The organism is Streptacidiphilus alkalitolerans, assembly GCF_042511045.1.
GTDB classification, from domain to species: domain Bacteria; phylum Actinomycetota; class Actinomycetes; order Streptomycetales; family Streptomycetaceae; genus Streptacidiphilus; species Streptacidiphilus alkalitolerans.
The window spans coordinates 55441-168621 of sequence record NZ_JBHEZX010000006.1 but is presented as its reverse complement, the minus strand read 5'-3'; the positions used below and the strand labels follow the sequence as shown (position 1 = coordinate 168621).

105 protein-coding genes and 3 pseudogenes (2 of these 108 cut by a window edge) are annotated in these 113181 nt (G+C 71.0%); 63 read left to right on the top strand and 45 right to left on the bottom strand.

The genetic code is table 11. The features are described 5' to 3' along the window. The 5 genes from ACEZDG_RS15870 to ACEZDG_RS15850 all read left to right on the top strand — a co-directional run. Window positions 1-373 carry the 3' portion of a hypothetical protein gene (locus ACEZDG_RS15870; protein ID WP_380509028.1) on the top strand. 512 nt of this gene lie to the left of the window's left edge, so the window shows 373 of its 885 coding nt (coding positions 513-885); its start codon lies off the left edge, out of view; its stop codon occupies window positions 371-373. 55 nt (window positions 374-428) lie between these two features. After that, on the top strand, window positions 429-1250 hold the full coding sequence (locus ACEZDG_RS15865; protein WP_380509025.1) for an AbiTii domain-containing protein: 822 nt from the start codon (window positions 429-431) through the stop codon (window positions 1248-1250). Next, a complete protein-coding gene (locus ACEZDG_RS15860; RefSeq protein WP_380509022.1) occupies window positions 1247-1996 on the top strand; it encodes an AbiTii domain-containing protein in 750 nt (249 codons plus the stop codon). Before ACEZDG_RS15865 ends, ACEZDG_RS15860 begins: the two co-directional genes overlap by 4 nt. A 127-nt stretch (window positions 1997-2123) precedes the next feature. Then, window positions 2124-2825, top strand: a complete 702-nt coding sequence (locus ACEZDG_RS15855; protein WP_380509018.1) for a hypothetical protein — start codon at window positions 2124-2126, stop codon at window positions 2823-2825. 25 nt (window positions 2826-2850) lie between these two features. Further along, window positions 2851-3627 carry an AbiTii domain-containing protein gene (locus tag ACEZDG_RS15850; protein WP_380509015.1) on the top strand — a complete coding sequence of 259 codons (777 nt, stop codon included), beginning with the start codon at window positions 2851-2853 and terminating at the stop codon, window positions 3625-3627. A gap of 35 nt (window positions 3628-3662) precedes the next feature. On the opposite strand, the gene ACEZDG_RS15845 is transcribed toward ACEZDG_RS15850, so the two are convergent. Both ACEZDG_RS15845 and ACEZDG_RS15840 read right to left on the bottom strand, forming a co-directional pair. Beyond that, window positions 3663-3896 carry an MmyB family transcriptional regulator gene (locus ACEZDG_RS15845; RefSeq protein WP_380509012.1) on the bottom strand — a complete coding sequence of 78 codons (234 nt, stop codon included), beginning with the start codon at window positions 3894-3896 and terminating at the stop codon, window positions 3663-3665. 192 nt (window positions 3897-4088) lie between these two features. Next, window positions 4089-5468, bottom strand: coding sequence for a hypothetical protein (locus tag ACEZDG_RS15840; protein WP_380509009.1), 1380 nt, complete (start codon window positions 5466-5468; stop codon window positions 4089-4091). 42 nt (window positions 5469-5510) lie between these two features. Between ACEZDG_RS15840 and ACEZDG_RS15835 the strand changes: the two genes are divergently transcribed. Beyond that, entirely contained in the window at window positions 5511-6443 is a 933-nt protein-coding gene (locus tag ACEZDG_RS15835) for a TIR domain-containing protein (protein WP_380509006.1), read from the top strand. A gap of 43 nt (window positions 6444-6486) precedes the next feature. Here ACEZDG_RS15835 and ACEZDG_RS15830 read toward each other — a convergent pair whose 3' ends face one another. Together ACEZDG_RS15830 and ACEZDG_RS15825 are read right to left on the bottom strand one after the other, a co-directional pair. Next, the gene (locus ACEZDG_RS15830; protein ID WP_380509003.1) at window positions 6487-7023 is read right to left on the bottom strand and encodes a hypothetical protein; all 537 of its coding nucleotides are present in this window, start codon (window positions 7021-7023) and stop codon (window positions 6487-6489) included. After that, the gene (locus ACEZDG_RS15825; protein ID WP_380509000.1) at window positions 7020-7916 is read right to left on the bottom strand and encodes a hypothetical protein; all 897 of its coding nucleotides are present in this window, start codon (window positions 7914-7916) and stop codon (window positions 7020-7022) included. Before ACEZDG_RS15825 ends, ACEZDG_RS15830 begins: the two co-directional genes overlap by 4 nt. Window positions 7917-8975: 1059 nt before the next feature. On the opposite strand from ACEZDG_RS15825, the gene ACEZDG_RS15820 reads away from it, so the two are divergent. Beyond that, entirely contained in the window at window positions 8976-9482 is a 507-nt protein-coding gene (locus tag ACEZDG_RS15820) for a hypothetical protein (protein ID WP_380508997.1), read from the top strand. A 449-nt stretch (window positions 9483-9931) separates the two neighbouring features. Here the strand turns inward: ACEZDG_RS15820 and ACEZDG_RS15815 are convergent, their stop codons facing one another. The 3 genes from ACEZDG_RS15815 to ACEZDG_RS15805 form a co-directional block, all read right to left on the bottom strand. Then, window positions 9932-10264, bottom strand: a complete 333-nt coding sequence (locus ACEZDG_RS15815; RefSeq protein WP_380508994.1) for a hypothetical protein — start codon at window positions 10262-10264, stop codon at window positions 9932-9934. Between the two features lie 51 nt (window positions 10265-10315). Beyond that, entirely contained in the window at window positions 10316-11458 is a 1143-nt protein-coding gene (locus tag ACEZDG_RS15810) for a hypothetical protein (RefSeq protein ID WP_380508991.1), read from the bottom strand. A gap of 474 nt (window positions 11459-11932) precedes the next feature. After that, window positions 11933-14815 carry a polysaccharide lyase family 8 super-sandwich domain-containing protein gene (locus ACEZDG_RS15805; RefSeq protein ID WP_380508988.1) on the bottom strand — a complete coding sequence of 961 codons (2883 nt, stop codon included), beginning with the start codon at window positions 14813-14815 and terminating at the stop codon, window positions 11933-11935. A 232-nt stretch (window positions 14816-15047) separates the two neighbouring features. Here ACEZDG_RS15805 and ACEZDG_RS15800 point away from each other — a divergent pair, with 232 nt between their 5' ends. The 6 genes from ACEZDG_RS15800 to ACEZDG_RS15775 all read left to right on the top strand — a co-directional run bounded on the left by ACEZDG_RS15800 (window position 15048) and on the right by ACEZDG_RS15775 (window position 21458). Then, complete coding sequence (locus tag ACEZDG_RS15800; RefSeq protein WP_380508985.1) at window positions 15048-16430, top strand: ABC transporter substrate-binding protein; 1383 nt, start codon at window positions 15048-15050, stop codon at window positions 16428-16430. Continuing rightward, window positions 16427-17383: a carbohydrate ABC transporter permease gene (locus tag ACEZDG_RS15795; RefSeq protein ID WP_380508982.1), complete on the top strand. Its 957-nt coding sequence runs from the start codon at window positions 16427-16429 to the stop codon at window positions 17381-17383. Before ACEZDG_RS15800 ends, ACEZDG_RS15795 begins: the two co-directional genes overlap by 4 nt. 95 nt (window positions 17384-17478) lie before the next feature. Then, window positions 17479-18348 (top strand): carbohydrate ABC transporter permease, encoded by an 870-nt coding sequence (locus ACEZDG_RS15790; RefSeq protein ID WP_380508979.1) that lies wholly within the window; start codon window positions 17479-17481, stop codon window positions 18346-18348. A gap of 17 nt (window positions 18349-18365) precedes the next feature. Then, entirely contained in the window at window positions 18366-19490 is a 1125-nt protein-coding gene (locus tag ACEZDG_RS15785) for a substrate-binding domain-containing protein (RefSeq protein ID WP_380508975.1), read from the top strand. A 37-nt stretch (window positions 19491-19527) separates the two neighbouring features. Then, the gene (locus ACEZDG_RS15780) at window positions 19528-20646 is read left to right on the top strand and encodes a Gfo/Idh/MocA family protein (RefSeq protein WP_380508972.1); all 1119 of its coding nucleotides are present in this window, start codon (window positions 19528-19530) and stop codon (window positions 20644-20646) included. Beyond that, window positions 20643-21458 (top strand): sugar phosphate isomerase/epimerase family protein, encoded by an 816-nt coding sequence (locus tag ACEZDG_RS15775; protein ID WP_380508969.1) that lies wholly within the window; start codon window positions 20643-20645, stop codon window positions 21456-21458. Before ACEZDG_RS15780 ends, ACEZDG_RS15775 begins: the two co-directional genes overlap by 4 nt. Before the next feature lie 90 nt (window positions 21459-21548). Here ACEZDG_RS15775 and ACEZDG_RS15770 read toward each other — a convergent pair whose 3' ends face one another. Further along, a complete protein-coding gene (locus ACEZDG_RS15770; RefSeq protein WP_380508966.1) occupies window positions 21549-22262 on the bottom strand; it encodes an SGNH/GDSL hydrolase family protein in 714 nt (237 codons plus the stop codon). An 81-nt stretch (window positions 22263-22343) separates the two neighbouring features. Next, entirely contained in the window at window positions 22344-23240 is an 897-nt protein-coding gene (locus ACEZDG_RS15765; protein ID WP_380508963.1) for a LysR family transcriptional regulator, read from the bottom strand. Window positions 23241-23447: 207 nt separating this feature from the next. Here ACEZDG_RS15765 and ACEZDG_RS15760 point away from each other — a divergent pair, with 207 nt between their 5' ends. Further along, window positions 23448-24857, top strand: coding sequence for an MFS transporter (locus tag ACEZDG_RS15760; protein WP_380508960.1), 1410 nt, complete (start codon window positions 23448-23450; stop codon window positions 24855-24857). A 174-nt stretch (window positions 24858-25031) separates the two neighbouring features. Beyond that, a pseudogene (locus ACEZDG_RS15755) lies at window positions 25032-25496 on the top strand (class I SAM-dependent methyltransferase); the annotation flags it as partial. 229 nt (window positions 25497-25725) lie between these two features. Here ACEZDG_RS15755 and ACEZDG_RS15750 read toward each other — a convergent pair. From ACEZDG_RS15750 to ACEZDG_RS15740, 3 genes are read right to left on the bottom strand one after another with little or no spacing between them, the layout of a single operon-like run. Then, window positions 25726-26940 carry an RNA polymerase sigma factor gene (locus ACEZDG_RS15750; RefSeq protein ID WP_380508957.1) on the bottom strand — a complete coding sequence of 405 codons (1215 nt, stop codon included), beginning with the start codon at window positions 26938-26940 and terminating at the stop codon, window positions 25726-25728. A 37-nt stretch (window positions 26941-26977) separates the two neighbouring features. Then, the gene (locus ACEZDG_RS15745) at window positions 26978-27316 is read right to left on the bottom strand and encodes a YciI family protein (protein ID WP_380508954.1); all 339 of its coding nucleotides are present in this window, start codon (window positions 27314-27316) and stop codon (window positions 26978-26980) included. After that, window positions 27316-27849 (bottom strand): SRPBCC family protein, encoded by a 534-nt coding sequence (locus ACEZDG_RS15740; protein WP_380508951.1) that lies wholly within the window; start codon window positions 27847-27849, stop codon window positions 27316-27318. Before ACEZDG_RS15740 ends, ACEZDG_RS15745 begins: the two co-directional genes overlap by 1 nt. A 182-nt stretch (window positions 27850-28031) precedes the next feature. Here ACEZDG_RS15740 and ACEZDG_RS15735 point away from each other — a divergent pair, with 182 nt between their 5' ends. The 6 genes from ACEZDG_RS15735 (at window position 28032) to ACEZDG_RS15710 (ending at window position 32131) form a co-directional block, all read left to right on the top strand. After that, complete coding sequence (locus tag ACEZDG_RS15735; RefSeq protein ID WP_380508949.1) at window positions 28032-28772, top strand: GntR family transcriptional regulator; 741 nt, start codon at window positions 28032-28034, stop codon at window positions 28770-28772. 119 nt (window positions 28773-28891) lie between these two features. Beyond that, on the top strand, window positions 28892-29434 hold the full coding sequence (locus tag ACEZDG_RS15730; RefSeq protein ID WP_380508946.1) for a hypothetical protein: 543 nt from the start codon (window positions 28892-28894) through the stop codon (window positions 29432-29434). A 12-nt stretch (window positions 29435-29446) separates the two neighbouring features. Next, window positions 29447-29602, top strand: a complete 156-nt coding sequence (locus ACEZDG_RS15725) for a hypothetical protein (protein ID WP_380508943.1) — start codon at window positions 29447-29449, stop codon at window positions 29600-29602. Window positions 29603-29975: 373 nt separating this feature from the next. After that, entirely contained in the window at window positions 29976-30251 is a 276-nt protein-coding gene (locus ACEZDG_RS15720; RefSeq protein WP_380508940.1) for a WXG100 family type VII secretion target, read from the top strand. A gap of 28 nt (window positions 30252-30279) precedes the next feature. Then, window positions 30280-31350 (top strand): hypothetical protein, encoded by a 1071-nt coding sequence (locus ACEZDG_RS15715; protein ID WP_380508937.1) that lies wholly within the window; start codon window positions 30280-30282, stop codon window positions 31348-31350. Between the two features lie 76 nt (window positions 31351-31426). Beyond that, entirely contained in the window at window positions 31427-32131 is a 705-nt protein-coding gene (locus ACEZDG_RS15710) for a Type 1 glutamine amidotransferase-like domain-containing protein (protein ID WP_380508934.1), read from the top strand. A 304-nt stretch (window positions 32132-32435) separates the two neighbouring features. Here ACEZDG_RS15710 and ACEZDG_RS15705 read toward each other — a convergent pair whose 3' ends face one another. From ACEZDG_RS15705 to ACEZDG_RS15635, 15 genes are all read right to left on the bottom strand, one after another. Further along, window positions 32436-33659 carry a hypothetical protein gene (locus tag ACEZDG_RS15705; RefSeq protein ID WP_380508931.1) on the bottom strand — a complete coding sequence of 408 codons (1224 nt, stop codon included), beginning with the start codon at window positions 33657-33659 and terminating at the stop codon, window positions 32436-32438. Continuing rightward, complete coding sequence (locus tag ACEZDG_RS15700; RefSeq protein WP_380508928.1) at window positions 33656-34489, bottom strand: PP2C family serine/threonine-protein phosphatase; 834 nt, start codon at window positions 34487-34489, stop codon at window positions 33656-33658. Before ACEZDG_RS15700 ends, ACEZDG_RS15705 begins: the two co-directional genes overlap by 4 nt. 67 nt (window positions 34490-34556) lie before the next feature. Further along, window positions 34557-35321 carry a vWA domain-containing protein gene (locus ACEZDG_RS15695; RefSeq protein ID WP_380508925.1) on the bottom strand — a complete coding sequence of 255 codons (765 nt, stop codon included), beginning with the start codon at window positions 35319-35321 and terminating at the stop codon, window positions 34557-34559. Beyond that, the gene (locus tag ACEZDG_RS15690) at window positions 35311-36288 is read right to left on the bottom strand and encodes a hypothetical protein (RefSeq protein ID WP_380508921.1); all 978 of its coding nucleotides are present in this window, start codon (window positions 36286-36288) and stop codon (window positions 35311-35313) included. Before ACEZDG_RS15690 ends, ACEZDG_RS15695 begins: the two co-directional genes overlap by 11 nt. Before the next feature lie 180 nt (window positions 36289-36468). Then, window positions 36469-36927, bottom strand: coding sequence for a hypothetical protein (locus ACEZDG_RS15685; protein WP_380508918.1), 459 nt, complete (start codon window positions 36925-36927; stop codon window positions 36469-36471). Further along, window positions 36920-37903, bottom strand: coding sequence for a serine/threonine-protein kinase (locus ACEZDG_RS15680; protein WP_380508915.1), 984 nt, complete (start codon window positions 37901-37903; stop codon window positions 36920-36922). The genes ACEZDG_RS15685 and ACEZDG_RS15680 overlap by 8 nt, the downstream gene beginning before the upstream one ends. 106 nt (window positions 37904-38009) lie before the next feature. Continuing rightward, the gene (locus ACEZDG_RS15675; RefSeq protein ID WP_380508912.1) at window positions 38010-38846 is read right to left on the bottom strand and encodes a phosphate ABC transporter ATP-binding protein; all 837 of its coding nucleotides are present in this window, start codon (window positions 38844-38846) and stop codon (window positions 38010-38012) included. Between the two features lie 29 nt (window positions 38847-38875). Beyond that, window positions 38876-39820, bottom strand: coding sequence for a sortase (locus ACEZDG_RS15670; RefSeq protein ID WP_380508909.1), 945 nt, complete (start codon window positions 39818-39820; stop codon window positions 38876-38878). Then, window positions 39817-42114, bottom strand: coding sequence for a hypothetical protein (locus tag ACEZDG_RS15665; protein ID WP_380508906.1), 2298 nt, complete (start codon window positions 42112-42114; stop codon window positions 39817-39819). Before ACEZDG_RS15665 ends, ACEZDG_RS15670 begins: the two co-directional genes overlap by 4 nt. A 102-nt stretch (window positions 42115-42216) precedes the next feature. Continuing rightward, the gene (locus tag ACEZDG_RS15660; protein ID WP_380508904.1) at window positions 42217-43803 is read right to left on the bottom strand and encodes an Ig-like domain repeat protein; all 1587 of its coding nucleotides are present in this window, start codon (window positions 43801-43803) and stop codon (window positions 42217-42219) included. Between the two features lie 38 nt (window positions 43804-43841). Continuing rightward, entirely contained in the window at window positions 43842-44831 is a 990-nt protein-coding gene (locus ACEZDG_RS15655) for a hypothetical protein (protein ID WP_380508901.1), read from the bottom strand. Between the two features lie 88 nt (window positions 44832-44919). Continuing rightward, complete coding sequence (locus tag ACEZDG_RS15650) at window positions 44920-47502, bottom strand: hypothetical protein (RefSeq protein ID WP_380508898.1); 2583 nt, start codon at window positions 47500-47502, stop codon at window positions 44920-44922. Next, window positions 47502-50324: a phosphate ABC transporter permease PstA gene (gene pstA / locus ACEZDG_RS15645; RefSeq protein WP_380508895.1), complete on the bottom strand. Its 2823-nt coding sequence runs from the start codon at window positions 50322-50324 to the stop codon at window positions 47502-47504. The genes ACEZDG_RS15650 and pstA overlap by 1 nt, the downstream gene beginning before the upstream one ends. Beyond that, window positions 50321-51310, bottom strand: coding sequence for a phosphate ABC transporter permease subunit PstC (gene pstC / locus ACEZDG_RS15640; RefSeq protein WP_380508892.1), 990 nt, complete (start codon window positions 51308-51310; stop codon window positions 50321-50323). The genes pstA and pstC overlap by 4 nt, the downstream gene beginning before the upstream one ends. Beyond that, window positions 51307-51720 carry a hypothetical protein gene (locus ACEZDG_RS15635; protein WP_380508889.1) on the bottom strand — a complete coding sequence of 138 codons (414 nt, stop codon included), beginning with the start codon at window positions 51718-51720 and terminating at the stop codon, window positions 51307-51309. Before ACEZDG_RS15635 ends, pstC begins: the two co-directional genes overlap by 4 nt. 278 nt (window positions 51721-51998) lie before the next feature. Here ACEZDG_RS15635 and ACEZDG_RS15630 point away from each other — a divergent pair, with 278 nt between their 5' ends. Beyond that, window positions 51999-53222 carry a cytochrome P450 gene (locus ACEZDG_RS15630; protein ID WP_380508887.1) on the top strand — a complete coding sequence of 408 codons (1224 nt, stop codon included), beginning with the start codon at window positions 51999-52001 and terminating at the stop codon, window positions 53220-53222. A 27-nt stretch (window positions 53223-53249) separates the two neighbouring features. Here ACEZDG_RS15630 and ACEZDG_RS15625 read toward each other — a convergent pair whose 3' ends face one another. The 6 genes from ACEZDG_RS15625 to ACEZDG_RS15600 all read right to left on the bottom strand — a co-directional run bounded on the left by ACEZDG_RS15625 (window position 53250) and on the right by ACEZDG_RS15600 (window position 59258). Next, window positions 53250-54509 carry a cytochrome P450 gene (locus ACEZDG_RS15625; protein ID WP_380508884.1) on the bottom strand — a complete coding sequence of 420 codons (1260 nt, stop codon included), beginning with the start codon at window positions 54507-54509 and terminating at the stop codon, window positions 53250-53252. Then, complete coding sequence (locus ACEZDG_RS15620) at window positions 54506-55135, bottom strand: GTP-binding protein (protein WP_380508881.1); 630 nt, start codon at window positions 55133-55135, stop codon at window positions 54506-54508. Before ACEZDG_RS15620 ends, ACEZDG_RS15625 begins: the two co-directional genes overlap by 4 nt. Next, window positions 55116-55487 (bottom strand): DUF742 domain-containing protein, encoded by a 372-nt coding sequence (locus tag ACEZDG_RS15615; RefSeq protein ID WP_380508878.1) that lies wholly within the window; start codon window positions 55485-55487, stop codon window positions 55116-55118. Before ACEZDG_RS15615 ends, ACEZDG_RS15620 begins: the two co-directional genes overlap by 20 nt. Continuing rightward, window positions 55484-55885, bottom strand: coding sequence for a roadblock/LC7 domain-containing protein (locus tag ACEZDG_RS15610; protein ID WP_380508875.1), 402 nt, complete (start codon window positions 55883-55885; stop codon window positions 55484-55486). Before ACEZDG_RS15610 ends, ACEZDG_RS15615 begins: the two co-directional genes overlap by 4 nt. After that, window positions 55882-57573, bottom strand: a complete 1692-nt coding sequence (locus tag ACEZDG_RS15605; protein ID WP_380508872.1) for a sensor histidine kinase — start codon at window positions 57571-57573, stop codon at window positions 55882-55884. The genes ACEZDG_RS15610 and ACEZDG_RS15605 overlap by 4 nt, the downstream gene beginning before the upstream one ends. Window positions 57574-57758: 185 nt before the next feature. Further along, window positions 57759-59258 carry an MFS transporter gene (locus ACEZDG_RS15600; RefSeq protein ID WP_380508870.1) on the bottom strand — a complete coding sequence of 500 codons (1500 nt, stop codon included), beginning with the start codon at window positions 59256-59258 and terminating at the stop codon, window positions 57759-57761. 98 nt (window positions 59259-59356) lie between these two features. Between ACEZDG_RS15600 and ACEZDG_RS15595 the strand changes: the two genes are divergently transcribed. Continuing rightward, window positions 59357-60373 carry a helix-turn-helix transcriptional regulator gene (locus ACEZDG_RS15595; RefSeq protein ID WP_380508867.1) on the top strand — a complete coding sequence of 339 codons (1017 nt, stop codon included), beginning with the start codon at window positions 59357-59359 and terminating at the stop codon, window positions 60371-60373. A 176-nt stretch (window positions 60374-60549) separates the two neighbouring features. Here the strand turns inward: ACEZDG_RS15595 and ACEZDG_RS15590 are convergent, their stop codons facing one another. Beyond that, window positions 60550-61575, bottom strand: coding sequence for a terpene synthase family protein (locus ACEZDG_RS15590; protein WP_380508865.1), 1026 nt, complete (start codon window positions 61573-61575; stop codon window positions 60550-60552). Window positions 61576-61758: 183 nt separating this feature from the next. Here ACEZDG_RS15590 and ACEZDG_RS15585 point away from each other — a divergent pair, with 183 nt between their 5' ends. After that, entirely contained in the window at window positions 61759-64707 is a 2949-nt protein-coding gene (locus ACEZDG_RS15585; RefSeq protein WP_380508862.1) for an ATP-binding protein, read from the top strand. A 67-nt stretch (window positions 64708-64774) separates the two neighbouring features. Continuing rightward, on the top strand, window positions 64775-65161 hold the full coding sequence (gene trxA, locus ACEZDG_RS15580; RefSeq protein WP_380508860.1) for a thioredoxin: 387 nt from the start codon (window positions 64775-64777) through the stop codon (window positions 65159-65161). A gap of 13 nt (window positions 65162-65174) precedes the next feature. Here trxA and ACEZDG_RS15575 read toward each other — a convergent pair whose 3' ends face one another. Further along, the gene (locus ACEZDG_RS15575) at window positions 65175-65777 is read right to left on the bottom strand and encodes a TetR/AcrR family transcriptional regulator (RefSeq protein WP_380508857.1); all 603 of its coding nucleotides are present in this window, start codon (window positions 65775-65777) and stop codon (window positions 65175-65177) included. 211 nt (window positions 65778-65988) lie between these two features. Between ACEZDG_RS15575 and ACEZDG_RS15570 the strand changes: the two genes are divergently transcribed. From ACEZDG_RS15570 to ACEZDG_RS15560, 3 genes are all read left to right on the top strand, one after another. Beyond that, window positions 65989-66363: a Zn-ribbon domain-containing OB-fold protein gene (locus ACEZDG_RS15570; protein WP_380508854.1), complete on the top strand. Its 375-nt coding sequence runs from the start codon at window positions 65989-65991 to the stop codon at window positions 66361-66363. Between the two features lie 127 nt (window positions 66364-66490). Next, on the top strand, window positions 66491-67480 hold the full coding sequence (locus ACEZDG_RS15565) for a hypothetical protein (RefSeq protein ID WP_380508852.1): 990 nt from the start codon (window positions 66491-66493) through the stop codon (window positions 67478-67480). Window positions 67481-67680: 200 nt separating this feature from the next. Next, window positions 67681-67890 carry a hypothetical protein gene (locus ACEZDG_RS15560; protein WP_380508850.1) on the top strand — a complete coding sequence of 70 codons (210 nt, stop codon included), beginning with the start codon at window positions 67681-67683 and terminating at the stop codon, window positions 67888-67890. A gap of 196 nt (window positions 67891-68086) precedes the next feature. On the opposite strand, the gene ACEZDG_RS15555 is transcribed toward ACEZDG_RS15560, so the two are convergent. Together ACEZDG_RS15555 and ACEZDG_RS15550 are read right to left on the bottom strand one after the other, a co-directional pair. Next, window positions 68087-68395 carry a hypothetical protein gene (locus ACEZDG_RS15555; RefSeq protein ID WP_380508847.1) on the bottom strand — a complete coding sequence of 103 codons (309 nt, stop codon included), beginning with the start codon at window positions 68393-68395 and terminating at the stop codon, window positions 68087-68089. A 169-nt stretch (window positions 68396-68564) separates the two neighbouring features. After that, the gene (locus ACEZDG_RS15550) at window positions 68565-69551 is read right to left on the bottom strand and encodes a cation diffusion facilitator family transporter (protein ID WP_380508844.1); all 987 of its coding nucleotides are present in this window, start codon (window positions 69549-69551) and stop codon (window positions 68565-68567) included. A gap of 71 nt (window positions 69552-69622) precedes the next feature. On the opposite strand from ACEZDG_RS15550, the gene ACEZDG_RS15545 reads away from it, so the two are divergent. The 3 genes from ACEZDG_RS15545 to ACEZDG_RS15535 all read left to right on the top strand — a co-directional run bounded on the left by ACEZDG_RS15545 (window position 69623) and on the right by ACEZDG_RS15535 (window position 73889). Further along, window positions 69623-71350, top strand: coding sequence for a threonine/serine exporter family protein (locus ACEZDG_RS15545; RefSeq protein ID WP_380508841.1), 1728 nt, complete (start codon window positions 69623-69625; stop codon window positions 71348-71350). A 51-nt stretch (window positions 71351-71401) separates the two neighbouring features. After that, the gene (locus tag ACEZDG_RS15540) at window positions 71402-72496 is read left to right on the top strand and encodes a hypothetical protein (RefSeq protein WP_380508838.1); all 1095 of its coding nucleotides are present in this window, start codon (window positions 71402-71404) and stop codon (window positions 72494-72496) included. A gap of 100 nt (window positions 72497-72596) precedes the next feature. After that, window positions 72597-73889, top strand: a complete 1293-nt coding sequence (locus tag ACEZDG_RS15535) for a C40 family peptidase (RefSeq protein WP_380508835.1) — start codon at window positions 72597-72599, stop codon at window positions 73887-73889. Window positions 73890-74099: 210 nt separating this feature from the next. Here the strand turns inward: ACEZDG_RS15535 and ACEZDG_RS15530 are convergent. Then, window positions 74100-74564: pseudogene (locus ACEZDG_RS15530) on the bottom strand (MmyB family transcriptional regulator); the annotation flags it as partial. Between ACEZDG_RS15530 and ACEZDG_RS15525 the strand changes: the two are divergent. From ACEZDG_RS15525 to ACEZDG_RS15515, 3 genes and pseudogenes are all read left to right on the top strand, one after another. After that, a pseudogene (locus ACEZDG_RS15525) lies at window positions 74565-74681 on the top strand (carboxymuconolactone decarboxylase family protein); the annotation flags it as partial. A 49-nt stretch (window positions 74682-74730) separates the two neighbouring features. Beyond that, complete coding sequence (locus ACEZDG_RS15520) at window positions 74731-75180, top strand: hypothetical protein (protein ID WP_380508833.1); 450 nt, start codon at window positions 74731-74733, stop codon at window positions 75178-75180. Beyond that, window positions 75177-75506, top strand: a complete 330-nt coding sequence (locus tag ACEZDG_RS15515; RefSeq protein ID WP_380508830.1) for a transcriptional regulator — start codon at window positions 75177-75179, stop codon at window positions 75504-75506. The genes ACEZDG_RS15520 and ACEZDG_RS15515 overlap by 4 nt, the downstream gene beginning before the upstream one ends. Window positions 75507-75835: 329 nt before the next feature. Here the strand turns inward: ACEZDG_RS15515 and ACEZDG_RS15510 are convergent, their stop codons facing one another. Continuing rightward, the gene (locus tag ACEZDG_RS15510; RefSeq protein WP_380508828.1) at window positions 75836-76330 is read right to left on the bottom strand and encodes an inorganic diphosphatase; all 495 of its coding nucleotides are present in this window, start codon (window positions 76328-76330) and stop codon (window positions 75836-75838) included. A gap of 77 nt (window positions 76331-76407) precedes the next feature. Here ACEZDG_RS15510 and dacB point away from each other — a divergent pair, with 77 nt between their 5' ends. The 6 genes from dacB (at window position 76408) to folE (ending at window position 84162) form a co-directional block, all read left to right on the top strand. After that, window positions 76408-77949 (top strand): D-alanyl-D-alanine carboxypeptidase/D-alanyl-D-alanine endopeptidase, encoded by a 1542-nt coding sequence (gene dacB / locus ACEZDG_RS15505; protein WP_380508825.1) that lies wholly within the window; start codon window positions 76408-76410, stop codon window positions 77947-77949. Window positions 77950-78007: 58 nt separating this feature from the next. Then, on the top strand, window positions 78008-79201 hold the full coding sequence (locus ACEZDG_RS15500; RefSeq protein WP_380508823.1) for a zinc-dependent metalloprotease: 1194 nt from the start codon (window positions 78008-78010) through the stop codon (window positions 79199-79201). 245 nt (window positions 79202-79446) lie between these two features. Continuing rightward, window positions 79447-80544 carry a tRNA lysidine(34) synthetase TilS gene (gene tilS, locus ACEZDG_RS15495; RefSeq protein ID WP_380508820.1) on the top strand — a complete coding sequence of 366 codons (1098 nt, stop codon included), beginning with the start codon at window positions 79447-79449 and terminating at the stop codon, window positions 80542-80544. A 98-nt stretch (window positions 80545-80642) separates the two neighbouring features. After that, window positions 80643-81182, top strand: a complete 540-nt coding sequence (gene hpt / locus ACEZDG_RS15490) for a hypoxanthine phosphoribosyltransferase (RefSeq protein ID WP_380509806.1) — start codon at window positions 80643-80645, stop codon at window positions 81180-81182. 243 nt (window positions 81183-81425) lie between these two features. After that, window positions 81426-83444 carry an ATP-dependent zinc metalloprotease FtsH gene (gene ftsH / locus ACEZDG_RS15485; RefSeq protein WP_380508817.1) on the top strand — a complete coding sequence of 673 codons (2019 nt, stop codon included), beginning with the start codon at window positions 81426-81428 and terminating at the stop codon, window positions 83442-83444. Between the two features lie 109 nt (window positions 83445-83553). Further along, the gene (gene folE / locus ACEZDG_RS15480; protein ID WP_380508814.1) at window positions 83554-84162 is read left to right on the top strand and encodes a GTP cyclohydrolase I FolE; all 609 of its coding nucleotides are present in this window, start codon (window positions 83554-83556) and stop codon (window positions 84160-84162) included. Between the two features lie 31 nt (window positions 84163-84193). On the opposite strand, the gene ACEZDG_RS15475 is transcribed toward folE, so the two are convergent. Both ACEZDG_RS15475 and ACEZDG_RS15470 read right to left on the bottom strand, forming a co-directional pair. Next, complete coding sequence (locus tag ACEZDG_RS15475) at window positions 84194-85477, bottom strand: alpha/beta hydrolase (protein WP_380508811.1); 1284 nt, start codon at window positions 85475-85477, stop codon at window positions 84194-84196. 134 nt (window positions 85478-85611) lie between these two features. After that, window positions 85612-86802, bottom strand: coding sequence for an alpha/beta hydrolase (locus tag ACEZDG_RS15470; RefSeq protein ID WP_380508808.1), 1191 nt, complete (start codon window positions 86800-86802; stop codon window positions 85612-85614). Window positions 86803-86986: 184 nt separating this feature from the next. Between ACEZDG_RS15470 and ACEZDG_RS15465 the strand changes: the two genes are divergently transcribed. The 7 genes from ACEZDG_RS15465 to ACEZDG_RS15435 all read left to right on the top strand — a co-directional run bounded on the left by ACEZDG_RS15465 (window position 86987) and on the right by ACEZDG_RS15435 (window position 93461). Further along, window positions 86987-88804 carry a phosphatidylglycerol lysyltransferase domain-containing protein gene (locus ACEZDG_RS15465; RefSeq protein WP_380508804.1) on the top strand — a complete coding sequence of 606 codons (1818 nt, stop codon included), beginning with the start codon at window positions 86987-86989 and terminating at the stop codon, window positions 88802-88804. Window positions 88805-88814: 10 nt separating this feature from the next. After that, window positions 88815-89684, top strand: coding sequence for a dihydropteroate synthase (gene folP / locus ACEZDG_RS15460; RefSeq protein WP_380508801.1), 870 nt, complete (start codon window positions 88815-88817; stop codon window positions 89682-89684). Then, window positions 89681-90139 (top strand): nuclear transport factor 2 family protein, encoded by a 459-nt coding sequence (locus ACEZDG_RS15455; RefSeq protein WP_380508799.1) that lies wholly within the window; start codon window positions 89681-89683, stop codon window positions 90137-90139. The genes folP and ACEZDG_RS15455 overlap by 4 nt, the downstream gene beginning before the upstream one ends. Before the next feature lie 94 nt (window positions 90140-90233). Then, window positions 90234-90593 (top strand): dihydroneopterin aldolase, encoded by a 360-nt coding sequence (gene folB, locus ACEZDG_RS15450; protein WP_380509803.1) that lies wholly within the window; start codon window positions 90234-90236, stop codon window positions 90591-90593. Next, window positions 90590-91177: a 2-amino-4-hydroxy-6-hydroxymethyldihydropteridine diphosphokinase gene (gene folK / locus ACEZDG_RS15445; protein ID WP_380508796.1), complete on the top strand. Its 588-nt coding sequence runs from the start codon at window positions 90590-90592 to the stop codon at window positions 91175-91177. Before folB ends, folK begins: the two co-directional genes overlap by 4 nt. 91 nt (window positions 91178-91268) lie before the next feature. Next, window positions 91269-91769 carry a DUF3180 domain-containing protein gene (locus ACEZDG_RS15440; RefSeq protein WP_380508793.1) on the top strand — a complete coding sequence of 167 codons (501 nt, stop codon included), beginning with the start codon at window positions 91269-91271 and terminating at the stop codon, window positions 91767-91769. Between the two features lie 120 nt (window positions 91770-91889). Beyond that, window positions 91890-93461 carry a hypothetical protein gene (locus ACEZDG_RS15435; RefSeq protein ID WP_380508790.1) on the top strand — a complete coding sequence of 524 codons (1572 nt, stop codon included), beginning with the start codon at window positions 91890-91892 and terminating at the stop codon, window positions 93459-93461. 22 nt (window positions 93462-93483) lie between these two features. Here the strand turns inward: ACEZDG_RS15435 and ACEZDG_RS15430 are convergent, their stop codons facing one another. Together ACEZDG_RS15430 and ACEZDG_RS15425 are read right to left on the bottom strand one after the other, a co-directional pair. Continuing rightward, a complete protein-coding gene (locus ACEZDG_RS15430; protein WP_380508787.1) occupies window positions 93484-94650 on the bottom strand; it encodes an NADH-quinone oxidoreductase subunit D in 1167 nt (388 codons plus the stop codon). Next, a complete protein-coding gene (locus tag ACEZDG_RS15425; protein WP_380508784.1) occupies window positions 94647-95705 on the bottom strand; it encodes an SAM-dependent methyltransferase in 1059 nt (352 codons plus the stop codon). The genes ACEZDG_RS15430 and ACEZDG_RS15425 overlap by 4 nt, the downstream gene beginning before the upstream one ends. Before the next feature lie 124 nt (window positions 95706-95829). Here ACEZDG_RS15425 and ACEZDG_RS15420 point away from each other — a divergent pair, with 124 nt between their 5' ends. Next, entirely contained in the window at window positions 95830-97125 is a 1296-nt protein-coding gene (locus ACEZDG_RS15420; RefSeq protein ID WP_380508781.1) for a sensor histidine kinase, read from the top strand. Window positions 97126-97145: 20 nt separating this feature from the next. Then, entirely contained in the window at window positions 97146-97841 is a 696-nt protein-coding gene (locus ACEZDG_RS15415; RefSeq protein WP_380508778.1) for a response regulator, read from the top strand. 17 nt (window positions 97842-97858) lie between these two features. Here ACEZDG_RS15415 and ACEZDG_RS15410 read toward each other — a convergent pair whose 3' ends face one another. Further along, window positions 97859-98992 (bottom strand): threonine aldolase family protein, encoded by a 1134-nt coding sequence (locus tag ACEZDG_RS15410; RefSeq protein WP_380508775.1) that lies wholly within the window; start codon window positions 98990-98992, stop codon window positions 97859-97861. A 130-nt stretch (window positions 98993-99122) separates the two neighbouring features. Between ACEZDG_RS15410 and ACEZDG_RS15405 the strand changes: the two genes are divergently transcribed. The 13 genes from ACEZDG_RS15405 (at window position 99123) to ACEZDG_RS15345 (ending at window position 110468) form a co-directional block, all read left to right on the top strand. After that, the gene (locus tag ACEZDG_RS15405; protein ID WP_380508772.1) at window positions 99123-99803 is read left to right on the top strand and encodes a lysophospholipid acyltransferase family protein; all 681 of its coding nucleotides are present in this window, start codon (window positions 99123-99125) and stop codon (window positions 99801-99803) included. 70 nt (window positions 99804-99873) lie between these two features. Beyond that, entirely contained in the window at window positions 99874-100809 is a 936-nt protein-coding gene (locus ACEZDG_RS15400; RefSeq protein ID WP_380508769.1) for a Rossmann-like and DUF2520 domain-containing protein, read from the top strand. Beyond that, window positions 100806-101651, top strand: coding sequence for a pantoate--beta-alanine ligase (gene panC, locus ACEZDG_RS15395; RefSeq protein ID WP_380508766.1), 846 nt, complete (start codon window positions 100806-100808; stop codon window positions 101649-101651). Before ACEZDG_RS15400 ends, panC begins: the two co-directional genes overlap by 4 nt. 53 nt (window positions 101652-101704) lie before the next feature. Continuing rightward, window positions 101705-102199, top strand: a complete 495-nt coding sequence (panD, locus tag ACEZDG_RS15390; protein WP_380508763.1) for an aspartate 1-decarboxylase — start codon at window positions 101705-101707, stop codon at window positions 102197-102199. Beyond that, window positions 102196-103872, top strand: coding sequence for an L-aspartate oxidase (locus ACEZDG_RS15385; protein WP_380508760.1), 1677 nt, complete (start codon window positions 102196-102198; stop codon window positions 103870-103872). The genes panD and ACEZDG_RS15385 overlap by 4 nt, the downstream gene beginning before the upstream one ends. After that, a complete protein-coding gene (gene nadC, locus ACEZDG_RS15380; protein WP_380508757.1) occupies window positions 103869-104840 on the top strand; it encodes a carboxylating nicotinate-nucleotide diphosphorylase in 972 nt (323 codons plus the stop codon). Before ACEZDG_RS15385 ends, nadC begins: the two co-directional genes overlap by 4 nt. Before the next feature lie 36 nt (window positions 104841-104876). Beyond that, window positions 104877-105662 (top strand): type III pantothenate kinase, encoded by a 786-nt coding sequence (locus ACEZDG_RS15375; RefSeq protein ID WP_380508754.1) that lies wholly within the window; start codon window positions 104877-104879, stop codon window positions 105660-105662. 607 nt (window positions 105663-106269) lie between these two features. Beyond that, window positions 106270-107127, top strand: coding sequence for a hypothetical protein (locus ACEZDG_RS15370; RefSeq protein ID WP_380508751.1), 858 nt, complete (start codon window positions 106270-106272; stop codon window positions 107125-107127). A 67-nt stretch (window positions 107128-107194) separates the two neighbouring features. Beyond that, a complete protein-coding gene (gene lysX / locus ACEZDG_RS15365; RefSeq protein ID WP_380508748.1) occupies window positions 107195-108724 on the top strand; it encodes a bifunctional lysylphosphatidylglycerol synthetase/lysine--tRNA ligase LysX in 1530 nt (509 codons plus the stop codon). Window positions 108725-108826: 102 nt separating this feature from the next. Continuing rightward, the gene (locus ACEZDG_RS15360) at window positions 108827-108976 is read left to right on the top strand and encodes a hypothetical protein (protein ID WP_380508745.1); all 150 of its coding nucleotides are present in this window, start codon (window positions 108827-108829) and stop codon (window positions 108974-108976) included. 115 nt (window positions 108977-109091) lie between these two features. After that, entirely contained in the window at window positions 109092-109478 is a 387-nt protein-coding gene (locus ACEZDG_RS15355) for a BlaI/MecI/CopY family transcriptional regulator (protein ID WP_380508742.1), read from the top strand. A gap of 9 nt (window positions 109479-109487) precedes the next feature. Then, window positions 109488-109991: an amino-acid N-acetyltransferase gene (locus ACEZDG_RS15350; RefSeq protein WP_380508739.1), complete on the top strand. Its 504-nt coding sequence runs from the start codon at window positions 109488-109490 to the stop codon at window positions 109989-109991. A gap of 126 nt (window positions 109992-110117) precedes the next feature. Then, on the top strand, window positions 110118-110468 hold the full coding sequence (locus ACEZDG_RS15345; protein ID WP_380508736.1) for a histone-like nucleoid-structuring protein Lsr2: 351 nt from the start codon (window positions 110118-110120) through the stop codon (window positions 110466-110468). Here ACEZDG_RS15345 and ACEZDG_RS15340 read toward each other — a convergent pair. Continuing rightward, window positions 110407-110814 carry a hypothetical protein gene (locus tag ACEZDG_RS15340; protein ID WP_380508733.1) on the bottom strand — a complete coding sequence of 136 codons (408 nt, stop codon included), beginning with the start codon at window positions 110812-110814 and terminating at the stop codon, window positions 110407-110409. The two genes, ACEZDG_RS15345 and ACEZDG_RS15340, sit on opposite strands and share 62 nt — an antisense overlap. Window positions 110815-111222: 408 nt before the next feature. Between ACEZDG_RS15340 and ACEZDG_RS15335 the strand changes: the two genes are divergently transcribed. Continuing rightward, a protein-coding gene (locus ACEZDG_RS15335; protein WP_380508730.1) for an ATP-dependent Clp protease ATP-binding subunit crosses the window boundary here: on the top strand, window positions 111223-113181 show its 5' portion. Its footprint extends 558 nt past the window's final position; 1959 of the gene's 2517 nt are visible here — the first part of the coding sequence; it begins with the start codon at window positions 111223-111225; its stop codon lies off the right edge, out of view.

Genomic DNA, 113181 nt, shown 5'->3' with positions numbered 1-113181 from the left:
CCAAGCGGTGTTCGAGCCGAAGACTGTCTTCGGGGCCTCCGGACTGATCCGCGCCGAGGGGCCGGCGCAGGCTCCCTTCACCGTGGAGATGTTCATGGCCCGCATGACCGGCTTGAGTGCCGCCATGGAGGCCGTGCGGCAGGACAAGGTCACCGAAGACATGCTGCGGCGAGCCAGGAGGGTTTATCGGGAATCAAAGGAGCACTATTTCGCGATTCGCCCAGCCCTTGAGGCGCAGACCACCGGACGGATGGCGCAAATGTTCGCTGAGACGAGTGCTGAGACGGAGATCAACGACTGTGGGAAAGACTTGCTAGGCGCTATCGGCCTACTGCTCACAGCTCCCGCATCTGCTCCTGTCCACAGAATGTGATCTGAGTCGCCAGCGGTGCCAGGGCATGTCGGTGGGAGGGTGCAGACTGAACGCCGTGACGACATCCGACGTTCTGGGACTGGAACAGCTTGAGCGAGCGGTCCTGGACGACAACGCCTCGCTGGCCTCGGCTCTCCGGCGGTGCCTCATGATCGCTGGCTACGCCCACCACGGTGAACTGCGCGCGTGGGCTGCGAAGGAGCTGGAGGGGTACGCGGCGGCTGATGAGCTTCCCCCGTACCGGAAGGTGCTGGCGGCGCTGGAGGTAGGGAAGGAGCTCCATCTTCCAGGGCAGATCGTCCGGGGGCTCACCCAGAGGATCAGCGTGGTCCAGCTGCCCCAGCAGGCACGTGACCGCGGTCTGGGCGAAAGTGCGCCGGTCCGGATGGGGGTCCGCGAGTTGGAAGGAGCCGTTGCACGCGCTGACCGGGTGATTCACTTGAGCCCGGCCGGAGCTGCTGAGTACGTGTTGTACATGACGCGCGAGCAGCAGCGGCTGGGGAACGACTCCGTTGAGATCACGTCCTTGTACTGGGACATGGCCACGTCCAGTTTGGAGGGCGTCCTCGACCAGATCCGGACACGCCTGGCCCAGTTCGTCGCGGAGGTGCGGGCCGCCATGCCTCCCGGCCAGCAAAATCCGAATGTCAGTCAGATCGAAGCCGCAGCTCAGCAGGTTCTCCACGTCACCGGCGGCAACGGGTCCACTATTCACGTCTTCGCGCCGAACGCGAAAGCGGATCGCGGCGCTACCGCGCGGGCCAGCGTCAACGATCCGGTGCCCATGGCTGTTCGCTCTCTATGGCACCGCGCCTGGATCTGGATCGCCTTCGCAGCGGTTGTGGCGGCCGTGGTCCTCCTGGTCGTGGCAAGGTGATCCGCCGCCGTAGCCGCCTCGACCGACTGGAGGACGATGTTCTTGACGAAAGCCGCCCGCTGGCTCCGATCCTGCGCCAGGTGATCGCCCTGGGCGGCCATGCCAATTCCGCACCACTGCGAGCCTGGGCGCTGAGAGAGCTCCAGGGCTATGAGGGCACCGAGGGGCCAATCCCTGACTACCGCAAGATCACGGTGCCGCTGGTGATGGACGGTTTCGACGGTAGGTTCCAATTCACAGAGCAGCCGGTCAGCATGTTCGATCTGCCGGACTTCGCCCGTGAGGAACTGGGGAACGAGCTTCGCCTCGGACAGGGCGCCGGCCAGATCGAGTCCCTTCTCGCAGGTCCTCCGGACGAGACTGTACGGATGAGCCCGCCCATGGCTGCGGAGCTGGCCCAATTCATGAACCAGAACTCCTCCCGGAGGGTTCTCAGGCTGTACTGGACTGTGCACCGCTCGGCCTTGGAGGGCGTCCTGGACCAGATCCGGACCCGGCTTGTCCAACTGGTCGGGGAACTGCGAGCTGCCATGCCACAAGGTCAGCAGGAGCCGACCCAAAGCCAGGTTGCACAGGCACTCCAGAACATCAGCATTGTCACCGGCGACAACTCCCCGGTGACGGTGACGGCACCCATTGCTGTCGCGCAGGGCGGCGGGCATGCCCATGCCGGGGTGGCCACACCTAACCGGCAGGGCTCGCGATGGACGAGAGTTTTGAAGGCCCTTTGGCCGTCACGGCGTTAGCCGTCTGGGTCACGCTGCACTGCGGCGGCCGCCGCAGTGCAGCCAAGCACCCCTCAGCTTCAGCCGCCACCCATGCTGTGATGGGTGAAACTCAGTGACGGCTGAGGGCAGGGTGAAGAATGTGCACGTGCCGACGACGCCTGACCACAATGCTGCCGCGTACATGACCAGAGTCATTCCCAGGGATGCGCGTTGGCTGCGCCTCCTGAACGACATCGCAACGCTGCGGCGGGTTCCGATCGATCTCAGCGAAGACTTGGACCATGCCCTCAGAGAAATGACTGGTCCCTTTGCGATCGATTTTCACGACCCTGACCTCAAGGTGGCGGAGGAGCAATTCGTCCAGGCCTTGGCAAGCCTGCTCGATGCCCTGGACGAGACCACGATGGACCCCCGGGACACCGACTACACCCAGGTGCCCCCGGATTGGCGCCAGAGCCAGCCCGAGCGCTATGACAGAGCCCTGCAGGATCTGCACGCAGCTCACATGAGCGTCCTGCGCACCTACAAGGAGCTGGTGAACACGATGAACAAGAAGGGTGTCCTGCCCGACGAGACCCCAGATCGCTCTGGGGCACAGCAGGCTGGTCACGACGTGCGCACCGGCGACAATTCCCCGGTCAACATCTACTCGCCCCAGGCGCATTCCACCGGCAAGGGCAATGCCAGCGCCGACGTCCGCGTCAACGAGTCCCCAGCTGTGCCGACGAGCCCGGAGACCGACTACCCCAAGTCCCGATGGCGCGATCCGAAACTCCTGGCGATCTTGGGTGTGCTGGCGTTGATCGTGGGAGTGATCACGCTCTACTTCACCGTCTTCCACAGCTGACTGGACTACTGCTGCCGTGACGAATATGACCCACCTGGAGCGACTGGAGGCGGGGGTCTGCGACGACTCCGTCAGCCTGGCATCGCTGCTCCGTACCGTGATGCTGATCGGTGCGCACGCGGACTCCAACGAGCTGCGCCGGTGGGCTCTCAAGGAACTGGAAGGCTATCCCGTTGGAGCCGAAGACCTGCCCGACTACCGCAGGATCAAGGCCCCGCTCCAGATGAACATCAGCATCGGCCCTGAGTACCACACAGGTAGGGGGATCAGTTCCGGGATGCTGCCCGAGAACATGCAGGAACTGCTCACCATGGATGTGCCTCTGACGTGGGGAGTTGCCGAGATCCAAGCCTCGGCTGAGGCCGAACGCCATGGTCCGAACGGAACACTGCACCTGGGCACCCAGCAGGGGGCTGACATCGCTCAGAGAATCTCCTCCCACCTGCGCAGCACCATGGGGAACCGATTCGTTGACGTTCACGGGGTGTACTGGGCCGTTCCACCCTCGACCCTCTACGGGCTGCTGGACATCATCCGTACCCGGCTCACAGTGTTCGTTGCGGAACTACGGGCAACCTTGCCGCCTGGCGACCAGGATCCGAGCGGTGCCCTGGTGGCCCAGGCTGTTCAGGCGATGGAGATCCATGTCACCGCTGGCGACTACTCTCCCGTCGTCATCCACTCGCCTCAAGCTCAGGCCGACGACGGAACAGCCGAGGCCATCACGAGCCAGAATCCGACGGATTCAGTGGACAGGGTCGTACAGGAGCCGCCTACCACCCGTTGGCGACGGTCCCGGTAGGAACGACAATCGCTTCTGAGGGTTCTGGACGCTGTTCAGCTGGTCTGGTTCCCGGTGTGGGCCTGGGGCTGGGCGGCTGTTTCGGGGGTGGTCATGTCGAGTAGGAGTACCGCGTCGTGGTTGGGGGTGCCGGGTTCGGCGGTGTAAACGCCGAGGCGGTGTCCGGGAGTGCCTTCCAGGGCGATGCCCTGGAAGGCGAGGGTGAGGGTATCGACCTGGCGGTGGTGGAAGGTTTTCGTGATGTCCGGTGACCCCGTAGCTGTTCCCACGGCCCGGCGAGGTCGCGGCTCTTCAGGACCAACTCGCCGACGAGGCGGGTGGGGTCGGGGGCGTCAGGGTCAGCGCCGGCCGGGGCGCGCACCCCGCGCCCTGGCCACCTGGCGCAACCTCGCCATCCTCGGGATCACATGATCACGAAACGGACGTCCCAAGCCTTTGCCGAGGCCCTGCCGCGAGAGGTCTCACTTGGGCAGCGTCATGCCGTCCCAGTCTGGCGGCCAGCTTGCGGCCGGTTCAGCGGCCCGGCGAAGAGCCTCCTGCAAGCCGTGTCGGATAACGCCTTCGATGCTTTGCATGAACTCCGGCAAGCCTACTGAAGTGCCCTTAAGCTTCAAGTCCTTTGCTTTCGGCTTATCCCCGTGCACGACTGCGCTACGCACACCATACGCAGACTTCATTAGGTTGAACACGTCACGGCGTGTCATGCCAAGCTTCTCGGGTTCGGACAGCGCTGCGGCCCGCAAAGATAGACGGAATCCTAGCTCCTCATATCCAACATCTGATAGGTACAGTGCCTCAGCGGCAATAAGAACGTCAACAAGCTCATCCTCGACACGCTCTCGTTGGGCTTGATAGCTCAGCCGGCGCGGAGCGAGTGCAATGGACTTGTACTGGTCGAATAGTCCAGGGCGCCGCAAACGTTGCCAAGTCGCAACGAAATCAGCTGCCGCCTGGGGGTCAATGCTCAACTGACGGAAGCGCTGAGCGCGCGTCAGGCGCATCTCCTGATAGTGCACGCCTCCGGCGTACGGAGCCCACTCTGCCAAAAGCGTTACTTGGCCAGAAATGGCGACCGGCTTCGTAAATGAGAGCGAGAGCGCTTGCTCAAGGGTCTCACGCATTTCATTGAGCCGCTCCCCCAAAGTCTGAATCTCGGATCCAGCCCCAAGATGCGATTCACCAATGGCCTTGGACAGCCTGTAACGGTAGCGAAGGCAAGCCTGCTGGGTCTCAGCCGGAAGCAGAGGGAAGTGAGGAAATGGCGAGCGGACGACCTCGGCATTTAGAGCAGCAACAAGCTCCCCGTCTGACATGATGTCAAGTTCTAGATTCGCCTCAATCACAATGGGAAAGGAGTCGCTTGCTAGACCTGGAAGCGGCCAGACTACGAGATATTCAATCTCCCGAGCCGTAAGATACCGCTCCAGCTCTCCGTATCGTCGAGCAAATGCAGCTTCAATGTCACCGACCTCATTCGGAAGCGGCAAGACATGGCGAGCCAACATTTCCATGTTGAAGTCGCAACCACCTTGGGCCGTTCCGTTGAACTGATCCAGTTGCCTCCGCAGTGACTCATCTTCTTGCAGGGCCTGCTCAACGGCTTCCCAGCTTGCGCCCTGTCGCGTGGCCTCAACATCAGTAGAGTGCCAGATGGGCACAGCTCGCTCCCGGTTGCGGAAGTGGCCATCCTCGTCACGCTGCCAATGTCGCGAATCGGTCACGACAATCGGGTCAGACCCAGCGATGAGCACTCCAACGGCATCGCACACCCATGCATGCAACGCTCGTTCGAGCTGCGGGAAACTGGCGACCGGCTCAGCCGACGAGCTGTTCTTGTCCACGATGTGCCAAGCCTCCCTGGAAGATAGGCGTAGAATACCAAGATGAGCCCTGACGGCGAACAGATTTATGACTTGGCTGTCTCCTTCGCTGGAGAACATCGCGACTACGTTGAGCGGGCTGTCCGAAGCTGCCAGCAACGCGGCTTGCGCGTGTTCTACGACCGAGACATGAATAACGAGTGGTGGGGCAGGAGTTTTATCCGGGAGCAGCGCGAAGTCTACTCGTCCCGGACTCGCTATTTCGTGCCTTTTATTTCGACGGAGTATCTCGCCAAGCCGATCCCGATGGATGAGTTCTCCGCAGCCATGATGACTGCTGTCAAGCAGGGCGACGGCTATATCCTTCCCGTTCTAATGGATGAGGTGCAAGTGCCATCCGACTTGCTCCATCCTCACATCCATTACCTACGGGCAAAGGACTACTCGCCGGAGCAGTTGGCAGAACAACTGCACGCTCGGGTGAGGCAAGCCGAGAATGCCGGCCAACAAGCACGCGAAGTCGGCGAGGTCGTACAGGAAGCCCTTAACCTGCGCCTACCGAAGGTGGTCCCCGCGGGCTTCAGCAAGTACGAAGAGCTTCAGGTAGTGTTCGACTATTTTGGTAGCCAGTTTCAGACTGCGGCACCCCTGCTTCGCCCACGGGGCTTCATCTGTACCGTGAATCGTATCCCGGAGCGAATTTCAGTTCGTATCGAGCACAACGGCCAGACCGTCTACTCGCTCGACATCTACAAGGGCGGCAACATGGGTGACGACAAGCTGACCTTCGGGCTTGGTCACCATCGGAGCTTTAGTAACGGAATCAACGGATGGGCGGAACCATTCTTCGACAGGGCGGCTGAGATTCCCAAGCTTAAGATGCTGGACTTCTCGCTACTGGGCAGCATTGGTGGAAGTGAGCGTGAATTTACGAAAGAGGGACTCTTCAACGCCCTCTGGGAACGGATCGTAGATCAGCTAGAACAGCACAGGTAAACCTGCATTGGTGGAGGCCTTACGCCGATCTGCAGCGGGGCGGCTAGCCGAGAAAGATTGTCCCGTTAGCTGTCAGCTTTAGGTTTCGGCTTTGCAAGAGACTAATGAAATCTTGGGGGCAGGTGAGTCCTGCCATATCGTCTGACGTGATGACCAGGATGCGAATGCCACGGACTAGAGCGCTCGTACCGATGGCATAGGCTCGGTCACGATGTTCCTGCCGTCCGGTAATTCCGTTAGCCGCCGCTAGCACGCCCAAAGTGCACCCCCGATCGACGACCACGTTCACAAAGTAACCCAGGACCGTGCTGTCGACTGGCACTGACCAGTTCTTGCATTCAATAATGAATAGCTCGGGCAGCATGGGTAAGCCATCTGGAAACCGATAGTTAGCAACAGTGAGGTCCACCTCTTCGGTTCCGTAGTTGTTAAGCGAGTTTCGCTCGATCTGGCAACCCGGAACGCTCTCCAGTAGGTAGGCCAACAGGTTCTCGTAGTAGCGGCCACGAATTCTGGGGTCCGTGTGATTCTCAGCCCGGAGCAGATACGCCCCGACGCGGGCTTGGAAGAAGCTAGTCACTGCGGCGCCCTGCCGTGAACCACAGCATTCCTAGCCCGCACGATAAGTTGCGCCAGGCTCTGCTGCTCTAGGAGCGTCAGCAGATTACCCACCTCAAAGGAAATAACCATTGGCCAAAACCCCAACGGTGGCCGTAGCGGCTGACGAGACAGTGAGTAGTAGAGCAGGAGCCCCATCGCGGCATTTCGACTAGCGGCGGTGTGTTGCAGCTTATCGAAGTCGCTACGGCTGAGAACCGACCTGCTGACAAGTTTCGACTCAATCAGGAGCGGCCCCGGCAGCACTGTCTCAGTACCGGGCACCCAGGCTGCAATATCGAAACCTTGGTCACCAGAACGAGGCCCGCCTTCGGTAGAGGCCCCGCAAGCCTCAAGCAATTTAACCACGATGTCTTCGAAATGCTGATACTTAGATGAGGAGGATGAATTTTCTGATTCGGATAGAGTATCCAGTTCCTGGCGAAAAGTATGCAGCGTCTGGATATCCGGTCGTGTCTGTTCAATCGGATCGATCCGAGACTGCCCGATCGACTTGAGGAAGGCGTTGAGTCGGAAGGACAGCGCCGACGCACTACCCAAAGGCATCTGCACGACCTGCAGGGGTGCGAGCACGGAGTCGGCGGTCCGAGGCGGCTCCACGATCACGAGGGTGGGAAGCCCCAAGCCAATCGCCACGCCGATGTCCATATAGAGGGCGGGCGGGGTGGGTGTCTCAAGGCGACCGGCAAAGACAACGCAAAGAAAATCGACTTCAGGCAACCAGGGCAGCCGCCCACCGCGCGCGAACACCGCGTAGCCACGCTCGGGCGTAACTACCTCGATCCCCGCGGCACGCAGCACTTCCTGCAAGGTGCTCGTGTCAGCGGCCTGTTCGGCAACTAGATAGCAGCGCACGATACGAAACCCTAGTGCCTACAGCACCTCCGACACGGGAGCCAGGTGCAAAACCGCAGGCGTAGGGCCTCGGGCGGGTGGGCGAGGCGCTGGCAAAGTTGTGTGATGCCCGCTTTGTGAAGGTGTCAGTGCAGTTCGGGGCGCGTGTCGTCGCGCCACTGGAGGTCGAAGTCGGGCCACAGGACCGGCTTGTGGGGGTCGATGGTGCTCCGGGTGATGGAGAGGTCCCCTGGCGGCCTTCTGCTCAGGCTGGACCCAGGCCGATCCGCTAGGTTACTTTCCCCCGGGGCAGTCCCCCCAAGCTGCGAACCGGTCGGATCCGGGTGATGGGGGTATCGAGGTCGCGCACATTGAGATCCCGGGCCGGGGTCCTGAGCGATGGAAAGGGAGAAGGTGAGCCGGCCCGACCGGGGGAGCCCAGGTCACTGCTGCCGACCTTGATCACTTTGATCGCCACCTGTGTCGCTCGGAGGGTGTAGCTGTCCGTCCCGCGCAGGGGGTGTCGTTCTCTGGCGATGAGGTCCACGACCGTGAACGCGCTCACCCTACGGCCCCGGATGGGCGTCGTCGGGAGGTCTTCAGCGGGTAGGCACCACGTTGCATGCTCATTGGGAAGCTTTCCCCCGCACTCCTCGCACGTGCTGGCCGGGCGGGTGGAACCCGGGGGGCCCATGGCTGGCGACGGCTGCCCATTCTGCTTCGCGCGTGGCTTGCGCCTACTGCGTTTTCCGGCCATTGGGGAGCCCTGGCTGTCCTTGAAGAGAGGTGTTTCAATGGGTATGTATACCATTATTCTTCTCAAATAGGACATCAGCAATGGGATGGCAGTCGAGGGCCAAGGCGAGGATCAAGCAGAGCGTTGTCGACTGGCTGAGCGCGTCCGACGAGGGAGTCCAGCCCGCGCTGGGGAACGGTGGTGTGCAACGGATGGGCGCGGCTTGTCAGCCTCCTGCCCTCGGGAGTACAGCCCAAGGCCCCCATCCGCTTGGGAGCCGAGGCGTTTGGTGGGGGAACGAAGTGCGTCCGGAGCACTTCGGAAGCGCCGATGCCGTCACGAGTATGGGGAACGTTGCGGCACCTTTCCTGGCCGGCTTCTCGCTGACGGTCTCCGTCATTACCCTCACTTCACTGGCGCCCGGCACGGCGCGCTGGCCTGACCTGGCGCTCCTGCTGTTCATGCTCGCGGCCTTCCAGCTCATTGCCACCGTCCAGTTCATGTTCCTGGCACGCCAGTACTTGGCCGCTCCGAAGGACCTGGCTGAGTGGTATCCGGACTGGCACCAGGACTACCGGCAGGAGCAGCTCGCCGGCATTCTCCGCAGGGAGAGGGGGCAGTTCACAAGCTGGGCGAACGTAGCGCGCGCCGCCTATAGCGGCGGGGTGCTGTGCTTGGCGGCCGGGCTGACTGTCCTAGCTGTGCCGCCAGACTGGGAGCACGTCTCGGTCCTGCGCTGGGCTGCCGTTCTTGTGGGTGGTGCCGCGACACTCGGCGAAGCGGCTTGGGTGGTGCTTGCACTGAAGCGTCCGATTCGCCCGCCCCGGGCAACTCCTCCCACGGGCAGGTGACCGCTCCGAGGACTGCTGATGTGGACGCCTTGCGGAACTGACCCGAGCCAGGTGGGGGCTGTGGAACGGATGGGTCCAAGGAGACTGAGGTGCTGGGGTTGTCACACGGTCCGCTCGAACCACTGCAGCCCGCTCTCTCGGTCATAGTGATGGTCTGTTTATGGGTACGGATTCAGTACACATGAGGACGAGAAACGACGAGGATCAGCGAGAGTCAGCGAGAGGGACTTTCGCAGGTCAGACGGCATGTCAGCTACGTTTGCGCAGGTCGGCGGCTTGCGTGCTCCGTCCTTGTAATGCGTAGGTCTCGGGTTCGAATCCCGGAGGAGGCCCTGCGAAACCCCAGGAACCCCTCGCCGGGACCTGGGGTTTTGTGCTTCGAGGCAGGCCCCTCTTGGCTGAGGGGGGCCTGCCTCCGTGATCGGTCGTTGCCGGCTGCTGTGGTGGGGTCAGTGGAGGTAGACGTAGGTCATCGGACCCTCGGCGTCCACGTGGTGGGTGTCGGGGAGGTAGACGACGCACCAGGTGCCGCTCCGGGTGGCGCGGGCGCTGATGCGGTAGGTGCCGCGGCTGTTGGTTTTGACGCTGGTCTTCGCCGTCCAGGTCTTCGACTTGTAGGGGCGGAAGACCAGGTACACGTGCTGGTTCTTGACCGCGGACCAGCCGCTGCCGGCGTTCTGCTGGACGCTGCCGGAGAAGGTGACGGTGCGCCCGGAGTAGACGCTGGTAGAGCTGGGCTTACCGCCCGTCACCCGGGTCTGGTAGTACGAGTAGTGCACCATGTTGCTGTAGGACGCCTGGTAGCCGGTGGCGGCGGGGAAGTACAGCCGCCGTTAGCCGTGCGGCACGGCGACGTAGGCGTCCAGGTCGAAGCTGCCGTCCGAGGCGGTGACCAGGTAGCCCAGGCTGGTCCAGCCGGTCCTGCCGTTCTGTGACTGCTGCAGGTAGACGCGGCGCTTGCCGATGGCCTTCTCGGTGGAGGAGCCGAGGGACCCCTGGAGGTGCAGCGTGGAGTTGTTGAACCACGCGTCGCATTCGCACAGGAACGTCTTCGCAATGACGGTGAACTTGAACGGGCTGTCCGAGTCCAGCAGGTACGCGCTGTGGGTGTACGCCAGGTGGATCGGCCAGGAGCCGCTGAGGAAGGGCGTGTTGGTGGTGGACCAGCTGAAGTGGCCCCTCGCGTCCGTGGTGGCGTCGGAGTTCGTGTTGTTCTCGACCGAGATCCCGGTATTCGCCAGCGGCAGCCAGGTTTTGCTGGTCTGGCTGTAGTACTGGGCGGTGCCGGACAGGGTGAGTTTCTGCCCGTAGTTGAAGGTGACTGGTGCGTCCTGGACGAAGCGGACCGGGGTCTGCGCGAACGCCACGTCCGTGGTCGGGCCGTTGGCGATGGCCAGGCCCGAGCCGGAGGTCGGGATCACGATGCTGAAGAAGTGGAACGAGGTCGGCACCGGGTAGTCCAGCTCGCCGAAGCCCAGGCGGGTGCTGAGGGTGAAGCTCCCGTCGGCAGCGGGCCGCACGCTGGTCATGCTGCCCGGGAAGCCCCAGAGCTCTACCTCGGAGTCGGCCCAGGCCGGGTCGTTGCCGCCGGTGGCCGGGTCGTACGCCCAGACCTTGCCGCTGAGGGTGTCGACCTGGTTCTCGAAGTCGAGGTCGTCGCTGTCGAAGCTGCCAGTGACGACAGGGGCGCGGTGGTTGTAGTTGATGGTGCCGGTCACCGGGGCGGAGGCCGGGTCGCCGGCGGCGTCGGTCGCGGTGACGGAGGGGGTCCAGGTGCCGTAGGCGAGGCCGAGCTCGCCGGTGGTCTCCCACACGCCGTCGGTGTCGGTGCCGGAGATCAGGGTGAACGCCGAGGTGGTGCTGGTCGCGTCGCCCAGGGTGAGGGTCGCGGTGAGCGAGGTGATCGGCGAGGGCGAGGTCGCGGCCACGCGAACCTCGGTGCCGGTGCCGGTGCCGTCGACGTCGACGCTGTCCACCGAGGTGACCAGGGGCTCGGTCGTGGAGGTGTCCGCGGGCTGCGGGGCGGCGGTGGGGGTGCTGGTCGCGTCCGCAGTCGGTGTGCTGGGCGGGTCGGCTGTTGCGGTCTCAGTCGCAGTGGCGCTCGCGCTCTCCCTCGCCCTCGCCCTCGCCGTCTCAGTCGCTGTCGCGCTCACGGTCGCCGTGGGGGAAGGTGTAGGGGAAGTGTCTGCGAATGCCTGCTCGGACGTCCCGAAGGTGGCGGTGAGCAGCAGCGCTGTGACAGCGACGGCACCTCTGGCGCGTATGGACACGGGTTACCTCAAACAAGTACAGGGGCAAGCGCGTTGCGGGCACCCGGAGGATGGCCGGAGAGCTCGCATGCCCCGCCCGGGTTTGCGCTGCACGGTTGGTGCGCCACCTGGATCGGCGGGGGCCGACCCAGGTGGCGGGGCCCCTGACGATGCGTTCGGGGCCGTTGCGTGGGCGGCGGTTCAGGTGGTGGTGATCACCAGTCGGGGCGGGTTGCTGGTGGCGTTGTTGGAGTTGAGGACGACGGCGAGCCCGGCCGTGGCCTCGGCGAGGGCGAGGGTGGTGCGGCCGGGGGCGGGGAGGTGGGCGGTGACGTCGAAGGAGAGCCAGCCCGGGGTGGCGGTGGCGGTGGTGGTCGCCAGCGCGGTGCCGAGCGCGGGCATGGTGTTCCAGGTCAGGCCGGACTCGGTCCAGGCAGTGTCGGCGACGGAGTAGGCGGTGACAGCGGCCTGGGTTCCGCCGGAGTCCGAGACGAAGCCGTAGGCCTGCAGCACGGCCGAGGTGACGGTGGCTCCGCGCAGGGCGCTGGTGTCGAACGCGAGGTAGGCGGCGCGGCTGTAGCCGCTCGCCGTGGTTCCGGCGTTCTTGACCACGAGCGTGGTGGCGCTGCCGTAGTTGGTCCCCGCGTAGCTGCCGTCGCGTACGTAGCTGTCGGCGACCGCCGGCAGTGCGGTGCTGGTCACCGTGAAGGCGCTGTGCTGGGTGACGCCCGCCGTTCCGTTGAGGTTGACCGCGAGGGTGAGCTGCGCGGAGCCGGCGGTCGCGGTGACGGTGGGGTCGGCGCTGAGGACGGTGCCGCCGCGGGCGATCTGGACGGTCACGCCGGTGCCGAGGTGGGTGGGGTCGGCGACGGCGACGTCCAGCCGGTGGCCGGACTGCTGCAGCACGACCGAGCAGGGCGCGCTGACGGTGATTCCGGCGACGGTGCCGGCCGCGAAGAAGTTGGCCGCCATCAGGCCGAGCCGGTCGCAGCGCACGGCTTGGACGCTGCCGGTGTTGGCGAGCACGGTCACGGTGGGCTGCCCCGAGCGCGCGGCGGTCTGCGCGGCGGTGAAGCCGGGCAGCAGGGCGTAGGCGTAGGAGGCGTTCGAGGGGGCGGTGCCGTGGTCCAGGCCGAGGAAGAGGTAGGGCCGGGTGATCGCGGTGGTCGGCCCCCCGGTGTTGACATCGCTCCAGGCCCCGGTGCGGTCGGTCCGGGTCGCCTGCACGGTGGCGCCGCCGGGGAACAGGTAGCCGCCGACGCCGTCGAGCTGCGCCCAGCCGGTCGCGGGAAGGGTGGCGGACCAGTCGGCCGTCGCCCCCGGCTGGACCGTTTGGACCGTGCCGTTCACGGTGAGGCGGTTGCCGCCGTCGGTGTGCAGGTTGCGGTTCTCCACGGTGGTGACCACGTCGGCGCCGCTGCCTCCGGTGATGCCGGCGCCGAGGGCGAAGACGGTGTCGTCGAGCAGGAACCAGGACTTCTTGGCCACCAGGGTGGAGTTGTACTGGCGGAAGTCCATGCCCGCGCAGCCGAAGCCGCCGGGGACGGCCGCTCCGCCGGCCCAGGTGGCGGGGGAGAGGTGGCCGGTGCCGGCCGCGTTGGCCAGGGTGAGGGTGTCGACGGTGGTGCCCGGCAGGCGGTAGGGGTCGGCGGTGGGCCAGAAGCTGTCGGTGAACTGCGGCAGGTCGGTGGCGAGGTAGAGGTAGCCCATGCCGTCGCCGGTGTGCCAGCCGTGGAGGTTCTCGCCGTTCATCGACTCGTAGGTGGAGGTCCTGGCGGAGGACAGGGCGATCGCGTAGGCCCAGCCGGGGCGGCGGTGGACCACGCGGTCCATGCCGGGGAAGAGTCCGAGGCCGTCGGGTTCGGGGGTGGCAGGGACGGAGCTGTCGGCCATGACCGGTTCGGCGCCCGCGATCGCCGGGACGGAGGCGGTGCCGTAGTAGGGCGCGTAGCCGTTGTCGGCGGTGATCCAGCCCTTGGCGATGCCGTTGAAGTCGGCGGCCTGGCCGGCCGGTGCGGAGAGGGCCAGTTGCAGGACGGCCTGGGTGATCACGCCGCCGTCGTAGAGGTCGCTCTCCTGGATCCGGGAGACGGCGCGACCGCGGACCGCGTCCAGGCACAGGCCGTTCCAGACCCAGGGGGCGAAGGCGGAGGTGACCGAGCTGTAGATGTTCGCGGCTGCGGGGTCGGTGACGGCCCAGGCGCTGCCGTCCAGCAGCTGGAACAGTCCGGCGAGGTCGAGCAGCAGGACCATGCCGTAGGTGCCGGTGTAGGGCACGTGGGTGTGCTGGACGTAGGAGCCGTCGGCGTACAGGCCGTCCCCGCCGGTGACGTAGGGGAAGACGCCGGACAGGGCGCCGGCGGCGGTGGAGATCCGCTCGCTGTCCTTGCCCAGGATGCCGCGCAGGGCGACGGCCTGGCACAGGTCGACCCGGTTCGCTCCGGTGGAGGCGGCGCGTGAGGTGCCCTGCATATTGAGGGTGGGGTCGGGGACGAAGTGGTCGACGGCCGCGGTGTAGGAGGCGATCTGGGCGGTCGAGAGCAGGGGCTGCACCAGCAGCGCGGCGTTGAGCATGGCCTTGGGCGAACCGATCTCCCAGTCCCACCAGTTGCCGATCTCGCTCGCGGTCGCGGTGTAGGCCTGGGCGGCGACGAAGTCGAGCCCGCCGACCACGGCGGCGCCCAGGGCGGCGCTGCGGTACAGGGCGCGCCCGCTTCCGTCGGTGGCCGTGCTGCCGGGTGTGGCGTAGGCGGTGGCCATGGCCGCGAGCTGTTTGTAACTGGTGGTCATATTGCCGGAGTTGCTCAGCGGCAGGCCCGGCCACAGGGTGCCGGCGCCGGCGTTGGGGGCGATGGTGTTCCAGTAGCCGGTGACGGTGGTGTTCAGGGTGGCCAGGGCGGTCGCCAGGGCCGGGTCGGCCGGGTTGATCGCGCCGCCGGTGAGCAGGGTGGTCCAGGTGGCGCGCAGGGCGTCGAAGGCGTCGGTCGCATAGGCGCGGACGGGGTTCGCGGTGAGGGTCGCCGCGCCTGCGGCGACCGCGACGGCGGCGAGCTGAAGGAATCGGCGGCGGGGAACGGCGTCCATCGGCACTCCAGGGGGTCCGGCTGGTGGGGTCGGCGCACCGTAGGAAACCGTCGCCCAATGAGTCAAGAGTCAATTGCTGATGAATCATCAGCGGACAAAAATTATCAAATGGTGCATTTGAGATGGCAGCCTCAATTCATTCGCAATTCATTGCCTCTATGGGCCGTTGACTGAGGAATGAATGGAGGGAAATCATTGGGCAACCCCGCAGCAGAATCCCTGAGGAGACCCCATGAACCTCCCCGACCAGTCCAGATCCACCGTCCGCGGCTCCTCCTCGCGCCTGCGCCGTCTGCTCGCGGCCACCGCCGTCGGCGCGTCCCTGGCCCTGACCGCCGGCGCCTGTGCCTCCGGCTCCGGCTCCGCCGGCGGGGCCGCCGGTTCCGGCACCGCGGCCGGCGACACCTCCTTCAGCTACTGGTCGATGTGGAACAAGGACGAGCCGCAGGCCAAGGTGCTGCAGGCGGCGATCGACCAGTTCACCAAGGACACCGGCATCAAGGTCACCGTGCAGTGGAAGGGCCGTCAGGTCGCCACCCAGCTGGCCCCGACCCTGAACACCTCCCATGTGCCGGCCGACCTGATCGACTCGCAGGACCGTTTCGCCTATGCGCAGCTGCAGGCGACCGGGCAGGCGCTGGATCTGACCCCGGTGCTGAAGCAGGCGGTCCCGGGCGAGAGCGGCAGCACGGTCGGCAGCGTCCTGCCCAAGACGTACCTCGATCTGACGACCACCGACGGCAGCCTGTGGGAGGTGCCCTACGAGGTGGTCGCCGACCAGGTCTGGTACAACGCCGCCGACCTGCCGGCCGTCGCCGCGAACCCGCCCGCCACCTGGGCCGCGTTCACCCAGCTGCTCGCCCAGCGGAAGGCCGCCAGGGGCGGCGCGGGACCGCTGGCGCTGGACGCCGACATCCCCGACTACGCCGCCTTCTGGACCTACTACTCGGTGCTGCGCACCATGGGCCCGGGCGCGTTCGGCGCGGCGGCCACCGACAGGAGCGGTGCCAAGTTCGAGGACCCGGAGTTCCTGGACGCGCTGAACAAGGTCGAGCAACTGATCAAGGCAGGCGACTTCACGGCCGGCTACAACGGCTCCAAGTGGCCTGCGGTGCAGCAGAAGTGGGCCGCGGGCAAGTCGGACTTCCTGCTGCTGGGCACCTTCACCCCCAGCGAGACCGGGCCGTTCGCCAAGGCCGGCTTCCAGTACCGCTCCTTCCCCTTCCCGGCCATGACCGCGGGCGGGGACACCACCCAGGACGTCTCCACCATCGGGTTCTCCATCCCGAAGAAGGCCGAGCACGCGGCTGCCGCGGAGAAGTTCATCGCCTACTTCATGGCCAAGAGCCAGCTGTCGGGCATCTCCACGACCGCCCAGAACATCACCCCGCGGGCCGACATACCCGCCCCCGCCGCCCTCGCCGACGCGCAGAAGGCGATGAACTCCGGCAAGGTCGCGGAGGCCCTCGACGGGGTCAAGGAGACCGCCGCCGAGTGGTACACCAAGGTGTTCCTGCCGCTGAACACCTCCTTCATCGACGGCAGCCTCAGCCCCTCGGCCTTCGCCGCCAAGCTCAAGTCCGGCACCGCCGACTACTGGAAGATGGCCTCGTGACGGCCGTCGCCGGCGGGCGGGTCCGGACGCGCCGTCCCGCCCGTCCGGCGACCGCGCGGCAGGCCGGACCGCTGGCCGCCCGGCGCCGCCGCCTGTTCTGGCCGTTCCTCGCCCCGGCGCTGCTGGTCTACGGGGTGTTCTTCGCCGGCCCCTCGCTGTTCACGGTCTGGCTGAGCTTCAACAAGTGGGCCGGGGCCGGACCGATGACCTTCGTCGGTCTGCACAACTACCAGCGGCTGTGGCTCGACCCGACCTTCCACCAGGCCTTCGGCAACACCCTGTGGATCGTCTTCGGCGTCGGCGGCCTGACCTTCCTGCTGTCCTTCGGGCTCACGATGGTGCTGCGCGACATGCGCGGCCGGAAGGCCGCGCGGGCCGTCCTGTTCTTCCCCAACATCGTCTCCAGCGTGGTGCTGGCGATCCTCTGGGGCTTCCTGTTCCAGCAGGGCGGGCTGGTGGACTCGCTGCTCGGCGCGGCCGGCTGGCACCACCCGCCGCACTGGCTCGGGCAGGGCGACCTGTTCCGGGTCATCATGATCGGCCTGGTGTGGACCTCCACCGGTTTCTACACCACGATCCTGATGGCCGCCGTCGACCAGATCCCGGCGGAGCTGTACGAGGACTGCGAACTGGCGGGCGCCAACGCCTTCCAGAAGTTCCGTCATGTGACGCTGCCGCTGATGTGGGACGTGGTCGGGATCTGCGCGGTGCTGTGGACCATCAGCGCGGTGAAGGTCTTCGAGTTCATCTACGCCTTCGCCGGGGCCACCGGCCAGATGCCGGACACCGGGGTCTGGAACACCGCCCTCTACACCTACGGCGAGGCCTTCGCCTCGGGCGGCGTACCCCGCTACGGCTCGGCCGCCGCGAGCGCGGTGGTCATGGTCGCCCTGGTGGGTGTGCTCGTGGTGCTGATCCGCCGGGTGATGCGCCGCGACGCGGTCCAGTTCTGAGCCCCACGGGACCCCGCGCCTCCAGACCCCCGTGCCTCCAGACCCCCACGCCCCCAGCTCCCTGTTCCGCCCCTCGCTCCGGAGGTCAGCCCGCCATGGCAGTCACCGCACCCGGGCCGTTCGCACGCCTGCGCTGCCGGCTCACTCCCACCACCCTCCTCGGCGTTCCGCTGGTCTGGCTCGTCGTGGGCTTCAACATCCTCGTCGGCCTGTGGATCCTGCTGTCCTCGGTGAAGTCGGCCGCCGACATCTTCACCAGCCCCTGGACCCTCCCGCACCACCTGCACCTGGACAACTTCGCCCGCGCCTGGTCGGCCGGGCAGTTCGGACGGGCCTTCGGCAACACCCTGGTGGTGGTCTTCGGCACGGCCCTGGGGACGCTGGCGCTCGCGGCTCCGGCCGCCTACGCGCTCAGCCGGATCACCACCCGGTGGAACAACGGCCTCACCCTCTTCTTCGCCCTCGGCCTGGGAGTGCCCGCCCAGGTGGTGATGCTCCCGCTGTACGTGGTCATGGACAGCCTGCACCTGGTCGACAGCCTGTTCGGACTCGTCGTGGTCTACGTCGCCACCTCGCTGCCGTTCACGACCTTCTTCCTCACCGGCTTCTTCGGCACGCTCCCGGTCGAACTGGAGGAGGCGGCAGCCCTGGACGGCGCCTCGCCGCTGCGCACCTTCTGGCAGGTGATGCTGCCGCTGGCCCGCGGCGGCCTGGTCACCGCGCTGATCCTGAACGTGATCCAGCACTGGGGCGAGACGGTCTTCGGGCTGATCTTCATCCAGAGCGGCGACAACCGGACACTGTCGCTGGCCCTGCTCGGGTTCCTCCAGCAGATGCAGTACAACGGTGCCGACTGGGGCGGCCTGTTCGCCGGCGTCGCGCTGGTGGTGCTGCCCCTGCTCGCGTGCTACGTGTGGCTCGGCCGCAGGATCATCGAGGGCATGACCATCGGCGCGGTCAAGTAATCAGTCGGGGGAGAACCATGACAGACCCATCCAGGACCGGATCCGGTCCGCTGCCACGCCAGGCACGCGACCTGAAGTTCCGCGAACTCGCGGCCCGACTGCGCGAACAGGTCCGCGACGGCAGCTGGCCGGCCGGAACCAGACTGCCCACCGAGCACGAACTCGCCGACAGCAGCGGCACCTCGGTCAGCACCGTCCGCCGCGCGGTCGACGACCTGGTCACCGAGGGCCTGGTGATCCGCCGTCAGGGCTCCGGGACCTTTGTGCTCGCCGCGGACGACGCCGCGCGGGCCGGGAGCCGGGCGCTGGTGGGGGTGATCGTCCCGGACACCGCCTTCTACTTCCCCACGGTGCTCCAGGGCATCGAACAGGCGCTCTCCGCGGCCGGTGCCCGGCTGCTGCTCTCCTGCTCCGGCTACGACCCGGCCCGGGAGGCCAGGGACCTGCAGGACATGCTCGACGCGGGCGTCGACGGACTGCTGCTGGTGCCCACCCTGGGCAGCGGCGAGGCCGCGGAGCGGCAGCTGCGACGGCTGGCCGCGCTTCCGGTCCCCGCCGTGCTGGTGGAACGACGCGGGCTGAGCCTGGCCGACACCAATGAGTACGTCTGCACCAACCACGAGGCCGGTGCCTATGACGCGGTGCGCCACCTCGCCGCCCTGGGCCACCGTTCGATCGGCCTGGTCCTGCGCGAGGACAGCCCCACCACCGAACCCGTCAGCCACGGCTTCCACCAGGCGATCGGCGAACTGGGCTGCACCTCGGACGAGTTCCGGGCCAAGCGGGAGGAGTGGAGCCCCGCCACCGCCGAACGCTGCCTGGAGCAGCTGCGCGCGGCCGGGGCCACCGCCGCCGTCTGCTTCGGCGACCGGCAGGCGACCCTGCTGGTGACCGCCGCGCAGCGGGCCGGGCTCTCCGTCCCCGACGACCTCGCCCTGGTGGCCTACGACGACGAGATCGCCGACCTGGCCGCGGTGCCGCTGACCGCGGTCGCCCCGCCCAAGCAACTGCTCGGCCGCACCGCGGCCGACCTGCTGCTGCGCCGGATCGACCAGCCGGGCCTTTCGCCGCACCAGATCCTGCTGCGTCCGGCGATCACCGTTCGCTCCTCCTGCGGCTCCCTGCGCACAACTCCCCGATGAACCGATGAACCGATGAACCAAGGAGAAGATCCCTCTCGTGACTGACATCCGGCTCGGCCTGATCGGCGCGGGCGCGGTCGGCGTCCTGCACGCCGAGGCCGCCCACCGCGCCCCGGGGGTGCGGGTGGCCGCCGTCTGCGATCTCCTCCCCGCGACCGCCCAGGCGGTGGCCTCGTCCTGGCAGGCCGCCTGCTTCACCGACCACCGGGCCCTGCTCGCCTCCGGACTGGTCGACGCGGTCGTGGTGAACACCCCGCACGCGCTGCACCGCGACATCGTGCTCGACTGCGCCGCCGCCGGCGTCCACATCCTGTGCGAGAAGCCGATGGCCACCACGGTCGAGGACTGCCTGGCCATGGCCCGCGCCTGCGCCGAGGCGGGAGTCGTCCTGTTCATCGGTCACATCCAGCACTTCCTGCCCCCCATGGCCGCGGCCAGGACCGCCCTGGACGACGGCGCGATCGGCCCGCTGCTGATGGTCGACGACCGGCGCAGCACGGACTACCGGCCCGGCACCCGGCCGTCCTGGTTCTTCGATCCCGCGGTCTCCGGCGGCGGGGTGTTCATGAACATCGGCACCCACTGCGTGGACCGACTGCTCTGGCTGACCGGCGCCCAGGTCCGCACGGTGAGCGCCAGCGCCGCCCACCGGGAGACCCACCCGGTGGAGACCGACGTCCTCGCCCGGCTGGAGCTGACCGGCGGCCTGGTCGGCCATATCGCCGTCACCAGCGCCGGACTCCCGTACCACGACGAGCTGGTGCTCATCGGCGAACGCGGCGCGATCAAGGTCTCCCGCGGCACCGGTGCGTCGCTCCACCCCTACACCGGCCCGGGGGCCGGCACCCCGGTCCTGCTCGCGGCCGAGGCCGCCACCGACGTACCCGAGGCCTTCCGCCGGCAGCTCCTGGACTTCGCCGCGGCGGTGCGCGGGGAGCGCGCGCCCTCGGTCACGGCGGACCACGGACTGCGGGTGATCGAGGTCGTCACCGCCGTCTACCGCTCCTGCGCGACCGGTCGGCCGACCCGCTTCGGCGCCGGCCCCGTCCCGGCCCCGGGCCCCGACCCGGGCCCCGACCCGGGCCCCAACCCCGACCCGGATCCGGAGCCGGAAGCGGATCCGGACCTGGAACTGGTTCCGAGGAGCGCCAGTTGACCGACCTCGCCCTCTCTACCCTCGGCCTGCCGTCCACCCCGCTGCGGGACGTGCTCCGCCTGGCCGCCGACAGCGGGTACGCCGGACTCGAACTGCGCTGCGCCGCCGACGAACCCGTCCACACCGCTCTGACCGGGGCCGAACGCCGGTCACTGGTAAGGGAGTTCAGTGGGGCCGGGGTCGTGCCGCTATCTCTCGCCGGCTACGCCAAAGTCGCCGCTCCCGGCGCCGACGGACCCGTGGTCGCCGACCTTCGGCAGCACCTCCGGCTCGCTGCCGACCTCGGGGCGCGCTACCTCCGGGTCTTCCCCGGCGGTGACCGGGCCGCCGCTGCGGGCGGGAACGACGACAGGGCGGTGCGCCGCCTGTCCGCCGTCGCGGACCTGGCGGCCTCGCTCGGCGTCCAGGTCGGAATGGAGACCCACGACTCGCACGCCGCGGCGGCCGACGTGGCGCGGGTCCTCGACCGGGTCCCAGGCGGGAGCGCCTGCGGCATCTGGGACATGATGCACACTCACCTGGCCGGTGAGCAGCCCGGGGCGTCGCTCCGCGCACTCGCCGGCTGCCTGGGATACGTGCAGGTCAAGGACGCCCGCCCGCCGCAGGACCTGACCCCGCTGCCGCTGGGCGCGGGCACCCTGCCGCTGCGGGAGGTCTGCGAGGCCCTGCGGCGGTCGGCCTACGGCGGATGGCTGGTCTGGGAGTACGAGGCCCGCTGGTACCCCCGGGCCCAGCTGCTCGACCCGCACGTCCTCGCCGCCGCGAGCGCCTGGCTCCAGCAGGCACTCGCCCCTGCGGGGCCACGCCCATGACCGCACGGTCACTGACCGGTAGCCCTCCGTCGTCTCAGGAAGAAGCTGCTGGACGGCACTTCCCGGCGGGGCCGGAGCTCACCGGGCCGGTCAGGGCTGGGGCCTCCGCAGCCATCCGGCGGCGTCCGCGGCCCGGATGCCGCGGTTCCACGCGTCGGCCATCTTCCGGTAGCCGGTGTCGTCGGGGTGCAGCTGGTCGGCGAGGTCGGCGGTGGTGAGGGCGCCCATGTCGACATATCCGACGTGCCGGCCGGCCGCCCGTTCGCTCCGCACGATGCCGCGGACGGCCGCGTCGTAGGCCGGTTCCGCCTGCGCCACCCGGGCGGACGTGGACGGGGGCAGGTCGGCGAGGAGGACGGTCGCGGTCGGGTCGTCGGCGAGGATCCGGTCGACCAGCGCGTGCAGCCGGTCGGGCGCGGTCGCCACGTGGTAGTTCTGGACCAGGTCGTTGGTGCCGAGCAGCAGCGTGACGACGTTGGGCCGGTAGGCGGCCAGCGTGGAGTCCGTGAGGCCGGCGATCTCGTCGATGCGCCAGCCCTTGTGGCCTTCGTTGTCCGGGTCGGACATGCTGCCGCTCCGGACCGGGCCGACGAAGTCCAGGGTGTAGCCCTCGCTGGTCAACTCGCTTCCCAGCAGCCCCCGGTAGCCGTCGCCGGTGCTGCTCCCCTGGCCCCAGGTGATCGAGTCGCCGAGCGGTTCGATCCGCAGCAGGGCGCGGGTGACGGCGGCCCGGGCGGAGGGGGCGCAGCACAGGCCGCTGAATCCGGTCAGCACGATGGCCACCGGCAGCGCCAACGACGACATCCTCATGTCCTCCGGCCCCCCTTCCACTCGCCTCGGCGGACGTTCCCATAGTGCCGCGCGACCGGGCGTCCCGACGTGAAGTCAGCCGAGCGCGGCGCGGATGGTGTCGCGCAGCCAGCGCTGCGCCGGGTCGGCGTCCAGGCGGGCGTGCCAGAGCAGGCGCACCTCGAGTTCCGGGAGGGCGGCCGGGACGGGGAACCAGCGGAGGCCGAGGGCCCCGCCGTGCTGTTCGGCGAGCCGCCGCGGGACGAGTCCGACGTAGTTGCTCGAGGCGACCAGCAGCGCGGCGACGGCGAAGGTGGGCACAACGGCGGCGACCTGGCGGTGCAGGCCCGCCGCGTCGAGCGCGTCGTCCAGCGGTCCGCGGCTGCGTCCGCGCCGGGAGGCCGAGACGTGGGGGTGCCGGCACAGCTGCGCCAGGGTCGGCGGACGCCGGCGGCCCAGCGGGCTGTCCGCGCGGACGATGCCGACCAGCCGCTCGCGGTAGAGCGTGGCGGTGCGGATGTCGGGGGCCGCAACCTCGCCGACGCCGATATCCAGGTCGACCGAGCCGTCGCGGAGCGCCTCGATGCTCTCGCTGCCCTCGGTGACGAAGCGCAGGATCACACCCGGGGCGACCGCGGCCGTGGCGTCGACCGCCGCGACCGCCAGGGTCGCGGCCACGCCGTCGTTGATGCGGATGGTGAAGGTGCGCTTGAGGTCGCCGACCGTGACCTCGCGGTCGGCGCTGACCAGCGCCGACGCCTCGTCCAGCAGCGACCGCACCCGTGGCGCGGTACGCAGCGCGAACGGGGTCGGCGCCATGCCCCGGCCCGCGCGCACCAGGATCGGGTCGCCCATCGCCCGGCGCAACCGGCCCAGGGCCCGGCTGGTGGCCGGGATGGACAGATTGAGGCGCTCGGACGCCCCCGTGACGCTGCCGTCCTGGAGCAGGGCGTCGAACACACGCAACAGGTTCAGGTCGAGCTGCTCGGGCATAGTTGCATGCTACGCAATTGAGCCTTGCCAAAGTTGCGTGGCACGAGGGGTGTCGGCGTCCCTAACGTCGTGGGCATGGTACTCAACCCCCTGGCCCGTGATCATGCTTCTACGTCGCGCGACCGGCCGACGCGTCCATCCCGTCCGACGCGTCCATCCCGCCCGGTCTCGCAGCGGGGCCTGCTGGCGGTCATGTGCGCTTGCGTCGTGCTCGTCGTCGGGACGGTCGCCGCGATCAACCTCGCCGTGCCCATGCTCGCCGGGAGCGCACTGCACCCGTCCGCGTCGGCGCTGGTCTGGATCGTCGACACCTATGTGATCTTCTTCGCCTGCCTGGTGATCCCCGGCGGGGCCGCCGGCGACCGGTTCGGGCGCAAGGGCGTCCTGCTGGCCGGACTGGCCCTGTTCGCGGTGGGCGCGGTGGTCTCGGCGGCGGCGCCGAACGTGGCCCTGCTGCTGGTCGGCCGGGCGGTCACCGGGGTCGGCGCCGCCGCCGTGCTGCCCAACACCCTGGCTGTGCTGCTGCACGCGGTGCCGACCGAACGCAAGGGCGCGACCATCGCGACCTGGGCATCGATGACGGGCATCGGCGGAGTCGTCGGCAATGTCGGCGGCGGGGCGATTCTGACGGGCGGCTCGTGGCGCTGGTTGTTCGCCGCCACCGTGCCGATCGCCCTGCTCCTCGCCGCGCTGGTGGGACGGGTGTCGCCGGTGTCGGCGCGCCATGCCCGCCGACTCGACCCGCTCGGTGCGGTCCTGCTCGTCGGCGCGTCGGTCGCGCTGCTGCTCGGCATCGTCCAGGGCCCGGAGGCGGGCTGGGGCAGCGCGGTCGTGGTCGCCGGATTCGCCTGCTCCGCCGTGCTGTTCACGCTGTGGACCATCGTCGAACTGAGGGTCGAACACCCGCTGCTCGACCCCCGGCTGTTCCGCGTCCCGGGCCTGCGCAGCGCCTGCCTCGGCATGACCACGGTCTTCTTCGGCATGTTCGCGCTGTTCTACGTCAACGCGTCGTTCCTGCAGTACGGGATGGGGTTCGGCGTGCTGCGGACCGGCCTCGGCATCATCCCGCTGACCGTCCCGATCATCCTCGGCGCACGGCAGGTGGGACGCCTGTCCCAGCGCCTGGGCCTCGAGACCACCGTCGCCCTCGCCTTTGTGTTCGTCGGCGGCGGGCTGCTCGGGCTGTCCACGAGCGGCCCGCAGACGCCGTACATCGGATATGCCGCGTGGCTCGTGGTGACCGGTGTGGGCGTGACGCTGGCGCTGCCGACGCTCTCCGGCGCCATCGCCGGCTCGCTGCCGCCGGACCAGGCCGGCGTCGGAGCCGGACTGCAGGCCACCACCCGCGAGTTCGGCAGCGCCCTCGGCGTCGCCGTCATCGGCACGGTGCTCACCTCGCGGTTCGTGGCCGCGCTGCCCGCGGACATCCGCGCCGACCATGATCCGCACACCGTGGCCCAGGCACTCGCCACGACCGCACCCGGCCGCGCTCACGACGTGGTCACCGCGTTCGTCTCGGGCGCGGACGCCGGACTGCGGGTGACCGGCGCGACCGTCCTGGTCCTCGGCGCGCTCGTGGTGCTGCAGTCGCTGCTGTCCCGCCGCGGGCGGGCGTAGGCGGCGCCGCGGTTCCTTTCGTGCCTTCCGCCCGTGCCTTCCTGTCCGTGCCTTCCGCCCATGCCTTCCGCGCGGCGGTGAGTGTCCGGTCGGCGTACAGTCGGTCGGCAGTGCGCTGCCGCTACGGGAATCCGGGCGCGGGTCCGGGCGACGGCAGCGCTGGGAGGCGCCGGTATGGCCGAACACCCCTCGCAGGACAGCGCCAATGTCTCGGACAACAACCCGTGGCAGCGGTTGGACGACCTGTATACGACCCGTCCGCCGTGGGAGATCGGGCACCCGCAGCCGGAGTTCCTGCGGCTCGCGCGGTCGGGCGCCATCCGCGGACGGGTGCTGGACATCGGCTGCGGGACCGGCGAGCACGTGCTCATGTGCACCGACCTCGGCCTCGACGCCACCGGCCTGGACCTGGCTGCCACCGCCCTGCGGACCGCCCAGGACAAGGCACGCAGCCACGGTTCCACCGCGCGCTTCCTGCACCACGACGCACGCAGGCTGGCGGAACTGGGGGAGCAGTTCGACACCGTCCTCGACTGCGGTCTTTTCCACATGCTCGATGTGGACGACCGTCCCGCCTTCACCCGTGGCCTGCACGCGGCGCTGCGCCCCGGGGGCCGCTACTTCATGCTGTGCTTCAGCGACCTGGAGCGGCCGAGGGAACACGGGACGGTGGGCCCGCACCGGCTGACCCGGGACGCCCTCACGGCCACGTTCGCCGACACCCTGCGCATCGACTCCCTCGAACGGGCGACGATCGAGATCACCCTGGATCCGGCGGGTATCCACGCCTGGCTCGCCGCCATGACGAAGGCCCCCGCCCAGGCCCCCGCCCAGGCCCCCGCCGAGACCCCTGGCCCGGCCCTGCGGGTCAGTCCCGCAGTCGGTCCTGGAGCAGGCGGCGTTCGGCTTCGGTGGGGGCGAGATCGAGCGCGGCACGGTAGCTGTCGCCGGCCTCGGCCACCCGACCGGCGCGTCGCAGCAGGTCGGCACGCGCCGCGTGCAGCAGGTAGTAGCCGTTCAGCTGCCCGGTCGCGGCGATGGCGTCGACCAGCGGCAACGCCGTCTCGGGGCCGTCCGCCATGCCGATCGCGACGGCGTGGTTCAGGTCCACGACCGCACTCGGCGCGACCAGCGCGAGTTGCGCGTACAGCCCGACGATCTGGGGCCAGTCGGTCCGGTCCGCGGTCGGTGCGGTGGCGTGGCAGGCCGCGATGGCGGCCTGGATCTGGAAGGGCCCGGCCCGACGCCGTCGCAGCGCCCGCTCCAGGACCGCGGTGCCCTCGTCGATCCGGGGCCGGTCCCACAGCGAGCGGTCCTGTTCCTCCAGGGTGACCAGGTCGCCGTCGGCGCTGAAGCGGGCCGGTCGCCGGGCGTCGTGCAGCAGCATCAGGGCGAGCAGACCGTGGGCCTCGGGCTCGTCCGGCATCAGCGCGGTGAGCATCCGGGCGAGCCGGACGGCCTCCCGGGAGAGCCGGGTCTTCTCCGGGTCCCCGTACCCCTCGTTGAACAGCAGATAGAGCACATGCAGTACGGCCGGAAGGCGCTCCGGCAGCAGGTGCGCCGGTGGCACCCGGAACGGGATGGCCGCGTGGGCGATCTTCTGCTTGGCGCGGAAGAGGCGCTGACCCATGGTGCGTTCCGACACCAGGAACGCGCGGGCGATCTCCGCGGTGCTCATGCCGGTCAGGCTCCGCAGGGTCAACGCCACCTGGGCGTCGAGGTTCAGCGACGGATGGCAGCAGGTGAACACCAACTCAAGGCGCTCGTCCGGGATCTCACTGTCGCTGATGGGCGGTGGTGGAGGCTGCTCCGGCTCCATCGCGGCCACCTCCCGCAGCTTGGCCGCCTCGGTCGACGCACGGCGCATCCGGTCGATGGCGCGGTTGCGCGCGGCCGTGGTCAGCCAGGCCAGCGGCTGGTTCGGCAGGCCCGATTCCGGCCACTTCTGGAGGGCCTGTGCGAACGCGTCCTGCGCGCACTCCTCGGCCAGGTCCCAGTTGCCGCCGGTGAACCGGATCATGGTGGCCACGATCCGGCTCCAACCGTCGGCGTAGATCCCGGCGATCTGCTCCTTCACCTGCACCTGCTTCGCGTCCCCTTGCGTACTCGCGTGCTCGCGGCTACTCGTCCTCGAGCCAGAACGGGCGCAGCTCGATCATCCCGTGCCAGGCCATCGGGTGCTTGGACGCGACCTCGATGGCCTCGTCGAGGTCGGCGCACTCCAGGACGTCGAAGCCGGCCATCAGGTCCTTGGTCTCCGCGTACGGTCCGTCGGTCAGCAGGACCTCGCGGTTGCGGACCCGGACGGTGGTGGCATCGCTCGCCGGACGGGTGCGGTTGCCCATCAGCCGGATCCCCTTGCCGTCCATCTCCTCGACCCAGTCCTCGACGTCGGGGGCGCCGTCGTCCTGGCCGGGGGTGTGGTCCGGGTCCGTGCAGACCAGCATCAGGTACTTCATCAGAATGCTCCATTCGCGGTATCGGCGTTGGCGGTCGAGGCTGTCGAAACAGGTGAGGCCATCGCGGTGATCGTGGTGGTCATGTTGCGGCACAGCGTGACGAGACGGCGGTTCAGCGCCTCCGGATCCGCCTCGGCCGCGATTCGGGCGCCGGTGACGCCGGGCCCGTGCGTGAACGAGTGCCGAACCCGGGTGCTCCCCGGCTCGTCACCGTCCCGCAGCTCATAGCGCCAGGTCGAGCCGACCAGGCCGGCACCGTCGAGAACCGTCCAGGCGAACGCGCTCGGCCGCTCCGCTTCGGTGACCACGCAGGTCACCGCGCCGAGCGAGCCGTCGGCGAAGCGGTTGCAGGCCGTGAACCGGTCACCCGAAACCGGCCCCGGGCCGTCGGCGCCGCTGTCCCAGGCGCCGTCCAGCGCCTCCGGGCTCCACTCGCCGATCCGGTCCACCGCGGTGACCAGCTCCCACATCCGCTCACGCGCCAACCGCACGGTCACGGCAACCGCCACCTGCGCACCCGTCACCACGTCCATGAGCCTCTCCTTACCCCTCCGTCACCTGCATGACGAACGGGAACGGCCCTCCACTACACGGTCGCACCAAGATTCTTCCCCGAGCGACCGGCGGGGCAGCCCCGGACCAGCTCCCACCGCCTCCCTCTCGCCCCATCTGCCCCTGCCATGCTTCCCTAGAGATCTCGCACCCTGGAGGAGCCGTGCCCACCCCGCCCTACCGCTTGATTGCCGACGAACTGCGTCGGCGCATCCTGTCAGGGGAACTCGCTCCTGGTGATACGGTGCCCGGTGAGAACGCCCTGGTCGCCCAATACTCGGTGGCCGCAGAGACCGCCCGAAAGGCACTGGGTGTACTGGCGGCTGAGGGCCTGACGGAGGCCCGGCGTGGATCTGGCACCCGGGTGCGGGAGTTCAGGCCGATCCTGCGGCAGGCCACGAAACGCCTCGCAGCAGCGCAATGGGCGCAGGGCCGGTCCATCTGGCAAGCGGACCTCGATCAGCGGCCGATGTCCGTCGATTCCTTGACCGTGACTGAGCAACCCTGCCCGGAGCATGTCGCCGCCGCCCTGGGCCTGGAGCCGACCGAGCCGGTGTGGGTGCGGGACCGTCGGTATCTGGTCGAAGGACAGGCAGTGATGCTTTCGACGTCGTACCTGCCGGCGCGGTTGGTCGCGGGCTCGGCGATTACCGCACCGGATCCGGGACCGGGCGGGATCTATGCTCGACTTGCGGAGCTCGGGCTTGGACCGGTGCGTTTTCGTGAGCAGGTCCGGGCCCGGATGCCGCTGCCGGACGAGGCTGCCGCACTCGGCCTCGCCCTCGGGGCGCCAGTGGTGCTGATCGTCCGATACGCATACTCCGAGGACGGCCTGCCGGTCGAAGTCAACGAGATGGTTCTGGACGCCTCCCGTTACCTGCTGGAGTGGGAGTTTCCAGCGTGACCAGAGGAGTTTGACGGAGGGTCGTCGAACCGTTGACATCCCTAGGGAACTCGCCGGATAGTTCCTTAGGGAACTAGGCGCGCGGTTCCCGTCCGGTTCACACCGATTCAGGAGACGCCATGAGCACTCCCGGCCAGACCACAACCACGGTCCTCGGCAACGACCCACGCAAGCTGCTCACCGACGCTCAGTTCGCGGCCGTCGCCACGACTGTCCGCAGCAACAACCCCGGCATGGAGCACCGGACGGCGGAGCGCATCACTGCTGACGCCTTGTGCTTCCTCGCCGCCTGCGCCCACGACCGGACCGCCCGCATCGCCCCGTCCCCCGTCGTTGACGAGGGCTGGCATGCCCTGATCCTCCACACAGCGGTGTACGCCGAACTGGGCGAGCGGCTGGGTGGCTTCATCCACCACTACCCCGAACTCCCCGAGGATGGCGGATATGACCCGGTGGTGATCACCCGCACGTTGGAGGCTCTCGGTCGGGCCGGCTACGTCCCCGATCCCGAGCTGTGGACGGGGCCTGACCAGCAGACGATCACGGTCGGCGCACTGACCTGGCACACCCCGCCCGGTGGCTGCGGGCCGATCATCCCCATTCCGAAGCCGCCCGGCGGGGGTGACGAGTCGGCTGGCTTGGAATCCGGCTGCCAGTCGTAAGCTGCTCGCGGAATGGAGGTGCTGATGCCTGATTGCGTCAATCCGAAGTACGCCGCAGTCGTGGAGCAGTTGCGCGCAGGCGAGCAGGACCGGGATCGCCCGGACACCCGGCCGCGACCGCTGCGTGCATTCCTTCTGAAGCCGGTCGTGGGCGACTCGCCCGAGTAGCTGGTGTGGCTGAGCCCCCGCCCAGGTGGGGGCTCGCTGTCTGGGTGCGGCGTGGCGGTGCGCCCCCGATAGAGCCAGGTCGGCGGGGAGGTTATGGGAATGAGCGTTCGGATCGGGAGTGGTGGTCACTCTTTCGGTTGACGGTTGTTGGAGGGGGGCCTGCGGGGCGTGCATCATGGGGGATAGTTCAATCAGCCGCACGGGCAGGTGCCGCGCAGCACCGATGCCTGGTTCTCGGTGGCGGCTCTGTGGAAGCTCAGGACTCACTCGGTGTGAGCTGGGCTTTTTTCTTTTTCCGATGACGAAACCACGGGGGGCGGTTTTGAGTGTCCTGAATCAGGTCGGCGACGGCCCGAAAAGCACAGCGAGTGGCATGACGTCGGCTGAGACTGCCCACTGGGCCATCGGTCGGATGTTCGGCGGCACCCAGGAACTGCGCCGGATCGCGGCGGAACTCGCCGCGCTCGGCGCGAAGGTGGAGCGGCTCGGCAAGGAGGTCACGGCCGCGCTCGGCGGACTCCATTGGCATGGGGAGGCGTCGGACGCCTTTGTCGCCCATGCGCGTTCGCGGGCGCGTGAACTCGCCGGGGTGGCCGACGATCTCGGAGACCTCGGCAGGTCGGTCGAGCACCTCGCCGACCGCTACTGATCAGCGCGCAGAGCAAGGGGGGATTTCCGTGGCAAGCAGGGAATTCGGTGTTCAACTCCATGAACTGACGGAGGTTCAGCAGGACTGGCACTCCGTCGGCGAACGTATGGCCGAGATGGGCCAGGATCTGGGTCGGATCCGGTCGGTGATGGCGAAAGCCGCCGCGACCAACCTGTTGGCGGGCGCGGGGGCCGGAAGCGCCGACTTCGGGGTCGTGCGGGATCTGGTCAGGGAGGTCAAGGGAATCGAAGCCCAGGTCGCCGACCTGCTGGCGACCAAGGTGAGACTGACCGCGGACATCGCCAAGGACGCGCAGAAGATCAAGGCGGTGGCGGCCGAGTATCAGGCCACCGACCGCAAGGTCGCGGAGGGGCTGAAGAAGATCAACCCCGGGGCGGGGGTGGCGATGGCGTCCATGGCGCTGCCTGCGATGTCGATGGCCACCGCATCTGCCTCAGCGGGTTTCGGCAGAACCGTGGTTGACGGTTCGGGACCCGCCAGCAGCGGGGGCGGAGGCGGGGGCGGTTACGGCTACGGCGCCGGGGGCGGCGGCACCGGCGGCGGACCCCTGCATGACGGGGCCACCGGCGACTGGGAGACGCAGACCGACGGCCGTGGTTGGGACGGCTGGTCGGACGGTGGGCGGCGGCATCCGCGAAACGGGGAGGGCGGCGGTGTCGTCGACGAGCCGAGGCTGGACGGCGTGTCCGCGGAGCGGTCGGGCATCGTCGGGCGGGCGCTGGAACGGGCCCGGCGCCGGCTCGGCTACAGCCAGTCGTCCGTCACCAACGGCTACCGGGTCGACTGTTCGGGCCTGGTCTCGGACGCCTGGGGACTGCCGGGCCCGGGGCTGGACACCTACGGGCTGATGAGCCCCGACGTCTCGCACCGGATCTCCATGGACGAGCTCCAACCCGGCGACGCGATGATCGCGGGCGAGCACACCCTGATCTTCGCGGGCTGGGCCGACGCGGCCCACACCCAGTACATCGGCATCGAGGACAGCGGCTCCGACGGCTGCGTCTCCCATGTCATCCCGTACCCGTACTTCCCCGGCTCCGGGCCCTACTACCCCTACCGAAGAAACGGTGTGGCCTAGAGCGCACCGTGATTGACTCGTCTGCCGAAGAACTTGCCGTGGCCGGTCTCGGTTCTCGATGGACAAGGAAGGCGCGATGAAGCTTCTCCTCACCTCCGGCGGTGTCAGCAACCAGAGCATCCGTGACGCGCTCGTCGACCTGCTGGGCAAACCCATCGCCGAGTCCACCGCCCTGTGCATCCCCACCGCGATGTACGGGATGCTGCCCGGGACCGCGGTCGCGACGTGGCAGCAGATCGCCGGGCAGACGTCCACGCCCTTGGTCGAGTTGGGATGGAAGTCCGTGGGAATGCTGGAGCTGACCGCGCTGCCCAGCATCGACACGGAGAGCTGGATCCCCTTGGTCCGGGAGACCGATGCCCTGCTGGTGTGCGGCGGCGACGTGCTGTATCTGCACCACTGGATGCGTGAGTCGGGCCTGGCGGAGCTGTTTCCCTCGCTGAGCGAGACGGTTTATGTGGGACTGAGCGCCGGCAGCATGGTGATGGCCCCGCACGTCGGCGAGGAGTTCGTGGGCTGGAAGCCGGCCGCCGGCGGTGACAGCGCGCTGGGCTTGGTCGGTTTCTCGATCTTCCCGCATCTGGACAACGTGATGTGCCCGGCGAACACCATGGCCGACGCCGAGAAGTGGGCCACGCGCGTGCCGGTGCCGGGGTACGCGCTCGACGACGACACGGCCATCAAGGTGGTGGACGGTGCCATCGAGGTCGTCTCCGAGGGGCACTGGAAACTCTTTGCACCGGAGGTCGAGAATGGATCAGGTGGAGACAAGACGGACTGAAGCGCTTATCAGGCTGGTAGCTGACTCGACAGCGCGCTTGGATGAACGGGACGACGCGGCCATGGACCTGGGTGCAAGCGACGATCCCAGGGCCCGTAGCGTCCTTGTCGACATTGCGAGCGACCCGGCATCCGAGTACATACTCGCAGCATCCGCCGGTGAATCACTCGGTGAGATCGCCACGCGCACCGGCCCCCTGACCGACGAGCAAGTGGCCCTGTTGAGGCCGGACGCGGCTGCGGAGTACCGGGCGGTCGGCCTTTGGCGTCGGCGTTGACGTCTTGGGCCGCCGGCCGGTCGGGGCTCAGCCGGAGGCTGCGCTGATGATGACGATCAGGACGATGAGTGCGGCCAGGACCAGCAGGACGTTGCGCAGGGTGTGGTTCTCCTTGGGGGCGACTGTCCCGTCCGTACCCGTCCCGGTGCCGTCGACGGCGGTGCCCCCGCCCACGCCGGTGCCGTTCTTGGCGGCTGGGTCTACGCGTTGGGCGGCGGGGGTCTGGTTGAAGTCGTCGTGGCCGGTGCGGTCGGTGCGTTCGCACCAGGGGCAGGCCGACAGGTGGGAGCCGTAGCTGTGGTGCGGTCGGACGTGGCAGACCTGGACCCGGGAGCGTTCCGCGTCCAGCGCGCGGAGCCAGGCTTCCGCCGAGGGGCGGGCGGCCGGGTCGGTGACGCCGGGGCCGAACGCGGTGCGGGCGAGCAGCAGCAGGTCAGGGGGGAGGACGGTGGGGTCGATCACCCCGCGCGGCACGATGATCCGTTCGGGGCGGACCACATAGGAGCAGCTGGCGGCGATGTTGTCCTTGACCGTCGACTGCGAGTCGCTGTCGTGCGGCACCCCGCCGAAGGGGTGGTTGCCGACCGTCAGCAGCTGGTAGATCAGCACCGCCAGCGCGAAGTCGTCGCTGGCCTCGGTGGCCGGGCCGCCGCGCTGCCGCTCGGGGGCGCAGTAGTCGGCGGTCTGCATCAGGCAGGGGAAGTACTCGCCGCTGCCGGGGTCGGTGAAGGCGATGGAGTCGCAGTCCAGGAAGGTGACGAAGCCGTTGCCGTCCACCACCACGTTGTTGCTGGAGAAGTCGCCGACGACCAGCCCCTCGTGGTGCATCCGGGCGGTCATGAAGGCCAGGTTCCAGCTCACTCCGAGCAGGAACCGCCAGTCCACCCGGCCCGGGAACAGCCGCAGCCGCTGCGAGCGGGTGAACAGCCCGACCAGCCGTACGTGTTCGGGCTCGCCGAACCGGTGCATGGCGTAGCCGAGGAACTCGCCGCCGGGGCTGCGGGCCGGGGCGGTGGGCCAGGCGAGCTCGGACGGCTGGGAGCTGTCGGTGGGCCGGCCGCCCAGCGGATTCATCGTCACCATCCGCTGCAGCCTGCGCTCCTGTTCGGGCCCGGGCTGGTCGCGGTAGAGCTTGACCACGATGTCGTCGTCGCCGACCACCGTGTAGACGGCTGCCTCGCCGCCGCTCTTCAGCGGCTGCTCGGCCAGTTCCACCTGACGGGTGTTCAGCAGGATTCTGTGTCCGGTCATCGGCGCACCGCCCTCAGCAGTGTCTTGTCATCGGCATTGACGGCGGTGAGCCGGTCCGAGCGGAGCAGTTCGGCCAGCGCCCGGTGGTCCTCCTCGGGGTCCGCGCCCGGACGGTCCAGGGTGCGCAGCACCGCCGCGACGAAGGACTCCTTGGGCCGCCGGGGCTGGCCGTCCGTCCAGGACAGGGCGACCTGGGCCAGGCCGTCCGTGGACAGCAGCACGCCGTCCACGCCCGGATCGGTGACGCAGGCGGTGCTGAGCCGGCGTTCGGCGTCGGCGGAGGTGAGGAACACCGTCTCGTTGCTGTACTCGCTGACCGCCGCGGGCTGCGGCAGCAGATGGAACTGGGGGACGCCGTCCACGGTCCCGGCCCTGAGCACGGCGAAGCCGTCGCCGACGCTGACGTGGCCGATCCAGGTGGGGGTGAGCACCACCACGGTCAGGGTGGTGGCGAACTGGTCCGCGTCCTGGCCGGTTCGGCGCAGGAACTCGGTGCGGACGTCGTGGAACGCCTCGCGCAGGGCGGCCTGCACCTCGGCGCCGGTCCTCGGACGGCCGCCGGCCCGGCCCGCGGCCCGGTCGGCGAAGCGGTCCACCGCCAGTTCGACCGCGAGGACCGAACCCTCGTCGGAGCGGGGCCTGCTGCCGGCGCCGTCGGCCACCGCGAGCACGGTGACGGAGGACCGGGGCGGCCCGGAGACCGTGTACAGGTGCGCGTCCTGGCACGGGATGCCGGAGCGCCGGTGCCGGTAGCCCTCGACGCTGACGCCGTGGATCCGCCAGTCGCCGGCCCGGCGTCCGGTCGGCAGCGCGACCGTTTCCTCGTCCATCAGCCTGCTTTCCCGTCCATCAGCCCGCTTCCTCGTCCATGTCCATTGGTCCGCCCGTCCCCCCGGCTCAGGATTCCCAGGCGGGGCGCTGGGTCTTGAACTGGCTGAAGATCTTCTCGAAGACCTCGTCCCCCGCGCCCTTCTGCTCGGCGTTGGCGCTGGCCGACATCATCTGCAGCAGTTCGCGGAACGGGAATCCCTGCAGCCGGGCGTTGAAGGCCGGGGCGAACGCCCGCAGCACCTCCTCGGCCCGGTCGGTGACGCTGCCGACGCCGATCGCGTAGAGCCGGAACCGCTTGGCCCGCTGCTCCTCGGTCAGCACCGGGACGATGCGCTGCCAGGTGTCGGTGAGGTGCCCGGTCGCGTCGGTCGGCAGACCGTCCGTCACCAGGCAGATCTGCGGCCGGTAGTACTGCAGGCCGAGTTGCCGCAGCTCGGTCTTCCGGGCCGCGACGATCTGCATCGACAGTTCCAGCGCCTCGGCCATCAGGGTCACCCCTGCGGCCTTCAGCATCGGCGGCTGGAACTGGTACGCCGGGACGAAGGGGCTGACCCTGGCCTGCCGCGACAGCAGGTTGGGGCCCTGCCAGGCGTTCACTCCGGCGTCGCCGAAGGTGACCACGGCGACCTCGACGCTGTAGCTGAGGCTGACGTCGTCGTGCAGTTCCCTGGTCCACTCCTGCAGTGCGGCGTTGAGCGAGCCGATGGGCCCGCCCAGCATCGAGTGCGAGGTGTCCAGGCAGAGGACGAGCGGCAGCCGTTGGGCGTTGTTCTCGATCTCGATGTCGGCGTACTCGTAAGGGAGGGTCTTCGCGTGCGGGTCATTGCGCATGGAGTCTCCGTTGCGGGGAGGCGGTCAGGTCGGGCGGGAAGGCGAGCAGGACCTCCGGGTCCTGGGCCGGGTCGTCGGGATCGGCCCGGCCCACCTCGACGGCCCCGCCGGGCGGTGGTGCGGGCTGGTCCGGGTCCGACCAGACCGCGCGGTAGAGGCACTGGTCGATGTCGACATAGCCCTGCGGATGCAGGTCCGTGGCGATGGTGGCGCGGCGCAGTTCGCTGGGCCGGGGGATCCGGCGCGCGGCCGGGGCCGGGGCCTGGGCTTGGGCCTGAGACGGGAGGCGGAACGCCGTCGTCGCCAACTGCTCCTGGTCGGCGGCCGACCGACGGTCGCCGGGGGGCTGCGGGCCTGCGTAGCGGCGGGAGCGGATGCCGCCGGAGCGCAGGACCACCAGGGCGAGTACGGCCAGCAGGACCAGCAGCAGGGCGCCGAGTCCGCCGCGCAGCAGCCAGTCGGCGCCGGGCTTGGACGGAATCGGCTCGGCCTGGTTGTCCTTGAGCAGGTTCTTCCCCTGCAGTTCCGCCGGCAGGGCCTTGCTCTGCCCGGGGCCCGTCCCGGTCAGCGCGCCGCAGAGCGCGTCGCAGCCGTTGTGCAGGGTGGTGAGCTGTTTGGTCTGGTCGGAGTCGAGGGTGGAGATGCGGCTGGATCCGTCGACGAACCGGTGGTCCTCCGCGGCCAGGTCGAGCAGGATGCTCCCGCCCGGTCCGGTGACGACATTGTGATCCACCGTCACCCGCAGCGTGTGGTGCAGGAGCTCGCGCTTGAGCGCGGCCAGGTCGCCGAGGTCGGTGACCGTCTTCGAGGCCGTGAGCTCCTCGGTGACGACGGTGTTCTGCTTGGCCTGCTGCACCGTGCAGAGCACCGTGGTGCAGGCCGGCGGCGTCTTGGCAGTCGCTCCGGCAGCCGTCGCGGGGCCGGCCAGGGCCAGGCCGAGCAGCGGAGCGAGCAGGGCCCCACCCATGGCCCCACCTAAGGCCGGGGCCAGGGCCCAGGCCGGGGCTCGCCCGGCCGGAGGTCTTCGCCGCGCCGTGCCGACTGCCTCCGCCGTGCCGACCGCGCTGGATGACACCACTGTGCGGTACCCCTTCCCCCGGGTTCCTTCTCCTGTGTGTGCGTGACAGGTATGCGTGACAGGTGTGCGTTACAGCTGGAACACCCGGTGGCACCGGGTGAACATCTGGCGTGCGTGGTCGGCCCACTTGGCCGCCAGTGCGCCGAACTCCTGGTGGGTCATCCTGCAGGTGAGCGGTAGTACGCAGACCCCGGCCAGGCAGGGGTTGGGGCCGCGTACGTCCCAGACCGAGAGCATCGGGACCAGTTGCTCGGTGTTCCAGGCGTTGGACGCGGCGGCGGCCAGGGCCAGTTGGTCCGCCTTCAGGGTGTGACCGTCCGTCATAAAGGCCACCAGCAGGCTGGTGGTGGTCATGAAGCGCACGGTCACCCGGCGGTCGGAGCCGGCCAGGTCGAAGTCCAGCGAGACCGAGGCCTCGTCCTCCGCCGGGAGGTAGTGGCTGCGTTCGGCCCAGCCGGTCACCAATTTCCGCCAGTGCAGGCCCAGTTCGAGGGCGGTCGGAGCGGAGACGGCCTCGCTGTCAGCCACGGCCCACCGCCTCGGCGACCATCCGGTCGGTCAGCCCGGCGTCCAGCAGCGCCTGGGCGTGCAGCAGCAGGCAGGACGGGACGGAGGCCACCGAGCCCCGGCTGTGGTTGCGGGTGGCGAGGTCGTCCTTGCGCGACTGGATGTTCTCGGCGATGGTCGGCGGCGGCCAGACCGGGACCGGGGCGGCCTCGGTGGCGAGTTCGTCCAGCAGCGCGGCGGTGGTCGGCCGGTCGGCCGGGTTCTTGGCCAGACAGCGTTCGACCAGCCTCCGCAGCCCGGCCGGAACGGACTCCAGCGAGGGCAGGTCGTGGAGCACCCGGTACAGCACGCCGGTGCCGGAGCCGAAGGGCGCGTTCCCGGTCGCCGCGAAGGCCAGCACCGCCCCGAGCGAGAAGACGTCGCTGGGCGGTCCTACCAGCTCGCCCTTGAACTGCTCGGGGGACATGAACGGCGGGGTCCCCATCACCGTTCCCACGGTGGTGATCGAGCTCGATCCGCCGAACAGCGAGATGCCGAAGTCGATCACCCGGGGGCCGTCCTCGGCCAGCAGCACATTGGCGGGCTTGAGATCCCGGTGCACCACGCCGACGGCGTGGATCGCCTGCAGTGCCTCCACCAGGCCGGCCCCCAGCCGCCGCACCTCGGCCTCGGCCAGCGGCCCGTCCGTCCGCACCGCCTCGGCCAGCGAGGGCCCGGCCACATAGAGGGTGGCCAGCCAGGGCGGCTCGCCCTCGGTGTCGGCGTCGACCACCGCCGCGGTGAAGGCTCCGCTGACCGCACGCGCCGCCTCCACCTCGCGGGCGAAGCGGCTCCGGAACTGCGGGTCGGAGGCCAGTTCGGGGCGCACCACCTTGACGGCCAGCGCCCGGCCGCTGGCCGACCTGCCGAGGTAGACCCACCCCATGCCGCCGGAACCGAGCCGGCCCACGATGCGGTAGGGCCCCACCCGCAGCGGATCGCTGACCGGAGTCCGCACAGCGCCCACCCCCCTCCGGGCTCGCCGTCCCCGACGCCGTGAATGGTAAGAGTCTCCCGCGAAACCCCCTGTGACGTCCTGGGAACTGACAGACACTTCGTAGAAATCAGCCGAAACGGCCGTGGACGTAGTCGGCGGTGCGGGGGTCCTGCGGGGATCCGAACATCGCCGGGGTGGGTCCGTACTCCACGATTCCGCCCGGGACGCCGGGGGAGGCCAGGAAGAAGGCGCAGCGGTCCGAGACCCGGGCCGCCTGCTGCATGTTGTGGGTGACGATGACGATGGTCACCTCGGACACCAGCTCCCGGATGGTCTCCTCGATCCGGCGGGTCGAGGTCGGGTCCAGGGCCGAGCAGGGCTCGTCCATCAGCAGCACCTGCGGCCGGACCGCCAGCGAGCGGGCGATGCAGAGCCGTTGCTGCTGGCCGCCGGACAGGGCGCCGCCGGGCTGCCGCAGCCGGTCCCGCACCTCGTTCCACAGACCGGCCTTGGTCAGGCACTCCTCGACCAGCCGGTCCCGTTCGGAGCGGGACACCCTCACGCCGGTGAGCTTCAGCCCGGCGGTGACGTTGTCGTAGACGGACATGGCGGGGAAGGGGTTGGGCTTCTGGAACACCATGCCGATCCGCCGCCTGGCGTCGGTGAGCCGCCGGTCGGGGGCGTAGACGTCGGCCCCGTCCAGCAGCACCTCACCGGCCAGCGCGGCGCCGGGGATCAGCTCGTGCATCCGGTTGAGGATGCGCAGGAAGGTGGACTTGCCGCAGCCGGACGGGCCGATCAGCGAGGTGACCTGGCCGGCCGGCATGTCGAGCGAGACCTGCTCCAGCACCTTGTGCTCGCCGAACCAGGCCGACACCTCCCTGGCCTCAAGACCGCCGGGGACGCCGCCGGGGCGCACCACGGGCAGCGCGACGGTGGCCGCGGAGTTCTCGGTGACAGACATGGGACGGCCCTTCGGACGGAGACGGGTGGTCAGATCAGGTTCGGGAGCAGCCGGGCGACCTGGTCGGAGACGGCCAGGCCCAGCGCGAGCAGCACCGGGACGCCGACGATCCACGCCTGCCAGCGGCCCCAGCGGACCCGGGCCAGCGCCAGCAGTACGGCGGCCAGCAGCAGCCCCTCGCCCCAGAGCACCAGGGCGGTCCAGGCGGACGGGTCGGTCCGCATCAGCCCCTCCGCCCGGCTGATGCTGTCGGCGCCCAGCGGCCGGTTCGGGGCCGGGCGCACGGTGCTGATCAGGTCGGCGTCGACCATGAGCGTGCCGGTGGGCATAAAGGCCGGACCGGAGGCGGTGATCAGGACCATCCGGCCCTTGCCGGGGGCGGGCGCGACCGGGACCGGGTCGCCGGCCCGCCGGACGTCCAGGACCCGGTAGGTCTGCGTGCCCTGCCCGGTCACCAGCGAGAAGGTCTCCGCCGGGCGCAGCTCGCCGATGTGCCCGAACGGGCCGCCGAAGCCGGACTGACGTCCCATCAGCACGCTGGTGCCGGCCTGGCCCGGCATCGGGGTGTCCCGGCGGTGGCCCGGACCCTGCTCCAGCACTCCGGAGGTGGTGCCCTCCCGCACCACCTCGCGCAGCCCCAGCTGGGGGACCCGCAACAGCGCCACCGGGCGGCCGAGTTGGAGCAGTGTGCCGTTCGTATCGGTCTGGCCGACCGGGGCGGTGCCGTCGGCGAGGTCGAGGCGCAGGGCGGCGTAGCCGGTCTCCCGGTCCCTGGCGTGCCGCAGGTCGCCGATCGGGCCGATGTCCACCAGCAGGCCGAGGACCAGGGCGGCGACGATGCTCAGCGCCGCCCCGTACACCCCGGCGGCGTCCAGGCCGCGGGACGGGCTGGGCCCGGGACGGGACGGCGGCGGGGGGACGGTCGGGGCCGGGACCGGCTGGACCGGCGGCGGGGGTGCGGCGGTGAGGGTCATCGCTTCACGGCCTCCTTGTCGAGGGGGCCGACGGTGCCGTTGGCACTGCCGGCGGAGGACCTGATCTCCTTGACCCGGGCCCGCTGCCGGCGCAGGTACGACACGCCGAGCAGGGCCAGCAGCCCGCCGCCGCCGAACAGCGCCGCGATCGAGTCCGAGGGGATGCCGCCGCTGCTCGCGGAGGCCGCCGCGGTCTGGTTCGGGGCGTTCAGGGAGGGGGCGGCCGGCGGGACCGGCGCCGGGGTCGCCGAGTTGCCGTGGATCAGGACGGTCGCGGGTGTGCCCGCGGCCTTCCAGGTGCCGTCGGCGGCGAAGGTCAGCGTGCCGCGGAAGTCCCGGTAGTGGGCCGCGAGGAAGCGGCCCTTGCAGTACACGTCCACGGTGTAGCGGCCGTGCAGCCTGGTGACGCCGTTCTGCTGGGCGATGGTGGCGGGGGTGTTGCCGAGCGGGACGACGTAGCCGCCGTTGGCGGCGACCGGGTAGATCGACGCGGGTGAGAGCCCGACCACGGTGGCGCCGCCGGCCGGGAAGCCCTCGCCGGAGAACGAGGCCATCAGCGAGTCGTCGGCATGGGGGCACGGGCCGGAGGTGAGGACGTCGACGGCGTCGTTCAAGTGCCCGGTGGCGTAGTCGAACGCGAGCGTTCCGGCCGCGCCGGAGTTGCTCGCACCTGGGGCGGGCCGGGTGGTCGGATCCGCGTAGGCGCGGGGCGCGGTGGCGGCGAGGCCGCCGAGAGCGAGGCCGCCGAGCAGCAGCAGCGCGAGGGCCGCCGTACCGGCCTTCCTCAGCTCCACGGTGGGCGTCGCCGCGGCCGTCGCAGGCTCCGAGGCGGGCACCGGGCCGGGGGCCGGCGTCGGGCCCGGCACCGTTGCGCCACCCGGCACAGGCACGGGCACCGGCACAGCGACCGGCACGGCTGCGGCGTCCGCCACCAGCACAGATACGGTTTCCGGCACGGCACCTGACACAGGCACAGGTACGGGCACCGTCACGCCACCAGGCGCAGGCGCAGGCGCAGGCACAGGCACGGGCCCCGGCACCGGCGCCGCGACCGGCACGGGCACCGGCACCCCCGTCGCTCCGTCGCCGTTCCCCCCGCTGCCCGTGGGCGCGACCGCGACCGCCGGGGCCGGGGCCGGGGTCGGCGGGACCGGCCGGCCCGGCGTCGCGCCGCCACCGCCGCCCGCCGCGCCGCGGCGCCCGCGGCGGGCCCGGCGGAACCGGGCCCCGCCCGCGAGCAGCAGCACCAGCAGGATCGCCAGCAGGGTCCACGGGATCGTCGGGTACTGCACACTCCGGGTCGCGCTCGGCAGCGCCGGGTCGATGTCGCCGGGCAGGGCCAGCGGGTCGATGGTGATGGAGGCGGTCTGCCACAGTGCGGGGAAGACCCCGCCGACGGTCACCGTGTACGTCGCGCTGTTGCCCGGCAGCAACTCGGTGAGCGCGGCCGGGCCCTTGGCGGTGACCACGTTCCCGAGGGCGTTCCTGACCCGTACCGCCTGCCGTCCGCCGAGCCGGATGTTGCCGGTGTTGCGGACGGTGTAGCTGGTGGTGGCGCTGCCGTCGCTGATCGGGTTGAGCGTGCCGCGGTACGTGGTGCGGACGGACTCGATGGTGAGCGCGGGGCGCAGCGCGCCGGGGACCCGGAGGTGGATCCGCGCGCCGACCCGCTGGTCGACGGCGACCGCGTTGCCCTTGGCGTCCACGGTCTGCCGCCGCAGCGCCAGCACGATGCCGCCGGAGTGGTCGCCGGGGCCGGCGTCGGCGGGGATGGCCAGGGTGAAGGGCACGATCTGCCGGGAGCGGGGCGGGAGGGTGACGGTCGCAGTGGCCAGGTGCACCCAGGCGCCGACGTCGGTGGACGGCTTGCCCGCGGGCAGCACGTCGTAGCCGCCGGTGTCGGTGTTGAAGGCGTCGGCCGCGTACAGGGTGAGGCTCAGTGGCTGGTCGCCGTAGTTCCAGACCGCGACGTGGTCCTTGACCTGCGCGCCCGGGGTGCCGATGTAGGTGTAGGCGCTGCGGCTGTCGGGCGCGGTCGCGGAGGCGGGCTGGATGCCGAAGGTCTGCTGCTGCTTCCCCGCGGCGGGCACCGCGCCCGGCACCGCGCCCGGCACCGCGGCGGGCACCGCGCCCTGCACCGCGGCATGCGCCGCGCCAGAAACCGCGCCCTGCACCGCGCCCGGCGGGGGCGCGGCTGTCGCGGTGGGGGCCGCCGCGCCGAGGAGGCCGATCAGCAGCGCCGCGACCAGCGCGGCAGGCCCCCTGCGGGGCCGGAGCGGTACGGGGCTTCTCATCGCGGACTCGTCCTTCACAGCAGCACGGAGTGGCAGGGGGCGGCAGCCCCCCTGCGACGCGGCAGTCCACCACGCCGCAGGGGAACCAGAACTGACGCGGTGTTACATCACGGTCAGGGTCAGCACGCCGGTGTACGCGCCGGCGACCGTGGAGGTCGGGGCGACCAGGGAGAGGTCGGCGCCGATCTGCGCGGTGCCCAGGCCGGTGGCGGTGGCCAGGGTGCGCGAGGACTTGAGGCCCAGCGCGCCGCCGTCGCTCGAGGCGACACCGTTGGCCGGGGCCACCGTCCCGCCCAGGGCGACCTTGACGCCGTCGCCCTTGTTGACCAGGTTGGGCGCCCAGCCGAGGTTCTGGGCGCTGATGGTGCCCGCGCTGGAGGTGAAGTCCGCGACCTGGCCGCTGAGGGCCCAGCCGGGGGCGCCCGCGCGGGTGTCGGTGACGGTGACGGTCTGGATCGGACCGGCCGCCGCGAACAGGGTGCTGGTGGAGTTGAGCGTCAGCGGGGGCAGGTTCACATTGGAGCCGGCCACGCTGAGGGCCAGGGCGCCGGCGGCGACCGTGGTGTTGATGTTCTCGGTGCCGGAGTTCGGCGTGCCCGGGTTGCCGCCGCCCGCGGGGGTGACGGTGAAGGGGACGGCCACCGAGACGGACGCCTGGTACGCGGTGGCGTCGGCCGGGGTGAACGAGGCGGTCAGGTTGTGGCTGCCCTCGGCCAGGGTGCTGACCGTGAGCGAGGCGCTGCCGCCGGAGACCGTCTGGGTGCCCAGGACGGTGCCGGTGTTGGCGTCGGTGAAGGTCACCGAGCCCGCCGCGGCGGCCGGGGTGGTGGTCGAGGTGAGGGTGACGCTGCTGCCCGCGGCGGCCGAGCCGCTGGGGGTGGCGATCAGCGAGGTGCTGGTGGCCACGGAGCCCGCCGGGCTGATGGTGTAGGGGGTGGCTGCCGAGTTGGAGCCGCTGAAGGTGGTGCTGCTGGACGTGAACACGGCGCGGAGCTGGTGCGCGCCGACGGCCAGGTTCGAGACGCTGAGGCTCGCGGCGCCGGCCGCGACGGGGACCGTGCCCAGCGGGGTGGTGCCGTCCAGGAACTGGACCGTGCCGGGGGCGTCCGGGGAGACCGCGGCGGTCAGCGTGACCGCGGAGCCGGCGCCGGCCGAGCCGCCGGGGGCGACCGAGAGGGTGGTGCTGGTCGCGGTGACGGTCGGGCCGCTCGGGTCCTGGGAGACGTAGGTGGTCGGGGTGGTGAACCAGATCGACCCGGTGAAGCTGTCGAAGGTCGCCGCGCCGAACGCGTTGCGGCAGGCGAGGGTGAAGGTGTACTTGCCGGAGAGCGCGGTGATGCTGTTGTTCTTGGCGAACGTCTGCATGGTGTCGAACAGCGGGACGATGTAGCCGCCGGTGTCGTTCTGCGAGAAGGTCGTGGTCGGCGAGTTGCCGAGGACGTTGTAGCCGCTGTCCGGGAAGCCCTGGCCGGTCACGCTGGCGATCAGGTTGGTGCCGGTGGTGCAGGGGCCCGACGAGACGATGTTCATGGTGCTGTTGTCGAACCCGGTGGCGGGGGTGAACGACAGGGTGCCGACCGGGAAGTCGTCGGCGTGGGCGGCGGTGACGCCGGACAGGACCATCGCTCCGGAGGCCAGGAAGGTGGCCGTGCCGAGCGCGATGCGCCGCGGCAGGTGGTTCGTTGACACGGTGGGACTCGCCTTCTGCAGTGGTGGGTGGGAGCAGGTCAGCCGGTGGTGGCGGAGGCGGTGGAGCCGCAGTTCGGGTCGATGCCGAAGCCGTAGGACTTGATCAGCGTCGACTGCTTGCAGATCCCGGAGGTCGCGCCGACGAACACGTCGCTGAACGGGCTGGTGGCGACCTTGCTGGTCGGGATCACGTTGTAGACCTCGCGGGTGGCCGCGGAGCCGGTGTTGAGCAGCAGCGACGGGGTGCCGTTGATGCTGCCGAGCACGGCGGTGCCGCGCAGGTCGGCGAGGGTGCCGGAGCCCTGGGCGATGAACTGGGCGATGGAGAAGGGGACGATCGAGGTCGGGTTCAGCACCCGGCCGTCGTGCTCCTCGATCGGCTTGCCGGCCGAGGTGTCCTTGACGCAGGGGTACTTGTTGGCCACCACGTCGGCCTCGGTGATGCCGACCGTGGTCTCCCAGAAGGAGCGGGTGCCGGAGCCGGCCTGCGGCAGCAGCGGGTGCACGTCGTAGGGCGGGTTGCCCACGTAGTTGGGGTCGCAGGTGTAGATGCCGTGCAGGTCGGCCAGGGTCATCGAGCGCGGCAGCGAGCTGTTCGGGGCGATCGCGTAGGTGACCGCGTCGATCGCGAACGGGACGTAGGTCAGGCCGGGGGCGGCCTGGGCCAGGTTGAGGCTGGACGAGCGGGAGAAGTTGACGCAGTTGGTGGTGTTGAGCTCGGTGAGCAGCGTGGTGCGGCCGGCGCCGGAGCCGTTCGGGCGGGCCACGGACTGGCAGCCGGCGCCGGTCGTGGTGGCGATGGTCGCCGAACCGGTCGCGTCCCAGGAGGAGATGACCTTCACACCGTTCACGGTGACCGCGTTGGAAAGGGCGTTCATGACGCCCTGGGTGGTGTCGGAGCCGACACCGATCAGCGGGCGGGTGTTGCCGGCCGGGGTGCCGGACGGGTCGGCCTGCGCCGTGCCGGCGCCGAAGGCCAGCAGGCCGATACCGGCGGCGCCGGCCAGGAGTTTGAGCGAGGTGTTCATGGTGGGTGGATCCCTTTCGACGGTGGCACTCATCACGGCCGGAGGGTTCCGGACGGGGTAAGGGAATGTCTGTGGGGCCGGTTCCGCCCTAACGGCGTTTCCGGCGCAGGTACCTGGGCAGCAGCGGCCCGGCCAGGGCGGCGGCGGCCCCGGCGCCGAGCAGGCCGACCAGCAGGTAGTGGGCCGCGCCGACCGGTGTCGCCGCGGTCCGCACGATGCGCGCCGACGACGGTGCGGTCGGGGCCACGGTGACCACCTGGCGGGCCGGCGTCGCGGTCGGGGCCGGGGCGCTGTCGTGGCCGCCGCCGGAACTCGGCGCCGCGTGGGTGGGCCCGGCCTTCACCGGGGGCTTCATCGAGTTCGCCACCATGGTCTTCGCCGCCGCCAGGGCCTGGGTCCGCAGCTTCTGCGGCAGCGGGACGTAGCCCAGGCTGAGCTTTCCGGAGTCGAAGCCCAGCGTCTGGCCCCTGCCGACGGCGTAGTCGATCAGCGAGGCGTACTGCTCGGCCTCGGAGCGGGGCAGCGAGGCCGGCGCGGTGGCGGCGTAGGTCAGCATGGTGAGCGGATAGACGGTCCTGCCCTTGGCGGTCGGGGCGAGCGTCTGCGCGGTGCTGCCCTTGACCGTGGTCATCGCGGCGGCGCCGGCCAGCATCGAAGCGGTGCTGGGGGCGACGAACCGCCCCGCCCCGTTCAGCAGGCTGGCGGTGTCGAGGCCGTAGCGGATGGCGGTGGGGGTGTCGGTGACGGCGAGGATGCCGCGCAGCCCGGCCGCCTGGGCGGCCCCCTTGGTGAAGGCCGGCGGGACGACCGTGTTGTCCCAGACGGTGTGGGACAGGTTGTCCCCGCGCGAGGCGGAGCGCGCCGAGTCGTGCATGTCGTTGGCGTACGGGTGGGCGTCCAGGGTGCACAGCTTGGGGATCTTGCCGCTGCTGTCCGCGGGGTAGGGCACGCAGTACGGGTCGCTCTTCGGGAAGTCGTCCCTGGGCAGGCTCATCGCCTTGGGGACCCGGTAGTTGGGGTTGACCTGCATCCCCCACGTGTCCTTCTTGCCGCTCAGGAAGGCCCGGGCGTCGGGGTCGGCCTCGACCCAGGCCCACAGCCGCCGGGCGACGTCGGACTGGCCCAGCGGCACCTCGATGTCGTAGATCCGGGAGCCGAAGTACAACGCCTTGAACTGCGGGTTGTACTGCAGGAAGTCCTGGTCCGTGGTCAGGTCGAGGGCGTTGTGGGCGAGCACCGGATCGGGGTCCTGGTAGTCGGTCCCGTAGCGGTAGGACTGGGTCAGCAGCTTGGCCACCAGCCGCGGGGTGAGGTTGAGCTGGGTGATCCGCCGGCCGTTGCGCTCCTGCACGTCGGTGGGCGCCCGGCCGGAGGACTGGCTCTCGATGTCGAAGGCGATGGTCACCCCGGAGAGGCCGATCGGCGCGTACACCGGGTTGCGTCCGGGGGCCACCTGGCCGGTCGGGGTCGGGTCGGAGACGAAGACCAGCCCCGGGTCGTCGCCGGCGTTGAGCTTGGCCCGGGCGATGTTGTCGTCGACCTTGGTGTAGCGGAAGTTGGAGCCGGTGTTCTGGCACAGCACCGGGGCCCAGCGGATCATCGCCTCCTTGGCCATCTCGGTGCCGTAGGTGTGCAGGTCGGCGGCGTTGATCGGGCAGGCGTAGCCCAGCGGCGAGTAGTGCAGCGGCACCACCAGGCGGTTGGCCCAGTTACTGGCGGACAGCGGCGAGGACACCAGCTTGTCGCCGAGCGGGATGCTGCCGTCGACCTCGGTCAGGCCGCGCGGCACGATCACCAGCCAGCACTTCCGCCCCTCCTTGGGCGTGGTCCTCAGATTGTCGGGAACGGCGCCGCAACCGAGGCCCGGGGCCTCCTCGTTGGTCTCGGTCTCGAAGTACGCCTGCCCGGTGCCGTCGGTCCTGGTCGGCGCGAACGGCACCTCGTTGGTGGAGCTCAGGTCGAACGCCGTGCTGGTGCCGTTGCTGTCGACGGTTCCGCGCACGCTGTGGAACGGCACATACACATTGCCGGTCTGCCCCTTCGCCTGCTTGATGGTCTCCTTGGGGTCGACCAGGCTGGCGTAGTTGAGCTGGCGGGTGCCGACGTAGGCGCCGCCCCGGTTGTCGCCGTTGTAGCTGCCGTACTGGCACTGGGTCCGGTCGGGCCCGGCGGCGGCGTCCCCCCAGCACTCCATCAGCTGCAGGTAGTTCTGCCCGAAGGTGCCGGGCATGGGCAGCGTCTGCTGCCCGCCGGTCCAGGTGACGTTGACCGACTGGTCCACCAGGTCCGTGGTCTGGTGCACCGTCACCGCGAGTCCGGTGAAGTCGCCGTAGCCGTGCACGGTGACCGGGTCGAGGTCGGAGCCGGTGGGCTTGGCCGGGGTCGGCCGTCCGGGCAGGGTGGCCACCGTCGTGGCGGTGGCGGTCGCGCTGGGCGTGGCTGCCCCGCCGGGGGCGGCCGAACTGCTGCCGGGGGCCACCGGCCCGGTGGGGTCGATCCCCACCGGGCTGCCGGTGACCGGGTCGACCTGGACGCTGGGACTCGCGGTCGGCGACCCGGCCGCGACCGCGGCGGGGTCCTGGTGCTGCCCCGAGGACAGGATCCCGGCGGTCACGGCGACCAGGAGGGTGGCCCCCAGCGCGGTGCGCAGGGCCCGGGAGGGTATCGGCATCAGTTCTCCCCCTTGCGGCGGGCGGCGCGGCGGGCGACCACCGGCGGCAGGATCACGACCGAGCCGAGCAGCAGCCCGGCCAGCGCCATCAGCGAGTGCTGCAGTCCGCTGCCCGAGGTGGCGGCGATGGACACCGGGTCGGCGCTCACATCGCCGCCGTCACCGCCGGTGGCACTGCCGCCGACCTGGACCGGATCGGCGCCGACGGCGGAGCTGTCACCGGTGCCGGTCGGGGCGGCGCTGGGCGCCTTGGTCCCGCTGACCTCGGTGCTGGTCCTCGTCGCCCCGCCGGTGCCGGTGCTGCACTCCGCGGTGGCGCCCTGCTTGTCGCAGGGGGACGGGTACGGCGCCAGCTGCGCCAGCCGGTTGCTGCCGTCGCCGTTGGCCGAGAAGGTCGGGTTGTCGCAGCCGGACAGGGCGATGTTCTGCTTCTGCACCCCGGGGATCCGGCCGACCACCGCCAGCGCCGCCACCACCAGGTTCTTGGGCAGGGGGGAGTACCCCAGGTCGGGGGCCTCCGACTGCCCCTTGCAGAGGAAGTAGTAGGCGAAGGCGCCCAGCGTCCTGCCCTTGTCGGTGGTGAAGTGGGAGTCGGCCGGGATCCGGTCAACCGGCAGGATCATGTAGCTGTAGCTGGACAGCGGGTAGGCCCGCGGGTCCGGGTTGTCGTACACCCCGCTGAGGTTCTGGGTGAGGTTCGGGTTGATCTGGGCCTTGGTCAGCGCCACCGCCACGTTGTACGGGGTCGGTTCCACGTAGTAGTGGTCGGCGTTGAGCATCTTCACCACCGGGAAGCCGGTGAGTTTGGCGTAGGAGTACTCGACATAGGTGATCGAGCCCGCGTTGTGCTGCTGCGAGACGAAGCCGGAGACCCCGGTGGAGCCGTTCAGCGCGATGAACTTGGAGGTGGTCGGGTAGAAGGAGGTCACTCCGCAGGGCGGCTGGGTGTGCTTCGTCTTCGTGCAGAAGGCGTCCCAGACCGGCTCCTCGCGCTGGCTCATCCAGGTGGTCAGCTGCGCCGTGGTGCCGGAGCCGTCGGAGCGGACCACCGGGACGATCGGCACCGGCGGCAGGGCGAGCCCCGGGTTGTCGGCCTTGATCGCCGGGTCGTTCCACTTGGCGATGACGCCGGTGAAGATCTTGGCGATCACGTCGCCGGAGAGCCGCAGGTTGGTCACCCGGTGGCCCTTGATGGTGAGGTTGTACATGAACGAGGTGCCGCCGGCCACGATCGGCATGTACGCGAAGGGGTCGTCCGGGGCGTTGTCGGGGACGCCCTGGTCGGTGATGCCGTAGGGGATCTCGGAGACCGCGAAGTCCACCGCGCGGTTCTTGTACTTGGCCCGGCCGTCCGAGGAGCCGGTGGCGCTGAAGTTGACCCGCATCCCGTTCGCCAGCACGTCGCTGGTCCAGGCGTCCATCGCGTTGCTGCTCCAGGTGGAGCCCGCGCCGGAGATGGGGACGTAGCCGGAGCCGGCGGCCCGGGCCGGGGGCGTGCCGCCGATCAGCAGGCCGGCGGTCAGCACCAGCAGGGCCGCGAGCAGCGCGGCCCCGCGGTGCAGGAAGGAACGGAGACGGCGGCGCACCTGGGGGTCCTTGCTCTGGGGGAGTACGGAGAGGGCAGCGGGAGCGGCGGCCGGCGGGGTCCGGAAGCGCCGGGCGGTCGCCGCCGAAGCGGCTTCCCTGCGCCGCTGCTGACGCTGGGTCAGCTGTCCCGAGCCGCGTCCGCCGAGGACTCTGGCGATGACGAACAGGGTCGCCACCACGACCAGCAGCACGGCGGCGGCGCCGAAGCCGCGGGCGATCTGCCGCTCGGAGGGCAGCCGGACCAGGGTGAACACCAGCAGCGGCAGCGAGGTCTGGGCCCCGTGGAACAGGTCCGCGTTCATCACCTTGCTGTAGCCGGCGGTGAGCAGCACCGGCGAGGTCTCGCCGACCCCGCGGGCGGTGCCCAGGATCACCGCCGTGGCCAGGCCGGAGCGGGCGGTCGGCAGCACCACCTGCCAGACCGTCCGCAGCCGGCTCGAACCGAGCGCGTACGACGCCTCCTTGAGCGAGGCGGGGACCAGCCGGAGCACCACGTCCGAGGCCCTGATGATGATCGGCAGCATCATCACCGAGAGCGCGCACCCGGCCGCGAAGCCGCTCTGCTGCTGGTGCAGGATCAGGATGACGGCCCAGACGAACAGTCCGGCCAGGATCGACGGCAGCGCGGTCATCGCCTCCACGATGGTCCGGACGAAGCGGGCGTAGCCGCCGGGCACCTCGGTCAGGAACACCGCGCAGCTGACCCCCAGCGGCACCGTGATCAGCAGTGCGGTGGCGATCTGCTCCAGCGTGCCGACCAGGGCATGGGTCACCCCGCCGACGCTCAGCGGGGTCAGCGAGCTCGCACGGCCCATGTCCTGGGTGTAGAAGTTGCCGTGCGGCAGCGCCGACCAGCCCTTGTAGAGGGTGTAGCCGACCACGATGGCCAGCGCCGTCAGCACCAGCCCGGCCAGGCTGTGGATCACCGCCGCGGCCAGCCGGTCGCGCACCGCCAGGCCGTTCTCGTCCTGGGCCACCAGGAGCCCGTACAGCAGCAGGAACAGGGCCCAGGCGGTGAGGACGAAGCCGAGCGGGCCGCTGAGCGGGGTCAGGTAGTTGAAGAGCACCGCGGTCAGGCCGAGCGACCCGGCCACCGCGCCGAGCACCGCGTAGGTGTCGGCCGCCCGCCGCGCGCCGAGGACGCGCCTGGGCCGCTCGCCGCCGGGCGGCGCCGGGACGCGCACCGGCAGTGTGGTGGTCGGCGTCTGGGCCGGGATCTCGGTGGGTGCGCTCATGTGCTCGCTCCGGAACGGCTGCGGGCGACCACCGCTGAGGCCGCGAAGTTGACGGCCAGGGTCATCAGGAAGAGGGCGAGGCCCGCGGCCATCAGCGCCGAGATGCCGAAGTCCGAGGAGTCCCCGTAGTGCAGCGCGATCAGCGCGGACACGGTGCTGGCACCGCTCTGCAGGATGTGCGGCTGGACCTGGAAGACCATGGAGATGATCATGTAGACGGTGATGGTCTCGCCCAGCGCCCGGCCGAGGCCGAGCATCGTCCCGCCGATGATCCCGCCGCGCCCGTACGGCAGCACCACGGTGCGGATCATCCCCCAGCGGGTGGACCCCAGCGCGTACGAGCCCTCCCGCTCGCCCGGCGGGGCCTGCCCGAAGACCTCCCGCATCACCGAGCACATGATCGGCGTGATCATGAAGGCCACCACGGTCCCGGCGATGAAGGTGGACGAGGTGTAGGTGGCGACCGGGGCCAGCGGGTCGTGCGGGTCGACCCCGGTCACGGTGAACAGGGGGATCCAGCCGAAGTAGGTGGAGAGCCACCGGGCCAGGCCGGTCATGTACTGCTCCAGGAAGAAGAAGCCCCACAGCCCGTAGATCACGCTGGGCACCGCGGCCATCAGGTCGACCAGGCTGATCAGCGTCTGCTTGATCCGCTGCGGCGCGTACTCGGAGATGTAGAGCGCCATGCCGAGCGCCATCGGCAGCGCGAAGGAGACCGCGACCAGTCCGACCAGCACCGTGCCGATCAGCACCGCGGCGATGCCGAAGTTGCCCCGGCGGCCGTCCGGCTGCCAGTCCGCGGTGGTGAAGAAGGGCAGGCCGCCGACCTTCAGCGCGGTGAGCCCCTTGAAGGCGAGGAAGCCGCCGACCGCGAGCATCACCGCGAGCACCAGGGCGCCGCTGCCGCGGGCGCCGATCAGGAACAGCCGGTCCGCGAGCCCGGGGTTGGCGTTGATCCTGCGCCGGGTGTCGGCCGGGGCGCTCATGCGCCCGCCAGTTCGGTGCGGTCCCGCACGGCGGCCCGGACCAGGTGCGGCACGACCTGCGCCGGGTCGACCCCGAGCACCCCGGCCCGGAACTGGGCCAGGTTGTAGAGGCACTCCCGCTGCCTGCGGTAGGAGCGGGCGGAGAGCGCCACCGGCCGCCCGTCCACGTCCAGCCGCCAGCCCCACATCGAGGTGGGCTGGTCCCTGCGCATCACCGCCACGGCCCGGTCCAGGTCCGTCCTGAGCCGGAGCACGGCCTGCCGGCAGGACTCCTCGTCCCGGAAGTCGGCCAGCCCCCGGCCGAGTTCCCGGTTGTTGGCGCTCAGCAGCCGCCACGCCGTGTACGGCTCACCCCGGCCGGTGCCGCTCCTGGCCGGTCTTGTGACGATGAGGAACCTCGCCTGCCCCATTCCCCGCCCCTTTTCTGCCCGCCGCTGGAATGCCAGTGGCCGAAAGAGACGGTCCTGTCCTCACACGGACTCGCAGACACAGTTGTAAGAACGCCGGACACGGAGCGGGTGAACGGGAGGCATTGGTCGTGTTCGGGAGATGTGGACGACACCCCGTCAGGCTTTGCCGGGACCTTGCCAAAATCACAGGCTGTCCTGGCGGCCGAAACTCGCCCTTCGCCAGGACATCGTCAACTCTGTACTGTTTTCGATCAGTTGACGCCAACTGAGGAGCAACCGTGACCACTGCCCCGCAGGCCGCCGCAGCACCGGACATTCTCTCGCCGGAGTTCGCCGCCGACCCTTACGCCTCGTACCGGACCATGCGCGAGCAGTTCCCGCTGATCTGGCACGAGGGCATGCAGAGCTACATCGTGTCCCGCTACCAGGATGTCGAGCGGGCCTTCAAGGATCCGGTCTTCACCAGCGACAACTACGACTGGCAGATCGAGCCGGTGCACGGCCGCACCATCCTCTCGATGGGCGGCCGGGAGCACTCGGTGCGCCGGGCCCTGGTCGCCCCCGCCTTCCGCGGCAAGGAGCTGCAGGAGAAGTTCCTGCCGATCATCGAGCGCAACGCGGCCGAGCTGATCGACGCCTTCCGCAAGGACGGCAGCGCCGACCTGGTCGCCCAGTTCGCCACCTGGTTCCCGATCAACGTCATCGTCGACATGCTCGGGCTGCCGCGCGAGGACCACCAGCGCTTCCACGGCTGGTACACCTCGATCATCGACTTCCTCGGCAACCTCACCCAGGACCCCGAGGTCAACGAGCGCGGCCTGCGTACCAGGGAGGAACTCGCCGCCTATATGATCCCGGTGATCCAGGAGCGCCGCGCCAACCCCGGCGACGACCTGCTGTCCACCCTGGTGACCGCCGAGATCGACGGTGAGTCGATGAGCGACGAGGACGTGAAGGCCTTCGTCAGCCTGCTGCTCGCGGCCGGCGGCGAGACCACCGACAAGGCGATAGCCGGGGTCTTCCGCAACCTGCTGGCCAACCCGGAGCAGCTGGCCGCGGTCCGGGCCGACCGCGGCCTGATCCCGGCCGCCTTCGCGGAGACCCTGCGGTTCACCCCGCCGGTGCACATGATCATGCGTCAGCCGAACCAGGACGTCACCGTCAGCGGCGGCACCATCGAGGCCGGAAAGACCGTCACCTGCCTGATCGGCGCGGCCAACCGGGACGCCGAGCGCTACGCCGACCCGGACCGCTTCGACGTCCTGCGCGAGGACCTCACCACCGCGAACGCCTTCTCCGCCGCCGCCGACCACCTGGCCTTCGCACTCGGCCGGCACTTCTGCGTCGGCGCGCTGCTGGCCAAGGCCGAGATCGAGGTGGGCGTCAACCAACTGCTGGACGCGCTCCCCGACCTGGCCCTGGCCGGCGACATCGTCCCGGAGGAGCAGGGGCTGTTCACCCGCGGTCCCGGCGCCCTGCACGTGATCTTCACCCCGGCCTAGACCGAGACCGCGCCGACCGGGCGGACCTCAGATCGAGGTGAAGTCCACCGGTAGGGCCACCGGGCCCCGCATCCAGATCGAGGGCCGCCAGTGCACCTCGGCGGCCGGCACGGTCAGCATCACATCGGGCAGGCGGTCGAGCAGCACCTCGACCGCCGCCCGGGCGATCACCTCGGCCATCTCCGGGGCCGGCACCGGGCAGCGGTGCTCGCCGTGGCTGAAGGACAGATGGGCCTGGTTGCCGACCGAGCCCGCGCTGAAGTCCGGCTGCACCTCGGGGTCGGTGTTCGCCGCCGCCAGGCCCAGCACCAGGCAGTCGCCCTTGCTGATCCGGCGGCCGGCCAGCAGGGTGTCCCTGGCCGCCCAGCGGCCGATGAAGTTCTGGGTCGGGGTGTCCGCCCACAGAACCTCGTTGAGCGCCTGGCCGACGCTGCGCCGCCCGCCGGACAGGGTGACCGCGAAGCGGTCGTCGGTGAGCATCAGCCGCAGCGTGTTGCCGATCCAGTTGGACGTGGGCTGCTGGCCCGCCGCGATGATCGAGATCATGTCCTGGATGATCCCCTCCTCCTCCAGGCCCGCCGGGTGCGCCAGCATCCGCGAGGCCACGTCGGGGCCGGGGTTCTCGCGTCCGCGCTCCAGCAGCCGGGACATGGCGGCGTGGATCCGCATATAGGCCTGGATCGCCTCCGGGCTGTCGTCCAGCGAGTCGGTCATGTCCTGCTCCAGCGCCGTGGTCTCGTCCGGGGACAGGCCGAAGAGGCCGGCCATCACCCGTAGCGGCACCTGGGAGGCGAAGTCGGCCATCAGCTCGGCCCGCCCGCTGCCGGCGAAGCCGTCGACCAGCTCGTCGGCGACCTTCTCCGCGGTCGCCCGCAGCTCGAACTGGTCCACCTGGGACAGCACATCGGTGATCGCCCCGGCCCGGCGCTGGTGCTCCGCGCCCTCGGTGAACAGCACCGAGGGGGTGTGGAAGACATAGGGCAGCAGCGGCCAGTCGGAGGGGATCCGGTCCCAGGCGTGCCAGCGCCGGGAGTCCCGGGCGAACAGCTCCGAGTTGGTGGTGACGTAGTGGACCTCGCGGTAGCCGAGCACCAGCCAGGCCGGGATGTCGCCGTCCAGCAGGATCGGCGCGACCGGGCCGTGCTCGCGCCGCAGCGCCCGGTACAGCTCGGCGGGGTCGCTCTGGAACACCGGCGAGTGCATCCGCATGACGCCGCCGGGCCCGCGGGCGTCCTGGCTCGGATCGTGCGCGGGGCACTCGGGCGGGGCGTCCTGATGGGTCGTCACTGGATCGGCTCCTGGGAGAGGGAGAGCGCGTGCAGATGGTTGACCAGGGCGATCAGGACGTCCCTGCTGGACTCCTTCTTCCTGGCGTCGCAGTCGATCAGCGGCACTCCGGGGCTGAGCGACAGCGCCTCGCGGACCTGCTCCAGCGAGTGGTCCGGTTCGTCGAAGTTGTTGCGGGCGACCACGAAGGGCAGGCCGTGCTGCTCCAGCCGGTCGATGGCGTACCAGGAGTCGGCCAGCCGCCGGGTGTCGACCAGCACGACCGCGCCCAGGGTGCCGGCGAACAGCCGGTCCCAGAGGAACCAGAACCGCTCCTGGCCGGGGGCGCCGAACAGGTAGAGCACCATCTCGTCGTCGAGGGTGATCCGGCCGAAGTCGAAGGCGACCGTGGTGGTGGTCTTGGTGCGGACCCCCGCGCTGTCGTCGATGCCCACGCCGGCCTGGGTCATCACCTCCTCGGTGCTCAGCGGGCGGATCTCGCTGACCGAGCCGACCAGGGTGGTCTTGCCCACGCCGAAGCCGCCGACGACGACGATCTTGAGCCCTTCGCTGGCGGTGTCCCGCAGCGGGCGGCTGACCGCCGCGCGGTGGCCGGCGGGGCGGGGCTCAGAGGTTCCGGAGGCCAACGAGTACCTTCTTCAGAGTGTCGGGCGGTGGCAGCTGGTGGCTCCCGCGCCCGCGGCCGTTCCGGGTCTGCGGGTGGCGGGCGGTGATCCGGCCCGAGTCGAGCAGGTCGCAGAGCAGGATCTTCACCACGCCGACCGGCAGGTCCAGCAGCGAGGCCAGCTCCACCACGGCCACCGGGCGCTCGGACAGCTCCAGGATCCGCACGTGCTCGGACTGCATCCCGATCGCCGGGGCGCTCTCCCGGACGATCAGCGTAACCAGGTCGAAGGAGCGCTCGTAGGACCGGGTCCGGCCGCCGGTGACGGTGTAGAGGCGATCGGGATCGCCGGTGTCGACCGGGCGGCGGATCATGCGTGCAGCCTCGGTTCGGCCCGCAGATACCCGCCGATCTGCTCGACCAGCTCGCTCATGTTGTGGCCGATCACCCCGGCGTCGGCGTCGCCCTCGGCGATCAGCGCCAGATGCGCGCCCACCCCGGCCTCCACGATGAAGAGGATGCCGCCGTGGAACTCGGTCATCGACTGCCGGACCCCGCCGGTGCCGTCCCCGAACTCGATGGACGCGCCGTGCGACAGGCTCTGGATGCCGGAGGCGATGGCGGACAGCTGGTCGGCCTGGTCGACCGAGAGGCCGGAGCTGAGGCACAGCTTCAGACCGTCGCGCGAGAGCACCAGGGCGTGCCGTGCGCCGGGGGTCTTCTCCAGCAGGTTCTCCAGCAGCCAGTCGAGACTGCGGTCGGAAGTGCTCATCGTTCGTCGGTGTCCTGTCCGTGTGGTGTCCGGGTGGCGGCCTGGAAGGCGGCGAAGCGGGCTCCGGCGTCGGGCCGGGCGGGCGGAGGCTCGGGAGCGGGGGCCGGACGGGCGGCCTGGGCGGCGGCCAGGGTCTGCCCGCGCGGACGCTTCGGCAGTTCCCCGGGGGCGACCGCCCCGGCCGCGCCGGGCACGGCGAGCGCGGGCTCGGCCTCCCCGGGGCCCGCGGCCCCGGACCCTGCGGCTGCCCCGCGCTCCGGGGTCCCCGCTGCCGCGGCCCCGGCCGGATCGGCCGCGCCGGGGCCGGGCGTCGCGCGCCGAGCGCCGCCGCCGGCCGGCAGCGCCGCCGCAGGCTGCCCGCCCGACGGGTCCTGCTCCGGCGCGGGGAGCGCCGCGCGTTCCTGAGGACGGGTCACCAGCTGCGGCGGGATCAGCACCACCACGCCGGTCCCGCCCCGGGAGGACGGCCGGAAGGACACCGTCAGCCCGTGCTTGCGGGCCAGGCAGCCCACCACGGCGAGCCCCAGCCGGGTGCCGGACAGGGTCATCAGGTCCAGCGGCTCGGCGGAGACCAGCTGCTCGGCCCGGGCCAGCGTCGCGGCCGGCATCACCAGGCCGCCGTCCTCGATGGTGACCACCACGCCGGAGTGCATCTCCTGGACGTAGACGTGCACCTCCTCGGTCGGCGGCGAGAAGGTGGTGGCGTTGTCCATCAGCTCGGCCAGCGCGTGCATCACGCCCTCGGCCGCGTAGCCGGCGATGGAGACGGTGCTGGCCGAGTGCAGCCGGATCCGCTGGTAGGCGCTGATCCGGCCCATCGCGCCGCGCAGCACGCTCTCCATCACGATCGGCTTGGTCCAGCGGCGTCCGGAGCGGGCCCCGGTCAGCACCGCGATGCTGTCCGCGAGCCGTCCGGCCTGGGCGGTGCCGTGGTCGAGCTGGAGCAGGTCGCCGAGCACCTCCTCGCCGTGCCGGTTCTCCATCTCGCGCAGGTCGGCCAGCATGCCGGTGGCGAGCGCCTGGACCCGTCCGGCGGCGTTGGCGCAGGCGGCCATCGCGGAGGCGCGCATGCGTTCGCTGCTGCCGACCTCCTGCACCAGGGTCCGCAGCACGGTGAGGTGCGCCCCGGCCAGCCCGGCCGGGGCCTGCGCCAGCACGGTGGCCGCCGAGCCGCCGTGGCGCAGCGACTTGACCGCCTGCGGGACGATCTGCAGCGCCAACTGCTCGGCCTGGGACTCGTACTGGTCGAGTTCGGCCTCCAGCTGCCGGATCTCCGCCTGCAGTGCCGCGCTCCTGGCGGCCTCCACGTCGAGCGCGGAGCGGAGCAGGGCCTCGGACTCGGCGGCGGCCTGGCGCAGCGTCTCCGCGTCCCAGGCGGCCCGGCGCGAGGCCTCGGCCTCGGTGCCGGCCTGCCGGACCGCCTCGGCCTGCCGGGCCAGCGCCTCCCCGGCCTCCGCGCGGATCGCCTCGGCCCTGAGCTTCGCGGCCCGGTTCGCCCGGGTACGGGCGGCGGCGAGCGCCAGCGTCGCGTACAGCAGCACGGCAGCCGCCGCGCCGAGGCCGATCAGGGCGTTCCGGTCGGCGCCGGAAGTCCGCAGGGCGGCCCAGGCGGTGACGCCGCCGACAGCCGCCGCGGCGGCCAGGGGGAGCAGGACGATCCGCGTCAACGGGGGTAACTGGACAGACATACAGGCAAGTCCTCGTGCCAGGTACGGGAATATCGTATGACCACGCCCGCCCCACCCTACCCAATGAAAACGCCCGTATTGGCCTTAACTTGACAGGACATCAGCAATATTCCGTGAAGATTGATTTCGCAACAAAACGGCGCCGCCCACGAGTTGGGGCAGCGCCGTCCTGGATGGTATGCGAATCACCCCGTCAGTGCCGGTACGGGCCGGTCGGCCTGCGCGGGTTCGACCGCCGGGTCGGGCAGCTCCGTCGCGGCGGGCTTCCGCGGGAGCGCGAACATCAGGCCGAAGGCCAGCAGCAGCCCGGCCGCCACCCACCACAGCGAGTCGCTGAACGCTCCGCCGAAGACCTCGGGGGTCGGCCGTCCGGTCCGCATCCCGTGCGCCACCGGGTCGAGGAAGGACACCGAGACCAGGCCCATCCCCAGCGCCGCGCCCAGCTGCATGGTGGTGTTGATCAGGCCGGAGGCCGAGCCCGCGTGCTCCCTGGGCACCTCGGACAGCACCAGGTCGGTCAGCGGGGCCACGATCAGGCCCATGCCCGCGCCCATCACCAGCAGCGGCAGGACCATCTGCCAGGAGTGGATGCCGCCGCCGTAGCGCTGGACCTCGGCCAGGTAGAGCAGCACGCCCGCGGCCATCACCAGCGCACCGGCCTGCAGCACCTTCCGTCCGAACCGGGGCACCAGCAGCTGCACCGACAGGCCCGCCGCGCCCGACACCCCCACCGCGAACGGCACTCCGGTCAGCCCGGCGTGCAACGGGCTCCAGCCCAGGCCGAGTTGCATGTACAGGGTCCAGACCAGGAAGAAGATGCCGCAGAGCACACCGTGTGCCAGCTGCACCCCGATCCCGGCCGCGAAGCTCTTCACCCGGAACAGCGACAGCTCCACCAGCGGCGACCCGTCCCGGCGGCCCTTGGCCCGCTCGTACCGGACGAACAGCCAGCCCGTCGGAACACTCGCCGCCATCGACAGGAAGCCCCACAGCGGCCAGCCGGACTGCCGGCCCTGCATCAGCGGGTAGAGCAGCATCAGCAGTGCGGCACTGGCCAGCGCCACTCCGCCGAGGTCGAGCCGCAGTGCCTTCGGCGCCCGGGACTCGGTGATGTAGCGGAAGCCCAGGACCAGGCCGGCGATCCCCAGCGGCAGGTTGATCAGGAAGATCGGCCGCCACTCCAGACCGAACAGGTTCCACTGGGTCAGCAGCGCCCCGAAGATCGGGCCGCCGACCGCACCCACGCCGATCATCGCGCCGAACATCCCGAACACCCGGCCCCGCTCCTCGGCCGGGAAGGTGGTGTGGATGATCGCCAGCACCTGCGGCACCATCAGCGCCGCCGCCGCGCCCTGCAGCATCCGGGTGGCGACCAGCATGTCCGGGTTCGCGGCGAAGCCGCAGAGGGCGGAGGCCAGGGTGAAGCCGCCGATGCCGAGCAGGAACAGCCGCTTGCGGCCGAAGATGTCGCCGAGCCGGCCGCCGGTGATCAGCCCGATCGCGAAGGTCAGCGCATAGCCGGCGGTGATCCACTGCACCGCGCCGAACGAGGCCCCGGTGTCCCGTTGGATGCTGGGGACGGCGATGTTGACGATGGTCACGTCGACCATGTCCATCAGGCTCGCGGTCATCACCACGGCCAGCGCCAGCCAGCGGCGCGGGTCGAGGGTCTCCTGAGTGGTCATGAGAACTGCCTTCCAGACGGGGCTGTGTGCCGGACGTCCCCGACCCTAGGCGGCATGTAGGACAGCTTCCGTCCCAGTTGACCGGCATCATGGGAGCCATGACGGACACCCCGGCCCGGTTGCTCGCCCTGCTGTCGCTGCTGCAGACCCCGCGCGAGTGGCCCGGCAGCGAGCTCGCCGAGCGGCTCGCGGTCAGCCCCCGGACGATCCGGCGGGACATCGACCGGCTGCGCGGGCTCGGCTATCCGGTCGAGGCCAGCATGGGCGCGGTCGGCGGCTACCGCCTGGTCGCGGGCACGGCGATGCCCCCGCTGCTGCTGGACGACGAGGAGGCGGTGGCCATCGCGGTCGGTCTGCGCACCGCGGCGGGCCACGCGGTCGGCGGCATCGAGGAGGCGTCGGTGCGGGCGCTGGCCAAGCTGCAGCAGGTGCTGCCGTCCCGGCTGCGGCACCGGGTCGGCGCGCTCGGCGCGGCCACGGAGTCGCTGACCGGCTGGAACGGCCCGACGGTGGACCCGGAGGTGCTGACCGTGCTCGCCTCCGGCGCGGCCGGGCACGAGAAGCTGCGCTTCGGCTACACCGCCGCCGACCGGGCCGAGAGCCGGCGGCTGGTCGAGCCGTACCGCCTGGTCTCGGCCGGACGCCGCTGGTACCTGGTGGCCCATGACCAGGACCGGTCCGACTGGCGGATCTTCCGGGTGGACCGGATCACCGGCCCGCAGCTGACCGGCGCCCGGTTCACCCCGCGTGCGCTCCCGGCTGCCGACGCCGCCGCCTATGTGGGCGAGAAACTCGCCGGGCTGACCAGCACGGTCACCGCGGTGGTCACCCTGCATGCCCCGGCCGAGCAGATGGCGGCCCGGCTCGGCAGCAGCGCCGAACGGCTGGAACCGCTCGGCGCCGACAGCTGCCTGCTGCACAGCCGGGCCGACTCACTGGACTGGCTGGCGGTCCGACTGGCCACCCTGGGCTGCGAGTTCGAGGTGCACCGGCCCCCGGAGCTGGCCGCCTTCCTACGGGCTCTGGGGGCCAGGGTCACCCGGGCCGCGGGTGCCGCCGCGGCTGCGGACGGGGTTCCGACCGCGCCGGAGGGCGCGGATCAGCCGGGGCAGTGACAACCCCGGGGCGGTCTGCTCGCGGCGCCGCTGCAGGGCGCGCTCATCGCGGTCGCTGAGCATCCGGTCCATGGGGATCCTCCTTGAAGTGGCCTTGTTGCTTCTTCAAGGATGCGCTGAGGTGGACTGGCCCGACAGGGCCAATCCACCTCAAGTGGCCTGGATGTCCGTTACCACTACCACCGGCGGTCGAGCAGTTGCTCCAGGTGGTTCGGCTGGTCCACCGGCAGCTCGCCCTCGGGGCGGTAGCGCAGGGTGTGGCTCTCCCAGTCCAGATAGCCGCCCACCCAGGCGGCCAGCCCGGCCGCGTAGCGCTCGACGGCGCGCCGCTGCGGGCCGCTCAGCCCCAGCCGGACGCAGAGTTCGGGGACCTCCACGGCGAGCCGGGCGTACTCGTCGATCATCCACTGGGTCTCGGCCAGCACCGCCGCGCTGGCCTCCTCGACCCGGCACTGCCGCTGGTGCTGCAGGATCACCACCAGGTTGAAGGCGTCCCCCCGGGCCGCCTCCTTCCGGTAGGAGCGCACGTCATTGCTGAACGAGGGTATGTCGGCCGCGAGTTGGCGCATCAGCCGGAGCTGCGGGCTGTGGAAGGCGACGGCCGGCACCTCGGCGGCGAAGCGCTCGATCATGTCGATCACGGTCTCGGTGCCACCGGTGCCCCGACGGAGCGTCAGATAGGAGGCCCGGTCCGGCAGTTCCTGGTCCCGGCCGGCCCGCTCGGCCTCGGCGGCGCGGGCCCGGCCCAGCGCCTCGCTGGGGTGGGTGGCGAAGTACCACTCCCAGTGGTAGGCCGCCCTGGACCGCCAGCGCGAGGACATGCCCCGGGTGCTGCGCTCCCACAGGTCGGCGAAGGAGGCGGCGACGGGTGAGGCCTTGGCCCCCTCCAGGTCGCCGTGCACGATGCCGATCAGCGGTTCGCAGATCCTGGTGACCTCGGTGGGGTGCAGGCCCAACTCGCCGTCGAACTGGTCGTCGAAGAGGAAGTAGAAGCCGAAAAGGTCGGTGGCGAGCACCAGGTCCTCACTGCTGGCCTCGGGGAAGCTGCGCGCGGCCAGGTCGGGGACGCCCCAGCGGGCGTAGAGCTCGGTGGCCTGCGGACCCCTGAGCATGTCGTGGGACCGGAGCCAGTCGAGGTTGCGCACCTCCGCTGCGGCCTTGTGCGCACTCGCGTTCCGCTGGAAGGGAATAGTGAGTTCCATCGGCTCCATCGGCGGTCACCTTCCTCTTGCGACGTGGGGTGGACGCTACCCGAACTGATCATTGGTCTGCAGTACGCAATCGGTCGTTGTTTCAACTATCACTCGAAACGGCGGAAGTTGGCCCATGACGCATGCTCACGGAAGCCTCACCGCAACCCCTTTGGAGCGACTAGCCTGCAGACAGTGGTGACGACGGAGTGGGAGCGCGCGGTGACGGGACGTGGTCTGTACGAGCGGGAAGGGCTGACAGCCAGGGCCGAGCAGGCGCTGGACGCCCTTCGTGAGGGCTTCCGGAGCGGAGGCACCGACCTCGGCAGCCTGCTGCTGTACAGCGGCGAGGCCGGCCTGGGCAAGACCAGCATGCTGGCCGAACTGCGCCGCAGCGTCGCGGCCGGCGACGTCGCCTGCACCCTGCTCACCGCGCGCGGCGGTGAGCAGCAGCGCAATGTGCCGTTCCACGTGGTCCGGCAGCTGCTGCAGCCGGCCCTGGCCAAGCTGAGCGAGGCGCAGCGGCGCGACCTCTTCGAGTCCTGGTACGACATCGCGGCCCCGGCGCTCGGCCTGACCGCCCCGTCCGCGGGCATGCAGTCCGACCCGCAGGGTGTCCGCGACGCCCTGGACTGGGTGATGGCCCGGCTCGCCGTACGGCAGAACCCGCTGGTGCTGATCGTCGACGACCTGCACTGGGCCGACCTGGAGTCGCTCTCCTGGCTGGCCGCCTTCGCCTCCCGGGTGCCGGGGCTGCCGCTGCTCGCCGCGCTGGCCTTCCGGCCGGACGAGATGCCGCCGGAGGGCGATCCGCTGCTGGCCGCGGACGTGGCGTCCGGCGGCCTGCTGAAGCTGCAGACGCTGGGTCCGGACGCGGTCGCCGCGCTGGTCCGGGAGGAGTTCGGCGAGGACGCGGACGAACTGTTCTGCCACCAGTGCTGGTCGATCACCGGCGGCGTCCCGTACGACCTGGTCACTCTGTTCGGGAAACTGAGGGACCGTCAACTCAAGGCCGTGGACGAGAACGTCCCCGCGCTGCTGGAACTGGTCGCGGCCGGACGGGGCCCGGCCGTCGCCAAGCGGCTGGAGAAGTTCGGCCCGGACACCTACCGCTTCGCCTACGCCGCGGCGGTGCTGGACAACGAGATCGACCCCGCGGTCGCGGCCAGGGTCGCCGGCCTCACCCCGGCCGCCGCCAAGGTGGCCCTGGAACTGCTGCGGGACGAGCGGATCCTCACCAGCGGCCGGGCCGGCCTGCTGGAGTTCGTCCACCCCACCGTCGGCACCGCGGTCTACCAGTCGATGCTCTCCCAGGGCATGCGCACCGCGATGCACGGCAAGGCCGCGCAGGAGATCATCGACGGCGGGCTGGGCATGGCCGCCGCCTCCCGGCACCTGCTGGAGACCTACCCGGACGACGACGCCGAGGTGGTCCAGCAGCTGCGCCAGGCCGCCCGCGAGCACCTGGCGGTCGGCGCGCCCGAGGCGGCCAGGCGCTGTCTGGAACGCGCGCTGCAGGAGCCGCCGCCGGAGACCGAGCGGGCGGACGTGCTGTTCGAACTGGGCTGCTCCACCCTGCTCACCGCGCCGAGCATCACCATCAACCATCTGCAGGCCGCGCTCTCCACCGTGCCCGGGCTCAACCCGGAGCACCGCGAGCTGGCCACGCTGCGGCTGGGCCAGGCGCTGACGCACAGCAACCAGTGCGTCGAGGCGGCCGAGGTGACCGGCGCCGAGGTGGACCGGACCCCGCCGGGGCCCGGCCGGGTCCGGCTGCTGGCCGCCCACTTCATGTGGCGGGCCTTCATCCGCGAGGAGTCGGACGCCTTCGACCGGTTCCAGCGCCTCGCCGACCTCTCCGAGAGCCTCACCGGCGACGACGCCGGTTCCCGTGCGGTGCGGGTGCTGCGGGCCTGGGACCTCACCCTGCGCGGCGAGCCCTCGGCCCAGGCGATGACCTTCGCCGAGTCCGCCTTCGAGGGCAACCGGCTGGCCGAGGGCATCGGCTGGACCAACACCACCTGGGGCTTCGAGATCCCCGGCCTGCTCGGCCTCAGCTATGTCTACAACGACCGGCTGGACCTGGCGCTCGAACTGTTCAACGAGGCCGCGAGCGAGTACGAGGTCTCCGGCTGGAGCGGGGGCCATTTGGTCTTCGCCAACTTCCTGCAGGGCCTGGTGCTGTTCCGCTGGGGCCGGCTGGAGGAGGCCGAGAACTTCCTCCGGCTCACCCTGCGCAAGTCCGACCGGCTCGGCCGCGGCACCCCGCTGCAGTGGGACATCGTCGGCGTGCTCTGCGACACCCTGCTGGCCCGCGGCCGGGTGCAGGACGCGGTGGACCTCGCCGAGGAGTACTCCTTCGGACCCCCGTACCCGCCGGTGATGGTGCTGCCGGACGCGCCCACCCTGTACGGGCGGCTGCTACTGGCGCAGGGCAGGACCGAGCAGGCGGCCGAGCACCTCACCGAGGTCGGCGCGCAGCTGGACGCCCGGGGCTGGCACAACACGGTCTGGGCGCCCTGGATCGGGAGCCTGGCCCAGGCCGTCGCCGCCGAGGATCCGGACCGGGCCCGCGCGCTGGCCGCGGAGGGCCTGGAACGGGCCCGCCGGGTCGGCACCAACTCCGCCATCGGCATGGCGCTGCGCTGGTGCGCGGCGGTCGCCGAACCCCAGGACGCGGTCGAGCTGCTCCGGCAGTCGGTCGAGCACCTGGGCCAGTCCCCGACGGCGTACGAGTACGCGCTGGCGCTGGTGGACCAGGGGACGGCGCTGCGCCGGATCGGCCGCCCGCGGGAGGCCCTGGAGGCGCTCGGGCAGGGCGTCGAGATCGCTGCCCAGTGCGGCGCCGACGGCCTGCTGGCGCGCGGACGGGTGGAGCTGGTCGCGGCGGGCGCGAGTCCGCACCGGCTGCGGTCGGTGGCGACCAGGGTCCTCAACCAGCAGGAGCACCGGGCGGCCGGTTTCGCCTCGCAGGGGCTCTCGACCCGGGAGATCGCCGCGGAGATGAAGATCGGCGAGAGCGCCGTCGGCAAGCTGCTCGCCTCGGCCTACCGCAAGGTGGGAGCCGGGCCTGAGGGCCTGGCGGCGGCGCTGGGCCTGGAGCCCCCGGATCTGCCTGACGTGTCCGGTACAACAGAGGAATAGTCCCGTACGGTCGGTCGTTGTGGCCGACAGTGACATCCCCTTCAGCACAGGAAGCAGGGCAGCGCCGATGAGCACGCTGGAGCTCACCAAGGACAACTTCAACGAGGTCGTCGAGCAGAACGGCTTCGTCCTCGTCGACTTCTGGGCGTCCTGGTGCGGCCCGTGCCGGATGTTCGGCCCCATCTACGAGAAGGCCGCCGAGGGCAACCCGGACCTGGTCTTCGCCAAGGTCGACACCGAGGCGCAGCAGGAGCTCGCCGCGGCGTTCGAGATCCGTTCGATCCCCACGCTGATGATCATCCGCGACCGCACCGTGGTCTTCTCCCAGCCCGGCGCGCTCCCGGCGCCGGCCTTGGACGACCTGATCAAGCAGGCCCGGGCGCTGGACATGGACGAGGTCCGCAAGGAGACCGGCCAGACCTCGGCCGCGGACGCCGCCGCCGAGGAGTCCTGAGCGGGGCCGCCCGCTAGCGCCCGGCCGACCAGGAGCGCTGCGGGCGGTACTCGACGATGGTCAGCGCGATCGCCACATGGCGGTCCACCAGCTCGTCCAGGGTCAGCGGCCCGTCCGGGCGGAACCACTGGGCGACGGCGTTGCACATCGCGATGACCGCCCGCCGCGCCTCGTCCGGGTACGGGGTCAGGAACAGGCCGTCGGCCACGCCGGCGTCGATGGCGTGCCGGAACAGATTGGTGGCCTCGGCGTGCCGGCGGCTGTAGCGGGCCAGCCGCTCCGGGTCGAGGTTGCGCTCCTCGGACAGCAGGATGTTGCTCCGGGCCAGGTGTTCCGCCCGGAACCGGGTGGTGGCGGCCACCACCGCGGACAGCCGGTCGGCCGGCTCCTCGCCGACCTTGCCCAAGGCCAGCGCGCAGGCGGCGAAGTAGGTGTCGAGGCCCTCGTCCAGGATCGCGTGCAGCAGTTCCTGCTTGCCCGAGTAGTAGTGGTACATCGCCGAGAGGCTCATCCCGGCCCGCTGCGCGATGGCGCGGATCGAGGCGCTGCCGAAGCCCTGCTCGGAGAACTCCTGCCGGGCGGCCTCCAGTAGCGCGTCCTGTCCGGAGGGTCGCATGGCAGTCCTTGCTGGGGGCGGGGGGAGCGGGCTGGGGAAACGGCGAGAACTGATCGGTCGTTCAGATCCTAGCCCGCTTTTGGCTGTACCGACCCGGTGAATGGCGTCGGTCACATCACTCCTCGGGGCTGGACAGTGACCCCTGGCATCCGTAACTTAACGATCGTTCGAGTTGCCGTGTGCGTTGCAGATCTATGCCGGAGCCGTCGCCATGCCGTCAGAACCTGTGCTGTCGCCCGCCGCCGTCTTCCAGGACGGGTTGGCCCACGGTGAGCTGCGCTACCAGCGCTGCCGCTGGTGCGCCACCCGCTCCGCCCAGCTGAGCCTGCTCTGCGGCACCTGCGGCGGCACCGACTTCAGCTGGGAACGCAGCTCCGGCCAGGGCCGGATCCACCACTTCACGGCGACCGCGGCGGCCGGCCAGGTGGAGCGCACCGCGGTGGTGGAACTGGACGAGGGCTTCCGGATGAGCGCCCAGCTCGCCGCCGTCCCGGCGCACCGGCTCTGGCCCGGCGCGACGGTGCGGCTGGAGGTCGCCGACCAGGACGGCGCGCTGCGTCCGCTGTTCCGCCCGGTCGCCGCCTGAGCCGACCGCCGCGCGGTACCCCCGTACGCAGCAGTCCCGGTGGCGGCCGGCGGACCGGTCCCCTTTGCTGAGGGAAAGTCAGACTTCGGCGGAGGGGCAGCCCGTGGGCGCGGCAGCGGAGGTACCCGTGACTCCGGCGCCGCCCCGGCACCGGCTCCGTTCGGCGCTGGCCGCGCTGCTGGTCGTGGTCGGCTGTGTGCTCGCTCCGTTCTGCGTGGTCGCGGTCTGGGTCAGTGACGAGGTCGGCGACACCGACCGCTATGTGGCCACCATGGCCCCGCTCGCCGCCGACCCGGCCGTCCAGGACGCGGTGGCCGCCCGGATCACCACCGCGCTGACCCAGCGGCTGGACCTGACCGCGCAGATCAACGACGCCGCCGCGGAACTGCCGCCCAGGCTCGGCAGCCTGGTGGGCGCGCTGAGCGCGCCGATCGCCGACGGAGTCCAGGGCTTCGTCCGCAAGCAGGCGGACCGGGTGGTCGGCAGCGATGCCTTCGCCACCGTCTGGACCACGGCCAACCGGGCCGCCCACACCGCCGTGGACACCTTCCTCACCGGGAAGAACGAGGGCGCGGTGCAGACCCAGGGGGACGAGGTGGTGCTCGATCTCGGCCCGCTGGTGGACCGGGTCAAGCAGGCCCTGGTGGACGACGGCTTCTCGCTCGCGGCCAAAGTGCCGGAGCTGCACACCCAGTACGTCCTGCTCAGCTCCTCGGCCGTGCCCAAGGCGCAGAAGGCCTTCAGCCTGCTGCGGACCCTGGGCGTCTGGCTGCCGGTGACCGTGCTGGTGCTGCTCGCGCTTGGCGTGCTGCTGGCCGCGCGGCGCAGGCGCTGCCTGGTGGCCGCCGCGCTGGGGCTCTGCGCCGGGATGGCGCTGCTGGCGCTGGGCCTGGTGGTCGGCAGGCACCTCTTCCTGGGCGGCCTTCCTGACACGGTGTCGGTTCCGGCCGCGGCGGCGGTGTTCGACACCGTGGTCCACTTCATCCGGACCACGCTGTGGACCGTGTTCGGCCTCGCCGCGCTGGTCGCCCTCGGCGGCTGGCTGCTGGGCCCGAGCCGCCCGGCCGTCGCCCTGCGCGCCCGGGCGCGCCGCCTGCCCGTGCCGCGCCGCGGCTGACCCTGGGCCGACCCCTGGGCTGACCCCCGGTCAAAAACCTGTGGCCTGCGGGACTGCCGTGATGTCCGTGGTAGTGGGTACTGTGCCTACCAGGTGTGGGACACAGCGTCGATCCCTGCTGGGATGTCTGTTCGTATAACGGGCAGGGAACCAGGAGAGGACGCGCTGCCGTCCCGTACGGCACAGGAACGGAGCACGCCATGTCGACTGCACTGGAAACCACGTCACTCGCCACCTGTCGTCTCTGCCCGCCGGACGGCGGCACGGTGGTGGCGACGTACTCGGGTGACGGTCCGTCCCGGAGGGCGGGCGACCGCGCCTGGGAGGAGACCCGGACCACCGGGGTCACCCACCACGACCACTACGACCCGGACCTTGACGCCTTCGTGGTGATCCGCCCGCGCGGCTAGTCCGCGCTCCGTAGTCCGCGCGCTGCGCGCTGAGGGTCCGGGGGCCCGGGCTGAGGGTCCGGGCACGGGTGGAGGCCGGCAGCCCCATCTGCTGCCGGCCTCCGACGACCCTCTCCGGTCCGCGTACCCACCCGCTCCGGCGCTGGTGGAGCGGGGTGGTGCGAGGACCGGGGGTGCTGTTCTCCCGCTCCGGTGGCTAGTAGTAGAGGTCCACCGCCGACCGGTTGCTGTTGCCCTGACCCGCCGTCACCGAGCCCGAGCTGTCGGAGACCCCGGCGCTGTTGTCCGCATTGGACGCACCGCCGCCGGTGGCGGTCTGCTGTCCGGCGTCGGCGTTGCCCTTGACGGCGCCGGTGACACCGCCCGACCCCTCGTTGCTGACGATGCCGGCGTTGGACGAGCCGGAGGCGCCGGCGCTGTTGCTCGCCGCCGTCGCCGTTCCGATCCCCAGACACATAAAGGCTGCCAGCGCGGTGAATGCCGCGAAGGTGCGCAAACGGGACACGCGATCTCCCTGAGATGAAATGTGAGTGGTGACGGAGGGCCGGCCGACCCCGACCGTCGGTCCCGACGTCGCGTGCCCAGCATTCACCAACAAGTCGATAAAGTTCCATCCAGGTCGGCAAATATCCCCCATATGGGGTCAGTAACCGATCGGGCAGGCATTCGTGGGGTCAGTCCCCGCGACGCCGTCCCGGGCCCGGCGTCGGGTCGAGGAACACCTTCCCAACTGCGGGAAAGCGCTCGCGGAGGTGCTTCTCCGCGTCCTCGCAGGCCCACTCGACCTCTTCGGCGGTCGCCGCGCTGCGAAAGTCGACTTTCGCAGCGACCAGGACGTCATCGGGCCCTTCCATGATGGTGACCAGGTCCAGCACCGCGTCCACGTCCGGCAGGTCGAGCAGGATCCGCTCCACCTCCCGCTCCATCGAGGCCGGGATCGAACGGCCGATCAGCATGGTCGCGTTGGCCCGTCCTAGGACCAGGGCCACCCAGGCCAGCAGCGCGCCGATGCACAGCGAGGAGATGCCGTCCCAGACGCCGGAGCCGGTCAGCTGACCGCCCAGCAGGCCCCCGGCCGCCAGCACCAGGCCGATCAGCGCCGCCGAGTCCTCCAGCACCACGGCCTTCACGGTGGTGTCGGGCGTGTGCTGCAGATAGGTCGTGGTGGCGACGTCGTGCCGGTCGGCCTGCCCGCGCGCCTGCTTCAGCCCCTTCAGCAGCGAACTGCCCTCCAGCAGGAAGGCCAGTGCCAGCACCAGGTAGGACACCAGCGGGTTGCCGGGATCCTCGCCATGGGTCAGCGTGTGGATCCCATTGGTGACCGAGAACACCGCGCCGCCGACGAAGGTCGCCACCGAGGCGAACATCGCCCAGATGTAGCGCTCCCGTCCGTAGCCCAGCGGGTGGCCGGCGTCGGCCGGCTTCTCGCTGCGCTTCAGGGCGGTCAGCAGCAGCACCTCGGTCACGGTGTCCGCGAGCGAGTGCGCGGCCTCCGACATCATCGCGCCGGAACCGCTGATCAGCCCGCCGACGGCCTTGGCCACCGCGATGCCGAGGTTGGCCGCGCCGGCCACCAGGACGGTCGCGGTGCTCTCGGCGTTTCCGGTGTTCCCGGTGCCCCCGTCGGGCGGGGGGAAGGGGACGGGCTGCTGAGTTTCCATGGTCATGCAGTATGTCCCTTATTAGAGAGATAAGAGGCATTTCTGGTGTGCGTTGGCTGTGGCGATCAGGCATGGTGGTGACCAGTGCGGCGAGTGCGGCTGGCGCGGAGAGTGCAGACAGGGTGGACGAGGAGCAGCGGGTGCCGGAGGACAGCGAGGCACGGGGGTCGGTTACCCCGGGACTCCTCGGCCATGCGGAACCCGTCGGCACCACCCCGGCCTCCCTGGAACAGCCCCCGGCCGAAACCGAGCCGACCGAGCCCGCGCCGGCAGCGTCCGAGCCGTCCGGGACCGCGCCGCAGCCCGGCCCGGAGCCCGATCCCGACGACTGGGCCGCCTTCGGCCACACCCCGGTGACCGGCACCCAGGTCACCGCGCTGCGGGTCGGCGCCCCCGGCGCCGCCCCCTGGCCGGACCGGATGCGCACCCTGCTGCGCACCCCGATGTCCGAACGCCCCGCGTTCGAACGCAGCCGGACCGCCGAGCCCTCCGAGGTGGGCCCCAACGTCCCCCGGGTGCTGGACCTGACGCTCCGTATCGGCGAGCTGCTGCTCGCCAGTGGGGAGAGCGCGGAGGACGTCGAGGCCGCCATGCTCGGCGTCAGCCACGCCTACCACCTGGACCGCTGCGAGCCCCAGGTCACCTTCACGCTGATCTCGATCTCCTACCAGCCCTCGCTGGTCGACCCCCCGGTCACCGCCTCCCGGGTGGTCCGCCGCCGGGGCTCCGACTACACCCGGCTCGCCTCGGTGTACCGGCTGGTCGCCGACATCACCGGCGAGCACGCCACGGTCGAGGACGCCTACCGCCGGCTGGCCGAGATCCGCCGCAACCGGCACCCGTACCCCGGCTGGGTACTGTCGCTGGCCACCGGGCTGCTGGCGGGCTCGGCGACGGTGCTGGTCGGCGGCAAGGCGGACGCGCAGGCCCTGCTGGTGTTCGCCGCGGCCTTCGTCGCCTCGGTCATCGGCGACCGGCTGGCCTGGGCGGTGTCCACCCGGGGGCTGCCGGAGTTCTACCAGTTCGTGGTCGCCGCGATGCCGGCCGCCGCGATGGGCGTGGTGCTGACCCTGGGCGACTACAACCTCCGCGGCTCGGTGGTGATCACCGGTGGGCTGTACGCGCTGCTGCCAGGACGCGCCCTGGTCGCCGCCGTCGCCGACGGCCTCACCGGCTTCTACATCACCGCCGCCGCCCGGCTGCTCGAAGTCCTCTACCTGGTCGTCGGCATCGTCCTCGGCGTGCTGCTGGTGCTCTACCTGGGCGTCAAGGTCAGTGCCTCGCTGCACCCCGAGCAGACCTTCGCCACCGCTCCCCACCCGGCCCTGCAGCTCCCGGCCGCGATGGCGCTGACCCTGTTCTTCGCCGTGCTGCTGCAGAGCAACCGCCGGGTGCTGCCGGTGGTCACCGTCTTCGGCGGCATCGGCTGGACCGTGTACGGGGTGCTCACCGCCCAGGCCGGGATCTCGCCGATCATCGCCACCGGGATCGCGGCCGGGATGGTCGGACTTTTCGGGGAACTGGCCTCGCGCTACCGTTACGCCTCCTCGCTGCCGTACGTCACCGCCGCGCTCGGTCCGCTGATGCCCGGTTCGGTGATCTACCTGGGGCTGCTCTCGCTGGCCCGGGGGGAGCCGCTGGCCGGCCTGGTCTCGATCAGCCGGGCCGCCGCCATCGCGCTGGCGCTGGCCGTCGGGGTGAACCTGGGCGGCGAGGTGGCCCGGCTGTTCCTCCAGGTCCCGCAGGGCGACGGGCCCGAGATCGTCCGCCGCGCCGCCAAGCGCACCCGCGGCTTCTGACGCACCGACACCATTCACCATTCACGATTCGCGGAGGACTGAACCAACGGCATGTGGACGCACTTCTGGAACGGCTACCAGCACCACATCCAGGACCCCGGCAAGCAGCCGCTGTTCCTGGTCCTGGTGGGCTTCATCAGCTCGTTCCTGTTCATCCGCTTCAGCGTCCGCATGATCCGGCGCAAGGCGCGCTGGTGGCCCGGCAACGTCACCCCCGGCGGCCTGCACATCCACCATGTGGTCTTCGGGCTGTTCTTCCTGCTGCTGGGCGGCATCGGCGCCTTCGCCACCGCCGGGACGCACCCCTGGCTGGACGTCTTCGGACTGCTCTTCGGCATCGGCTGCGGGCTGGTGCTGGACGAGTTCGCGCTGCTGCTGCACCTGGAGGACGTCTACTGGAGCGAGCAGGGCCGCAAGTCCGTGGACGCGGTGATCATTGGCATCCTCTTCACCGGGCTGCTGCTGGTCGGCTACCTCCCGCTGGGCGTCACCCCGGACAGCAGCGTCCGCTGGGGGCTGATCGGGATCATCTGCGGCAACGCGGTGCTGACCGTGGTCACCCTGCTCAAGGGGAAGTTCTGGAGCGGGATGCTCGGCATCATGGTGCCCGGTGTCTCCTGGATCGGCGCGGTCCGGCTGGCCCGCCCGAACAGCCCCTGGGCCCGCTGGCGCTACAGCGGACGTCCGCGCAAGTACGCCCGCTCCCGCCGCCGCGAGGGGCGCTGGCACCGGCGCGCCGACAACTCCCGGCAGTGGCTGTTCGACCTGATCGCGGGCAAGCCGACCCCGCCCGGGGCCCGTCCGACCCGGGCCCATCTGCTGGCCGAGCGGATGGCGGAACGGGTCGCCGAGCGGATGGCGGCCCGGCTGGAACGGCGTCCCTACCTCCCGGTGGAGGAGCAGCGGGTGCGCCGGCTGGCCCGGCTGAACCGGCTGGCCGCCCGTCGCGCCGCGGCCGTGGACCTCGGTCCGCACCGCAACCCGCCCAAGCCCCCGGCGGCGGCCTCGACGGCTCCGGCGTCGGCGGCGGCTTCGGCGTCGGGCCCGTTCGCCGCCCAGCGGTCGCGCCGCCGTGCGGCTGCCGCCGCCCGCCGCCGGACCACGGCCGCGGGCCGCCCCCGTCCGGGCCGCCGCCGCGCGGGTTGAGCTGACGACCCGTCACCCACTCGGCCTTCCCGTCCGGCGCGGTGGCCGCCGCCGTGCTGACACTGGGGTGTCCGGATCCTTGGAACGGGAGGCCAGCCGAGTGCCGAGCACACCGCGCCGCCGCACACCGCTGCTCCTCGCCGCGGTGCTCGCCCTGCTCGCCGCCGTCCTCCCGACGGCCGGCACCGCCCTGGCCGACGACCCGTCACCGGCCGCCGCGCCGGCCGACCCCGCGGGCTCCGCGGCGGTCGGCGGGCCCTCCGCCGCCGAGGTCGCCGCGGCCCAGGACACCGCCGCGCAGCGGGCCGACGAGGTCACCGCGGTGCAGGCGCAGCTGGCCGCGGCCCAGCAGGCCGCCCGGGAGCTCGACATCCAGGCCGAGCAGGCGGTGGAGGCGTACAACGGCGCCAGGGTGCGGCAGCAGCAGGCCGAGGCGGAGTCGGCGCGTTCGGCCGCCGTCGCGGCGACCGCCGCCGCCCGGCGGGAGACGGCCCGTCAGGCCGCCGCAGCGCTGGCCGTGGCCCAGTACCGGCTCGGCCCGTCCGCCTCGCTCGCGGTGGTGCAGGGGCTGATGCGGGTCCAGGACCTGCATGCCGCCGGGATCCAGGAGCAGGCCCTGCACGCGGTCGAGGACCAGGACCGGAACGTGGTGGACCAGGCGACCAGCACCGCGACCGCCGCCGCGAACGCCTCGGCCGGTGCCGCCCGGGCCGCCTCGGCCGCCCGCGACGCGACCGCCGCGGTCCAGCAGGCCGCCGACCGGGTCCAGGCCCGGCTGGCCGCGCAGCGCGAGGAGGTCACCAGGATCGACGCCCAGCGCGGGGTGCTGCTGGCCCGGCTCGCCGCGGCCCAGCAGATCTCGGTGGCCCTGGCCGAGCAGCGGCAGCAGGCCCTCGCCGCTGCCGCGGCCAAGGCAGCGGCAGCCGCTGCCGCGAAGGCCGCCGCCGACGCCGCGGCTGCCGAGGCCGCCCGCCAGTCCGCCGACGCCGCAGCCGCGGCGAGCGCGGCGACGGCGGCCCAGGCCCGGCCCGGCGACGCGGCTGCGGCGGTCTCCTTCGCCCGGGCCCAGCTCGGGCTCCCCTACGTCTGGGGCGGTGCGGGGCCCGACGTCTACGACTGCTCCGGCCTCACCATGCGCGCCTGGGAGCGGGCCGGGGTCGAGTTGCCGCACTTCGCGGCCGACCAGTACGCCCGGTCCGCGCCGCTGTCGTACCGTCAGCTCCGGCCCGGCGACCTGGTCTTCTGGACCCACGACGGCACCCCGCAGGGCATCTACCACGTGGCCCTCTACCTCGGCGACGACCAGATGATCGAGGCCCCGCGCACCGGCGACGTGGTCAAGGTGGCCAGCCTCTGGATCATGGGCACTCCCGACTACTACGGCCGCCCCTGACCCCGTGCGTGCAGAACTGTAGGTTCGCATTTCTGATGGCCCTTTCTCACTGACGGTGGCCTTCGTCTGGCCCAAGGGACAGGGCAAGGAGACGAACCCCTGTTTGGGTGGTCTCTCGTAGTGGTGCTGATCCCGGTTTTGATCTATGCGGTGGTGTTCTCCGGTGCGGTCGTGGGGATGTCTCTGCTGGTCAGGTTCGGGGAGCTGTCCCTATGTGGCCGGGTCGTCGCGCACGTTGGTGCTCGCTTTCGAGTGTGCGGGGCTTGTGGCGTCCTGGAAAGCGAGCAGGTCGAGGAGAAGCATGGCGTCGTGGTCGGCGGTGCCCGGGGTGGCGTAGTACGCGACCATGCGTTGTCCGGGGGTGCCTTCGAGGTCCATGGACTGGTAGCCGACGGTGAGGCCGCCGACCTGGGGGTGGTGGAAGTGTTTGGTGCCGGGGTGGTGGCCGCGGACGTCGTAGCGGTCCCAGAGCTTGGCGAAGTCGGGGCTTTTGAGGAGGAGTTCACCGACGAGCTGGGCCAGGTCCGGGGTGTCGGGGTCGGTGCCGGCCAGGGCGCGTAGCCGGGCGACGCAGCCGCGGATCTGCTGGTCCCACTGGGGGAACAGGTCGCGGGCTGCGGGGTGCAGGAACAGGAAGCGTGCCAGGTTGCGCTGCCGCAGGGGCCAGCTCTCGATCAGGCCGAGGTGGTCGAGTTGACCATGTGCCTCGGCTCCTGGCTCGCCTTCGGCCGCCTCAACCACGTGCTCGGCCTGGACGCCGTCTGCGTCCTCCCCAGCCACCACGCCGACTGAGTCGGGAGAAAATACTTTCCTTTTGGAAAGTAGATGCTAATCTTCAAGCATGAGCGCTGAACTGAGCCCCGAAGAGGCCCTGCGGATCGCCGTCGCCACCCGCCGCGCCGCAACTCCACCGCGCGTCCCCGGCTGGTTCCCCGTCTTCATGGGCGGCAGCTTCGGGCTGGCCATGACCGCGGTCGGCCTGTCCACCCTGCTCGACGGGAATCCGACCGCCAGCGCGGCGCTCGGCATCACCGGAGTGGTCCTCCTGGTGGCCCACTTCGGCATGTACGCCGAGATGCTGCGCCGTTGGCGCCGCGGTGGGCTGGTCCCGCTGTCGGACACCTACGAGACCCGGGCCCGAAGCCGCAGGACCCGCTGGTTCATGCTGGCCGCGGTCCTCGTCGGCGGGGCGTTCTACCTGCGCGGCAGCGTCGGCTGGGGCAGCATCTCGCTCGGCGTGATCATGGGCGTGGAGACCTGGTACCGGCTCACCGGATGGACCCGGCCGTGACGGGCCACGCCGATCGCCTCCCGCTCGCCGACGAGGCGTTCGGCACGCTGCCGAAGCTGAAACTGGCCGCCTTCCTGGCCGGCTGCGGCGAAGCGGACTTCGCCACCGTCTGCGACACCTGCCAGATCGCCGCTCCCACCCTGTCCAAGACCGCGGTCGTCCTGGAGGAGATCGGCTACGTGCGCATCCGCAAGGGCCACGTCGGCCGCCGCCCGCGCACCTGGCTCGCCCTGACCGCCAAGGGCCGCCGCGCCTTCGAGTGCCACCTCGCCGCCCTCGCCGACCTCACCGCCCAGGGCCGCGCCCACGCCGAGGAGGGCGACTGAGACGGCCCGGAGAAGGGCCCCGCGGCGGCCGCACATCGTGACCGAGGTCGGTGCGACCCGGGGCCGGGTGATGGTCAACGATCAATGCTGCCGTGCCTTAGGCACTGACAGGGGCCTGCGCTGAATCCGATCGAGTCGAAGGTCAAGCCGCCGGCCCCGGCCCGGGACAACTAAATGAGACGGAACCTCGTGGGCCATGCGCTGAGACGATGCCAAACAGCCAGGTCAGTCCGCCAGCAAAGGACGGGAGATGAGGGCCTACAAGAACGCCACCCCCGCCCGGCGGGGGTGGCGTTCGCGTGGTGCGGCAGGAACCGGCGCGGAGCGCGTCAGTGGGCGTGGCCCGAGTCGGCGAGGCGCTTGATCGAGTTCACGATCTCCTCCTCGGCCTCGACGCGGCCGACCCAGTGGGCGCCCTCGACCGACTTGCCGGGCTCCAGGTCCTTGTAGACCTCGAAGAAGTGCTGGATCTCGAGGCGGTCGAACTCCGAGACGTGGTGGACGTCGCGCAGGTGCTCCCAGCGCGGGTCCGAGGCCGGGACGCAGAGCAGCTTGTCGTCGCCGCCCGCCTCGTCGGTCATCTTGAACATGCCGATCGCACGGCACTTGATGAGGCAGCCGGGGAAGGTCGGCTCCTCGAGGATCACCAGCGCGTCCAGCGGGTCGCCGTCCTCACCGAGTGTGCCCTCGACGAAGCCGTAGTCGGCCGGGTAGCGGGTCGAGGTGAAGAGCATCCGGTCAAGGAAGATACGACCGGTTTCGTGGTCGACCTCGTACTTGTTCCGTGAACCCTTCGGGATCTCGATCGTGACGTCGAACTCCAAGGCTCCTCCAATGCGAGACGTTTGCAGCCAATAGTGTCTCCTACGGCATGGGGTGCTCGGGAAAGGGGCAGGTCCGGATGGGTTCATGGTGGGGGCGTGCGGCGCGCGCATACGCGCTGGCGCCGGTGCGCGGGGTCGCGGTCACGGCGGGCGGGGTGGGCCTGGCGCTCGCGGCGGGTGCGGTCGCGGCCTCCGGACCCTGGCACGGCGGACAGCGGGCGGCCGAGCGCGGCAGGGAGAATGCGCAGCTCAACGGCGTTGTGGCGGTGCGGCCCTGGCCGGTTCCGGCGCCGCGCTGGTACCCGGCCCAGGACGTGCTGCAACCGGCCGATGTGAGCCCGGTCACCTCGCCGACCGGATCGACCGGATCGACCGGATCGACCACACCGACCGCGCCCCCGGCCCCGCTGCCCAGCGCCAAGGGCCTCGCCACCGCCCTCGCCCCGGCGCTGTCCGCCTCCGCGCTCGGCAAGGTCACCGCGTCGATCGTGGACGTCGCCACCGGCCGCACCCTGTACGCCTCCGGTGCGAGCATTCCGCTGCTGCCCGCGTCCACCAACAAGATCGCCACCTCGGCCGCCGCGCTCTCGCTGCTCGGCCCTGAGCACCGCTTCAGCACCACCGTGGTCAGCGCCGGGCCCGGCCGGATCACCCTGGTCGGCGGGGGGGACCCGACCCTCACCGCCGCCCCCACCCACGGCACGGATCCGCAGGCCAGCCTGGCCACCCTGGCCGACCGCACCGCGGCGGCGCTGAAGGCGGCCGGCACCGTCAAGGTCAGCCTGGGGTACGACATCTCGCTGTTCTCCGGCCCGGCCGTGCACCCGATCGGGATCAACGACAACATCGCCCTGGTCCAGGCCCTGACCGTGGACGAGGGCAGGCGCGATCCGCACAGCATCGAGAACGCCCCCCGCTACGCCGACCCGGCGGCGACCGCCGCGTCCGACTTCGCGGTGATGCTGCGCAAGCGCGGCATCACCGTCCACGGGCAGCCGACCAGGACGACCGCAGGCCAAGCCTCAGGGCAGGCCGCCGCCCCGCAGGCCGCCGCCCCGCTGGCCCGGGTCGACTCGCAGCCGCTCAATGAGATCGTCGAGCGGATGCTCACCGACAGCGACAACGACATCGCCGAGACCCTGGGCCACCAGGTGGCCCTGGCCGCGCACCGTCCGGCGACCTTCGCCGGGGGAGCGGCGGCGGTGAAGCAGCAGCTGACCGGGCTGGGCGTGCCGCTCGGCGGGACCAGGCTCAGCGACGCCAGCGGCCTGTCCAGCCAGGACGTGATCCCGGCCGCGGTGCTCACCCGGCTGCTGGTGCTGGCCGCGTCCCCGGCGCACCCGGAGCTGCGCGCGATCGTCAGCGGGCTGCCGGTGGCGGGCTTCACCGGCACCCTGGACACCCGCTACAGCGGCAGCGACAGCAGCCCGGGGCTCGGCCTGGTCCGGGCCAAGACCGGCACCCTGCAGACCGTCAACACCCTGGCCGGGCTGGTCCTTGACCACGACGGACGACTGCTGGCCTTCGCCTTCATGTCGAACGGAAGCGGCCCCGCCGCGTCCGCCAGGGACGCGCTGGACCGCCTTGCCGGGCGCGTCGCCGTATGCGGCTGCCACTGACGGGTAGGAGCACGTACGGTGGCAGACACGTACGGTGGGCACACATGACGAGCCACACATGACGAGCCAGAGCGGCGGTGCGGATATGGCGGACGCGGCAGACGCGACAGGCATGGTCGACTGGAATCTCGCGGTGGCCACGGCGACCCGACTGGTGCGACCGGGCCCGGAGGTGACCCGGGAGGAGGCCCGCGCGGCGGTGGCGGAACTGCACCGCCACGCCGCCGACGCGGAGCAGCACGTCCGCGCCTTCACCGGGATGAACTCGCCGAGCAGCGCCGCCACCCCGGTCCTGGTGGTGGACCGTCCCGGCTGGGTGAAGGCCAATGTGGCCGGCTTCCGCACCATCATCACCCCGCTGGCGGACCGGATGCAGGCCCGCCGCGCGGCGACGCCCGGCGGCGCGGTGCTGGGCACGGTCGGCGGAAAGGTCACCGGGGTCGAGGTGGGGATGCTGCTGGCGTTCCTGTCCTCCAAGGTGCTCGGCCAGTACGAGACCTTCGCCCCGGCCGAGGTCCCCGCGGACCTCTCCACGCTGGACGACGAGCACCCGGTGCAGCCGGGCCGGCTGCTGCTGGTGGCGCCCAACATCGTCGCGGTCGAGCGCGAACTGGACGTCGACCCGCACGACTTCCGGCTCTGGGTCTGCCTGCACGAGGAGACCCACCGCACCCAGTTCACCGCGGTGCCCTGGCTGCGGGACCACATCGAGGGCGAGATCCAGACCTTCCTGGCGCAGACCGACATCGACCCGGCGACGCTGCTGGAGCGGCTGCGCGAGGCGGCCGGATCACTGGGTTCGCTGCCGGGCTTCGGTGGCGGTGGCGACAGTGACGATGACGGCGGGACCGGCGCGGGCGGCGGGACCGGCAGCCTGATGGACATCGTGCAGACCCCCGAGCAGCGCGAGATCCTGGCCCGGCTCACCGCGGTGATGTCGCTGCTTGAGGGCCACGCCGACGTGGTGATGGACGGGGTCGGCCCGCAGGTGGTGCCGAGCGTCGCGGAGATCCGGGAGAAGTTCCAGCAGCGCCGGGCCAAGGGCACCGGACGGCTGGACGCGCTGCTGCGCAAGGCGCTCGGCCTGGACGCCAAGATGCGGCAGTACCAGGACGGCGCGGTGTTCGTCCGGGCGGCGGTGGACGCGGTCGGCATGGCGGGCTTCAACCGGGTGTGGACCTCGCCGAACACCCTCCCCACCAAGGAGGAGATCCACAATCCGGCGGCCTGGGTGGCCCGGATCCACAAGTAGCCGGCCCGGGCGAGAGGGCCCCGGCCAAAGGGCCGCGGCTGTGGGGTCGGCTCGGACGTTGAGGCGGAGAAAGGTTTCTTCATTCACCCGTCCGGGCGGACCCTGGTCCTGAGGGGAACCGGTGTGACCCTCGACACGGAAGACTTCTGCGACCATCCCCTTACGACAATCCGCAGTCGGCCGATCACTCTGTGAGACGATTCGGCAACTCCTCCGCTCCGGTCCGCTCCAAGGAGTGATCATCTATGGGTCCGCATCCCGCGGTGGCCGCGATACGCCTGGCAGTACGCCGGGTGCTCAACGACATCGCCGCCCAGGTACCTGACACCTTCACCGCTGCCCACAACCCCGTCCCCTCGGCGAGGCCCGCGTTCCGCCCGGTCGGCGACGTCGACCCGCGCCACGCCAAGCTCCGCACTCCCCGCCCCCGTCCGGCCCCGGACGCCCCGCTGGTCCTGGTCGCCTGCAGCGGCGGGGCGGACTCCATGGCGCTCGCCGCCGCCACCGCCTTCGAGGCGGCCAAGCTCGGCCTGCGGGCTGGCGCGGTGACGGTCGACCACGGCCTGCAGCGCGGCTCCACCAGCCGCGCCGTCGAGGTGGCCGGCCGGCTCCGGGCCCTCGGCCTGGACCCGGTGGACGCCCTGGGCGTCCATGTCGGCCGGGACGGAGGGCCCGAGTCCGCCGCCCGCGACGCCCGCTACGCCGCCCTGGACAGCGCCGCCGAACGCCACGGCGCCAGCGTCGTGCTGCTCGGCCACACCAGGGACGACCAGGCCGAGACCGTGCTGCTGGGCCTGGCCCGCGGCTCGGGGCCGCGCTCGCTGTCCGGGATGGCCGCCGCCACCGGCCGCTACCGCCGCCCCTTCCTCGACCTCGACCGGGCGGTCACCCGCCAGGCCTGCGCCGTGCTGGACCTCCCGGTCTGGGACGACCCGCACAACATCGACCCCGCCTACACCAGGGCCCGGGTGCGCCACGAGGTGCTGCCGGTGCTGGAGAAGCACCTCGGCGGCGGTGTGGTCGAGGCCCTGGCCCGTACCGCCCGGCTGTTCCGGGACGACGCCGACGCGCTGGACGCCTGGGCGGTCCAGGCCGAGGCGGAGGCCACCACGGACGAGGGCCTGGACGTCACCCGGCTGGCCGCGCTGCCGCCCGCCGTGCGCCGCCGGGTGCTGCGCCGCGGCGCGATCCGGGCCGGCAGCCCGCCCGGCGACCTGTTCGCCCGGCACCTGGAGACCATGGACCAGCTGGTCACCGACTGGCACGGGCAGGGCCCGCTGCACCTCCCCGGCGCGGTCGAGCTGCGCCGCCGCTCGTCCCGGCTGGCCTTCCGCCGCATGTAGCCAGCAGGGCGTATGGCAAGGTTGTGGCGGTAGAGACCGGATCTCCAGCACTTGAGACTCCAGATTTTAAGGACGTACCGCGGGTGGACGAGAAGGACATGGGCAGCGACCTTGCGAAGGTGCTCATCAGCAAGGACGAGATCGACGCCAAGCTGGTCGAGCTGGCGGAGCTGATCGACCGCGACTACGCCGGGCGGGAGCTGCTGATCGTCGGCGTGCTGAAGGGCGCGGTGATGGTCATGGCCGACCTGGCCCGCACCCTGCACAGCCCGGTCACGATGGACTGGATGGCCGTCTCCTCCTACGGCATGGGCACCAAGTCCTCGGGCGTGGTCCGCATCCTCAAGGACCTGGACACCGACATCAACGGCCGGGACGTGCTCATCGTCGAGGACATCATCGACTCGGGCCTGACCCTGTCCTGGCTGCTCAGCAATCTGCAGTCGCGCGGACCCGCCTCGCTGGAGGTCTGCACGCTGCTGCGCAAGCCCGACGCGGCCAAGGTCTCGATCGACGTGAAGTACGTCGGCTTCGACATCCCCAACGAGTTCGTGGTGGGCTACGGGCTCGACTACGCCGAGAAGTACCGCAACCTCCCCTTTGTCGGCACACTCGCGCCGCACGTCTACGGTGGCTGATTCGGGAACAGGGGAGGGTTTCCCTCCGTTGGACCCGGTGAAAGGCCGTTCGACACCGGTACGCGACCGTCCCGTGGACATCTCATGGGGACTGTCTGCTGTACCGTCCAATAATCCGCTGTCTTCGATTGACGGTGGATGACCAACCGGTCGAGGTCATACATAGGACGCGTCCCACGGTTCAGTCCGGGTGACGCCGCACAGTGGCAGGAGGGACGGGGCGGCTGATGTCGCCCCGCATGGATGGACGTGAAGCGATACTTCCGTGCGCCGGTGATGTGGATTCTGCTGGCCGTCCTCGCCGTCGTCGTGCTGATGCAGGTGGTGTCCTCCTCGGCCGGTTACAAGACCGAGGACACCAGCAAGGTCGTTTCGACGATCAGCAGCGGCCAGGCGAAGTCGGTACAGATCACCACCGGCGACAGTCAGATGATCAAGGTTCAACTCAAGGACGGCCAGAAGGTCGACGGGTCGAGCCAGATCCAGGCCCCCTACGCCTCCGACGCGTACATCGCGGGACTGCAGAACACCCTGCAGCAGGACGTCGCGAACAAGACCATCGACAGCTACACGGTCAAGATCGACAAGCAGAACGCCTTCGTCGGCCTGCTGCTGTCGTTCGGTCCGATCGTGCTGATCATCGTGGTCTTCCTGTTCCTGATGAACCAGATGCAGGGCGGCGGCTCGCGCGTCATGCAGTTCGGCAAGTCCAAGGCCAAGCTGATCACCAAGGACACGCCCAAGACGACCTTCGCGGACGTCGCCGGCGCCGACGAGGCGGTCGAGGAGCTCCACGAGATCAAGGAGTTCCTGCAGGAGCCGGCCAAGTTCCAGGCCGTCGGCGCCAAGATCCCCAAGGGTGTGCTGCTCTACGGCCCGCCCGGAACCGGCAAGACCCTGCTGGCCCGCGCGGTCGCGGGTGAGGCCGGGGTGCCGTTCTACTCGATCTCGGGCTCCGACTTCGTCGAGATGTTCGTGGGTGTCGGCGCCAGCCGGGTCCGCGACCTCTTCGAGCAGGCCAAGGCGAACGCCCCGGCGATCGTCTTCGTCGACGAGATCGACGCGGTCGGCCGCCACCGCGGCGCCGGCCTCGGCGGCGGTCACGACGAGCGCGAGCAGACCCTCAACCAGCTGCTGGTCGAGATGGACGGCTTCGACGTCAAGGGCGGCGTGATCCTGATCGCGGCGACCAACCGCCCCGACATCCTGGACCCGGCGCTGCTGCGCCCGGGCCGCTTCGACCGCCAGATCGCCGTGGACCGTCCCGACCTCACCGGTCGGTTCGACATCCTCAAGGTGCACCAGAAGGGCAAGCCGGTCGCCCCGGACGTCGACCTCATGGTCGTCGCCCGCCGCACCCCCGGCTTCACCGGTGCCGACCTGGCCAACGTCCTGAACGAGGCAGCCCTGCTCACCGCCCGCGGTGACCGGAAGCTGATCGACAACCTCACCCTGGACGAGGCGATCGACCGCGTCGTGGCCGGTCCGCAGAAGCGCACCCGGATCATGTCGGAGAAGGAAAAGAAGATCACCGCGTACCACGAGGGCGGACACGCCCTGGTCGCGGCGGCCTCGCCGAACAGCGACCCGGTGCACAAGGTCACCATCCTGTCCCGCGGCCGGGCCCTGGGTTACACCATGGTGCTCCCGGACGAGGACAAGTACTCGACCACCCGCAACGAGATGCTGGACCAGCTCGCCTACATGATGGGCGGGCGCGCGGCGGAGGAACTGGTCTTCCACGACCCGACCACCGGCGCGTCCAACGACATCGAGAAGGCCACCGCCACCGCGCGGGCCATGGTCACCCAGTACGGCATGACCGAGCGGCTGGGTGCGATCAAGTTCGGGACCGACAACTCCGAGCCCTTCCTGGGCCGTGAGATGGGCCACCAGCGCGACTACTCGGAAGAGGTCGCCGGGCTGGTGGACGAGGAGGTCAAGAAGCTGATCGAGAACGCCCACAACGAGGCCTGGGAGATCCTGGTCGAGAACCGGGACGTGCTGGACAACCTGGTGCTGGAGCTCCTTGAGAAGGAGACCCTGAACAAGGAGCAGATCGCGACGATCTTCGCCGACCTGGTGAAGCGTCCGGCCCGTCCGGCCTGGACCGGTTCCGCGCGGCGGACCCCGTCCACCCGGCCGCCGGTCCAGTCGCCGAAGGAACTGGCGCTGACCAACGGCACCGCCCAGCTCGAGGGGCCGCCGTCGATCGTGGACATCACCAAGCTCCCGCCGCTGCAGGAGCCGAACGAGAGCTGATGCTCCCCGCCGGGAATATCCCGGAATGTGTGCCGCTGCCCCAGGGTTCTAACCTTGGGGCAGCGGCATTGCTGCGCCGCGCCGCCGAGCCGCCTAGTGGAGGAGACCCATGACCGACCCGGTGACCATCGAGGAGACTCCCGGACTCGTTCGGGTGTTCGACCAGAAGCGTGCCGAGGACGCGGTCCGGGAGCTGCTGATCGCGGTCGGCGAGGATCCCGAGCGCGAGGGGCTGCGGGAGACCCCGGCCCGGGTGGCCCGTGCCTACCAGGAGATATTCGCCGGCCTCTGGCAGCAGCCGGAGGACGTGCTGACCACCACCTTCGACCTGGGCCACGACGAGATGGTGCTGGTCAAGGACATCGAGGTGACCAGCGTCTGCGAGCACCACCTGGTGCCCTTCCGCGGTGTGGCCCATGTCGGCTACATCCCCTCGCACAGCGGCAAGATCACCGGCCTGTCCAAGCTGGCCCGGCTTGTGGACGTCTACGCCCGCCGCCCGCAGGTGCAGGAGCGGCTGACCACCCAGGTGGCCGACTCGCTGATGCGGATCCTGGAGCCGCGCGGGGTGATCGTGGTGATCGAGTGCGAGCACATGTGCATGTCGATGCGCGGCATCCGCAAGCCCGGGGCCAAGACCATCACCTCGGCGGTGCGCGGCCAGCTCCGGGACGCGGCCACCCGGGCCGAGGCGATGAGCCTGATCATCGGCCGCTAGGCCCGGGCCGGGAACCTCTGCCCGGGAAGCCCTAGCCGGGAACGGCGGGCTGTTCCGCCACCGGGCGGTGCTGCGGGGCCGGACGGGCCTGCCGGCTGGCCGCGGCGGAGGCGGAGGCGGTGGCCGAGGCACGGGGCGCGGGCGGCTCGGCGACCGGGCCGGGCGGCAGCAGCTGCCGGCTGATCCAGGTCAGCGCGGGCCCCAGCTCCAGCTGCCAGGTGGTGAAGTTGTGGCCGCCGCTGGACAGCACCATCGGCGTGGCCTGCATCGGCGGCCGGACCAGCCGCAGGAACTCCTCGGTCGCCGGATAGTCCCGCTCGCCGTGCGCGGTGGTCGCCACCAGCACCTTGACGTTCGGGGCCGCCAGGTTCCGCAGCCGCCAGAGCAGGTTGTAGCTGTTCAGCAGGCTGGTCCTGGCCGGGCCCGCGGGGCCGAACAGGGTCCCGGTCTGCCCGGTCTCGTAGTCGCTGTACTCCCCGCCGAGCGAGACCGCGGCGCCGAACATGTCCGGGTGCCGCATCGTGGTCTCCAGGGCGCAGGTGCCGCCCTCGGAGAAGCCGATCAGCCCCCAGGCGCCGGGCTCCGGCCTGACCCGGTAGGCGGACCGCAGCGCCGCCCGGTAGTCGCCGCTGAGATAGGTCTCCACCTTCGGCCCGCCGACCACGTCCACGCAGTCGGTGTCCCTGGGCGGGGCGACGGTCTGCGAGATCAGCACCACGACGGTGGCCTGCATCCGCCCGGCGGCCATCTGCTTGGCGGCGCCCTGCTGCAGCTTCAGCACCGCGAGCACCCCCTGGATGCTGCCCGGATAGCCGACGTAGGAGGTCAGCACCGGGAAGGCGGTGTGCTGGAACCGGGCCTGGAAGTACTGGGGCGGGAGGTAGACGTACGCCTGCTGGCTGATCCCGCTGCGCGTGCCGACCACGGTCACCGCGTCGTAGCGGCCCACCTGGTCGGCGGGGCCCTGCGGGAGCCCTGGCTGCCGCCGCAGCGCGGCGGAGTCCGCGGCCAGCACCAGCTTGCTGCCGTGCAGGCTCGCCGCCTGCTCCTCGCCGCTGGCCCGGCCGATGGTGACGGTCCCGTCGGAGCCGCCGACCAGGTCGTGCCAGGTGGGGTAGAAGTCGCCGTAGGAGTTGAGCATCAGCGCGACCAGCAGCACCACCGAGAGCTGCGAGGCGAGGATCATGCCGAGCCGGGCGGCGATCCAGTGCACACCGCGCCGGGCCAGCCGGGGCCAGAGCCAGACCGTGGCGCAGACGCAGACCAGGGTCAGCAGCCCCGCCGCGTACTCCAGCCTGCTGCTGGTGAGATCCATGGCCAGTGTCCCGCGCTCTCCTGTGCTCCACGCACCTCCGATGCCCATCGGCATGAACGGAACCCATCCTGCTGCCTGCCGGCCCCGAGGGGCAGCCAGGAGGGCGGGAAGGCCCCCGAACGGGTGAGGGGACGTCAGGAATCGCTGCCGGCGACCGGGGTGAACGGCGCGGCCAGCCGGGCCGACATCCAGCGCAGCGCGGACGGCGTCTCCCGGTTCCAGGTGCCGAAGTTGTGGCCGCCCTCGGGCAGTATCAGCGTGGAGGACTCGGTCGGTGAGGTCGCCGCCGCGGCGAAGGCCATGGTGGCGGCATAGTCGGGCTCGCCCTTCAGACTGCTGGCGACCAGCAGCGAGACCGGCGGGTGCGGCAGGTGCTTCAGCCGCCACATCAGGTCGTTCTCCTGCCGCAGCCGCTGGCTGCCGCCGAAGAGGTCGCCGGTGGTGCTGTCCTCCGCGGACTTGTAGTAGCCGGAGAGCGAGGCGGCGACGTGGAACGACTCCGGGTGGCGCATGGTCAGCTTCAGCGCGCAGTAGCCGCCGGTCGAGTCGCCGATCACCCCCCAGGCGTTGGCGGAGGTCTCGGCCCGGTAGTGCGAGGCGATGGCCTGGTGCAGGTCCTTGGTGAAGAAGGTCTCCGCCTGCGGGCCGCCGGGCACGTCCTGGCACTCGGTGTCCCTGGGCATGGCGACCGAGGGGCGCATCAGCACCAGGATGGTGGGCTTCATCTCGTTCTCGTGGATCGCCTGCGCCGCCACGGTCGGGTACTTCATCCGGGTGACCAGGCTCTGCGCGTTGCCGGGGTAGCCGGTGAACACCACGATCACCGGGAACGAGGTCCTGGCGTAGGCGGGCTCGTTGTACTGCGGCGGAAGGTAGACGAAGCCGGGTTCGGTAAGACCGGTGCCTGAACCGTGGATGGTGACCTGCTCCACCGTGCCGCCGCCGTCGCTGGTGCCGGGCAGCTGCAGGGCGACCGGCTTGCTGTCGGTCACGTCCACCGAGGCCCCGCCGCTGCCCGTGCCGTCGGTGCTGCCGGTACCGCCGGTGCCGCTGGGACGGACCGCCCCACCGTTGATGGCGACCGGGCCGCTCTGGTCGGTGCCCAGCAGGTCGGCCCAGGAGCTGTAGAAGGCGCCCCAGTTGTTGGCGGCCAGGGCGATCGCCAGCAGCGTCAGCAGCTGGCTGGCCAGCAGGGTTCCGATCCTGGCCAGCATGGCGCGCCAGTTGCGACCGCTGAGACGGGGCCAGAGCCAGACCGTCGCCGCAAAGCAGAGCACCGCGAGAACCGCGACGAGTATCTGCAGTTTTTGGCTGGTCAGTCCCATGTCCACATCCTGTTGTGCGCAGTCGATCGCCACCTTTACGGAGCTCCAGACGTTCAAGCATGCCTGGGAGGTTGCTGTGATTTTGTCGTTCTCGCCCCGTTCGGTCGAAACTCATGCCTGAGGCGGACGCACTCCTACTGTGGTCTGACCGAAGTCCTTACCGGACCATCTACCCTGTTCACCCATGAGCGAGCAGCAGGCCACCGAGAGCCACCAGCGCAAGGGCATCCAACTGCCCAGGGTCTCCCGTCCATGGGTTCCCTCGGCGGTGGGCTACGCCACGGCACTGGTCGGACTGGGGGACATCGCCGGCGCGGTGGCCCCGCACTTCAAGGGCAGCCGGGTGCACGAACTGGCCAGCCTGCTGCCGGGCACGGTGACCACGGTGGCGACGGCCGCGTCCCTGGTCGTGGGCATTCTGCTGATCATGCTGGCGCATGCGCTGCGGCGCCGGAAGCGGCGGGCCTGGCAGGCGGTGGCGGTGCTGCTGCCGGTGGGATTCCTGCTGGAGGCACTGCGCTGGCACCACACCGGTACCGCGGCGGTCACCCTGGTGGTGTTCGTCGTCGTACTGCTGAATCGACGTGAGTTCTACGCGCTGTCGGATCCGCGTACCCGCTGGCGGGCGCTGTGGAATTTCCTCGGCATGTCGGTGCTCAGTTTCGGGCTCGGTCTGGTGATTGTCAGTTCGCACGCCAGGACCACCCTGGGATCTCCCAGTTTCGGCGACCGTTTCTGGCAGGTCGCCTGGGGTCTGCTGGGGATCGGCGGCCCGATCCACTACACCTCGGACCGCACCAGCGACCTGGTCTACTACTCGCTCGCCGGGCTCGGCCTGCTCACCGCGGTCAGCACGGTGTGGCTGGCGACCAAGCCGTCCAAGCCGGTGGCCGAGCTCAGCACGGAGGAGGAGGCGCAGGTCCGGGGGCTGCTCACCCGGCACGGCGCCCGGGACTCGCTGGGCTACTTCGCGCTGCGCCGGGACAAGAGCGTGATCTTCTCGCCCAGCGGCAAGGCCGCCATCGCCTACCGGGTGGTCTCCGGGGTGATGCTCGCCTCGGGCGACCCGATCGGCGACGTCGAGGCCTGGCCCGGGGCGATCAAGCTGTTCATGGACGAGGCGCACCGCCACGCCTGGGTGCCCGCGGTGATGGGCTGCAGCGAGACCGGCGGCGAGGTGTGGACCCGCGAGGCCGGACTGGACGCGCTGGAGATCGGGGACGAGGCCATCGTCGAGGTGGCGGACTTCTCGCTGGAGGGCCGGGCCATGCGCAACGTCCGGCAGATGGTGAAGCGGGTCGAGCGGTCCGGCTACACCTGCCAGGTGCGCCGGGTAGACCAGCTGGGCGAGGCCGAACTGGTGGCGATCCGTCATGCCGCCGACGCCTGGCGCGGAACCGAGACCGAGCGCGGCTTCTCCATGGCGCTGGGCCGCTTCGGCGACCCCGCCGACGAGGGCTGCGTGGTGGTCACCGCGCACAAGCTGCCGGAAGGCGCGCCGGCCGGGAGTTCGGACATCCGCGCGGTGCTGCACTTCGTGCCCTGGGGCCCGGACGGGATCTCGCTGGAGCTGATGCGCCGGGACCGGGACGCCGACCCCGGCCTGAACGAACTGCTGATCGTCAAGGCACTGGAAGCCTGCCAGGGACTGGGCGTCAGCCGGGTGTCGCTGAACTTCGCGATGTTCCGCTCGGCGCTGGCCCGCGGCGAGCGGATCGGCGCGGGCCCGGTGCTGCGGGCCTGGCGCGGACTGCTGGTGTTCCTGTCGCGCTGGTTCCAGATCGAGTCGCTGTACAAGTTCAACGCCAAGTTCCGCCCGATCTGGGAGCCCCGCTTCCTGGTCTACCCGACCGCGAGGGACCTGCCCAGGATCGGCATCTCCGCCCTGCAGGCGGAGGCGTTCATCGTGATGGAGCCGCCGAAGTTCCTGAGGCGGCGACAGAAGGCGGTTGCTGCACCCTCGAAGCCGAGGCTGGGTGGGGCGGAGTTGTCGCAGCCCTGAGAATGGCTCCATGAACGCGTACAAGAGCCCCTTGCCAGGTGTGGACGACTGGGGTCGCTGCGGGGTGATGGGGATCGTCAACGTCACCCCCGACTCCTTCTCCGACGGGGGGCTGTGGCTGGACCCGGGCAAGGCGGTGGCGCACGGCCTGGAGCTGGCCGCCCAGGGCGCGGACGTGGTGGACGTCGGCGGCGAGTCCACCCGGCCCGGCGCCGTCCGGGTCACCCGCGAGGAGGAACTGCGCCGGGTGCTCCCGGTGGTCCGCGGCCTGGCCGAGGGCGGGGTGCTGGTCAGCGTGGACACCATGCGCGCGGACGTGGCCGAGGCCGCGGTGGACGCGGGGGCGCGGATCATCAACGACGTCAGCGGGGGGCGCGCGGATCCCGGAATGATCCGGGTGGCCGCTCGAACGGGTGTCCCCTTCGTGGTGATGCACTGGCGCGGGCAGTCCGCAGGTATGGATGAGCTGGCAGGCTACGGCGATGTCGTGGGCGAGGTCATCGAGGAAGTGGAGCGCCAGATGGACGCTGTGGTCTCCGGCGGGGTCGACCCCGCCCAGGTGATCGTCGACCCCGGACTCGGCTTCGCCAAGACCAGGACGCACGACTGGGCCCTGCTGGCCAGGCTCGACGCCTGGGCCCGGCTGGGCCGCCCGGTGCTGGTCGCCGCCTCCCGCAAGCGGTTCCTCGGCACCCTGCTCGCCGACCCGGCCTCCGGCGACCCCCGTCCGCCGCGGGCCCGGGACGCGGCCAGCGCCGCGGTCTCGGCGCTCGCCGCCGCCCAGGGCGCCTGGGCGGTCCGCGTGCACGAGGTCCCGGCCAGCGCGGACGCGGTCCGGGTCGAGGCCGCGCTCAGGGCCGCCCGGGGCGGTGCGCTGTGACCACCTCCGACGACATCGCGGCGGTCGAGGTCGAGGCCGCCAACGCGGCCCTCTACGCCGCCCTCGAGGCCGGCGACCTGGACGCGCTCACCGACGTGTGGGTCTCCGGCGCGGACGCCGACGACGTCCGCGGCGCGGTCTGCGTCCACCCCGGCTGGCCGGTGCTGCGCGGACGGGCCTCGGTGCTGCGCTCCTACGCCCTGATCATGGCCCACACCGAGTACATCCAGTTCTTCCTCACCGACGTGGAGGTGGAACTGGCCGGCGATGTGGCACTTGTCACCTGCACCGAGAACATCCTCTCCGGCGGGGAGGCCGAGGAGGAGGGCGAACTGGGCCCGCTGGTCGGGGGAAGGGTGGTCGCCACCAACCTGTTCCGCCGTACCGCCGAGGGCTGGCGGCTCTGGTCCCACCACGGATCACCCGTCCTGACCAGCGGGCCGGACGAGGAATAGGCGCGGGCCGGACGGGTGCTGTCAGTGCCGCGGGGTACGTTTGGTGCCGTCCGGGCAGCGTTGCCCGAAAAAGCTTGAGTGGAGTGATTCGATGCTGGACCGTGTCGCGGTGCGGGGCCTGCGTGCCCGTGGACACCACGGTGTCTTCGCTCATGAACGCGAGCAGGGACAGACCTTCGTGGTGGACCTGGTCATGGGCGTCGACACCCGGCCCGCCGCGTCCGGCGACGACCTCACCCGCACCGTCCACTACGGGATCGTCTCCGAGGAGGTCGTCGCGGTCATCCAGAGCGACCCGGTGGACCTGATCGAGACCCTGGCGCAGCGCATCGCCGACCAGTGCCTGAAGCACGAGGCGGTACAGGAGGTCGAGGTGACCGTGCACAAGCCGGACGCCCCGATCACCGTGCCGTTCGACGACGTGACCATCACCATCGTTCGGAGCCGCGGATGAGCAGCGATCCCACCACCACACCCGTGTCCCCCGAGGTCGAGCGGCAGGTCGACTCCGCCGACAGCACCCTGCACAACCCGCGCAGCGCCGTGGTGGCGCTGGGCAGCAACCTCGGCAACCGGCTGGACACCCTGCAGGGCGCGATCGACGCGCTGGAGGACACGCCGGGGGTCCGGATCAAGTCCGTCTCCGCGGTCTTCGAGACCGAGGGCGTCGGCGGCCCGGAGAACCAGCCCAACTACTTCAACGCGGTGCTGGTGCTGCGCACCACGCTGCCGCCGCACTCGCTGCTGGAACGCGCCAACGCGGTCGAGGACGCCTTCGGCCGGGTCCGCGAGGTCCGCTGGGGAGCCCGCACCCTGGACGTCGACATCCTGGCCTACGAGGGCGTCGAGCTCGACGCGCCGGAGCTGACCCTGCCGCACCCGCGGGCCCACGAGCGGGCCTTCGTGCTCGCCCCCTGGCTGGACGCCGACCCGGACGCCGAGATCCCCGGCCACGGGTCCGTCGCCGACCTGCTGCGCCGTGTCGGCGAGGAGGGAGTGCAGCGACGCAAGGACGTCTCGCTGCACCTGCCGGAATAGCTGACGGCGACGGGTAGGCTCAACGTCAGTTCGTCGGTCGGCACCGTTTGTTGATCGTGGATGCGTTGGTGGTTGGAGCGAAGGGGAGATCTTGAAGGCGCTACGCCCTGTCGTGCTGCTCGGGATCACCCTGGTCGCAGGGGTGCTCTCCTGGGCCGGATCCCAACTGTGGAACTCGGTGGGCTCGCTGCCCGGCGTCCCCGCCGCCGCCCCGATCGTGCTCGCGGCCGTCGCGGTGGTGCTCGGCGCCACCGCGTACTCGCTGCGCGGCCGGCTCAAGGCCCAGCGGGAGCGGGTGCCGGGCGCCAAGGGCGTCGACCCGCTGTCGGCCGCCCGCGCGGTGGTGCTCGGTCAGGCCAGCGCCCTGGTCTCGGCGCTGGTCACCGGGATCTACGGCGGGATGGGCGTGTTCCTGCTCACCATGGGCGACGCGGTGGCGGCCCGCCGCGGCCAGTCGCTGACCGCGTTGTTCGCGGTGCTGGCCGGAATCGCGGTGATGGCGGCCGGGCTCTGGATCCAGTACATCTGCCGGCTCCCTGACGACCCCGACGCCGAGACCGTCGGCGGCCGGACCTCGGCCGACCGGTCCTAGCGCAGAAAACAGTCACGCAGGGGAGTCCTTCGTGGACCCGATGTCACGGTCCACTGCTGTCAAGACCGTCTTTGCGGCCTCACGAGACATGGTTGCGCAAGTCACGCTAGATTTCTGGCCATGCCACGTGGTCGCCATCGCCAGTCCTCGCCTCTGAGCAGGCTTCTTCCCCCCACCGCCTGTGGAGTCCTGGCCATTGCCTCGCTCATAGCCGCGGTCTTCACCGGTGATCCGGCGGTGCTGCGGACCCTGGTCGTGGCCGCGTCCGTCGGCGCCTTCGCCGGCGCGGTGCTGCTGCGGCTGCGCGAGCACGCCGGCGACGTCGAGCTGGAGGCGGAGATCGCCGCGAGGTCGCGCGACGAATCCCGCTTCGAGGACCGCGTGGCCGAGTTGGAGTACCAGGCGGAGACGGCCGAGGAGCAGGTGAAGCGGCTGGAGCGGCGACTGCTCGCCCAGCGTGCCCAGATCACCCGGATCGAGTCCGAGAACGCCAGGCTGCTGCGGGAGCGGGCGCGGGCGGCGGCCGAGGAGATCGCGCGGGAGGCCGAGCAGGCTCGCCTCCGCGAGGTCACCGCACGTGGGACACGCCCCACACCCACCGCCTACCTCAAGGCCGCGGCGGCGCTCCGCGGCCTCGAACGCAGGGCGGCCGTGGGCCAGGCTCAACGCATTGCGGCGAACGCCGCCACAGTCACCCCACGAAGCGTCACCCCGCAGGCGGCTGCACCGCAGGCCGAGGGGCAGCAGGGGGCTGCACCGCAGGCCGAGGGGCAGCAGGGGGCTGCGCCGCAGGCCGGTGCTTCGCGGGAGACCGCGCCGCAGGCGGCTGCGCTGCAGATTGGCGCTCAGCAGAGCGGTTCGCCGCAGGCCGAGGGACAGCAGGCAGATGCCGCGCAGGCCGTAGGCCAACAGGCGGCTGCGCCGCAGAGTGGTGCGCCGCAGGCGGGTGGCCCGCAGGGCGTGGGCTCGCTGGCTGGTGCTCCGCAGGAGACCGCGCCGCAGGGCGTTGGCCAGCAGGCAGTTGCCGCGCAGGGTAGTGCTGGCCAGCAGGCGGGTGCGCCGCAGGGCGAGGAGCAGCAGGCGGTTGCTGCGCGGGGCGTGGGTCAGCAGGCCGGTGCGCCGCAGGCGGGTGGCCCGCAGGGGGCCGGGGCGCAGGTAGGGGTGCACCAGGCGGCGCCGCAGGCGGTTGTGGGGGGCGAGGCTGCTGCCGTGTCTGCCGCGCCGTTGCCTTCGGCACTGGACGCGCTTGCCGCACGGCAGCACCCGGTGCAGGAACGTCCCGCCACCCCCGCGTCGGCGACTCCGCAGGGGCCGGCCTGGGCGCGGGCGGCGCTCCCGCCGATGCGGCCGGCCTCGGCCGTGCTGCCGACGGCACTGACGCGGCCCAGCCGCCAGTCGCGGGACCTGCTGCGCAAGGACGCCGGCAGCAGCGGCACCTTCAACTTCTTCAGCCGCCAGGAGGCGGCCATCTCCACCGGCCTCGGCGACCTCGCCGACGTCGTCGGGGACGAGGCCGCCGCCGCGCAGTCCCGCTACGCCGGTGAGGCCCCGGCGGCGGAGCCGACCCCCGGCGCGGGCACGCTGCCCGACCCGGTCCACGACCGCGAGGCGCAGGCGGAGGCGGAGCTGGTGGACCTGACCGCCGACGACGAGACCGAGCCGATCGACGTGCGGGCCCTGCGCGCCATCTGACCGTGCGCCATCTGACCAGAGGTCACTTGTCGATGTCGCCGACGACGAAGAACATCGAGCCCAGGATCGCCACCATGTCGGCGACCAGGGTGCCCGGCAGCAGCTCGGCCAGGACCTGGATGTTGTTGTAGGACGCGGACCGCAGCTTCAGCCGCCACGGCGTCTTGTCGCCGCGCGAGACCAGGTAGTAGCCGTTGATGCCGAGCGGGTTCTCGGTCCAGGTGTAGGTGTGGCCCTCCGGGGCCTTCAGCACCTTGGGCAGCCGGGTGTTGATGGGGCCGGGCGCGGCGGCGTCCAGCCGGTCCAGGCAGGCGTCGGCCAGGTCGAGCGAGTTGTGCACCTGGTCGAGCAGGCATTCGAACCGGGCCAGGCAGTCGCCCTCCTGACGGGTGGCCACCTTGAGCACGTCGCCCAGTTCCGCGTACCCGAGGTACGGCTCGTCCCGGCGCAGGTCGAAGTCGACGCCGGAGGCCCGGGCGATCGGCCCGCTCACCCCGTAGGCGTGCACGAACTCCGGGGCGAGCACGCCGACGCCCCGGGTGCGGGCGCGGAAGATGTCATTGCCGAGGACCAGGTCGTCGAACAGGCCCATCCGGCCGCGCAGCGCGGCGACCGTGGCGCGGACCCGTCCGTACCACCCGGCCGGGAGGTCCTCCTTGAGGCCGCCGACCCGGTTGAACATGTAGTGCATCCGGCCGCCGGAGGCTTCCTCCATCACGGCCTGGAGCTGCTCCCGCTCGTGGAAGGAGTGGAAGATCGGGGTGATCCCGCCCAGCTCCAGCGGGTAGGAGCCGATGAACATCAGGTGGTTCAGCACCCGGTTCAGCTCGGCCAGCAGGGTGCGGGTCCAGGTGGCCCGCTCCGGGACCTCCATGCCGAGCATCCGTTCGACGCCGAGCACCACGCCCAGCTCGTTGGCGAAGGCCGACAGCCAGTCATGACGGTTCGCCAGCATGATGATCTGACGGTAGTCACGGGCCTCGAACAGCTTCTCCGCGCCCCGGTGCATATAACCGACCACCGGCTCCGCGGCGGTGATCAGCTCGCCGTCGAGGTGCAGCTTGAGCCGCAGCACGCCATGGGTCGAGGGGTGCTGCGGGCCGATGTTCAGCACCATGTCGGTGGTGCCCAGCTCGGTGGCCGCCCCGGCGCCGATCCCGACCATGGTCTCGCGCGTGCTACTCGTCATGGGGCAAGAGTGTGCCATTCCCGGGGCAGCGGGATCCCCACCGACTGGATACCCCAGCCGAAGCCGCCGAGGCCGCCGCTCGCGGTCAGCTCCGCCGCCTCCCCGGCGGCGGCCAGCGCCCGGACGTAGCCGGCCGGGTCGCTGGACGCCAGGGCGAGCGGGGGGCGGGCGCCGCTGAGGCCGAGCAGCCGCAGTGCGTCCCGCTGCGTTGTCCACAGGCTGTGGACAACGCCCGGGTTCGCGGCCAGAGAGGCGTCCAGGCAGGCGTCCAGGGCCACATGGGAGGTCAGGTCACAGCTCCCGTCCGGGACCGGACGCACCTCGCGGCCCTCACGGAAGGCGGCCAGGGTGCCGAACGGCGGGCGGGAGCCGCTGCGGTGGGCGTAGTCGACGGCCACCGCGACCCCGCGGCCCAGCGAGGCCACCGCCTCGGCCCAGGCCCGGTCCCTGGGCAGCCCGATCTCGGCCCGGAAGCCCGGTTCGGCGTGCTCGGGGCCGAGCGGCCACCAGCGGTCCAGCCAGGCCGCGTCCGCCCCCGCCACCGGCTCGCCGAGCTGCTCGTCCCCGGTCGCCGGGCAGACCCGCAGCAGCCGGGGCACGCCCTCGTGGTCCACCTCGGCGATCTCCACCGGCACGTTGTCCAGCCATTCGTTGGCGAACAGCAGACCGGCCGCGGCCGGTTCGATCCGGTCGGACCAGTGGATCCAGGACGGCAGGCGCTCCGGGCGCGGCGCCTTCTCCACAGCGCGCAGCACCAGCCTGCGCGCCAGCTCCGGCGCCTCCGCGCGGGCGTGCGCGCCCAGCGCCACCAGCAGCTCCGCGCGCCCCGCACCCATATCGGTGACCACCAGCTCCGCCGGACGGCCCAGTGCCTGGTCCAGCTGCCGCAGCAGGGTGAGCACCGCTCCGGCGAACAGCTCCGAGGCATGCACGGAGGTGCGGAAGTGCGCCGCGGGCCCGGACGGCCGCACAAAGAAGCCGCCGTCCCCGTACAGCGCCTGCTCGGTCGCCTGCCGCCAGCCGCGCCACGCCCGGTCCACCTGGTCACCATCCACCGCTGCACCCTACGGGCCGGCAGGGCCGGGACCGGAACCGGAACGCTTCTCCGACCTGCGGAGGACGCCCAAGTCAGCCCGGCGGGGGACCCTGGAGCGGTTCCGTCTGCCTAGGCTGGTAACCGTGCAGTACATCTACAGCTGGTTCCGCAGGCACCCGACCCTGGTTGACGCCGGGTGGGCTGCCCTGCTGTTCCTGCTGTGCCTGCTGCAGATCGGCACCGACCGGCCGGACGACGGGCACGTGGTCCGGGGCTCCCTGGTGGTGTGCTCGGTGGTGCTGTGCGTCCTGGTCGCGGTCCGCCGGCGCCGTCCGGACCTGGCGGTGCTGCTCGGCATCCTGGTCGGCCTCGCCCAGGTGGCCCTGCACTGGGACCCGAACACCGCCGATGTCGCGCTGCTGATCCTGGCCTACACCGGCGCCGCCTTCTCCCGGACCTGGGTCTCCCGGGTGACGCTGGCGGTCAGCTTCGCCTCGGGCCCGCTGACCTGGTTCCGCTTCGGCGACGGCAACCCGCACGACCGCCAGAACGCGCTCTGGTTCAGCCTCTTCACCGGCCTGCTGTTCTCCACCCCCTTCATCCTCTGCTGGGTGCTCGGCCGGTTCACCCGGATCCGCCGCGCCTACTACGTCGAGCTGGAGGACCGGGCGGCCCGGCTGGAGCGCGAGCGCGACGCCCAGTCCAAGATCGCCGTCGCCGCGGAACGCGCCCGGATCGCCCGTGAGCTGCACGACGTGGTGGCCCACAATGTGTCGGTGATGATCGTTCAGGCCGACGGCGCCTCCTATGTGATGGACGGTTCGCCGGAGCAGGCCAAGCAGGCGCTGGCGACCATCGCCAGCACCGGCCGGCAGGCGCTGGAGGAGATGCGCCGGCTGCTGGGGCTGCTGCGCTCCGCCGACACCGCGGGCGAGTACGTGCCGCAGCCGGGCGTCGAACAGCTGCCCGAGCTGCTGGAGCAGGTCCGCAACGCGGGGATGCCGGTGGCCTTCCGGGTCGACGGCGAGCCGCGCGACCTGCCGCGCGGCGTGGAGCTGACGGCGTACCGGATCGTCCAGGAGGCGCTGACCAACGCCCGCAAGCACGGCGGCCCGCAGACCAGCGCGACGGTGCGGATCCGCTTCGACGACCGCGGGCTGGACATGCTGATCGAGGACAACGGCCGCGGCGCCAGCGCCGAGCTGGCCCGCGACGGCGGCGAGGACGGCTTCGGCCACGGCCTGATCGGGATGCGCGAGCGGGTCGGCATGGTCGGCGGCACGCTCGACGCCGGGCCCCGTCCCGGTGGCGGCTTCCGGATCAACGCGGTGCTGCCGCTGACGCCCTCCCGCAGGCCCGCCGCGGCCGGCGCGGTGCCCGACGCGGTGTCCGACGCCGTGCCGACCGAGGCCCCCGCCCCGGCCGGCCCCCTTTCCTGACCAGCGAAGGAATCCTCTCCATGCCGATCCGCGTGATGCTCGTCGACGACCAGGAGCTGCTGCGCACCGGCTTCCGGATGGTGCTCCAGTCGCAGCAGGACATCGAGGTCGTGGCCGAGGCCGGGGACGGGCTCCGGGCGCTGGAGGTGCTGGCCGAAACCGAGGTCGACGTGATCCTGATGGACGTCCGGATGCCCCGGATGGACGGGGTCGAGGCGACCCGGCGGATCTGCTCCGCGCAGCTCCCCGACCAGGACGGGCTGGTCACCGGCCCGCGGGTGCTCATCCTCACCACCTTCGACCTGGACGAGTACGCCTTCGCCGCGCTGAAGGCCGGCGCCAGCGGCTTCCTGCTCAAGGACGTGCCGCCGGCCGAGCTGGTCGCCGCGATCCGCGCGGTCCGGGGCGGCGACGCGGTGGTGGCGCCGACCACCACCCGCCGCATGATCGACCGCTTCGCCACGGTCCTGCCCAGCTCGGTGCCGGTGGCCGACACCCCGGAGCTGGCCCGGCTCACCGAGCGCGAGCGCGAGGTGCTGCTGCTGATCGCCCAGGGGCTGTCCAACGGCGAGATCGCGGCGCGGCTGACGCTGTCCGAGGCCACCGTGAAGACCCATGTCGGCCGGATCCTCACCAAGCTGCAGCTGCGCGACCGGGTGCAGGCCGTGGTGCTGGCCTACGAGACCGGCCTGGTCCGGGCCGGCGGCACGGTCTAGCTGCCGTCCGGCGGCTGCTACCCGGCGGCCCGCAGCCGCCGCAGGAACGCGCCGACCGCCTTGCCGACCTCCTCCGCCGACCACTCCAGTCCCGGTCCGGCGACGGTCAGCTCGGTGAAGGAGATCCCCGGCAGCCCCGGCTCGTGCCACATCAGCGGCAGCACCGCCTCCCCGGTCTGCTCCGCGAACAGCGTCGCGGTCTCGTTCAGCAGCTCCGCCGGGAACGGCAGCCACAGCTGGAACTGGTGGGTGTGCGGCGGCTCGGGGAAGACCCGGGCGCCGGGGACCGCGGCGACGGCCCCGGCGATCGCCCCGGCCACCGCCTTGGCGTGCTCCACGTAGGCGCCCAGCCGGGGCAGCTCCCGCTCGATGCCGCGCAGCGCGCTCAGCGCCGCAGGCCACTGCTGGTAGAGCTGGCCCCCGTAGCGGTGCCGCCAGGTCCGCGCCTGGTCCGTGAACGTGGCGGGCCCGGCCAGGGCGGCCCCGCTGATGCCGCCCAGGGTCTTGTAGAAGGACACATAGACCGAGTCGGCCAGCGCGGCGATCTCCGGCAGCGGGCGGCCGAAGTGCGGCACCGTCTCCCACAGCCGCGCGCCGTCGAAGTGCACCACCGCGTCCCTGGCCCGGGCGGCCCCGACCACCGCCTCCAGCTCCTCCCAGCTCGGCAGCAGGAAGCCCGCGTCCCGCAGCGGGAGCTCCAGCATCAGGGTGCCGAAGGGCTCCGCGCACTCCGCCACCTCGTCCGCCGTGGCGATCCGCCGCTCGGTGCTGGGCCAGACGCTGCGCAGCCCGCTGAGCTGGGAGTACGCAAAACGCTCATGCACCTCGGGGTGCGCCAGCGGGTGCATGGCGACGGTCGGGTCGCCGGTCCGCTCGGCCCAGCAGCGCAGCGCGACCTGCTGGGCCATGGTCCCGGTCGGGAAGAACGCCGCCGCCTCCGTCCCCAGCAGCTCGGCCACCCGCTGCTCCAGGGCCTCAACGATGCCGTTGCCGTAGACGTCGGTGCGGGTGTCCAGGTCGTGGGAGCCGCCAGCGAGGTCGTCCAGGCTCTCGCGGAGGGTCGACGGCCTGGTTCCGGAGAGCTGCCTGGTGCAGCCGCGGAGGGTCTCGAAGCGGCGCTGCGCGGGGTCGGTCACGTTCTCTTCAGCCATGGGCCGATCATCCCGCACCCGCGGCACCGATACCCTCAAGCGGTGCCAACCCCAGTTCCGGGGCTGACCGGGAGGTCGCCGGTGTCATACGATCCGGCAGCACACGCCGTAGAACGCCCCGGAGGGTCCGTTGTTCGCTCTAGTCCTCAGGTCGCTGCTGATCCCGCTGGCACGCGTGGTCTACCGGCCGGTGATCGAGGGACGCGACAACGTACCCAGGCGCGGTCCGGTGATCCTCGCCAGCAACCACCTGTCCTTCATCGACAGCATGGTCATCCCGCTGGTCTCGCCGCGCCCGGTGGCCTTCCTGGCCAAGGCCGAGTACTGGAACGGGACCGGTCTGAAGGGCCGGATCAGCAAGGCCTTCTTCACCGCGATCAACGCCGTGCCGGTCGAGCGCGGCACCCACCGCGCGGCCCAGGCCTCGCTGGACGCCTCGCTGGCCGTGCTCAACGACGGCATGGCCTTCGGCATCTACCCGGAGGGCAAGCGCTCGCTCGACGGCCGGCTCTACCGCGGTCGCACCGGCGTCGCCTGGCTGGCGCTGACCTCCGGCGCGCCGGTGGTCCCGGTCGCGCTGGCCGGCACCCAGGACATCCAGCCGGTGGGCAAGCGGCTGCCGCGGATCCGCCGGGTCACCGTCCGCTTCGGCGAGCCGCTGGACTTCAACGACCGCCGCGACGTCCGCCCGGTCGGCCCGGTCCGCCGCGCGGTGACCGACGAGATCATGGACGCCATCGCCGCGCTGTCCCAGCAGGAGCGCGCGAACGTCTACAACGAGGGCCCCAAGGACGACACCGAGGCGGCTTAGCGCTCCGCCGTAGGATGGGGCGGTACGTCCGGTACCCGAGAGGACTGGAACGGAAGAAGGAGCGCCAGACGTGAGTGCGGACGATTCCGGTCTGCCGACCTTCGGTGATCCCGCAGACCCCGGCAACCGGCCCGCGCGGCTCGCCGTCGGCGTGGTCGGGACCGGGCGGGTGGGGCCCGCGCTGGGGGCCGCGCTGCAGTTGGCGGGCCACCGGGTGGTCGCCGCGTCCGGGGTGTCGGCGGTCTCGCGCCGCCGGGCCGAGACGCTGCTGCCCGGGGTACGGCTGGTGACGCCGCCGCAGGTGATGGCCGCGTCGGACCTGGTGCTGCTGACCGTCCCCGACGATGTGCTGCCCGAGCTGGTGGCCGGCCTGGCCGCGACCGGCGCGGTCCGCCCCGGCCAGCTGCTGGTGCACACCTCCGGCGCCCATGGCGTGGCGGTGCTCGACCCCGCCACCCGGGTCGGCGGGCTGCCGCTGGCGCTGCACCCGGCGATGACCTTCACCGGGACCTCGGTGGACGTGGCCAGGCTGCACGGCTGCCCGTTCGGGGTGACCTCGCCGGAGGAACTGCGGCCGGTCGCCGAGGCGCTGGTGGTGGAGATGGGCGGCGAGCCCGAGTGGGTCCCCGAGGAGGTCCGCCCGCTCTACCACACCGCCCTGGCCCACGGCTCGAACCACCTGGTCACCCTGGTCGCGCAGGCGATGGAGATCCTCAGCGACGCGGGTGTGGCCGAGCCGGGCCGGATGCTGGGCCCGCTGCTCGGCGCCGCCCTGGACAACGCCCTGCGCAGCGGTGACGCCGCGCTGACCGGGCCGGTCGCCCGCGGCGACGCCGGCACCGTGCGCAAGCACGTCGAGCAGCTGCGGCAGACCTCGCCGCAGGTGCTGGACAGCTACCGGGCGATGGCCAGGGCCACCGCGGACCGGGCGCTGGCCAACGGGATGCTGAAGGCGGACGCGGCGGCGGCGCTGCTGGACGTCCTCGCGGAGGAGGAGCGGACATGAGCGCGCTGCTGGTGCGTACGGCGAAGGAGCTGGCGCGGGCGGCGGACGGCCGTCCGCGCGCGGTGGTGATGACCATGGGCGCGCTGCACCAGGGCCACGCCGCGCTGGTCCGGGCGGCCAGGGAGCGGGTGGGCGCCGACGGCGCGGTGGTGCTGACGGTCTTCGTCAACCCGCTGCAGTTCGGTGCCGGCGAGGACCTCGACCGCTATCCGCGCACCCTGGACGCCGACCTGGTGCTGGCCGCCGAGGCCGGGGCCGACCTGGTCTTCGCCCCGACGGTGGACGAGGTCTACCCCGGCGGCGCGCCGCAGGTCCGGATCGCGGCCGGCCCGATGGGGGAGCGCTACGAGGGGGCGTCCCGGCCCGGCCACTTCGACGGGATGCTGACCGTGGTCGCCAAGCTGCTGCACCTGACCGCCCCCGGCACCGCCTTCTACGGCGAGAAGGACGGGCAGCAGCTGGCGCTGATCCGGCGGATGGTCCGCGACCTGGACTTCCCGGTCGAGATCGTGGGCGTGCCGACGGTCCGTGAGGCCGACGGTCTGGCGCTCTCCAGCCGCAACCGGTATCTCTCGGAGCAGGACCGGGCGGAGGCGCTGGCGCTCTCCCGGGCCCTGTTCGCCGGACGGGACGCCCGCGCGGGCGGACCGGCGGCGGTGCGGGCGGCGGCGGAGGCGGTGCTCGCGGGTGCCGGACCGGCCGTCGACTACCTCGCCCTGGTCGACCCGGCCGACTTCACCGGCATCGACCGGGAGGACTTCCGCGGCGAGGCGCTGCTCGCGGTCGCCGCGAAGGTCGGCAGCACCCGGCTGATCGACAACGTACGGCTCAGTTTTTCCTAGCAGAGTTCTCGCAGACAAGTCCCGGCATGTACTCACCACCAGGAGACGTGACCATGTTCCGCACCATGCTGAAGTCCAAGATCCACCGCGCCACCGTCACCCAGGCCGACCTGCACTACGTGGGCTCGGTCACGGTCGACCAGGACCTGCTGGACGCCGCCGACCTGCTGCCCGGCGAGCTGGTCCACATCGTCGACATCAACAACGGCAACCGGCTGGAGACCTACACCATCGCCGGTGAGCGCGGCAGCGGCATCATCGGCATCAACGGGGCCGCCGCCCGGCTGGTGCACCCCGGCGACCTGGTGATCCTGATCGCCTACGCCCAGCTGGCCGACGCCGAGGCGCGGACCTACCGGCCGCGGATCGTGTTCGTGGACGGCGACAACCGGATCACCCACCTCGGCGCCGACGCCGGGCACGCGCCGCAGGGCAGCGGACTGCTCTCCGGCCGTACGGATTCCCGTGCGATCCCCGGGCAGGCGTACGGTGACGTCGAAGGTGCCGCCCACAGCTATGCACCCACGTACGCCCGGAGCGAAGCATGACCCCAGTACTCCACGGTCCCCGGACCCGACTCGCCGCACCGGCCCCCGGCTGGACCGTCGCCACGGACGTGGTCGTCGTCGGCTCCGGCGTCGCCGGGCTGACCACCGCGCTGCGGCTGCGGGCCGCCGGGCTGAAGGTGCTGGTCGTCACCAAGGCGATGCTGGACGACGGCTCCACCCGCTGGGCCCAGGGCGGCATCGCCGCCGCGCTCGGCGAGGGCGACACCCCCCAGCAGCACCTGGACGACACCCTGGTGGCCGGGGCCGGCCTCTGCGACGCGGAGGCGGTCCGGGTGCTGGTCACCGAGGGCCCGGCCGCGGTGCGCCGGCTGATCGAGACTGGCGCGGCCTTCGACAAGGACCCCGAGGGCGAGATCCTGCTGACCCGGGAGGGCGGCCACCACCGCCGCCGGATCGCCCACGCCGGCGGCGACGCCACCGGCGCCGAGATCTCCCGCGCGCTGGTCGACGCGGTCCGCCTGGACGACGGCATCGAGCTGATCGAGCACGCGCTGGTGCTCGACCTGCTCACCGACGTCAAGGGCCGCACCGCCGGGCTGACCCTGCACGTAATGGGCGAGGGCCAACGGGACGGCGTCGGCGCGGTGCACGCCCGCGCGGTGGTGCTGGCCACCGGCGGCATGGGCCAGGTCTTCTCGGCCACCACCAACCCCGCCGTGTCCACCGGCGACGGCGTCGCGCTGGCGCTGCGGGCCGGGGCCGAGGTCACCGACCTGGAGTTCGTCCAGTTCCACCCGACCGTGCTCTGGCTCGGCCCGGACGTCGAGGGCCAGCAGCCGCTGATCTCCGAGGCGGTCCGCGGCGAGGGCGCGTACCTGGTCGACGCCGACGAGGTGCGGTTCATGGTCGGTCAGCACGAGCTGGCCGAGCTGGCGCCGCGCGACATCGTCGCCAAGGGCATCACGCGGCGGATGCAGGAGACCGGTGCCGAGCACATGTACCTGGACGGACGGCACTTCGGCGAGCAGATGTGGGAGGAGCGCTTCCCGACCATCCTCGCCTCCTGCCGGTCGCACGGCATCGACCCGGTGACCGAGCTGATCCCGGTCGCCCCGGCCGCCCACTACGCCTCCGGCGGGGTCCGTACCGACCTGCGCGGGCACACCAGCGTGTCCGGCCTCTACGCCTGCGGCGAGGTCGCCTGCACCGGGGTGCACGGGGCGAACCGGCTGGCCTCCAACTCGCTGCTCGAGGGCCTGGTCTTCGCCGAGCGGATCGCCGCCGACATCCTGGACCGGGACGCGGCCGGAAAGCTGACGCCCCGTCACGAGGATACGGCGCTGGAGGTGCAGCGGGTCCCGCTGCTGGCCTCCGAGGCGCGGGCCGACATCCAGCGGCTGATGACCCGCGGCGTCGGCGTGCTGCGCAGCGCCGCCAGCATGGCCGAGGCCGCCGAGGGCCTGGCCGGCCTGGCCGCCGCCCATCCGGATGACACGAACAAGGGCGAGTCCCCGCAGGTGGAGACCTGGGAGGCGACCAATCTGCACCTGGTCGCCACCGCCCTCACCGCCGCCGCCCGGCTCCGCGAGGAGACCCGCGGCTGCCACTGGCGCGAGGACTTCCCGGACCGCGACGACCTCCGTTGGAACACGCATCTGATCAGCCGTCAGCAGGACGGCGTCCTGACCACCCTTCCCCAGGAGCAGCAGTGACCGAGCACGACCACCACCACGAACTCCCGCTGGTCTCCGAGGGCGGCTGCGGGGACGGCTGCGCCTGCGGCGGCGAGGAGTACGTCACCGGGCTCGACCCGCAGCTCGCCGAGCTGCTGGAGCAGGCCGGCCTCGACCCGGTCGAGGTCGAGGACATCGCCACCCTGGCGCTGGCCGAGGACCTGGCCGGGGGCGAGGACGTGACCTCCCTCGCCACCGTCCCCGAGGACGCCTTCGCGACCGCCGACTTCACCGCCCGCGAGGCCGGCGTCGTGGCCGGGCTGCGGGTGGCCGAGGCCGTGGTCTCGCTGGTGGCCGAGGAGGAGTTCAGCGTCGAGCGCCATGTCGAGGACGGCGACCGGGTCGAGGCCGGCCAGGTGCTGCTGAGCGTCACCACCCGGACCCGCGACCTGCTGACCGCCGAGCGCAGCGCGCTCAACCTGCTCTGCCACCTGTCCGGGGTCGCCACCGCCACCCGCGCCTGGGCCGACGCCCTGGACGGCACCGGCGCGGTGGTCCGGGACACCCGCAAGACCACCCCGGGCCTGCGGGCGCTGCAGAAGTACGCGGTCCGCTGCGGCGGCGGCGCCAACCACCGGATGGCGCTCTCGGACGCCGCCCTGGTCAAGGACAACCACGTGATCGCGGCCGGAGGGGTGGCCGAGGCGTTCAAGGCCGTCCGCGACGCCTACCCGGACCTGGCCGTCGAGATCGAGGTGGACCGGCTGGACCAGATCCAGCCGGTGCTGGACGCGGGCGCCGACCTGATCCTGCTGGACAACTTCACCGTCCCCGAGCTGCGCGAGGCGGTCGCCCTGGTGGCCGGCCGGGCCAAGCTGGAGTCCTCCGGCGGCCTCACCCTGAACACGGCCCGGGCCGTCGCCGAGACCGGTGTCGACTACCTGGCGGTGGGCGCTCTGACACACTCCTCACCGATCCTTGACATCGGCCTGGACCTGCGCGGATAGTCCTCCGACCACTCTTCACCAGGAACGGCTGTCCCCATGCTGCTCACGATCGACGTCGGCAACACCCACACGGTCCTCGGTCTCTTCGACGGTGAGGAGATCGTGGAGCACTGGCGGGTGTCCACCGACCCGCGCCGCACCGCCGACGAGACCGCCGTGCTGATGCAGGGGCTGATGGGCTCGCACCCGGCCCTGGGCGAGGACACGGTGGACGGCCTGGCGATCTGCTCCACCGTGCCCTCGGTGCTGCACGAGCTGCGCGAGGTGACCCGCCGCTACTACGGGGACGTCCCCGCGGTGCTGGTGGAGCCGGGGGTGAAGACCGGGGTGCACGTCCTGACCGACAACCCCAAGGAGGTCGGCGCGGACCGGATCGTCAACACCCTTGCCGCCAAGCACCTCTACGGCGGCCCCGCGATCATCGTGGACTTCGGGACGGCGACCACCTTCGACGCGGTCAACGAGCGCGGCGACTACGTGGGCGGGGCGATCGCGCCGGGCATCGAGATCTCGGTGGAGGCGCTGGGCAAGCGCGGCGCGATGCTGCGCAAGATCGAGCTGATCCGCCCGCGCAGCGTGATCGGCAAGAACACCGTGGAGTGCATGCAGTCGGGCATCATCTACGGCTTCGCCGGGCAGGTGGACGGCCTGGTCAACCGGATGGCCGCGGAGCTGTCCACCGACCCGGACGAGGTGCATGTCATCGCCACCGGCGGGCTGGCCCCCTTGGTACTGGGCGAAGCAAGCTCGATCGATGTCCATGAGCCGTGGCTGACCCTGATCGGCCTGCGACTGGTGTACGAGCGCAACACGGCGGGCTGACGCTGGGGTGGCAGCCGGTGGTGATGTGGAAGCCCAGGCTGTGCCGCGCGGTGCCGGGGTCGCCCGCGGCCCGGACCGACACCGAGCCGCCGTGCAGCACGCTGCCGCCGGGCAGGTCCGCCACCGCCCGCACCTGCAGCACCACGGTCGCGCTGCCGGCCGACGCGAGCCCGCCGGGCAGCTGGCAGGTCACGGTGCCGCCCCGGCCGGCGGCGGTCGGCTCGCAGCCGTCCGGGGGGCCGATGTCGGCCACTCCGTGCGGGAGGGTGACGGACAGCTGCACCGGGCCCTCGGCGGGTTCCCGGCCGGTCCCGGCGATCAGGATCCGGACGCTGGTCGCGTCGGTGTCGACTTCCGCGACGGTGAGCCCGGTACGGGCGGTGGTGGCCTCGGCGGCCCCGACCAGGGCCAGCAGCCCGGTGGTGGCGAGCAGGACGGTCAGTCGGCGGCGCAGCATGGTCGGCCTCCCGGATCCAAAGGAACTCCCAGTAGCCAAGAGAATACTGTGTGTAGTCCATTGGGTGGATCTCGCGCGTCGATAATCACAAATAGCCTGATATCGGCATAGCGTCACTGCATGCCTACGCCCCATGGATCTCGCGGCGGTATGGCCTTCAGTGCGGACGAGCTGCGGGTGATGCGGCGTGCCCTCGCCCAGGTCCTGCACCCCCCGAACCAGGCCCTTGCCCTCGCCCCGAACCCCCCGGCCCTCCCGCCCGGCGCCACCGACCGCAAGCTCGCCCGCGTCCCCGACCGCTCCGGCTGGATCGAGGACGTCCAGGAGGTGCTGCGGCTGGCCGAGTCCATCGACGAGGCGGTGGAGGAGGCGGGCCGGATGCGCGCCTTCGCCCTGGCCGACCTCGTCCGCTACCGCAGTGCCCTGCCCGGCAGCGCCGCCGGGTACCTGGAGCGGCTCCGGGAGTCCGTCGCCGACGGCTACGTCCCGGACGCCGAGGACCTCTCGGCGCTGCGCACCCTGACCGCGCTCCCCTGCGCCCCCGCCGAGCGGGTCCGCCGCCTCGCGCTGCGGTCGCGCTGCGGGGAGCTGGCCGAGGCCGCGGTCCGCCGCCGGCTCACGGCGCCCCCGGCGCCGCCCAGGCCGTCGGCGCTGCCGGCCTCCGCGCGGGTCGCCGACGTCCGGGTGGCCGGGCTCAGGGCCGGCAGCGGCGCGGCGGCCCTCTCCGCCGGCAGCTCGGGCAATGTGGCCGAGTTCGCCCGCCCGGCCAGGCCGCAGCGCCTGCGCGAGCAGCCCCGTCCCTTTCCGATCCGACCTGGAGGACCCGCCATGGACCCGTACGACTCCGCTCCCCGCTCTGTCGACCCGCGTCCCGGCGGCCCCGCGCCCAAGGACCCCGCCGAGCGGGGGCGTCCGATCCCCACCCCGGGCGACCTGTGGCCGCGCGGCGTCCGCCGCGAGCGCGGCGAGCGCGGCGAGGAGGACGAGCTCGCCACCGGCACCGGCTGAACCCCCGGCCCCGCCCCGCCGTTTAACGGGTGGCGGCGGCACCGCCCGCGCTGGATACCCTTAGGGCGTGACTGATCAGACCTCCGCGCCCGCGCCCGCGACCGACGACCTTCCCGAGCAGATGCGGGTACGCCGCGAGAAGCTGGACCGGCTCCGCGCCGCCGGCGTCGACCCGTACCCGGTCGGCTTCCCGCGGACGACCACCCTGGCCGCCCTCAGGGCCGCCCACCCCGGCCTGGCGGCGGACGTCGCCACCGGGGAGCGGGCCGGGGTGGCCGGGCGGGTCGTGCTCAGCCGGACCGGCGGCAAGCTCTGCTTCGCCACCCTCCGCGACGGCACCGACGACCTCCAGGTGATGCTGTCCCTGGACAAGCTCGGCGAGGAGCGCCTCGCGGCCTGGAAGACCGACATCGACCTGGGCGACCACGTCGGCGTCGAGGGCGAGGTGATCACCTCCAAGCGCGGCGAGCTGTCGATCCTGGTCGACCGCTGGGAGCTCACCGCCAAGTGCCTGCGCCCGCTGCCGGACAAGCACAAGGGCCTGACCGACCCGGAGGCCCGGGTCCGCCAGCGCTACGTGGACCTGATCGTGAACCCCGAGGCGCGGGAGATGATGCACCTGCGCAGCCGGGTGCTGCGCTCGCTGCGCCGCACCTTCGAGGACCGCGGCTTCCTCGAGGTCGAGACCCCGATGCTGCAGCCGATCCACGGCGGGGCGAACGCGCGTCCGTTCAAGACCCACATCAACGCCTACGACATCGACCTCTACCTGCGCATCGCCACCGAGCTCTACCTCAAGAAGCTGATGGTCGGCGGCGCCGAGAAGGTCTTCGAGATCAACCGGAACTTCCGCAACGAGGGCGCCGACGCGACCCACAACCCGGAGTTCACCGCGATCGAGTCCTACGAGGCCTACGGCGACTACGACACCCAGGCCGAGCTGACCCGCGAGCTGATCGTCAACGCGGCCAGGGACGCCCTGGGCACCACGTTGGTCCGCGGCCTGGACGCGGACGGGGTGGAGCAGGAGATCGACCTGGCCGAGCCCTGGGAGCAGGTCAGCGTCTACCCCGGCATCAGCGCCCGGCTCGGCGTCGAGATCAGCCCGGAGAGCTCGGTGGACGAACTGCGCAAGCTCGCCGACGAGCACGGCATCCCGTACGAGCAGAAGTGGGGCCACGGCCAGATCGTGCTGGAGATGGTCGAGCGGCTGCTGGAGCACCACGCGACCCGGCCGACCTTCATCAGGGACTACCCGACCGAGGTCTCCCCGCTGACCCGGCAGCACCGCAGCATTCCCGGCGTGGCCGAGAAGTGGGACCTGGTGATCTTCGGCACCGAGGTGGCCACCGCCTACTCGGAGCTGGTCGACCCGGTCGAGCAGCGGGCCAGGCTCACCGCGCAGTCGCTGCTGGCGGCCGGCGGCGACGTCGAGGCGATGCAGGTGGACGAGGACTTCCTGCGGGCGCTGGAGTACGCGATGCCGCCGACCGGCGGCATGGGGATGGGCGTGGACCGCCTGATCATGCTGCTGACCGGCAAGAACATCCGGGAGACGGTGCTCTTCCCGCTGGTGAAGCCGGACACCCAGCAGTAGCCCCCGCCGCCTCGGCCACCCCGGTCCCTGTCACGCACAGGGGCCGGGGTTAGCCTTTTGTACGGACAGGTACCCGTATTCCAGCTGAGGCGGTCCGGAACCATGCAGTACATCGAGGCCCTGACACCCCCCGTGGTGATGGCGATCGCCTTCGCGCTGATGATCCGCGCGCTGTTCCGCAACCAGGGCGGGGCCAACGCCGCCAAGGAGGACGCCGTCGCCGAGGCGATCACCAGGTCGGCACAGGAGTAGCAGGCGCAGGAGTAGCAATAGGGCGCGGCTCCCCGTTTTTGTCCCGCAAAGGTGATATTTGCACTGTCAGGTGACCGCTGGGGTTTCCGCCGGCCGTAACGGGAAGAGATCCGCGATGGTGCGCCAACTCGGTGAACTCGAGAACGAGGTGATGACCCGGGTATGGCAGTGGAACCGCCCGGTGACGGTTCGCGAGGTTCTGGAGGATCTGCTCAGGGAACGCGAGCTCGCCTACACCACGGTGATGACCGTGATGGACAAGCTGTTCCAGAAGGGCTGGCTCCGGCGGGAACAGGACGGCCGCGCCTTTAGATACGAGCCGGTGTCCTCCCGCGAGGCATATACCGCGGCGTTGATGAACGACGCATGGGCGACAAGCGACAACCCGGCGGCGGCTCTGGTGCACTTCTTCGGGATGATGTCCCCGGAACAGCAGGAGGCACTGCGGGACGCTTTGCGGGTCGCCGCAATCCCGGTGCAGCCGGACACCCCGGCGCGATAGCGTCCTGGCATGGAGGTCACCATCCGCCGTGCGCGGACCAGCGATGTGCGGGCGGTTCGGCGGCTCATCGACAGCTATGCCGGGGAACGGATCCTGCTGAACAAGCCGACCGTTACCCTGTTCGAATCCGTGCAGGAGTTCTGGGTCGCCGAACGGGACGACAACGCCGAGGTCGTCGGGTGCGGAGCGCTGCACATCATGTGGGAGGATCTCGCCGAGGTACGCACTCTCGCGGTCGATCCCTCCTGCCGCGGAACCGGCATCGGGCACCGCCTTCTGGAGAAGTTGACGCAGACCGCCCGCTGGATCGGGGTGCGCCGCATTTTCTGTCTGACGTTCGAAGTCGACTTCTTCGCGAAACACGGCTTCGTCGAGATCGCGTCGACCGCGGTCGACGGCGATGTGTACCAGGAGCTGCTGCGCAGCTACGACGAAGGTGTGGCCGAGTTCCTCGATCTGGAACGCGTCAAGCCCAACACCTTGGGCAACACGCGCATGCTCTTGCACCTGTGAGCGGCACCCCGCGGCGGGTATGGCGTGTGCGCTTCAGGGCCTCTTCTGTCGAAGGGTTTGAATTTTCGGCGGAAAGAGGGTTTCCTTTCCTACAAGTAATCCATGCTTTTGAGGAAAGGGAAGCCCGTGGCTCAGAAGGTCCAGGTCCTTCTTGTCGACGATCTCGAGGGCGGCGAGGCGGACGAGACGGTGACGTTCGCCCTTGACGGGGTTGCTTACGAGATCGACCTCACGCACACGAATGCGGGCAAGCTGCGCGAGCTGCTCGCTCCGTACACCGACAGCGGTCGCAAGCAGAGCGGACGGGTCAGTGGCGGCGCCGGCCGCGGCCGGAGCGGACGGGCCCCCCGTCCGGTCGGCGGAAACCCGGACACGGCCAAGGTCCGTGCCTGGGCGAAGGAGAACGGGCTCGACGTCAACGACCGCGGCCGGGTTCCGAGCACGGTCCGTGAGGCGTACGAGAAGGCGAACGGCTGATCCCGCCGCGGAGCAGGGCGCGGGCGCAGGCGTCGGCGAAGGTGTCCAGTATCCGGGGGAGCTCCTCGGTCCGCAGGGCGGCTCCGGTCGACGGTTCGCCGTCCAGCCCCATCCACGGCTCCGCCGCCCGCTGACGGGGCACCAGGACCCCTTCCAGGTGCCCCCAGCCGAGCCAGTGCAGCAGCACCGGGACGTCGGCCGCCGAGCCGGGCGGCAGCAGTACCAGCAGCCGGTCCCCGCAGACGGTCACCGGACCGGTGGGCCGGCTGCGGCGGCGCATCCGCTCCAGCGCCGCGAGCCCCGCGCCGAGGGGCGCCTCGACCAGGTCGAGCTGACGGGCGGTCACAGCGGTCTCACAGCGGTCACAGCGGGACCAACGGTGCGCGGGGGTCCCTGGTTACGCGTCCCCGGGGCACTCTTTCTCGGTGGGCGAACACGCGCGTGCGCATGGCGCAGTATGGAACCCCGGCAGGCACGGGTATGAATCCTCTGGTGGGAGCGCCGCGGACGGCGCTCCGCGGTATGCCGGAGGGGGCGTTCGCCATCGGCGTAGCGTTTCTGTGCGGATCTGCCTGGCCTGCGGGAACACCATCCCGCAGCATTCGGTTGGAGTCATTGTCTGCCGCCCCGGGCAAAGCGGGGTGGCGGGGTGTCGGCGGTTGAAGTGAGCTGCCCCGGCCTCCGGGACTAGCATGCGGAAGGACAGGGAGGGGACCGACCCCTCGCTGCCCGACCGCTCTGAGGAGCGTTAACGATGTTCGAGAGGTTCACCGACCGCGCGCGGCGGGTTGTCGTCCTGGCTCAGGAAGAAGCCCGGATGCTCAACCACAACTACATCGGCACCGAGCACATCCTCCTGGGCTTGATCCACGAGGGTGAGGGTGTCGCCGCTAAGGCCCTGGAGAGCCTCGGGATTTCGCTCGAGGCGGTCCGCCAGCAGGTTGAGGAGATCATCGGACAGGGGCAGCAGGCCCCTTCCGGGCACATCCCCTTCACTCCTCGGGCGAAGAAGGTCCTGGAGCTGTCGCTCCGCGAGGCCCTCCAGCTCGGCCACAACTACATCGGGACCGAGCACATCCTGCTCGGCCTCATTCGCGAGGGCGAGGGCGTCGCCGCCCAGGTCCTGGTGAAGCTCGGCGCCGACCTCAACCGGGTCCGGCAGCAGGTCATCCAGCTGCTCTCCGGGTACTCGAGCGGCGGCAAGGAGTCGGCCACGGCCGGCGGCCCGACCGAGGGAACCCCCTCGACCTCCCTGGTCCTGGACCAGTTCGGGCGCAACCTGACCCAGGCGGCGCGCGAGGCCAAGCTCGACCCGGTGATCGGGCGCGAGAAGGAGATCGAGCGGGTCATGCAGGTGCTGTCCCGCCGCACCAAGAACAACCCGGTGCTGATCGGCGAGCCCGGCGTCGGCAAGACCGCCGTCGTCGAGGGCCTGGCCCAGGCGATCGTCAAGGGCGAGGTGCCCGAGACGATCAAGGACAAGCAGCTCTACACCCTCGACCTGGGCGCGCTCGTCGCCGGTTCCCGCTACCGCGGTGACTTCGAGGAGCGCCTGAAGAAGGTGCTCAAGGAGATCCGCACCCGCGGCGACATCATCCTGTTCATCGACGAGATCCACACCCTGGTGGGTGCGGGCGCCGCCGAGGGCGCGATCGACGCCGCCTCGATCCTCAAGCCGATGCTGGCGCGGGGCGAGCTGCAGACCATCGGCGCCACCACGCTGGACGAGTACCGCAAGCACCTGGAGAAGGACGCCGCGCTCGAGCGCCGGTTCCAGCCGATCCAGGTGGCCGAGCCCTCGCTCAAGCACACCATCGAGATCCTCAAGGGCCTGCGCGACCGCTACGAGGCGCACCACCGGGTGTCCATCACCGATGCCGCCCTGGTCGCCGCCGCCACCCTGGCGGACCGCTACATCTCCGACCGGTTCCTGCCGGACAAGGCCATCGACCTCATCGACGAGGCCGGTTCGCGCATGCGCATCCGCCGGATGACCGCACCGCCGGACCTGCGCGAGTTCGACGAGAAGATCGCCGACGTCCGCCGGGACAAGGAGTCCGCGATCGACGCGCAGGACTTCGAGAAGGCCGCCTCCCTCCGCGACAAGGAGAAGCAGCTCCTCACGGCCAAGGCCAAGCGGGAGAAGGAGTGGAAGGCCGGCGACATGGACGTCGTCGCCGAGGTCGACGAGGAGCTGATCGCCGAGGTCCTGGCCACCGCCACGGGCATCCCGGTGTTCAAGCTCACCGAGGAGGAGTCCTCGCGCCTGCTGCGCATGGAGGACGAGCTGCACAAGCGCGTCATCGGGCAGAAGGACGCGATCCGGGCGCTCTCCCAGGCGATCCGGCGCACCCGTGCGGGTCTCAAGGACCCGAAGCGCCCCGGCGGCTCGTTCATCTTCGCCGGCCCGTCCGGCGTCGGTAAGACCGAGCTGTCCAAGACGCTCGCCGAGTTCCTCTTCGGCGACGAGGACGCTCTGATCCAGCTCGACATGTCCGAGTTCAGCGAGAAGCACACGGTCTCCCGGCTGTTCGGCTCCCCTCCCGGCTACGTCGGGTACGAGGAGGGCGGCCAGCTGACCGAGAAGGTCCGCCGCAAGCCGTTCTCGGTCGTCCTCTTCGACGAGGTCGAGAAGGCCCACCCGGACATCTTCAACTCGCTGCTGCAGATCCTGGAGGACGGTCGGCTGACCGACTCCCAGGGCCGGGTCGTG

Coding starts and splice junctions, on each gene's coding strand:
- ACEZDG_RS15850 (WP_380509015.1), top strand. CDS start 2,851: ATGACCCACCTGGAGCGACTGGAGGCGGGGGTCTGCGACGACTCCGTC.
- ACEZDG_RS15835 (WP_380509006.1), top strand. CDS start 5,511: ATGAGCCCTGACGGCGAACAGATTTATGACTTGGCTGTCTCCTTCGCT.
- ACEZDG_RS15820 (WP_380508997.1), top strand. CDS start 8,976: ATGGGGAACGTTGCGGCACCTTTCCTGGCCGGCTTCTCGCTGACGGTC.
- ACEZDG_RS15815 (WP_380508994.1), bottom strand. CDS start 10,264: ATGGTGCACTACTCGTACTACCAGACCCGGGTGACGGGCGGTAAGCCC.
- ACEZDG_RS15805 (WP_380508988.1), bottom strand. CDS start 14,815: ATGGACGCCGTTCCCCGCCGCCGATTCCTTCAGCTCGCCGCCGTCGCG.
- ACEZDG_RS15800 (WP_380508985.1), top strand. CDS start 15,048: ATGAACCTCCCCGACCAGTCCAGATCCACCGTCCGCGGCTCCTCCTCG.
- ACEZDG_RS15790 (WP_380508979.1), top strand. CDS start 17,479: ATGGCAGTCACCGCACCCGGGCCGTTCGCACGCCTGCGCTGCCGGCTC.
- ACEZDG_RS15785 (WP_380508975.1), top strand. CDS start 18,366: ATGACAGACCCATCCAGGACCGGATCCGGTCCGCTGCCACGCCAGGCA.
- ACEZDG_RS15770 (WP_380508966.1), bottom strand. CDS start 22,262: ATGTCGTCGTTGGCGCTGCCGGTGGCCATCGTGCTGACCGGATTCAGC.
- ACEZDG_RS15765 (WP_380508963.1), bottom strand. CDS start 23,240: ATGCCCGAGCAGCTCGACCTGAACCTGTTGCGTGTGTTCGACGCCCTG.
- ACEZDG_RS15745 (WP_380508954.1), bottom strand. CDS start 27,316: ATGAAGTACCTGATGCTGGTCTGCACGGACCCGGACCACACCCCCGGC.
- ACEZDG_RS15740 (WP_380508951.1), bottom strand. CDS start 27,849: ATGGACGTGGTGACGGGTGCGCAGGTGGCGGTTGCCGTGACCGTGCGG.
- ACEZDG_RS15730 (WP_380508946.1), top strand. CDS start 28,892: ATGAGCACTCCCGGCCAGACCACAACCACGGTCCTCGGCAACGACCCA.
- ACEZDG_RS15725 (WP_380508943.1), top strand. CDS start 29,447: ATGGAGGTGCTGATGCCTGATTGCGTCAATCCGAAGTACGCCGCAGTC.
- ACEZDG_RS15720 (WP_380508940.1), top strand. CDS start 29,976: ATGACGTCGGCTGAGACTGCCCACTGGGCCATCGGTCGGATGTTCGGC.
- ACEZDG_RS15710 (WP_380508934.1), top strand. CDS start 31,427: ATGAAGCTTCTCCTCACCTCCGGCGGTGTCAGCAACCAGAGCATCCGT.
- ACEZDG_RS15705 (WP_380508931.1), bottom strand. CDS start 33,659: ATGACCGGACACAGAATCCTGCTGAACACCCGTCAGGTGGAACTGGCC.
- ACEZDG_RS15700 (WP_380508928.1), bottom strand. CDS start 34,489: ATGGACGAGGAAACGGTCGCGCTGCCGACCGGACGCCGGGCCGGCGAC.
- ACEZDG_RS15695 (WP_380508925.1), bottom strand. CDS start 35,321: ATGCGCAATGACCCGCACGCGAAGACCCTCCCTTACGAGTACGCCGAC.
- ACEZDG_RS15690 (WP_380508921.1), bottom strand. CDS start 36,288: ATGGGTGGGGCCCTGCTCGCTCCGCTGCTCGGCCTGGCCCTGGCCGGC.
- ACEZDG_RS15675 (WP_380508912.1), bottom strand. CDS start 38,846: ATGTCTGTCACCGAGAACTCCGCGGCCACCGTCGCGCTGCCCGTGGTG.
- ACEZDG_RS15670 (WP_380508909.1), bottom strand. CDS start 39,820: ATGACCCTCACCGCCGCACCCCCGCCGCCGGTCCAGCCGGTCCCGGCC.
- ACEZDG_RS15665 (WP_380508906.1), bottom strand. CDS start 42,114: ATGAGAAGCCCCGTACCGCTCCGGCCCCGCAGGGGGCCTGCCGCGCTG.
- ACEZDG_RS15655 (WP_380508901.1), bottom strand. CDS start 44,831: ATGAACACCTCGCTCAAACTCCTGGCCGGCGCCGCCGGTATCGGCCTG.
- ACEZDG_RS15650 (WP_380508898.1), bottom strand. CDS start 47,502: ATGCCGATACCCTCCCGGGCCCTGCGCACCGCGCTGGGGGCCACCCTC.
- pstA (WP_380508895.1), bottom strand. CDS start 50,324: ATGAGCGCACCCACCGAGATCCCGGCCCAGACGCCGACCACCACACTG.
- pstC (WP_380508892.1), bottom strand. CDS start 51,310: ATGAGCGCCCCGGCCGACACCCGGCGCAGGATCAACGCCAACCCCGGG.
- ACEZDG_RS15635 (WP_380508889.1), bottom strand. CDS start 51,720: ATGGGGCAGGCGAGGTTCCTCATCGTCACAAGACCGGCCAGGAGCGGC.
- ACEZDG_RS15615 (WP_380508878.1), bottom strand. CDS start 55,487: ATGATCCGCCGCCCGGTCGACACCGGCGATCCCGATCGCCTCTACACC.
- ACEZDG_RS15610 (WP_380508875.1), bottom strand. CDS start 55,885: ATGAGCACTTCCGACCGCAGTCTCGACTGGCTGCTGGAGAACCTGCTG.
- ACEZDG_RS15605 (WP_380508872.1), bottom strand. CDS start 57,573: ATGTCTGTCCAGTTACCCCCGTTGACGCGGATCGTCCTGCTCCCCCTG.
- ACEZDG_RS15600 (WP_380508870.1), bottom strand. CDS start 59,258: ATGACCACTCAGGAGACCCTCGACCCGCGCCGCTGGCTGGCGCTGGCC.
- ACEZDG_RS15595 (WP_380508867.1), top strand. CDS start 59,357: ATGACGGACACCCCGGCCCGGTTGCTCGCCCTGCTGTCGCTGCTGCAG.
- ACEZDG_RS15590 (WP_380508865.1), bottom strand. CDS start 61,575: ATGGAACTCACTATTCCCTTCCAGCGGAACGCGAGTGCGCACAAGGCC.
- trxA (WP_380508860.1), top strand. CDS start 64,775: ATGAGCACGCTGGAGCTCACCAAGGACAACTTCAACGAGGTCGTCGAG.
- ACEZDG_RS15575 (WP_380508857.1), bottom strand. CDS start 65,777: ATGCGACCCTCCGGACAGGACGCGCTACTGGAGGCCGCCCGGCAGGAG.
- ACEZDG_RS15570 (WP_380508854.1), top strand. CDS start 65,989: ATGCCGTCAGAACCTGTGCTGTCGCCCGCCGCCGTCTTCCAGGACGGG.
- ACEZDG_RS15560 (WP_380508850.1), top strand. CDS start 67,681: ATGTCGACTGCACTGGAAACCACGTCACTCGCCACCTGTCGTCTCTGC.
- ACEZDG_RS15550 (WP_380508844.1), bottom strand. CDS start 69,551: ATGGAAACTCAGCAGCCCGTCCCCTTCCCCCCGCCCGACGGGGGCACC.
- ACEZDG_RS15545 (WP_380508841.1), top strand. CDS start 69,623: ATGGTGGTGACCAGTGCGGCGAGTGCGGCTGGCGCGGAGAGTGCAGAC.
- ACEZDG_RS15540 (WP_380508838.1), top strand. CDS start 71,402: ATGTGGACGCACTTCTGGAACGGCTACCAGCACCACATCCAGGACCCC.
- ACEZDG_RS15520 (WP_380508833.1), top strand. CDS start 74,731: ATGAGCGCTGAACTGAGCCCCGAAGAGGCCCTGCGGATCGCCGTCGCC.
- dacB (WP_380508825.1), top strand. CDS start 76,408: ATGGGTTCATGGTGGGGGCGTGCGGCGCGCGCATACGCGCTGGCGCCG.
- ACEZDG_RS15500 (WP_380508823.1), top strand. CDS start 78,008: ATGACGAGCCAGAGCGGCGGTGCGGATATGGCGGACGCGGCAGACGCG.
- tilS (WP_380508820.1), top strand. CDS start 79,447: ATGGGTCCGCATCCCGCGGTGGCCGCGATACGCCTGGCAGTACGCCGG.
- hpt (WP_380509806.1), top strand. CDS start 80,643: ATGGGCAGCGACCTTGCGAAGGTGCTCATCAGCAAGGACGAGATCGAC.
- ftsH (WP_380508817.1), top strand. CDS start 81,426: ATGGACGTGAAGCGATACTTCCGTGCGCCGGTGATGTGGATTCTGCTG.
- folE (WP_380508814.1), top strand. CDS start 83,554: ATGACCGACCCGGTGACCATCGAGGAGACTCCCGGACTCGTTCGGGTG.
- ACEZDG_RS15475 (WP_380508811.1), bottom strand. CDS start 85,477: ATGGATCTCACCAGCAGCAGGCTGGAGTACGCGGCGGGGCTGCTGACC.
- ACEZDG_RS15470 (WP_380508808.1), bottom strand. CDS start 86,802: ATGGGACTGACCAGCCAAAAACTGCAGATACTCGTCGCGGTTCTCGCG.
- ACEZDG_RS15465 (WP_380508804.1), top strand. CDS start 86,987: ATGAGCGAGCAGCAGGCCACCGAGAGCCACCAGCGCAAGGGCATCCAA.
- folP (WP_380508801.1), top strand. CDS start 88,815: ATGAACGCGTACAAGAGCCCCTTGCCAGGTGTGGACGACTGGGGTCGC.
- folK (WP_380508796.1), top strand. CDS start 90,590: ATGAGCAGCGATCCCACCACCACACCCGTGTCCCCCGAGGTCGAGCGG.
- ACEZDG_RS15435 (WP_380508790.1), top strand. CDS start 91,890: ATGCCACGTGGTCGCCATCGCCAGTCCTCGCCTCTGAGCAGGCTTCTT.
- ACEZDG_RS15430 (WP_380508787.1), bottom strand. CDS start 94,650: ATGACGAGTAGCACGCGCGAGACCATGGTCGGGATCGGCGCCGGGGCG.
- ACEZDG_RS15415 (WP_380508778.1), top strand. CDS start 97,146: ATGCCGATCCGCGTGATGCTCGTCGACGACCAGGAGCTGCTGCGCACC.
- ACEZDG_RS15410 (WP_380508775.1), bottom strand. CDS start 98,992: ATGGCTGAAGAGAACGTGACCGACCCCGCGCAGCGCCGCTTCGAGACC.
- panC (WP_380508766.1), top strand. CDS start 100,806: ATGAGCGCGCTGCTGGTGCGTACGGCGAAGGAGCTGGCGCGGGCGGCG.
- panD (WP_380508763.1), top strand. CDS start 101,705: ATGTTCCGCACCATGCTGAAGTCCAAGATCCACCGCGCCACCGTCACC.
- ACEZDG_RS15385 (WP_380508760.1), top strand. CDS start 102,196: ATGACCCCAGTACTCCACGGTCCCCGGACCCGACTCGCCGCACCGGCC.
- ACEZDG_RS15375 (WP_380508754.1), top strand. CDS start 104,877: ATGCTGCTCACGATCGACGTCGGCAACACCCACACGGTCCTCGGTCTC.
- ACEZDG_RS15370 (WP_380508751.1), top strand. CDS start 106,270: ATGGCCTTCAGTGCGGACGAGCTGCGGGTGATGCGGCGTGCCCTCGCC.
- ACEZDG_RS15360 (WP_380508745.1), top strand. CDS start 108,827: ATGCAGTACATCGAGGCCCTGACACCCCCCGTGGTGATGGCGATCGCC.
- ACEZDG_RS15355 (WP_380508742.1), top strand. CDS start 109,092: ATGGTGCGCCAACTCGGTGAACTCGAGAACGAGGTGATGACCCGGGTA.
- ACEZDG_RS15350 (WP_380508739.1), top strand. CDS start 109,488: ATGGAGGTCACCATCCGCCGTGCGCGGACCAGCGATGTGCGGGCGGTT.